The sequence below is a fragment of the Micromonospora lacuserhaii genome, from assembly GCF_036902735.1.
Lineage (GTDB): Bacteria > Actinomycetota > Actinomycetes > Mycobacteriales > Micromonosporaceae > Micromonospora.
This window is the reverse complement of record NZ_JBAKHO010000013.1, coordinates 1-115,343: the sequence shown is the minus strand read 5'-3', so window position 1 is coordinate 115,343 and position 115,343 is coordinate 1. Positions and strand designations below refer to the sequence as shown.

Annotated in this window: 82 protein-coding genes and 1 pseudogene (1 of these 83 running past the window's edge); 47 read left to right on the top strand and 36 right to left on the bottom strand. The window is 69.8% G+C overall.

The annotated features are described in order from the left end of the window. Window positions 1-1,770 carry the 3' portion of an MMPL family transporter gene (locus V6U81_RS12140; RefSeq protein ID WP_334488119.1) on the top strand. It extends 384 nt beyond the left edge of the window, so only the last 1,770 of its 2,154 coding nucleotides appear in the window; its start codon lies beyond the left edge, outside the window; the stop codon is at window positions 1,768-1,770. Between the two features lie 61 nt (window positions 1,771-1,831). On the opposite strand, the gene V6U81_RS12135 is transcribed toward V6U81_RS12140, so the two are convergent. From V6U81_RS12135 to V6U81_RS12125, 3 genes are all read right to left on the bottom strand, one after another. Continuing rightward, complete coding sequence (locus tag V6U81_RS12135) at window positions 1,832-3,061, bottom strand: alpha/beta fold hydrolase (protein WP_334488116.1); 1,230 nt, start codon at window positions 3,059-3,061, stop codon at window positions 1,832-1,834. A 155-nt stretch (window positions 3,062-3,216) separates the two neighbouring features. Beyond that, window positions 3,217-4,113 (bottom strand): phosphorothioated DNA-binding restriction endonuclease, encoded by an 897-nt coding sequence (locus V6U81_RS12130; protein WP_334488114.1) that lies wholly within the window; start codon window positions 4,111-4,113, stop codon window positions 3,217-3,219. Then, window positions 4,110-7,184, bottom strand: coding sequence for a DEAD/DEAH box helicase (locus V6U81_RS12125; RefSeq protein WP_334488112.1), 3,075 nt, complete (start codon window positions 7,182-7,184; stop codon window positions 4,110-4,112). The genes V6U81_RS12130 and V6U81_RS12125 overlap by 4 nt, the downstream gene beginning before the upstream one ends. 348 nt (window positions 7,185-7,532) lie before the next feature. Here V6U81_RS12125 and V6U81_RS12120 point away from each other — a divergent pair. The 8 genes and pseudogenes from V6U81_RS12120 to V6U81_RS12085 all read left to right on the top strand — a co-directional run. Then, a pseudogene (locus tag V6U81_RS12120) lies at window positions 7,533-7,775 on the top strand (helicase); the annotation flags it as partial. Between the two features lie 38 nt (window positions 7,776-7,813). Then, entirely contained in the window at window positions 7,814-10,678 is a 2,865-nt protein-coding gene (locus tag V6U81_RS12115) for a hypothetical protein (RefSeq protein WP_334488109.1), read from the top strand. Between the two features lie 221 nt (window positions 10,679-10,899). Next, a complete protein-coding gene (locus tag V6U81_RS12110) occupies window positions 10,900-11,757 on the top strand; it encodes a hypothetical protein (RefSeq protein ID WP_334488106.1) in 858 nt (285 codons plus the stop codon). Continuing rightward, a complete protein-coding gene (locus V6U81_RS12105) occupies window positions 11,754-17,324 on the top strand; it encodes a DEAD/DEAH box helicase (RefSeq protein WP_334488103.1) in 5,571 nt (1,856 codons plus the stop codon). The genes V6U81_RS12110 and V6U81_RS12105 overlap by 4 nt, the downstream gene beginning before the upstream one ends. Further along, the gene (locus V6U81_RS12100) at window positions 17,321-18,568 is read left to right on the top strand and encodes a PD-(D/E)XK nuclease family protein (RefSeq protein ID WP_334488101.1); all 1,248 of its coding nucleotides are present in this window, start codon (window positions 17,321-17,323) and stop codon (window positions 18,566-18,568) included. Before V6U81_RS12105 ends, V6U81_RS12100 begins: the two co-directional genes overlap by 4 nt. Before the next feature lie 310 nt (window positions 18,569-18,878). Then, window positions 18,879-20,549, top strand: coding sequence for a hypothetical protein (locus tag V6U81_RS12095; protein ID WP_334488098.1), 1,671 nt, complete (start codon window positions 18,879-18,881; stop codon window positions 20,547-20,549). Next, complete coding sequence (locus tag V6U81_RS12090; RefSeq protein WP_334488096.1) at window positions 20,546-22,048, top strand: hypothetical protein; 1,503 nt, start codon at window positions 20,546-20,548, stop codon at window positions 22,046-22,048. The genes V6U81_RS12095 and V6U81_RS12090 overlap by 4 nt, the downstream gene beginning before the upstream one ends. Further along, on the top strand, window positions 22,045-26,745 hold the full coding sequence (locus V6U81_RS12085; protein WP_334488093.1) for a helicase HerA domain-containing protein: 4,701 nt from the start codon (window positions 22,045-22,047) through the stop codon (window positions 26,743-26,745). The genes V6U81_RS12090 and V6U81_RS12085 overlap by 4 nt, the downstream gene beginning before the upstream one ends. A gap of 4 nt (window positions 26,746-26,749) precedes the next feature. On the opposite strand, the gene V6U81_RS12080 is transcribed toward V6U81_RS12085, so the two are convergent. Further along, on the bottom strand, window positions 26,750-28,399 hold the full coding sequence (locus V6U81_RS12080) for a Druantia anti-phage system protein DruA (protein WP_334488090.1): 1,650 nt from the start codon (window positions 28,397-28,399) through the stop codon (window positions 26,750-26,752). A 15-nt stretch (window positions 28,400-28,414) separates the two neighbouring features. Between V6U81_RS12080 and V6U81_RS12075 the strand changes: the two genes are divergently transcribed. After that, the gene (locus V6U81_RS12075) at window positions 28,415-28,645 is read left to right on the top strand and encodes a hypothetical protein (protein WP_334488089.1); all 231 of its coding nucleotides are present in this window, start codon (window positions 28,415-28,417) and stop codon (window positions 28,643-28,645) included. A gap of 85 nt (window positions 28,646-28,730) precedes the next feature. Here the strand turns inward: V6U81_RS12075 and V6U81_RS12070 are convergent, their stop codons facing one another. Then, complete coding sequence (locus V6U81_RS12070) at window positions 28,731-30,251, bottom strand: ATP-binding protein (protein WP_334488088.1); 1,521 nt, start codon at window positions 30,249-30,251, stop codon at window positions 28,731-28,733. A gap of 173 nt (window positions 30,252-30,424) precedes the next feature. Between V6U81_RS12070 and V6U81_RS12065 the strand changes: the two genes are divergently transcribed. After that, window positions 30,425-30,574 (top strand): hypothetical protein, encoded by a 150-nt coding sequence (locus V6U81_RS12065; RefSeq protein WP_334488086.1) that lies wholly within the window; start codon window positions 30,425-30,427, stop codon window positions 30,572-30,574. Between the two features lie 10 nt (window positions 30,575-30,584). On the opposite strand, the gene V6U81_RS12060 is transcribed toward V6U81_RS12065, so the two are convergent. After that, on the bottom strand, window positions 30,585-31,085 hold the full coding sequence (locus tag V6U81_RS12060; RefSeq protein WP_334488084.1) for a flavoprotein: 501 nt from the start codon (window positions 31,083-31,085) through the stop codon (window positions 30,585-30,587). Then, a complete protein-coding gene (locus tag V6U81_RS12055) occupies window positions 31,082-32,332 on the bottom strand; it encodes a helix-turn-helix transcriptional regulator (RefSeq protein WP_334488081.1) in 1,251 nt (416 codons plus the stop codon). Before V6U81_RS12055 ends, V6U81_RS12060 begins: the two co-directional genes overlap by 4 nt. A gap of 239 nt (window positions 32,333-32,571) precedes the next feature. On the opposite strand from V6U81_RS12055, the gene V6U81_RS12050 reads away from it, so the two are divergent. The 7 genes from V6U81_RS12050 to V6U81_RS12020 all read left to right on the top strand — a co-directional run bounded on the left by V6U81_RS12050 (window position 32,572) and on the right by V6U81_RS12020 (window position 36,740). Beyond that, window positions 32,572-32,826, top strand: coding sequence for a hypothetical protein (locus V6U81_RS12050; RefSeq protein WP_334488078.1), 255 nt, complete (start codon window positions 32,572-32,574; stop codon window positions 32,824-32,826). Beyond that, window positions 32,823-33,086, top strand: a complete 264-nt coding sequence (locus V6U81_RS12045; protein ID WP_334488076.1) for a DivIVA domain-containing protein — start codon at window positions 32,823-32,825, stop codon at window positions 33,084-33,086. The genes V6U81_RS12050 and V6U81_RS12045 overlap by 4 nt, the downstream gene beginning before the upstream one ends. After that, window positions 33,083-33,346 carry a hypothetical protein gene (locus V6U81_RS12040; RefSeq protein WP_334488073.1) on the top strand — a complete coding sequence of 88 codons (264 nt, stop codon included), beginning with the start codon at window positions 33,083-33,085 and terminating at the stop codon, window positions 33,344-33,346. The genes V6U81_RS12045 and V6U81_RS12040 overlap by 4 nt, the downstream gene beginning before the upstream one ends. Before the next feature lie 9 nt (window positions 33,347-33,355). Beyond that, window positions 33,356-33,748, top strand: coding sequence for a GIY-YIG nuclease family protein (locus tag V6U81_RS12035; RefSeq protein WP_334488071.1), 393 nt, complete (start codon window positions 33,356-33,358; stop codon window positions 33,746-33,748). Window positions 33,749-33,892: 144 nt separating this feature from the next. Then, window positions 33,893-35,248 (top strand): hypothetical protein, encoded by a 1,356-nt coding sequence (locus V6U81_RS12030; protein ID WP_334488068.1) that lies wholly within the window; start codon window positions 33,893-33,895, stop codon window positions 35,246-35,248. Next, complete coding sequence (locus V6U81_RS12025) at window positions 35,245-36,060, top strand: hypothetical protein (RefSeq protein WP_334488066.1); 816 nt, start codon at window positions 35,245-35,247, stop codon at window positions 36,058-36,060. Before V6U81_RS12030 ends, V6U81_RS12025 begins: the two co-directional genes overlap by 4 nt. 176 nt (window positions 36,061-36,236) lie before the next feature. After that, entirely contained in the window at window positions 36,237-36,740 is a 504-nt protein-coding gene (locus tag V6U81_RS12020; RefSeq protein WP_334488064.1) for a TFIIB-type zinc ribbon-containing protein, read from the top strand. Window positions 36,741-36,759: 19 nt separating this feature from the next. On the opposite strand, the gene V6U81_RS12015 is transcribed toward V6U81_RS12020, so the two are convergent. Next, window positions 36,760-39,906, bottom strand: a complete 3,147-nt coding sequence (locus V6U81_RS12015; RefSeq protein WP_334488062.1) for an NACHT domain-containing protein — start codon at window positions 39,904-39,906, stop codon at window positions 36,760-36,762. 458 nt (window positions 39,907-40,364) lie between these two features. Between V6U81_RS12015 and V6U81_RS12010 the strand changes: the two genes are divergently transcribed. The 3 genes from V6U81_RS12010 (at window position 40,365) to V6U81_RS12000 (ending at window position 42,896) form a co-directional block, all read left to right on the top strand. After that, on the top strand, window positions 40,365-41,069 hold the full coding sequence (locus V6U81_RS12010) for a VanZ family protein (RefSeq protein WP_334488060.1): 705 nt from the start codon (window positions 40,365-40,367) through the stop codon (window positions 41,067-41,069). A gap of 5 nt (window positions 41,070-41,074) precedes the next feature. Then, entirely contained in the window at window positions 41,075-41,791 is a 717-nt protein-coding gene (locus tag V6U81_RS12005) for a response regulator transcription factor (RefSeq protein WP_334488058.1), read from the top strand. An 82-nt stretch (window positions 41,792-41,873) separates the two neighbouring features. Beyond that, on the top strand, window positions 41,874-42,896 hold the full coding sequence (locus V6U81_RS12000) for a sensor histidine kinase (protein ID WP_334488056.1): 1,023 nt from the start codon (window positions 41,874-41,876) through the stop codon (window positions 42,894-42,896). A 268-nt stretch (window positions 42,897-43,164) separates the two neighbouring features. Here the strand turns inward: V6U81_RS12000 and ygiD are convergent, their stop codons facing one another. The 4 genes from ygiD to V6U81_RS11980 form a co-directional block, all read right to left on the bottom strand. Next, a complete protein-coding gene (gene ygiD / locus V6U81_RS11995) occupies window positions 43,165-44,046 on the bottom strand; it encodes a 4,5-DOPA-extradiol-dioxygenase (protein ID WP_334488054.1) in 882 nt (293 codons plus the stop codon). Between the two features lie 121 nt (window positions 44,047-44,167). Continuing rightward, window positions 44,168-45,304, bottom strand: coding sequence for a C40 family peptidase (locus tag V6U81_RS11990; RefSeq protein ID WP_334488051.1), 1,137 nt, complete (start codon window positions 45,302-45,304; stop codon window positions 44,168-44,170). Window positions 45,305-45,672: 368 nt separating this feature from the next. Beyond that, entirely contained in the window at window positions 45,673-46,437 is a 765-nt protein-coding gene (locus tag V6U81_RS11985) for an SDR family oxidoreductase (RefSeq protein WP_334488049.1), read from the bottom strand. 103 nt (window positions 46,438-46,540) lie between these two features. Further along, entirely contained in the window at window positions 46,541-46,861 is a 321-nt protein-coding gene (locus V6U81_RS11980) for a GYD domain-containing protein (protein ID WP_334488047.1), read from the bottom strand. A 208-nt stretch (window positions 46,862-47,069) separates the two neighbouring features. Here V6U81_RS11980 and V6U81_RS11975 point away from each other — a divergent pair, with 208 nt between their 5' ends. After that, complete coding sequence (locus V6U81_RS11975) at window positions 47,070-48,380, top strand: AAA domain-containing protein (protein ID WP_334488044.1); 1,311 nt, start codon at window positions 47,070-47,072, stop codon at window positions 48,378-48,380. A 64-nt stretch (window positions 48,381-48,444) separates the two neighbouring features. Then, window positions 48,445-48,834 carry a GIY-YIG nuclease family protein gene (locus V6U81_RS11970; protein ID WP_334488042.1) on the top strand — a complete coding sequence of 130 codons (390 nt, stop codon included), beginning with the start codon at window positions 48,445-48,447 and terminating at the stop codon, window positions 48,832-48,834. Between the two features lie 75 nt (window positions 48,835-48,909). On the opposite strand, the gene V6U81_RS11965 is transcribed toward V6U81_RS11970, so the two are convergent. Beyond that, a complete protein-coding gene (locus tag V6U81_RS11965; protein WP_334488038.1) occupies window positions 48,910-49,941 on the bottom strand; it encodes a DUF6461 domain-containing protein in 1,032 nt (343 codons plus the stop codon). A 93-nt stretch (window positions 49,942-50,034) separates the two neighbouring features. Between V6U81_RS11965 and V6U81_RS11960 the strand changes: the two genes are divergently transcribed. Next, window positions 50,035-50,535 carry a GNAT family N-acetyltransferase gene (locus V6U81_RS11960; RefSeq protein ID WP_334488035.1) on the top strand — a complete coding sequence of 167 codons (501 nt, stop codon included), beginning with the start codon at window positions 50,035-50,037 and terminating at the stop codon, window positions 50,533-50,535. Here V6U81_RS11960 and V6U81_RS11955 read toward each other — a convergent pair. Further along, a complete protein-coding gene (locus V6U81_RS11955; RefSeq protein ID WP_334488033.1) occupies window positions 50,450-52,048 on the bottom strand; it encodes an NAD(P)/FAD-dependent oxidoreductase in 1,599 nt (532 codons plus the stop codon). The genes V6U81_RS11960 and V6U81_RS11955 overlap by 86 nt on opposite strands. 209 nt (window positions 52,049-52,257) lie before the next feature. Here V6U81_RS11955 and V6U81_RS11950 point away from each other — a divergent pair, with 209 nt between their 5' ends. Continuing rightward, a complete protein-coding gene (locus tag V6U81_RS11950; protein WP_334488030.1) occupies window positions 52,258-53,520 on the top strand; it encodes a hypothetical protein in 1,263 nt (420 codons plus the stop codon). A 60-nt stretch (window positions 53,521-53,580) separates the two neighbouring features. Here V6U81_RS11950 and V6U81_RS11945 read toward each other — a convergent pair whose 3' ends face one another. The 3 genes from V6U81_RS11945 to V6U81_RS11935 all read right to left on the bottom strand — a co-directional run bounded on the left by V6U81_RS11945 (window position 53,581) and on the right by V6U81_RS11935 (window position 56,825). Next, a complete protein-coding gene (locus V6U81_RS11945) occupies window positions 53,581-54,432 on the bottom strand; it encodes an aldo/keto reductase (protein WP_334488028.1) in 852 nt (283 codons plus the stop codon). A 184-nt stretch (window positions 54,433-54,616) separates the two neighbouring features. Continuing rightward, a complete protein-coding gene (locus V6U81_RS11940; protein ID WP_334488025.1) occupies window positions 54,617-55,798 on the bottom strand; it encodes an endonuclease in 1,182 nt (393 codons plus the stop codon). 40 nt (window positions 55,799-55,838) lie between these two features. Next, a complete protein-coding gene (locus V6U81_RS11935) occupies window positions 55,839-56,825 on the bottom strand; it encodes a LysR family transcriptional regulator (protein ID WP_334488021.1) in 987 nt (328 codons plus the stop codon). A 38-nt stretch (window positions 56,826-56,863) separates the two neighbouring features. On the opposite strand from V6U81_RS11935, the gene V6U81_RS11930 reads away from it, so the two are divergent. Both V6U81_RS11930 and V6U81_RS11925 read left to right on the top strand, forming a co-directional pair. Further along, complete coding sequence (locus V6U81_RS11930) at window positions 56,864-57,751, top strand: serine hydrolase (RefSeq protein ID WP_334488018.1); 888 nt, start codon at window positions 56,864-56,866, stop codon at window positions 57,749-57,751. A gap of 155 nt (window positions 57,752-57,906) precedes the next feature. Next, complete coding sequence (locus V6U81_RS11925; protein ID WP_334488015.1) at window positions 57,907-58,881, top strand: MBL fold metallo-hydrolase; 975 nt, start codon at window positions 57,907-57,909, stop codon at window positions 58,879-58,881. A 55-nt stretch (window positions 58,882-58,936) separates the two neighbouring features. Here V6U81_RS11925 and V6U81_RS11920 read toward each other — a convergent pair whose 3' ends face one another. The 5 genes from V6U81_RS11920 to V6U81_RS11900 all read right to left on the bottom strand — a co-directional run bounded on the left by V6U81_RS11920 (window position 58,937) and on the right by V6U81_RS11900 (window position 61,947). Beyond that, window positions 58,937-59,158 (bottom strand): TM2 domain-containing protein, encoded by a 222-nt coding sequence (locus tag V6U81_RS11920; RefSeq protein ID WP_334488012.1) that lies wholly within the window; start codon window positions 59,156-59,158, stop codon window positions 58,937-58,939. Between the two features lie 79 nt (window positions 59,159-59,237). Beyond that, the gene (locus tag V6U81_RS11915; protein WP_334488009.1) at window positions 59,238-59,777 is read right to left on the bottom strand and encodes a DUF1697 domain-containing protein; all 540 of its coding nucleotides are present in this window, start codon (window positions 59,775-59,777) and stop codon (window positions 59,238-59,240) included. After that, a complete protein-coding gene (locus V6U81_RS11910) occupies window positions 59,774-60,496 on the bottom strand; it encodes a dienelactone hydrolase family protein (RefSeq protein WP_334488006.1) in 723 nt (240 codons plus the stop codon). Before V6U81_RS11910 ends, V6U81_RS11915 begins: the two co-directional genes overlap by 4 nt. A gap of 99 nt (window positions 60,497-60,595) precedes the next feature. Next, a complete protein-coding gene (locus V6U81_RS11905; RefSeq protein WP_334488004.1) occupies window positions 60,596-61,018 on the bottom strand; it encodes a hypothetical protein in 423 nt (140 codons plus the stop codon). Then, window positions 61,015-61,947 (bottom strand): ParA family protein, encoded by a 933-nt coding sequence (locus V6U81_RS11900; RefSeq protein WP_334488002.1) that lies wholly within the window; start codon window positions 61,945-61,947, stop codon window positions 61,015-61,017. Before V6U81_RS11900 ends, V6U81_RS11905 begins: the two co-directional genes overlap by 4 nt. 109 nt (window positions 61,948-62,056) lie before the next feature. On the opposite strand from V6U81_RS11900, the gene V6U81_RS11895 reads away from it, so the two are divergent. After that, a complete protein-coding gene (locus tag V6U81_RS11895; protein ID WP_334488000.1) occupies window positions 62,057-65,491 on the top strand; it encodes a helicase-related protein in 3,435 nt (1,144 codons plus the stop codon). Between the two features lie 209 nt (window positions 65,492-65,700). Further along, a complete protein-coding gene (locus V6U81_RS11890; RefSeq protein ID WP_334487998.1) occupies window positions 65,701-67,824 on the top strand; it encodes a hypothetical protein in 2,124 nt (707 codons plus the stop codon). Between the two features lie 61 nt (window positions 67,825-67,885). Here the strand turns inward: V6U81_RS11890 and V6U81_RS11885 are convergent, their stop codons facing one another. Both V6U81_RS11885 and V6U81_RS11880 read right to left on the bottom strand, forming a co-directional pair. Continuing rightward, the gene (locus V6U81_RS11885; RefSeq protein ID WP_334487996.1) at window positions 67,886-69,286 is read right to left on the bottom strand and encodes an amino acid permease; all 1,401 of its coding nucleotides are present in this window, start codon (window positions 69,284-69,286) and stop codon (window positions 67,886-67,888) included. A gap of 25 nt (window positions 69,287-69,311) precedes the next feature. Next, complete coding sequence (locus V6U81_RS11880) at window positions 69,312-69,875, bottom strand: SOUL family heme-binding protein (RefSeq protein ID WP_334487994.1); 564 nt, start codon at window positions 69,873-69,875, stop codon at window positions 69,312-69,314. 277 nt (window positions 69,876-70,152) lie between these two features. Here V6U81_RS11880 and V6U81_RS11875 point away from each other — a divergent pair, with 277 nt between their 5' ends. Continuing rightward, window positions 70,153-70,557: a hypothetical protein gene (locus tag V6U81_RS11875; RefSeq protein WP_334487992.1), complete on the top strand. Its 405-nt coding sequence runs from the start codon at window positions 70,153-70,155 to the stop codon at window positions 70,555-70,557. Window positions 70,558-70,710: 153 nt separating this feature from the next. Here the strand turns inward: V6U81_RS11875 and V6U81_RS11870 are convergent, their stop codons facing one another. After that, complete coding sequence (locus V6U81_RS11870; RefSeq protein ID WP_334487990.1) at window positions 70,711-71,481, bottom strand: D-Ala-D-Ala carboxypeptidase family metallohydrolase; 771 nt, start codon at window positions 71,479-71,481, stop codon at window positions 70,711-70,713. Between the two features lie 314 nt (window positions 71,482-71,795). Here V6U81_RS11870 and V6U81_RS11865 point away from each other — a divergent pair, with 314 nt between their 5' ends. After that, window positions 71,796-72,440 (top strand): DUF6642 family protein, encoded by a 645-nt coding sequence (locus V6U81_RS11865; protein WP_334487988.1) that lies wholly within the window; start codon window positions 71,796-71,798, stop codon window positions 72,438-72,440. 55 nt (window positions 72,441-72,495) lie between these two features. Continuing rightward, a complete protein-coding gene (locus V6U81_RS11860; protein ID WP_334487986.1) occupies window positions 72,496-72,960 on the top strand; it encodes a PPOX class F420-dependent oxidoreductase in 465 nt (154 codons plus the stop codon). Window positions 72,961-72,963: 3 nt separating this feature from the next. Here the strand turns inward: V6U81_RS11860 and V6U81_RS11855 are convergent, their stop codons facing one another. Together V6U81_RS11855 and V6U81_RS11850 are read right to left on the bottom strand one after the other, a co-directional pair. Then, the gene (locus V6U81_RS11855; RefSeq protein WP_334487982.1) at window positions 72,964-73,605 is read right to left on the bottom strand and encodes an NAD(P)-dependent oxidoreductase; all 642 of its coding nucleotides are present in this window, start codon (window positions 73,603-73,605) and stop codon (window positions 72,964-72,966) included. A gap of 126 nt (window positions 73,606-73,731) precedes the next feature. Beyond that, on the bottom strand, window positions 73,732-74,964 hold the full coding sequence (locus V6U81_RS11850; protein WP_334487980.1) for a serine hydrolase domain-containing protein: 1,233 nt from the start codon (window positions 74,962-74,964) through the stop codon (window positions 73,732-73,734). Window positions 74,965-75,042: 78 nt separating this feature from the next. Between V6U81_RS11850 and V6U81_RS11845 the strand changes: the two genes are divergently transcribed. The 4 genes from V6U81_RS11845 (at window position 75,043) to V6U81_RS11830 (ending at window position 77,644) form a co-directional block, all read left to right on the top strand. Beyond that, complete coding sequence (locus tag V6U81_RS11845) at window positions 75,043-75,636, top strand: pentapeptide repeat-containing protein (protein ID WP_334487978.1); 594 nt, start codon at window positions 75,043-75,045, stop codon at window positions 75,634-75,636. Between the two features lie 163 nt (window positions 75,637-75,799). Further along, window positions 75,800-76,690 carry a hypothetical protein gene (locus tag V6U81_RS11840; RefSeq protein WP_334487975.1) on the top strand — a complete coding sequence of 297 codons (891 nt, stop codon included), beginning with the start codon at window positions 75,800-75,802 and terminating at the stop codon, window positions 76,688-76,690. A gap of 76 nt (window positions 76,691-76,766) precedes the next feature. Further along, window positions 76,767-77,204, top strand: a complete 438-nt coding sequence (locus tag V6U81_RS11835; protein WP_334487973.1) for a nitroreductase family deazaflavin-dependent oxidoreductase — start codon at window positions 76,767-76,769, stop codon at window positions 77,202-77,204. A 98-nt stretch (window positions 77,205-77,302) separates the two neighbouring features. Further along, entirely contained in the window at window positions 77,303-77,644 is a 342-nt protein-coding gene (locus V6U81_RS11830) for a DUF1330 domain-containing protein (protein WP_334487971.1), read from the top strand. Window positions 77,645-77,697: 53 nt separating this feature from the next. On the opposite strand, the gene dacB is transcribed toward V6U81_RS11830, so the two are convergent. Beyond that, the gene (dacB, locus tag V6U81_RS11825) at window positions 77,698-79,281 is read right to left on the bottom strand and encodes a D-alanyl-D-alanine carboxypeptidase/D-alanyl-D-alanine endopeptidase (RefSeq protein WP_334487969.1); all 1,584 of its coding nucleotides are present in this window, start codon (window positions 79,279-79,281) and stop codon (window positions 77,698-77,700) included. Window positions 79,282-79,667: 386 nt separating this feature from the next. Between dacB and V6U81_RS11820 the strand changes: the two genes are divergently transcribed. After that, window positions 79,668-79,949: a HesB/IscA family protein gene (locus V6U81_RS11820; protein ID WP_334487967.1), complete on the top strand. Its 282-nt coding sequence runs from the start codon at window positions 79,668-79,670 to the stop codon at window positions 79,947-79,949. Between the two features lies 1 nt (window position 79,950). Here V6U81_RS11820 and V6U81_RS11815 read toward each other — a convergent pair whose 3' ends face one another. Continuing rightward, window positions 79,951-81,021 carry a beta family protein gene (locus V6U81_RS11815; protein WP_334487964.1) on the bottom strand — a complete coding sequence of 357 codons (1,071 nt, stop codon included), beginning with the start codon at window positions 81,019-81,021 and terminating at the stop codon, window positions 79,951-79,953. A 515-nt stretch (window positions 81,022-81,536) separates the two neighbouring features. Here V6U81_RS11815 and V6U81_RS11810 point away from each other — a divergent pair. Together V6U81_RS11810 and V6U81_RS11805 are read left to right on the top strand one after the other, a co-directional pair. Then, window positions 81,537-81,929 carry a cupin domain-containing protein gene (locus V6U81_RS11810; RefSeq protein ID WP_334487962.1) on the top strand — a complete coding sequence of 131 codons (393 nt, stop codon included), beginning with the start codon at window positions 81,537-81,539 and terminating at the stop codon, window positions 81,927-81,929. Window positions 81,930-81,978: 49 nt separating this feature from the next. After that, window positions 81,979-83,763 carry a glycoside hydrolase family 15 protein gene (locus tag V6U81_RS11805; protein ID WP_334487960.1) on the top strand — a complete coding sequence of 595 codons (1,785 nt, stop codon included), beginning with the start codon at window positions 81,979-81,981 and terminating at the stop codon, window positions 83,761-83,763. Window positions 83,764-83,823: 60 nt separating this feature from the next. Here V6U81_RS11805 and V6U81_RS11800 read toward each other — a convergent pair whose 3' ends face one another. Beyond that, window positions 83,824-85,011: a threonine synthase gene (locus tag V6U81_RS11800; RefSeq protein ID WP_334487958.1), complete on the bottom strand. Its 1,188-nt coding sequence runs from the start codon at window positions 85,009-85,011 to the stop codon at window positions 83,824-83,826. A gap of 14 nt (window positions 85,012-85,025) precedes the next feature. Then, complete coding sequence (locus tag V6U81_RS11795; protein ID WP_334487956.1) at window positions 85,026-86,072, bottom strand: DNA polymerase ligase N-terminal domain-containing protein; 1,047 nt, start codon at window positions 86,070-86,072, stop codon at window positions 85,026-85,028. Between the two features lie 86 nt (window positions 86,073-86,158). Here V6U81_RS11795 and V6U81_RS11790 point away from each other — a divergent pair, with 86 nt between their 5' ends. From V6U81_RS11790 to V6U81_RS11775, 4 genes are all read left to right on the top strand, one after another. Further along, complete coding sequence (locus V6U81_RS11790) at window positions 86,159-86,941, top strand: aldo/keto reductase (protein WP_334487954.1); 783 nt, start codon at window positions 86,159-86,161, stop codon at window positions 86,939-86,941. A 658-nt stretch (window positions 86,942-87,599) separates the two neighbouring features. After that, complete coding sequence (locus tag V6U81_RS11785) at window positions 87,600-90,734, top strand: hypothetical protein (protein WP_334487951.1); 3,135 nt, start codon at window positions 87,600-87,602, stop codon at window positions 90,732-90,734. Window positions 90,735-90,826: 92 nt separating this feature from the next. Continuing rightward, window positions 90,827-94,381, top strand: coding sequence for a LamG-like jellyroll fold domain-containing protein (locus tag V6U81_RS11780; RefSeq protein WP_334488142.1), 3,555 nt, complete (start codon window positions 90,827-90,829; stop codon window positions 94,379-94,381). Window positions 94,382-94,459: 78 nt separating this feature from the next. Continuing rightward, window positions 94,460-101,317: an RHS repeat-associated core domain-containing protein gene (locus V6U81_RS11775; protein WP_334487948.1), complete on the top strand. Its 6,858-nt coding sequence runs from the start codon at window positions 94,460-94,462 to the stop codon at window positions 101,315-101,317. Between the two features lie 691 nt (window positions 101,318-102,008). Here the strand turns inward: V6U81_RS11775 and V6U81_RS11770 are convergent. Further along, window positions 102,009-103,175 carry a glycoside hydrolase family 12 protein gene (locus V6U81_RS11770; RefSeq protein ID WP_334487945.1) on the bottom strand — a complete coding sequence of 389 codons (1,167 nt, stop codon included), beginning with the start codon at window positions 103,173-103,175 and terminating at the stop codon, window positions 102,009-102,011. Between the two features lie 405 nt (window positions 103,176-103,580). Between V6U81_RS11770 and V6U81_RS11765 the strand changes: the two genes are divergently transcribed. Both V6U81_RS11765 and ctaD read left to right on the top strand, forming a co-directional pair. After that, window positions 103,581-104,687, top strand: coding sequence for an FAD-dependent monooxygenase (locus tag V6U81_RS11765; RefSeq protein ID WP_334487943.1), 1,107 nt, complete (start codon window positions 103,581-103,583; stop codon window positions 104,685-104,687). Between the two features lie 129 nt (window positions 104,688-104,816). Next, the gene (gene ctaD / locus V6U81_RS11760; protein ID WP_334487940.1) at window positions 104,817-106,577 is read left to right on the top strand and encodes an aa3-type cytochrome oxidase subunit I; all 1,761 of its coding nucleotides are present in this window, start codon (window positions 104,817-104,819) and stop codon (window positions 106,575-106,577) included. 654 nt (window positions 106,578-107,231) lie between these two features. Here ctaD and V6U81_RS11755 read toward each other — a convergent pair. The 4 genes from V6U81_RS11755 to V6U81_RS11740 all read right to left on the bottom strand — a co-directional run bounded on the left by V6U81_RS11755 (window position 107,232) and on the right by V6U81_RS11740 (window position 113,118). Continuing rightward, complete coding sequence (locus V6U81_RS11755; RefSeq protein WP_334487937.1) at window positions 107,232-108,476, bottom strand: MFS transporter; 1,245 nt, start codon at window positions 108,474-108,476, stop codon at window positions 107,232-107,234. Between the two features lie 64 nt (window positions 108,477-108,540). Next, complete coding sequence (locus V6U81_RS11750; protein WP_334487934.1) at window positions 108,541-109,122, bottom strand: isochorismatase family protein; 582 nt, start codon at window positions 109,120-109,122, stop codon at window positions 108,541-108,543. Window positions 109,123-109,136: 14 nt separating this feature from the next. Beyond that, on the bottom strand, window positions 109,137-110,423 hold the full coding sequence (locus V6U81_RS11745) for a nicotinate phosphoribosyltransferase (protein WP_334487931.1): 1,287 nt from the start codon (window positions 110,421-110,423) through the stop codon (window positions 109,137-109,139). A gap of 16 nt (window positions 110,424-110,439) precedes the next feature. Continuing rightward, window positions 110,440-113,118 (bottom strand): LuxR C-terminal-related transcriptional regulator, encoded by a 2,679-nt coding sequence (locus V6U81_RS11740; protein WP_334487930.1) that lies wholly within the window; start codon window positions 113,116-113,118, stop codon window positions 110,440-110,442. A gap of 198 nt (window positions 113,119-113,316) precedes the next feature. On the opposite strand from V6U81_RS11740, the gene V6U81_RS11735 reads away from it, so the two are divergent. Together V6U81_RS11735 and clpS are read left to right on the top strand one after the other, a co-directional pair. Next, the gene (locus V6U81_RS11735) at window positions 113,317-114,879 is read left to right on the top strand and encodes a P-loop NTPase family protein (protein ID WP_334487928.1); all 1,563 of its coding nucleotides are present in this window, start codon (window positions 113,317-113,319) and stop codon (window positions 114,877-114,879) included. 115 nt (window positions 114,880-114,994) lie between these two features. Beyond that, on the top strand, window positions 114,995-115,285 hold the full coding sequence (gene clpS, locus V6U81_RS11730) for an ATP-dependent Clp protease adapter ClpS (protein WP_334487925.1): 291 nt from the start codon (window positions 114,995-114,997) through the stop codon (window positions 115,283-115,285). Window positions 115,286-115,343: the final 58 nt, after the last annotated feature.

Below are 115,343 nucleotides of genomic sequence, written 5' to 3'. Positions count from 1 at the left end.
CTCGATGCGGTCACCCCGGACGACCCGGCGCTGCTCGACGCCGTACGCGATCTGCGCGCGGCCATCGGACCGGAGCTGGCGGGCAGTGGGCTGAGCGCGGGCGTGGCCGGTGACGTGGCGAGCTTCGTCGACAACGAGGACACCTTCAACAAGGCCTTTGCCGTGGTCGGCGTCGCGACGATCATCCTGATCATCGGACTGATCCTGATCATCTTCCGCAGCCCCATCGCCGCGCTGCTGCCCGTGCCGGTGATCGGCGTCGTCATGTGGGTCACGAGCGGGCTCGTCGCCGCGGCGGGCAAGGCGTTCGACCTCAACGTGAGCCAGGACCTGCAGACGGTGCTGCTGATCGTGCTGTTCGGCATCGGCACCGACTACATCCTGTTCCTGCTCTTCCGCTACCGCGAGCGGCTGCGTGCCGGGGACGACAAGCGCACCGCGATGATGGTCTCCGTCGAGCGGGTCGGCGAGGTCATCACGTCGGCCGCCGGAGCCGTCATCGTCGCGTTCCTCGTGCTGCTCCTCGCTTCCCTGGGCTTCTTCGGCTCCCTCGGCCCGGCGCTCGCGATCGCCGTCGGCGTCATGCTGGTCACTTCGCTCACGCTCATCCCGGCGGTCGTCTCGTTGCTCGGCCGGTACGTCTTCTGGCCGTCCAAGGCGTGGCAGCGTGCCCCCAAGGCCACCATGGCGCGTCGCCTCGGGACCGTCATCGGTCGCCGGCCGGCGCTCGTCGCGGCGGCATCCGGCGCCCTGCTGGTCGCACTCGCCGCGGGTGTGTTGAGCTACAAGGCCGACTACGACTTCAGCGCCGGCTTCCCCCAGGACACCGAGTCGGCGAAGGCCGCCGCGGACCTGCAGCGCGGGTTCGCCGCCGGTGCGCTCGCCCCGACCGAGGTCTACCTGACCACCGGCAACGGGTCGCCGCTGACCGAGCAACAGGTCAGCACCTTCGCGGCGGCCGCGGCGGGCGCCCCGGGAGTGGGCCGGGCCCAGCCCCCGGAGCGCAGCAGCGACCCGAGCGTGGCCCGGGTCAACCTGTTGCTCGACAAGAACCCGGTCTCCAACGAGGCGATCACGCTCGTCCGCGAGGACCTGCGCGACGCCCTGCACGCGGCGGCCCCGCCCGGCACCCGGGCGGTGGTCGGGGGACCTACCGCGATCTTCGCGGACATCAACGCGGCGAACAACCGCGACCTGTCGGTGATCCTGCCGGTGGCGGCCGGCCTGATCGCGCTCATCCTCGCGCTGCTGCTACGCAGCCTGGTCGCGCCGATCTACCTCGTGATAGCGGTGCTGCTCAACTTCGCCGCCACGCTGGGCGCCACGGTCTATCTCTTCCAAGGGCTGCAGGACAAGCCGGGGATCACGTTCCAGTTGCCGATCATCCTCTACCTCTTCGTGGTGGCGATCGGGACCGACTACAACATCCTGATGATCGCCCGACTGCGTGAGGAGGCGCGGGAGGGCAACGAGCCGCACGAGGCCGCCGCTATCGGGGTGGAGCACGCGGGGCCGACGGTCGCGGCGGCGGGCCTGATCCTTGCCGGGACGTTCGGGGTGCTGATGCTCGCGCCGATCTCGTTCCTGCAGCAGATGGGCTTCGCGGTGGCGATCGGCATCGTGCTGTCGGCGTTCGTCATGTCGATGTTCTTCGTTCCGGCGCTGACCGCGCTGATCGGGCATCGGGCGTGGTGGCCGGGGCATGGGGACGAGCGGCCGGCCAGCGGGCGGCACGTCCCGCCGGAGCCGGCGAGCGTGGCGAGGGTGTAGGGGACGGCGCGGCCACCACCATATTTCGCTATGGCCGCCGCGCCGACATATGTCGTTCCTGCTACACGAGCGACATTGCGAGCAACCGTTCATCTTGGGTCTGAATTATTGTGCTGCTGGGCAGGTCATAACGATCGCCGTCCCAGTCCAGCCCATAGCTTCCGTTGCTCTTGCTGTCGATGCTGTACGGCATTCCGGTGTTCGCGCTCTTGAGCCACTTCTTGGACAGCTTGTGTACGTGCTTGCGCTGGCGCTCCCAGACGATGTGGTGCCCGGTCGCATCCACGCGGAACATCAGCTTGTGCTGGCCGTTTATGTGGTCGTAGAGCTTGGGAACACAGAAGTTCTGCACCGGGTTGTCTCCCGCGATCTTGTCCTTTTCCCCGTACACGATGAGCATGGGCACCTCATCGCCGAGGATCTGGTCGCTCCCGACAGTCTCCGGGTTCCAGCCCCACCAGTAGGGATTCCGGAACCGCAACACACCGGGTCCCCATGAGCGGCCCACGTCGTCGTTGTTCATGACCGCCTGCCATACCACGTCGACTATGTGGTGTGCGTCGTCCCGCTGTTCCGGGCACCGGGGTTCTACGAAGACCTCGTTGTTCCACCCGGTTTCGAAGGCTGGCTTGTCTTGGATCAACATCGGGAACCCCCAGAAGCCGGGTGGGGGGTTGCTGCTGCCGAGTGGGAGGCTTGCCACCGGGCTCGACGGGCCCTTCATCGCAAAGGCCGGTGCGAGCAGGAGAAGACTGGACACCCTGTCCGAGTGCGCCATCGCGTACGGCCCAACCGCGAAGGCGCCCGCTGAGTAACCGACGAGATCGACCTTGCTCGTGCCCGTTTGTCCCATCGCCCAGTTGACGACCTTGTCAAGTTCGTCCCAGTCGCTCTGCGAGTTGCTCAACTGGTACGCATACGTCGGCGGGCACGTCTGCGGGAGCACGATTAGCTGCTGAGCCGGGTTGATGTTGCACTTGTCATTCATCACTGACGGGCGAGTCGAACGGCCTATACCCTGCAGGTCCATGACGAACACGTCGTAGCCATCTTTCGCCAGCTCCCTCGACCAGCTGTAGTCCTCGTAGTAGCCGGGCTGGCCTTCACCTAGGTCGAACGCCACGAGCCCCGGAATGCTCCTGCCATGCACCATGACGACCGGCCTACGTCTCTCGCCATGCGGGTGTTCGGGCTTGTGCCACCGGACGAAGAGCTTGACTGGCTGGTCCGTGTTCGCCGGGATGGTCGAACGATGGTCAATCCAGTAGTCCTGGGTCGTGAACCTGGGCATGGGTGGTTGCACTCCGATCAATTGGCTCCAGCCGAGACGGACGTCCCGGCCAGGCCAGGATCACCCGGAGGTCCCCAACGCACGTCCTGACCAGGACAGAGTCACCCAACCGAGCCGCTGGGTGCTCGCGGTGCCGGTACTTGAACGGCTGAGACTCATGCGGCCAGCGGAGCGCCTTTGAACACCTCGCGTTGGTGCCAGGTGACATGGGCGACGGCGGGAACCGGTGCCCCCGGCCGCGGTCGCAGCGGCCGACCGTGCAGGTCATACACCATGCGGCCGGTGGCGGTGCGGGCGGTGAAGGCCGTCGAGACGGTGACGAGTAGGTCGTCGTCGAGCCCCAGCGCGCCGCGGTCGAAGAGCTTGTGGTGCAGTACGCAGAGCGCGAGTCCGTTGTCGGGGCTGTCCGGGCCCTCGAAGGTCCACCAGCGCACGTGCGCCGCCTCCACGCCGACGGTGGCGTGGCCGAGCTGACCGTCGAACCCGCAGAAAGCGCACTGCCGGTCCCATGCCAGCAGCACGGCAGCCCGCCAGGCGGCATCCCGGCGCCGAGCGGGGATCGCTGTGACGCCGGACGCCTGGAGGACGTTGTCTGGGTCCAGGCCCGCTGCGGTCAGGACGTCGGGTGCGATGGTGGGCGGGAAATGTTGTTCCACCAAGGCGCGGGCGACCCGCCGCACCAGCTCGGGGTCCCGGCATAGGGCTGATTCGGTGGCGGTGTCGAGGCGGCCCACGACGTTGTGGGTTGCCAACGGCCCCACCAGATCCATTGGTACGTCCCGGTTCAACGTCCACACGCCGTCGCTGCGGAGCCGGGTGAACGGGTATGCCGCACTCTGCGCCCGTCCGGTCTTGGACGCTGGGCCGAACTCGACGATCAGTTCGCTCAGCCGCTCCTGTGCCTGTGACCACGGCAGCTCACTGGACCCACCTCGGCCGAGCTGTCCGAGCGCCAGCAGCACCAGCAGCGGCTTGTGCGGTGCGCGGCGGCCGTTTTGCTGGTGCAGCCGCAACGAGGTCAGGCGCTCCAGCACCTCCTGCCCGGCGCTCATGCGGCGATGGCCCGGGCGGCGGCATACATGTCGGCGGGGAGCGGGTGCTGCAGCCGCCAGAGGATCCGCATCGGCCGGTCGCCGCTGTGCTCCTGGTACGTCATCGGCCCCGCGTACAGGTACGGCGGCGCACCGAGGTCGCGGTCGGGGACCTTGGTCTCCCGGACGAACAGGTGCACCGTCGATCCCACCTTTTCGTGGTTGATGTAGCGCTGCCCGGTCGCCGAGACCGACGAGGTCGTGCTCTGCGACTCCCATTGGAAGAGGCTGTCGTTGATGGCCCGGTCGGCGTACATCGTGGTGGGGGAGTAGTGCTCCTCGGACTTGACCAGAGTGACGAAGAAGAGGTCGGCCTGCTCGTCCGGCAGCCACTTCACGCCTTCGCGCAGGGATCCCGGGTTCGCCATCCCGAAGGCCGCGCACGCCTCGTTGCGGCTGTAGCGCGCGTGCACCCGCAGCGGCACCCGCGCCGACTCCGGCTCCACCGTGACCCGGTGGATGCGGTCTCGCAGCACCTCGGCGACCTGGCGCAGCTCCGTGCACCGCGCTGGCTCCGCCCAGAGCCGCTTCAGCCGGGCGTCGCGCTCGGTCAGCGACACCGACGGCCCCCAGAGGCTGAAGTGCAGCATGTCCAGCAGCCGGCCGCCGCCGGGGTGTTCGCCGCCTGCGACCCGGGCCAGCAGGTCCAGCCGGTCGACGTCGTCGATGTGCAGCATCCGCCCGATGGCCCGGCCGATCTCGCGGTCGTCCGGCCCGGCGGTCGAGGTCTCGATGCCGGCGAGACGCCGCAGCCCGGCCCACCCGCCGATGCTCGCCGACCGGTAGACGTCCTCGATCTCCAGGCCGGTCTCCCGCAGGAACTTGGCCAGGGTCACGTCACCGAGCTGCCGCAGCTCCGCCACCAGGCCGTTCTTCGAGGTTGGCAGCGCCGACTTCAGGTTGGCGAGCACGACCTCCTTCGCCACCCGGTCCAGCTCGATGTGGCAGCCACTCGGCAGCGAAGGGAAGTCGTCTCGCACGGCCGCCTCGACGGCCCGCCGGCTGACCCCGGTCAGCGCCCGCCACCGCAGGTCGAACCGGAAGTTGGCGTGCTGCCCGCCGATGAAGTCGAGCACGGTCAGGCAGGGCTTGTCGTCGTCCAGGCGCAGGCCGCGGCCGAGCTGCTGCAGGAAGATCGTGGCGCTCTCGGTCGGCCGGAGCATGAGGATCGTGTCGACCATCGGCAGGTCGACGCCCTCGTTGAACAGGTCGACGGTGAAGAGCACCCGCAGCTCACGGTTGCGGAACGCGGTCAGCAGCGCCTGCCGCCGGGCGGCGTCGACCCGCGAGGTCACCGCCGCCGACGGTACGTCGTGCTTGATGAACCAGTCCGCCATGAACTCGGCGTGCCCGATGCTCACGCAGAACCCGAGCGCCCGCATCCGCCCGACGTCGGCGGTGTCGCGTACCGCCCGCAGGATCATCCGGGCCCGGGCGTGGTTGCCGGTGTAGACGCCGTCCAGCTCGGCCGGGTCGTACCCCTGCCCGCGCTTCCAGCGCAGCTGCGACAGGTCGACGTCGTCGTGCAGGCCGAAGTACTGGAACGGTGCCAGTAGTTGCCGTTCGAGGGCCTCCCACAGGTGCAGCTCCACGGCGGCGTGGCCGTCGAACCAGCGGCGCACGTCGCCGCCGTCCGTCCGGTCGGGGGTCGCGGTCAGCCCCAGCAGTACGCGCGGCCGCAGCCGCTCCAGCAGTCGGGCGTACGTCGGCGCTTCGGCGTGGTGGAACTCGTCGATGATCACCATGTCGTACGCCTCGGGGTCGATCTCCTGCCGGTGCAGCGACTGGATCGAGGCGAAGACGTACTTCCAGTCCTTCGGCTTGTCGCCGCCGAAGAGGGTCTCGCCGAAGCTGCCGTCCCCCATCACCTGCCGGAACACCGACCGGCTCTGGCGCAGGATCTGCTCCTGGTGGGCGACGAAGAGCAGCGAGTCGACGTGGCCGGCCTTGCGGAGCCGGCGGTAGTCCAGCGCGGCCACGACGGTCTTGCCGGTGCCGGTCGCCATCACCACCAGGTTCCGCCAGCGCCCGTGCACCAGCCGCTCCGCGTCCAGGTCGTCGAGGATCTCCTGCTGGTAGGGGAACGGGCGGACGTCCAGGTTCGCGATCTCGGTTGGTGCCTCGTCAGGGCGCTCGCCGCGCAGCGCGATGCGCAGCCGGTCGGCGTCCTTCGCCGGGTCGTATGCCTCGAAGGCCGAGTCGTTCCAGTAGTCGGTGAACGTCGCCTCGAAGGTGTCGATGACGTGCGGCTGCTCCAGGTTGGAGACGCGGACGTTCCACTCCACGCCGTCGACCAGCGCAGCCTTCGACAGGTTCGACGACCCGACGTACGCGGTGGTGGTGCCGTTGTTGCGGCGGAACAGCCACGCCTTGGCGTGCAGCCGGGTGGTCCTGGTTTCGTACGAGACCTTGATGTCGGCGCCCAGCTCGGCGAGCCGATCCAGGGCCCGCTGATCGGTCGCCCCCATGTACGTCGTGGTGATGACCCGCAGCCGACCGCCGCGGGCGATCAGCTCGCGGATGGCCGGCTCGACGATGCGCAGACCGTGCCACTTGATGAACGCACAGAGCAGGTCGACCTCGTCGGCGGAGGCCATCTCGTGGGTGACCTCGTGGCCGATGCGCGGCTGGTGGCGACCGTTGACCAGCAGCGCGCCGGTGGAGAGCAGGGTGGCGGGGCGCACCGGAAAGGTGGGCGCGGCGGGCGGCGCCGGTGGGGCGGCGATGGCGTGTAGCAGGCGCTGGGCATCGGCGACCTGGTCGTCGGCGTCGACGGCACGCGGCTGGGCCTGGGCGATGCTCTCGGCGATGCGGTTGGCCAGCTCGACCTGGCGGGCGAGTTTGTCGTCGCCAGCGCCGACGGCGAGCAGGGCGCGGCGGGCGAGGGTCGCGAGGTGCCGAGCGAGTACGTCGTGAGCGTCGCCCGAGTCGAGCTTGTCGTGCTGAACCAGGGCGGGGTCAACGTGCTGGAGCCGCTCGGCGAGCTGTTGCGTGATCAGGTGCTCGTAGATGCCCCAGTCAAGATCCGTCACCAAGGCAAGGTAGCCGGCCAAGGGGCCGAGGCGCTGTCCCGCGGAGCCCAATAGTCCTGCTGTCGGGTCCACGACAGATGTCCTCTACATGGGTGCAGTGGTTGCCGAGTCCGTCATTCGCTGCCGGCGAGTACGGGTGGGGCTCGGTTTCTCCATGACCTACGCCCTGACCTGGGGAAAGTCGCAGCGTTGGCAAGTGGTTGCCGTCGTGCAATATCAACTCCGTAGGTTATTGACAGCGCAAAGAGGCCATGTGGAGCCGGCTGAACGGGTGAACACTCGGGGGTCCCGCTGGTAGGAGCCCTGCCGGTAATGTCCCCGGCACACCTTGTGGGGAGGTGAGGGGCGATGCTTGCTGGGCTGGAGGTACCGCCCGCGGTCGAAGCGGAACGGGTGACCACCGCCGTGCTGGCCGACCTGCGCTCCGGCCACTACCGAGGCGTCGTCGTCGACTCGCCGCCCGGAGCCGGCAAGTCAACCCTGGCGGTGCGCACTGCCATCGAGCTGGCTACCGCCGGCGAGCCGCTGATCATCATGGCGCAGGCCAATGAGCAGGTCGACGACCTCATTGATCGCCTGGCGCAGAAGGCAGCGCATCGGCCGGCTCTGTGGGGGAGGTGGCAGCGAGCGTGGAGGAAGTCAGGCAGGGCGGGACTGTAGATATTCTGGAATATCTGCATAGGAGGCTGGACGACCACTTCCGCCACCTACACGAGACTCGTCAGCAGTTGGACCCCGTGACGCCGGTCTTCGTACTAGAGCACGACCTAGGCGAGACGGAGCTAGACCTGCTGAAGACGACCGTGCGTACGGCGGTCGCGCAGGGATTCGGTGCCCGCGTCCGTCAGTGGTGGCTGCCGTTCGTTGTCTATGCGGCGGAGTCGGGCTACGACTACGTCGGGGATGAATATTGGCTCAGCTTTGAGACCTCGACGCCATCGTGGCGCACGCATGGCGACCGACAGCGCATCAAGACGTGGTTCATGAGGTTCGCTGACGAATACGGCGGAGCGGTGCCGACTGGCGCGTTTGCGCAGAACTTCACCATCATCGCCTGGCCAATCACGCACGCCGTACTGCCTACCTACTTGCAGCGGCAGCTAGCTCACCTCCTCTATGAGTTCAGGACGGGGTTGACGACGCGTCTGCTGGGAAGTCCGGATGCCCTCGGCGCCATTCTTGCGTCTCGGACGGGTGGGTATACCGAACGCTTTCGAATCTTTTGCGAGAACGCGACACTTCTTGGTCAGGTCGCCGCGGCCCTGTTGTCTGGTGACGACGAAGAGTCGCCGTACCTCGTGCGCTCGACGCTACATCGCCTCGTCGAAGGCCTGTCTCGCGAACGCCAGTCTCGACTCTGGCTCACGCAGGCAAAGCAGTCCGCCAGCCGTGTGCGCGCAAGCGGCTTCCGCTCGCACAGCACGGGGACCGCATCACTCCAGCGAAAGGAGCGTCTTCCTGCCGCCACCGATCCGAAGCTGCTCCTCCGGTATCAGGAGGGCGGATGGCGGGCCTATGCCCAACTTCCGGATCTTACCTTGCTTCACGGTCGACTGCCGCACGTCTACGACGAACTCAGAAGGTCGCGAGCCCGCATTGCCGGCGTTGATGGCAAGATGCTCGCGACTGGGCGCCTCGTCTACCCCGGTCAGGAAGTGCGACTTACCTCCTGGCCTCGGCGGGAGACGCCGTTCATTCAGCTTGAGCGTGGGTCTGCGCCGGTGAACGGGCTCATCGCTGATCAATGCATGATGAGTGCCGGTCCGTGGTGGCTGTTCCGGCAACGCGACGCTGGTCCTGCCATGGAGGTCAAAGGCAAGTTTGCCCGGCCCGGGCGTTCGTACGTGCTGGTCGGCGACGGCGTGATAGAGCCGCCGGACGTTCCATGGCTCACGGAAACGACCATCCACGTCGATGGAGTGCGAGCGTTTGACTTGTCCGTTCCCCGGGCCATTGGCGAGGCTGACGCTGCCGCACTGGTCGCGACGGGCATCTCGGTCCTGGCGGATGTTGCGGTGCGACCAATCGGCATGGTGGCGAGCGCCTGGGACGGTGAAGGCTCAGTTGAATGGCTCGCCGGAGAACACGCCATGATCGGGCTCCGCGCCGAGCGGGCACCGGAGAAGTGTGTCCTGGCAGTCGACGGTGATCTATATAGCCTAGCGTGGCCAGCTCAGCAGCCCGACCTGTTCGTCTCGCTCGACGGGCTCACAGTCGGTACGCACCAGGTCACCGCTACGCTGCTGGCCACTGGCGACCAGCCGCTCGCTGAGGGCTCGCTGCTTGTCACGATCCGCGACCCACAGGTTCGGCCAGAGGGTGCGACGTCAGGTGAGGGCATCCGACTGCTAGCGTCGCCAGCACGGCCAAGCCTGACCGAGTTGTGGGCGCAAAGTGCGTCCCTGTTCATCGCTGGCCCGCGGAATGCAACTGCTGAGCTCTCGGTGACGCTCCGTGGTGCCGACGGTGAACCGGTGGCGAAGATCCACCGTCGCATCGACCTCCCGATGAATTCTGCCGCTTGGAGCAAGTTCGCACAGCGTGAGTTCAGCAGCGCAGACCTGCAGGGCAGTTACGACGAAGCGGAGTCCTGCGAAATTGCTGTATCCAAGGCAGGGATCGGCTTCGCCTCCCTCGTCTGTGATCGAGGATTCCGGGCACTCCGCTGGGTCCTCGTGAAGCGCCACCGCAGACGTAGTGCGCGGCTTGTCGATCGGACCGATGGCGACGACACACGTATCGAGTTTTTTCCGGTGGAGTCGCCGCTCGTCGGAGTCTCCTACGAGCCGGGTGCAGAGATCCAAGCACCACCGCGGGGTGGCTTGCTTCGGGCAACCGCGGGAAACGTTGAGGCGTCCGTCATCCTTCCTCCCGATCCCAACGAGCTTCGGGCGATGGGGAGCGCTCGCTCGTCCGTTGAGGCCGCCGTATCCAGGACTCGACACGAACTCATGCGCCTGGTCCAAGGTCACCACAACTGGTTGCGTGCCGACCTGCCCGGCGACCCGTTCGCGCGGTACCAGCAGCGCAATGTTCTAAATGCAATTGCTCGCACTCTTGTCTCGGTGATCGCTGGAAATCATTGGGCGCGGCTGGAGCGCAAGCTCGAGCTCGGGGATGTCTTGGATCACCTGGACGAGATGCGGGCGATGGTCGGTGATTCCTTCAGTCAGAAGGCGCTTGCCAAGGACGTCGCCCATCACCTTTGGCGGTGGTCGGGCTCGAGGACCTCCCTACTTTCGGGTTTCGCAGGTGCGATCGCCTCTACGGCTGCGAGCAGTGGCATTGACGATCCGCATCTGGCCGCGAGGTTTCTCCTCTGCTTGGCGAGCAGCCCTGGACGCCTCGCGGAATGGAATCCAACGGAGCGAGACCAACTTCTCGACCGCGTCGTCAACTCGCCTGTCCTGTTGCGGGCGGCTCGCTTCGTTGTCTTGGGCACCGATGCATATCGAGAGGGCACGATCAAATCTTCGACGGGAGGCGTCGCATGAAGGTTTCCCGATTGTCCGCTGAGGATGCTGCCCAACTCACTGTAAAGACCCTCGGCCTCGACGAGGAAGTAGTTGACCTCCTGTCACCGGAGGGACTTTGTGCCTCCTTGCGGAGAGCAGCATCGTTCCTGTGCCCCGCTACACCGCGCCAGATCGTTGATGCTGTGCTCGAAGCAGTTGGTCCCGTTGCTCCGAGTGACACGTTGTCTCGTGATGACCTGATGGAGGAACTCGACCTTCTGATCTCGGCCGGTGATCTGCTCGAACTGCGTCAGCAAACCACGTACGTGACCAGGCTGCTCTTCCTTGGTCCGCCGTCCTATGTCGTCAAGGAGCCTGGCCGGTACCTGCTGCTCGGGGTTCGTCCGTTCGGCGCGGCGCTGGTCGGCGAGATGCTTGCGAGCGACGTGCTGTACGAGGGTCACACTCGCACCATCGAGTTGGACCCGGACACTGCCGGGGTGCGGCTCGCAGCTCTCGGACTGCACGAGATCAAACGCGAACAGTGGGCGATGCATCCGGTCGCCGTTTCGGCTGCGGCGTTTCTTGACGAGTACCGCCAGCGGCTAGACATCGCAGGTCCGTCTGGCCAGGTCGAAGGGCTGACCCTGATAGATCCGAGTAGTACGGTGCGGTATTACCGCGGTCGGTGGCGGTCGCCGAGACCGAGCGACACCGGCGATTTCGTCGCCCGGCGCCCACAGGCCTACGGAGCGGACCTCTGGTGCTTTGTGAGAGTCGCTGAGGGACTCCCACAGCGGCTAGTCGACCTTCCAGTGGGCGACGCGACGACACCGGGACGGGACGAAGCCTGGCGTCTGCAGGCCGCACTCGATGCCCAGCGTGGCGAGCCTCAGGTCTTTCGTACCCGGACGGCGGCTGGAGGGAGCGCGGGCAACATTGTGGACCTCTTCTCACCGGTGCCGAACTGGGCAGAGCGTTACCTGGAATTGGTCGGGCTATCGGTGCCGCGCTCGAGGGGCTCGCTGTTCTCGTATCGAGTGCCGACCGCGGCGATGCCTGACCTCACGGCTTTTCTTGCCGACATGCTGTGGATGCACGGGGGAGGAACAGAGTGACGGCGGAAGTGCCCACCATCGCCGAGACGATCATCAAGATCCAGGAGGCGCTGCGCGACTATATCGAGGCCACATACCACGTCGGACACCCGACTCTGATCGACCAACGCCGGGCGCTGCTCGAACAGGAAGGGGTGCTCTTTCGGGCGCCATTCATCGAGAGCACGCCGCGCTACAAGACGGACCGACGGTTCATCGACCTCGACCTCGATCCGGAGGTGCAGACGCTCTTCGCCAGCCTGACCTCCCGGCATGGCGACACATCTCCGCTGCTCTACGACCCGCCGTACACCCACCAAGCGCAGGCGCTTGAGTGGACGGCGCGGGACGGTCGAAGCCTCGCGGTGACCACTGGTACTGGCTCCGGCAAGACGGAGTCCTTCCTGCTCCCGATGCTTGCCAAGCTCGCGGCCGAGGCAGCTCACCGACCTGACTCATTCGAAGCGCCAGCCGTTCGCGCTCTCGTTTTGTATCCGATGAACGCGCTGGTAAACGATCAACTCGGTCGTCTGCGCCTGCTGCTCGGTGACCCACGAGTGGCTACTCAGTTCACCGCCTGGGCCGGCCGCCCTGCCCGATTCGCGCGGTACACCAGCCGGACGCTTTACCCCGGCGTTCGGAAGGTCGAGAAGGACCAGGAACGACTCCGCGCGATTGAGAAGTTCTACATTCTCCTCCTCGACCAGGCGGCCGATCCCACATCCCCATCGCACGCCGATGCGGTCGCCCTGATCGACATGCTGCAGACACGTGGCAAGTGGCCCGCCAAGCCCGACCTGAAGGCCTGGTATGGCGCGAGCGGAACCCGTTGGAAGGACAAGAAAGGCGAATTCGTTCGTGCTGTCATGCGACCCGAGGATCCGGAACTCCTCACGCGGCATGAGGTCCTGAGCGCTCCGCCAGATGTCCTGATCACGAACTATTCGATGCTGGAGTACATGCTGATGCGGCCGCTTGAGCGGCCGGTCTTCGATGCCACGCGCGCCTGGCTGGCGAACAACCCCATCGAGAAGTTCTTGCTCATCATCGACGAGGCGCACTTGTATCGGGGAGCAGCAGGCGCGGAGGTTGCGCTGCTGCTGCGGCGGCTGCGTGCCCGACTCGGTATCTCCGCTGACCGCCTGCAAGTGATCTGCACCAGCGCGAGCTTCGCAAGCCCTGAGTATGCCCGGGAGTTCGCGGCACAGCTGACCGGCAAGTCTGAGAACGACTTCAGGACCGTCGCCGGTCAGTTGGCGCTACGGGACCAGGCTGCCACCGGCACTGCAGAGGACGCGGCAATCTTGGCTGCTGTCCCGATGGCCGATTACTACAAGGCGTCGAGCGACGAGGCTAGGACGGAGGCAGTGCGTGACCTGCTCGACCACCGCGGCGTGACAGCCGAGGAAGGCGCCGCCGTGGGATCCGTGCTCCATGACGCCCTCAGCACCTGGGAGCCGATGAGTCTGCTCGTCAACGAGACGATGCAACAGGCGCAGCCAGTCGACGAGCTGGGCTCAATAATCTTCCCGTCAGTCGACAAGGAACTGGCGGATCGTGCGGTCTCGGCGTTGGTCGCCCTCGGCAGTGCAGCTCGGCGCTCAGCGAATGATGCTGGCCTCTTGCCGTGCCGGGTTCACGCGTTCTTCCGCGGGCTGCCCGGGCTGTGGGCATGCATCGATCCCGACTGCAGTGAGGTCGACCGCAAGGCGCATCCCGTTAGTGGGCCGGTGGGCGCGCTCTACGCCCAGCCGCAGGCGACCTGTGGTTGTGGAGCCCGGGTCTTTGAGCTGTACACCTGCAGGCACTGTGGCTCCGCCTACGCCCGCACTTACACCGATGACCTAATCGAGCCCAGCTTCCTCTGGCATGAACAGGGTGGCCAGTTCCAAGCCGCCTCTGGAGCCATCTCCGAGTTGCAGCCGCTTGACCTGCTCCTCGAAGCCCCAGTCGAGCACAACGTTGAGCCTGCGGATATCGACCTCGTTACCGGGCGGCTTAACCCGGACGAGTTGGGGGAGCGGAACCGAGCGGTCTTCCTGCCGACGCCACGAGCGGGCGAGGCAATCATCGGTGATGAAGACGAGGACGAAGATGAGGCGGGGGCCAGCGGGCAGTTCACGCCGTGCGGCGTGTGCGGCCAGCGGGCCGGGTTCGGTCGCTCGTCCGTGCAGGACCACCAGACCAAGGGCGACCAGCCGTTCCAAGCACTGGTAACCCGTCAACTCGAAGTCCAGCCCGCCGGCGCTCAGGAATATTCGGACTTCGCGCCCCTTCGCGGCCGGAAAGTCCTCGCGTTCTCGGACTCACGTCAGGTCGCGGCGCGCCTTGCGCCGAACCTGCAGACCTACTCCATGCGCGACGCGATCCGACCCCTGGTGCTCCGGGGATGGCAGGAACTGTCCACGCAACCGATGCTCGCCTCGGTCCTCAGCCTTGAACAGATGTACCTTGCCGCCATGGTCGGTGCCCGGCTGCTTTCGGTGCGGCTGCGTCCCGAACTACGGCCTGCCGAGTCGCTCGAACCTCTCAAGGAGGTCGCGAAGTCGCTGGAGAACGGTGCGCTTGAAGGCAACCTAGCGGAACTGATGCAACTCTCCATGACTACCTATGTGCCCCCGCAAGCATTGCTCCGTGCCATGTACGCCACGCTGACCGATCGATACTACGGATTCTCGTCGCTCGGTCTGGCCTCAATTCGGGAGCGAGCCAGTCTTGGGAAGACCCTACTCGCCAAGCTCCCGGACATCGGAGGCGTGGCCACAACGGAGGAAACGAAGCAGGCGGTAGTTCGGCTGTGGCTTGCTCAGTGGATGACCAGCACTCGTGGTGTGTGGTTCCCGAGTATGACCGACGGCGAGTGGTGGAAGACCAAGGGCGGAGTGAAGCCACACGGCGGTAAGTTCAAGCAGATCCAGTCGTGGTTGGGTACGGCTCCGGCTCGCAAGCAGTTCGTCGAGAACTGGCTGCCGACGCTGGTGGAGACCTTCTGCGAAGGGGTCGGGGGCAACTTCAAGCTGTTGGCCTCGCGGGTCGCGCTCGAGTTGGGTGGTCTGTGGGGCTACTGCGAGCGGTGCCGGTTCACGCAGCGACCGTTCCCGGGAACGACGCGCTGCATTAGTTGCGGGCACGACCGTGTACGCACATTGGATCCTGACGAGGACCCTGTGTTCCAGGCGCGCAAGGGGTACTACCGCGCAAGCGCTGCCCGGGCATTGGCTGATCCGCCCGTGTCACCAATGAGCATCATCGCAGCGGAGCATACGGCGCAGCTGAACGCAGCCCAGTCGGACGAGGTGTTCTCCAAGGCCGAGGAACATGAATTGCTCTTCCAAGACGTCAACCTGGCCCTGCCGCGTCCTGGTGAACAGCAGCGCGCCGCTATCGACGTTTTGTCATGCACGACGACGATGGAAGTTGGTATCGATATCGGCAGCCTGTCCGGCGTCGCGCTCCGCAACATGCCGCCTTCGCGTGCCAATTACCAGCAGCGAGCGGGTCGTGCCGGCCGCCGGGGCAACGCCGTGGCGACCGTGCTCGCCTTCGGAAGCGCCGACACCCACGACGATCACTACTTCCGCCAGCCGGAACTGATGATCCGAGGCAAAGTCGACGATCCAATCCTTACGATGGATAACGACGAGATCGCGCGACGTCACGTCACCGCCTACCTATTGCAGCGCTACCACCAGGACCGGCTGCCGAAGATCGAACCCGACATGCAGCCGCAACTGTTCGAGGTGCTAGGCACGGTCGGGGGGTTCGTGGGAACGACATCCCCGCTGAATCGGACTGATCTTGCGGATTGGCTGAAGGTCAACGAGAGCGTCCTTCGTGGCGAGATCGCCTCGTGGCTCCCGACCGAACTCAGCGCCAGCGATCGGGGCACCCTGCTCGATGGCATCGTCACAAGGACGCTTGGCGACATCGATAGGGCGCTCGATCTCGACCTCGATGGCAGTCTCCCGGAGCCCTCGGAAGGTGACTCCGAACCCGAGGCCGACGAGGTTGAAGCCGAGGGACCAGCCGAGGACGGTGCGGAGGCGCCGAGTGCGCGGCGGAGCCAGACCAACCTCCTGGATCGTCTGCTCTACAAAGGTGTGCTGCCGCGCTATGCCTTTCCCACAGATGTGGTCGGGTTCCACGTCTTTGACATCGATCGGTCGACACCATATCGGGCCAAGTTCCTGTACGAGCCGAGTCAGGGCCTGCCGGTGGCACTCAGCCAGTATGCGCCCGGCAAGGTGGTGTGGATCGATAATAAGGAGTGGACGTCGGGAGCGCTCTACGCGCCCGTAAGGAAGGAGCTCTCCAAGGCCTGGGAGGACAAGCTTCTCTACTTCGAGTGCGAGGTGTGCCACTACGCCAAGCACTTCTCGCCCAAGGAAGCGGAACGCGGCGAGAAGCGTGACTGCCCGGCCTGTGGCGCCGCGGACAAGTTCGGAGCGGCTAAGAACTGGATCCGCCCGCCGGGCTTTGCTCACCGCGCCAAGGAGGCTCCTGGCACCAGCCCCGATGATGCACCCGCGCGGAGCTACGCCACGAGGGCGAAACTCGTGGCGCCCGGCCCGACAGAGGAGTCCGCCTGGCAGCACGTCACCGATCGGCTCGAACAGACGTACCGACGCGAGACCCTGCTCGTGACCAATACCGGTCCGCGCACCGAGGGCTACACCTACTGCACGCTTTGCGGATTGATCGAGCCAACAGCGACGCCCTCAACCGTTGTTGTTGGCCCGCATCCGAAGCCGTATCCCGATGAGAAGGAACCTTCATGTCCGGGTTCGAGGTCCACCCGAGGCCTGGTACTTGGCACCGACTTCATCTCGGACGTCTTGCTAGTGCGCCTAAAGGTGGCGGCGCCAATCACGTTGCGCCCAGCGTTCCTCTCGACTCACGTGGCGCTTCGCACGATCGCGGAGGGCCTGACAATTGCGGCGACCAGGAAACTCGACATTGAGGCGAACGAACTCCAGGCGGAATATCGACCGGCGCTCACGCCGCTCGGCGGCGAGGGCCTTGAATCCGAGATCTACCTTTATGACACGCTAGCCGGTGGTGCTGGCTTCACCCGTCGTGTAAACGACTACGGGATGGAGATCTTCGAGCAGACGCTGAAACTTCTGGAGGAGTGCCCCGCTGGCTGTGACGAGTCCTGCTACCGCTGCCTTCGGAGCTTCCGCAACCGCTTTGAGCACGGTCTGCTGGACCGGCATGTCGGCGCCAGCCTGCTTCGCTACCTGATCAACGGCACTCCGCCGCAGCTTGATCCTGCTCGTCTCAACCAATCGGCTGACAAGCTGTTTGAGGATTTGACGAGCCATGGGATCAACGGCGTGACCTTTGAGCGAAAGGCAGAGGTCGAGATCGAAGGGATCGGGCCGGTCACTGCACCGATCCTAGCCACCAAGGGCGAACAGCAATGGATCTTCGGTGTGCACGGGCCGCTCACGCCCGACGTCGCGCCGACCGACGACCTACGGGACGCCAAGGAGTTCGGCGCCGTGCCGGTTCGCCTGGTCGATGACATCGTGATCGCGCGCAACCTGCCGTTCGCCAGCCACAGTGTCCGGGATTCGCTGACGTGACAGGAAGTGGGGCTGACTTCGACCCCGGCATCGAGGCCTCCGCAGGTGTCTGGCCGCAGCGTCCGGATCTTTGGAGTTACTCTTCGCTCAAGGAGGTCGAGGCTTGCCCGCGGCGTTGGATGCTGACCCGGGCGCAGTACCCCGACCTTTGGTCACGCTCGGGCTATCCGATGATGCCCGTGATCGCTGCAGTCTTCGGCGACGTCGTGCACAGCTCGCTGGAGGCGATCCTGAAGGCGCTCGTTGCTGCGGGGTGCGAATCGACACGCGTTGCGGGGGCCGCCCATGTCCTTCGTGAACTCGGCGGGATCACGGCGGTGGTCGAACATGCCCTGAAGGACCGATTGGCTCGGCTGGTTGGCAATCCGCGTTTGAACCGCGATCGCGGACGTCGTGTCGGCCGCGAGCTCAGTGACCGCGTGCCCGAAGCGCGTGCTCAGGTCCAGGCATACCTGAGTCGAATTGTCCTGCCAGCGGGCAGCCAACCCAAGCGCGCTGCCAATCCGGATGGTGGAAACACCTGTTCGAGGTCATGTCCGCAGCGCCGACCAGTCGGAACCGGCTCACATCCGGAGATCACGCTGACAGCCGATGAGGTGCGGTTAACCGGTCGCGTCGATCTGCTCACCGTCGCTGACGATGTCGTGCGGATTACGGACTACAAGACGGGGGTGGAGGATCCGGGCCACCTCGATCAGCTGCACACCTATGCCTTGCTGTGGGACTTGGACCGAGCGGTGAACCCGAGCGGACGGAAGGTCACCGACCTCATGGCCGCGTATCCGAGCCGCGAGGTGTCGATCCCGGGGCCGGGGGAGGAGGAGCTTCGGGTGCTCCAGCAGTCATTCGAGACGCGTATCGCAGCCGCCGATGCCGAGGTTGCGGCACCGATGCCGGCGGCGGTCACGCGCGAAGACACCTGTGGCTTCTGCCAGGTCCGCCAGCTTTGTGCGGAGTACTGGGAACAGATCGTCCCGGGGCCCGACAGTGTGCCCCCCGGCGACTGGTTCGACTACCAGGGCATCGTTGGCCAGCGGAATGGTGTCCGCAGCTGGTGGATGATGAGTAGCCGGACGGGTGGGCGCGAACTCCTGTTACGGACACCGTTACCAGCGACTGAGCTCACCTCTGGTAGCCAGATACGAGTGCTCGGCATCCGGTTGGACGACGATCCCGAGGTCGAGGCTCTCGTCGGTGCGATGTCGGCTTCCTCGGAGGTGTTCGTCTTGAACGATCGGCGGTGACACCCGCCACGTAGATGTCGCGACAGATGCAGGACAGGCCAACAGGTGCCTGGCCCCGCCCAAGATCCTCATCTCTCGAGGGCGGGCACAACGAATGTCGGAGGTGGGGGATGGCTTGTAGAGCAGTACGCTGTCGGCAATGGACTGATCGCCCTGGCAGGCGGGAGGATCTCCAGTTCGTCAGCCGTCCCGCTGCCGCAGCGAGAGAGCCATTGGTGGTGACCGCAATGAACGGTTCCTATATCCCGCCAGAGCCTCGTAGGGAGATGGGTAACGTGCGCGTGGCTCCATGGGAATGGGCGGTTGTTGCGTGACTGCGGGGGAAGCGGGGCCCGACGCCTCCTCCATGTTCGGTGTCGGGGTCGACGACAGGCGCCAGGGAGATGAGGCGGTAGCAGCCTCCGCCAGTCAGTTCGTTGAGCGGCTGTACCGCAGCAGCAACAGCTATGCGGACCGGCTGACCTCGGAAGAGCTCGAGTGGGTTGATGTCGACCTCGGTCTCAACGATAGAATGCTGGGCTTGGCCCAAGCCGGGCACCAGATCATTGTCACGGGCAACCCGGGCGACGGAAAGACGCACCTCATCGAGCGCCTCCGTCCCGCACTGGAGAAGGCAGGCGCTCTCGTCCTGACCGACGCCAACGAACTATCTGATGACGAGATCTTGAGTCGGTGGCGTGATTGCGACGGTGGCGGCCGGGCGATGGTCTTGGCGATCAATGAGTGGCCTCTCTTCGTGTTGCGCCGTCACCCTCTCGCGGCCGAATTTAAGCCACTGCGGGAGGCTCTTCGTCAGGTCCAGCAGGCGATCTCGTACGGCCACGAGCCGGTGCGAGAACCCGTGGAACCGGTCCGGGTCATCGACTTGGGCCTGCGAAACGTGCTCGCCCAGACAATTGTGTTCAAGGTCCTCGACCGGCTGACCGATGACCGCTTTTACGCTGGCCTGTCACCGACCGATCCAGCCGTCACAAACCGCGAGGCGATGCGTCATCCGCAGGTCAGGGAGCGGATCGCCCTACTCCTGCAAGAAGTCGCCCGACGAGGACATCACGCAACCATGCGGCAGCTTGTGGGCTTCGTCGCCTTTTTGATCACGGGCGGCGCCACGGCCGCAGTGCGGCTGGCATCGCCGAGCTCAAGCCGGTACCACTATGCGCAACTCGCCTTCGAAGGTGGTGTCGGTCCGCTGTTCGATGCCGTCAGGGCTTCCTTCGATCCGGCGACAGTGACGCATCCTCGCAGGGACATGGATCTCTGGCTGGGGACGACAGTCCCCAAGGAATGGGTCGATGGTGGCTGCCCGGCAGCCATACAGCCTCTGCCATCTGGGGATCGGATCGACGAGTATCGTGCACTCAAGCGGCGGTTTTTTTTCGAGCATCGGGACGGCCGTTCCTTGATCGGGCTTCTGCCGAGCGATGAGCGTAGCTTCGACAAGCTGGTGACCGATGGACGTGCGGGAAGCGCCACAGTGGTTCGAGATTTGCTGCTCGCGATCAATCGCTTCTACGAGCCGGACTGCCCAGACACGGACCGAGAACGTCTGGTGCTGTGGCAGAGCCACCGGTTCGACGTCAAGGCACCCAACACGTTCTTGATGCTGCACGAGGTCCGCCATGGCCGGTTCCGAATCAGGGCACCTCAGCTGGCGCCATGGGTTAGCGCGTGGCTTCCCCAAGAGCAGCGGCTCGTCCGGATGTTCGCCCTAATCGCCACGAACGAGCACGACGCCGCGATCGCCAGCCTCCTCGTCGACCGCGCCCTGTACCTCACCTTGGCTGAAGCGCGCTGGGGTCTCGGCCGTACGAGTTGGTCGCGTAGCGCTACCCGGCGGGTCACACGCTTCGTCGACAAGGTGCACAGCAGCGTGAGCGTTAGCGGGAACGACGTGGTAGACGTCCGTATCCGCAACGTTGAGAAGGACATTGAAGCCAAAATTGAGATCCAGCGGTATCCGGTGGCGAGGTACATACTGTGATCAGCGACCTGAAGGCCTTCCTCAACCAAATCTACGATGACGAGTTCGGCCTCCTGCCTACCAACACGTCCATTAAACCCGTGCATGTGGCGAATGGGCTCGGGCGGGCACTCGTCGGACGCGTTTACGACTCTGACGCGCTCGCTCAGTTTTTGCGTCGATCGATCCTAAACCAGACGAAACGTGTTCAGGAGGAGCGCAACCCCAACACTATGATCCTCGAAACCTACGGGGACGCCTTCATGGGCCGCGAGAGCCAGATCGTTGACCGGAACGCGCTTAGCACGTTACGGAGCCTCGCGGAAGGCGTTCTCGCTACGGACAAGGCTGTGTTCGGAGAAGCTGCGCGGTCGTCGTACACACTCTCCACAGAGACTCTCCTGACGCCTGACCTGTCGGACCAGCATTGCGGCACCTTCCTTGCCGGTTTGCTGACCGCGGGACGATCGGGAGACGCTGCTGCACATATCCGAGCATTGTTGTCGACCAGCGACGATCCGTGGTCGACGCTGGCGATGCCGATGATGCAGTTCGCCCAACCGCGGACGGTTGGACCAGCAGTCACCTTCGGCGGTGCGCGACCCTACGCGGCCCTTGCTGTCGATGGTGGCGGCGACATTGTTTCACCCACCCTGGCAAGGCTCCGAGTGTCCTTCGACCGGCTTGCGCGCTTCGAACAGAGTGGCGGGTCAAAGCTGAGTTCGCTTCGGCGGATGGTGATGTTCGCCTGCTTCGCTATCCACGTGCACCTTACCGCGCGGTTCTCCGAAGCGTTCGACGGCGCCCCGCGCCCACCGATTCTGATCGACATGTTCGACGGGTCTCGCGCGTCTTTGCGCAACGCCTCGCGCGCATCGCTCCGGGCTGCGGGTGACGTACTGGAAGCGCTCGTCTCACGTCGAATTCGAGAGCGAATTTCCGGGCAGGCCGATGAGATCGGCGTCGGGCAGATGATTCTGAATCTACCCGAAAGGGTTCAGGTCCGGGTCCGTCAGGGGTTTGAGGCCTACCGCGATGACGATCAAGTCTCGGACCTGGAAGCGCTCAGCGAGGCGCTCTGGCAGGTCGCCACGGAAGAAAGGAGCCACCCGGTTGGGTTCCTCACTGAACTAGGCCGTCGTGCTGGATATCTCACTCCTTGGGCGGCTACCGGGCGCGGCGGCAGACTACAGAAGAGATATGGCATCACCACGGAGTTTTTGGAGACTCTCGTTGCCGCTACGGTGGAGCCCGGCCAACCCCTTGATTTTCCGGAATTCCTTGACGAGTTGCGCATAAACTACGGAATTGTCGCCGGGCAGCGCTCCGATGACCAGATCGTGCGGCGCAACAACCTGGCTGCGATGCCCTTCGGGACTCCGACGTCGGTGACCGAGGAAGATCTGCGGCTCAATGTGGAAGCTTTGCGGAGGGCGATCCTCGAAGCCGGGTACGCCAAGGCGTACGCCGACGGCCAGACCGTAATCACCACCGACCCGGAAAGCCTGGCAGTTCTATGACGACATCCGGACTCCGCGAGAATTTGGTCAGCGAGCTTCTGTGCGAGCAGGTCATACAGCTGTCTGGCGCTCTGGGGATCCTCGTTCAGGACGTACCCCATCTGGACCCAAGCGGAGTGCTGGCGGGGCTGGCGAAGGCTCTCGAGGTCGCCGACCTACGCATCGCCCTTCTGGCAACTGGCGGCGATGCGCTCGCCACCGCCTCCGGCATACCCGCCGATAAGGTCACCGGCAGCGTTCAGCAAGCCGAACAGTGGCGCAACGATCGAGACCTAAAGGCGACCATCGTCGTCATTGCCACCGGCGACCAGGCTCGGCTGTCGTCGCTGCAGGACTTCGTGGCAGTCGGGCCGGCGCAGCTCAAGCGCCTGCTAGTCCGGCGGGCGCAAGAGGGTCCGGCCGCCACCAATGAGGTACTTACCAGTTGGTGGAAGAAGCTCGGTGCTGACGGCAACATCTCGTTCGGGCAGCTCGTCGATTACTACACTTCGTTGCCAAGCGGTCCTGATCAGGAAGTTGAATTCAAGACCCAGTCAAGTCGCGAGCTTCCCCGATTGGGTTTACTGGCCGATCCAAGGTTGTTCGACGACGCGCGGGACCGCGCGGTGCGTGATCGCATTCGGCGAAATCGCGATCTAGTCGGTCGACTGCAAGCGCTGAATGAGAAGGATCGTAGGGCGATTGCGGAGAACATCGCCAAGGAGAGCGATCCAGTCCGGCGGGCTGCCCTACGGCGCAGCCTTCGGCTCCTGCGCCAGCTTCGTCGGGGAGAACCGGCTGGCCAGCTCACTGTCGCGGATGCCGAAGACCTTTTCTCAGTACGGCAGAGGCAGCCGGCGCCGTTGGCACGCACTGACAACGTCCCGGAAGCGTCTGGCGTTCCAAGTTCGCCAAGCATCGGGGCCCCCCTGGCCCCAATGCCAATGCCACCCGATGACGGCAACGCTGGCGATGACATGGCCGACAGGGCGCCAAACACGCCCACCCCGGCCTCGACCGTGGCTGCCCAGGCGTTGTTGTCCGACGACGAGTCCCGCCAGGACGACCTCGATGTTGCGGTGGACACTGTGGCGGAGGTGGGTGAGGTCGACGGAGGCGGATCCTCCGTTGGTACCGAGCGCTGGGAGACAGATCTTCCCTCCGGCGTCATCGTTCAGGGACAGGCGTCTCGAGAGGTCATGGACATCGTGACCCGGCTGGTTGGCGAAGGTCGTTACGGTGGCTGGATCACCTGCAATGAAGGCGACATCTGGGAAAGGATCCGGGGCTATCGTGGCGAGGAGGATCTCCGGGCCGAGTGGACCAGCGAGCAGATCCTGGAGTTTCTTGGCAGCCTCGACGACGACGGTGGACGGGAGCTTAGGGCAAGGTTCACCGACTTCGACCAGGCTCGCAACCAGATAGTTGAGTACACCAGCTCATTGGCCGCGGAGCCACTTCTCGTCGCCGCAGCTCGCGCGTCGCAGGACCTCGTGAGGTCGTACGTCGGGCGCTATAGCGACCTGCTTAGCTGCATCAGCCGCACCTACCCCGACATGTTCGCTGAGTACACCCAGGACGCCAACCAGGTTGTGTCGCAGATCTTGATGCTGGACACGATCACGTTCGGCTCCGGCATGACAACGACCGCAATGCTCACTCCGCTGCACCCGTTGTACCTTTGGAGATACTCGGAGTTTGCTCGCGTCGTCGCGGCACAGCGCCACCGGCTCGGTCCCCGCGACGTGAGACTCGTGATCGCCTCCGCCCAAGATCTGCCAAACTTCCTCACAAGCCTGTGCCTGCCCGAGTTGACGCACGACACGCCGCAGGTCCTCCCCCAGGTGAGCGCAGTTGATAACCTCCCTTACTTTGCCGTCCGGCAGGAGCGCAGCGTCGGACACGACGGCTTCACCGCAGTCGCCCGGATCGTGGAGTCGTTCCTCGATGCGCACCCTGCCGCCCGACCTGGACTCCGTCTTGCGTTGCTGGATCCGCCCGGTCCCGGCCCCTATCTGAGGCTGCTAGCGGACTTGGCAGACGACGACAAGATCCAGGGCGCCCACCTCGCCGTCCTCTACCGGGGCCGCGGCGCCGGCATCCAGTCGCTCGGGCTGGACGACGACGACGAGGCACGTGTAGCGCAGCTGTTTCGAGCGACCGCAGACGATCGCCGCTTTAGCTTCGAGGTACGGTCCCTGCCCGCCGACACCGCTAAGCTCCCAGATGACGTCCTCGCCCACGTCACTGTCGCGTTCGACCAGTCCGGCGGCAAGCAGGATGCACTCAGCGTTTTCGAGCAACCGATCCAGCCCTTGGCGATGCCGCAGCGACTCAAGTACCGAGTCTTCACCAAGACTGTCGATCTCGAGCCTGCCCCGGGCGGCCCCTTCGCCGCATACTTCAACGTCGCGCAGTTGGTCGCCAAGCAGGCTCCGGCGTCTCGACTCGCCGTGCGACAAGATGAAGACGTCCGAGAGCGACTCAAAGCTGCGGCGGCAACGGCACCCTGGTTCGTCCTCGCCGACCGGCACATCGACCGGGACCTGAGACTCGGTAGCCTTCAAATCTTCACCGGCCGCGACGGCGCCCGCGAGGTGGTCGCGTTCGCTGACGCCACCGACCCCTTCCGGCGCGCCCTTCGCGACGTCGTCCGTCAGTACAACACCGCCGTCAGCGATGGCGATCTGGACGGCCTTCTGCGAGAGCTGACGGACCTGCTTGACGTGGGGGCGCTCACCCTTACTGCGGACCTGGAGCACGAGGTTGACCAAAACAGAACGAAGGGCCTACTCGGGACCCTGATCGCCTCGCGTTGGTATAAGACGGGCTGCCCCGATAACCGCAAGCGCTTGCTGGTCAGCCTCGACGATGAGATGGCTCGCCGCTGGCTGCACCTGCGCGAGGACGCCCGGCGTGCAGATTTACTCGGCATCGAATATGGCGAGGACGCATGTGTCATCACCGTCTTCGAGGTCAAGACCATGCAGGACACATCAGCGGAGTACCGCATCGACGGCGGCGTGGCATCGGGACCGGCCGTTAACCAGTTGCTGTCCACAGGAACGCTGCTTCGCGACGTGTTCAACCCTGACCGGACGGATGAACTCATCACCACGCCGGCGCGGCGCGAAGTGCTGCGAGCGCACGTTTACCGGGAACTCGGCAAACACGGCCACGACGCCGACGACCGCAAGACGTGGGCCACCGCCGCCCAGCGACTCTTCGAAGGCAAGCTTTCCTTCATCATCGAACTCCACCTGGCTGAGGTGTCGATCGGCGTGGACTCTGAGTCGCTGAGGCCGGCCAGGCGGGTGAGTGCCCGGGCTGACGACAACCAGGTCTTCCCTCTTACGGTGACGCAGCTGGATGAATCAGGCGTCGATGCGCTCCAGCAGCCCACCCCGGTGGTCGAGGAGCCAGTGCCAAGCCCTCCAACAGAGGAAAGTGATGCAGTAGCGCCCGAACCGGACGGGCCTTCCCTCCCACCTGCCGAGTCAAGCGGGCCCGGCCCGCATCGCCCGCCCGCCGTCAGGACGGCCGCGACGACGGCTGCTGCCAGCGACACATCACCAGCACTGGCCAACCGGCCGACCGCTTACCTGGGCGAGGCGCTGGGACAATACGGCAGACCTGTCGAGGTCTGGTATGACCCCCAGCGCCCGGATCGTCCCTTGGCCAACGGCCATATTGCGATCACCGGTGAAACGGGCAGTGGGAAGACGCAGGCAACCAAGGCGATCCTGCACGACCTGATGGCACCGTCGACCGGTCTGCCGGCGCTGATCCTGGACTTCAAGGACGACTACGCCGGAGCCGAGTACACCCGCACAGAGCAGTTGTCCATGTTCGATGCGAGCATCGGCGGTCTGCCCTTCAACCCGCTGGTGCCACCAACTGATCCGACATCTGGCCGGGCGAACCCTATGTCCCACGTCCACCAACTCGTCGGCATCTTCAAGCGCATCTACCGTCTCGGCGACCAGCAGGCCTACACCCTACGCGAGGCGATGAAGGAGACGTACGCAATCGCGGGCATCGATGGTAAGCCGTTCATCCCAGAGCCGCAGCAGACCTACCTGCCCTTCGACGCAGTCCGTGACGTGCTGGAACGCGACGGCCATGGTCCATTGATCGGCCGGCTGTCGCCGATCTTCGACCTCGGCCTGTTCGCCGGGGACAGCGGCAACTCAACCCTCGAGAGCTTGCTCGACGGACGGTCAGTTGTCCGCCTCAGCCAGTTGCCTGGCGAGGAGGTCAAAAACGCCGTGGCTGAGTTCCTGCTGATGGCGCTCTACAACCACCTCATCCGGCGCCCGCAGCCGCGGATGCTGAGGCGGCTCGTCGTGCTCGACGAGGCGTGGCGTCTCGTCCAGTCACCCTTCCTCGAACCCCTCATGCGAGAGGGCCGAGCGTTCGGCGCTGGTGTCGTCATCGCCACCCAGTATCCGAAGGACCTGCCCGATGCGGTGTCCGGCGCCACGGCGACGAGGTTGTACTTCAGCCAGACGCAGGTCGACCAGATCCGCACGGTCCAGAAGGCGCTGATCGGCAAGACGAGCGGGTCCGACGCCGAGCAACTCGTGGCCTTGGTGCGGTCAATGCCTCCGCTTACGTGTCTGGTGCAAAACGCGCACCAGACGCCGCACGTACGCACCGCCATCCGGCCCTACTACGAGCGGGTCGCCGATGCCGACACACCTGACCGGCTGTTCTAGACCGTCAGTACAACTCCAGCTGCTCATGCTCATTCGGTGCGAGTGGTTGGGCGGGTAGTGTCACCCGCGCACCGTGGCTGACTGGCCTCGTCAGCCGGTTGCGGCTGACCGCCTCCAGCACCTCCAAGGACTTGCTGCGCGGGTGCAGCCAGCGGCGCATCCACCACTCCGAGATGGCGTCCACGTCCCCTCCGCCTCGGCGGCGACGGAACGTGTAATCAGGCTCCGCATCGGACCCGAGTAGGTACGGCAGGAGGTTGTCGACCAGGCTGATGCCGTAAATGATGCGTTGACGCCCGTGTTGCAGAAGAGTGTCCGACGGCCACCCCAACAGATCGAAGCCGTGGCGCACCTTCCGGAACTTCGGGTTCACCCCCTCGCCGAAGATGCTGTTGACCCGAGCACCGCCGGCCGTCTGCTCGGCAAGGCGTACCAGCGCGCGCACCGATTCGGCGGAGAAATGTGAGGTGCCGAAAGATTTCGATCGCCCCAGCTGCCGGAATTGGATGGGTCTGGACCCGCCGAGGACTTCAGGCGGGATCCGGATCCGGTTGTACTGGCTGGCGCCAGAGCCATAAAGAGAGGTCGTACCGACGAAGACGAGATTGGATCGGCGGCGGATTGGCCGGCCGGCCATCGATGAGGCGATCTCACTGGCGTACGTTGAGTAGCGCTGTCGGTACGCCTTCACCACTGACGGGCTGACGGCCAGCATGCTGACGAGCTTGCCTCCCAGCAGGGAGTTATAGGGAGCGACCGCTCCGCAGACCGTGAGATCGGCGATCTCGGTGCCCACCGCGTCGGCTTTGGCCCGTCTGAGGAGCGACATGATTGCCCGACGCGCCGTAGTGTCGTCAAGCGCCCGGGACAGTCCTGCTCGCGTCGCCTTCGGATACAAATATGGCGAAAGGGCCTGCCGAGCGTTGAGCAGGTCGGCCAGCGCCAGGCATCGCTTGCTGCGAAAGAGGTCGGACTCCGCGCGCCGGCGCCACCCGGCAACGTCGTCGGCATCGTGAAGCTTCTTGAAGTCCGTCGCCTTGACGAACCGATGATGGTCTCTTCGGCGGGTGTCGGCTTCCTTCAACAGACGCTCGATCGCCTCAGTGGTCGGGCCGTCCCATAGCGAGGGCCAATACAGTCCGTCCTTGATAAGGTCCTCGACGTAGAGTTCGTCCAGCCCAGTCTTCAAGCGGCTCGTGATCCATCGAGCCATCCGCAGCGTTGGGGCGGCACGCAGGCCATCGAGGAACACCGCTGGCTGCCAACCGATCCAGTCATCTCGTTCGGCCAACTGCACGACGGCGCTACCCAGCGCGGCGATCCCGATGACTGGGTGGAACGGAGCCGCACGATCCCGTACCAAGATCATTAAGGTTCGGCCTGGCGTGCTGGTGTACTGGTTTGACCAGGTGTGACGGAAGTACCGCCAAATATCCATCAATCTAAAACCGGTGTACTCACAGCGCTCACCTGAGACGACCTGCACGTACGGGTCGATCACCTCGCGCAGGCGTGACGGGTCGGCCGCGGTTACATCGCCGACGGTTCGAAGCGCATCAGCGAGTTCCTTGCCGTCACGCATGAGGCTAAAGATCGATACAAACCTCCCGTCGAGTTCCCGAGGTTTTTCCATGGTTGTGATGAAGCGACGCACCGACGGGATGGCAAGTTGCTCGTCTCGCTTGATGAGTTCCTGCCGCCTGATTCGGTGCTTCTCTTGGACGGGATCAGCCACGCCCAGTGGAGGGGCTACGGCCACCTGGTCGCCGTCGACTCGTACGTTCCAGCCTTGACCGACAAGGTCGAGCAGTACGTGCGTGGCGGCTGTGAGTGGTGCGTTCTCGCGGGCAAGACAACGGTCGCGGGCCGCCTCGCGTGCCCCACCATCGGCGTCCGTTAGCGCACGACCGAGCGTTGCGAAGGCGCGTCCTTCCGCGGCTCCACACCCTGGCGGGCACGGCAGCGGATACCACACCGTCTCCATGTCAGGCATTCATGAAGGTGGCGAGTACGTCGGCTGTAACCTGGCGGAGTCGCTGTGCATGTCCGCGCTCGGTGTCCCGTCGCAAGGAAGCCTCGGCGCGAGCAGACGCAAGGATGGTCAGGGCGACCTGCCGCGCGAGGTCATGGTCTCTGCCCGATTCACTCAGCGCTAGCGGACCGTAGAGGTCGCGATACCAGGGATGCTTGGTGTTGAGTAGCAGAATAACCTGTTGATCGCGCGTGACTACTTCATATGCGCCTGTCGTCGGCAACTCCGCGGCCGCGATTTGGTAGGGGGAATCGTGCTGAGCAAGGCTATCCACGACTGATATGAGTTCGTCAGGAATGAGACGTCCCCGCGGCAGTGATGGTAGCGACACGTCCGCGCGTGCGGCCTGCCGTTCGGCGGCGCTTAGCGGCTCGGTGGCCTTGACGAGCAGGAATCGGTTGCGAACCCGGCTGTTCAGTGCGCGGGCGATCGTCTCCAAGTCGGGCGAAACCAGCTCTAGCAGCTCCGGCCGAGGTGAGATGGATTGCTTGGCGTGAGTGATTCCGAACAGTTCGTCAAGAATGGGATCAAACCTTATTTCACATCGCCACCAGTCGTCGTAGTTCTCGCGGCGCTTGCCGCCCATGAAGAACCATCCGCGATCGATCTCGCGCCCTGCACGCACAACGGAGACCGGTGACCCGGCCGTGACCCCCATGGTCCGCTTCTCTTCCGTCGAAAGCGCGTGCCAGCGATCGATGGGTAGCTCGCTGAATGTAATCGAGACGGTTCCTACTGCGGAGCCTGCCGGAATCTCGTAGAGGAGGTCGTCGCCAAACCGCCTAGCACCAGTGATCTTGGATTTGGGTGCGAGGCAGAGGGGATCGTTTGCAACCACGAACTGACCGTTCACCTGCAAGCTAACACCGTTGGTGAGGAAGTGTCGGTAGATGCGCCCTAGATCATCTTTGAGCTTTCGGACGAGCGCTGAGGAGCGCTTGTACTCTATCCTGTCGCAGCGCAGTAGCCGCACGACGGTACCTGAGTCGGTGTGGGGCACAAACCCGGGCCGATCGATGAGCTCAACCGCGGGCAGCAGGGTATCGCCCGCACTGACCAGTTCGTCGATGTCCAGCCTGGACCAAAGGACGCCGGTGTCGTGTCGCCAGGTGTAGACCTCGACGCGGCGGCTGCGGCTGAGCGCTCCGTTCGGCAGCCCCATTCCGTAGCGCCCAAGGGACGACCGGTCGTTGAACCGGCTGGTCCCACCGAAGGTCAGGGCCTGCGCGAGTGATGCAGCGTCCATGCCATCACCGTCATCGACAACCATGATCTCGATCTGCCGATCGGGTCCTCGTGCAGTAGTGACCTCCACATCGACGTGCCGTGCTCCTGCCTGCAGCGAGTTGTCGATGAGCTCCGCGATCGCAAGTCCGGTCGTCTTGTAGCCGGTGTCTCGGGTGGCGAAGAGGAAGTTGGCGGGGTTTACCAAACGAGGCCGAATGGCCGGCCGATTGTCGAACTTTGTCGCCATCAGTTAACGCCACCTCCCGCCGACCGCGTTCGCCGGCCGCGTGATCCTACACATGGAGTCGGTGCACCTTGAGTTGCCGGTCCGGTTTCCCTGACGGTTGGGCCGCTATCCGCACCACGATCACCTAGCTGGGGGACGACGCAGTAGCCTGGCGGCAGCCACAAGTGCGCAGCATGGTGGCTGGCATCCGCAGGGGCCTCAGCGGGCGGATCATGCCCGACGGCTGGCGCGACTGGTCCGCCAAGGTGGGCCGGCACACCGACGCCCGCTTCAACGGCGGCATCGGTTTCCACGAGACCGAGCCGGGTGCCGGCCCTTGGTGAGCCAGGGCCATCAAACACCCCACGCCTCCTCGATGTGGTGCACAACGAATCGCCAGTCCGGGTCGGGGTCCAGGGTAGTAACGACTGCTCCGGCTGCAGCAAGTTGCCGGAGGTTCGCCTGGTAGGCCGGATGGCGGGCAAGTTCTACCTTGACGTTCGGGAACGCGCAAATAGGCAGGCCCGCGCCGAGTGCCTGGTTGAGAATGCCGAGGGCGGCGGTGTCATTGATTCCGATCGCCCACTTGTTGATGAGGTTGAAGGTGGCTGGCGCGACCACCACCACGTCAGCCTCTGGATCGGGCTCCGGTTCACCTGGCAGCCGCCACTCGACCCGGACCGGGTGCCCCGTCTGCTGAGCCAGGGCGTCCCGATCGATCCAGGTTGCGGCCGTCGGTGTAGCGGTCACACAGACAGTCCAACCATTGTCCATCAGCGGTTCGATGAGTTCACCGATCCGCAGCGCCGGTGGAGCCGCGCAGACGACGAGCGCCAGTACCCGCCCCTTGCTCATACCAGCAGTCCCGCCCGCTCGGCCAGCGGCCGAAGCCCTGGCGTCGCCGCCCGCCGCTCCTTCGACAGCAGGTCGAGCAGAAGGGAGCGAGCCTGGATGTTGGTGTGCACAGACTCGGCAGCAACCCGTTCGGCTTCAAGTAGATGCAGCACAGCGGCGGATCTGTCCGCCGAGCCCATCATCGTCGCCGCTGCCAGATCGACATGTACCTGAGCCCGCCGCCCGATGAGCATGGTCGGCAGGCGGGAGGTGTCCAGCCGCGCTCCGACCTCGACGGCTCGGTCCGCGTTACCCGCGCGAACCGCAGCGGACACGGCGTGGATGGCGACGTTCGTAGGACCGAAGCCGGTCCACAGGCGGTTTCGGTCTGACCCGAGCTGCGTTACCAGATCATCCGCCTCGCTCAGATACCAGCCGACTGCCTTCGGATCGCCCCGACCGGCGGCCACGACAGCCGCCAGGAGCAGCAACGCTCCGTGTGCGGAGATCAGATCAGGATCGGCCTTCCCGACGCCCGACATTAGGCCCTCGATGCTGGCCTGCACGACCTGCTCGGCTTCGTCCGTCCGCCCAGGCAGCCGCAGAAGCCCGCACGCAGCCTGGTAGGCGGCGACCGCCGCCAACGGGCGGTCGCCGGCCAGGCCCGCAGCGGTCGATGCCCGGTCGGCCGCCAGGAGAGTCATGTGACCGTCTCCCACTTTCGCGGCCAGCTTCGAGGCCGCGATGTAGGCAGCGGCGAGCAACCGGAACGCAGCTGCCCGGCGGACGTTAGGTGCTGGATTCGCTAATTGGGTGGCCTGACCGAGAACGTCCGGCAGGAGCCGAGCCGCCGAGGTGTAGCTCGCGCGCTGGTAGAGGCTGTGGACCCGGCCCACGCTCCGCCGCACCTCGACGAGGGAACGCACTGGTTCGGTCGGTTGAGCAGGAAGGTAGCTGGTGAGAAACGTGCGCAGGCCGGTGAGGAGTTCCGTGCGGGCCGCTCCGGAGGAGGGAACTTGGCTGTCGTTTCCCATGACCTGCCCTCGACACGCTGCCACCGAGACGTCGACGAGCATCTCGTCGAGCTGTTCGAGCGTAACCCGCAGTGCCGAAGCGATCCGGCTGCGATGCCAGGGCTGGGGATCTGTCTCGGCGCTCTCCCAGCGGACGACGGTCGACCGTTCGACGCCGAGCAGCTCTGCCAGCCGCTCCTGACTGAACCCGAGCGCCTTCCGCCGTTGGCAGAGCCGATGCCGCTTCAGAGCCAAGACAGTTCCCCCTTCGTATGCCGCCACTGTAGTAACCAAGCGTCGATCAAGCGGGTACGCAGACGCCTCATTGATGCGTCACTTCGGCCCCTTGGACGCTGTAGTTCCTGATCAGCCGCGCCCCGAAGCTGAGACGCATGGCCCGGGGTGGGTGCTGGGCTCCGGCCGATACGGACGCGCGGTCGTACCGGCCGCCCCCGCCCGCCTCGGCGCCGCCCCCAACTACCTGAGGAGGTGTCGTGGACTCGATCGACGAGATCCTCGGCGAACTACCCCTACCGCCCTACGTCACCGCCGAAGACATCGGCTTCGCCGTCAGAGCGCTCACCGTGCATGCCGTCGAGCAGTGGCCCGACGGTCCGCGGTGCCGCAACGACCGCGCACCCCACCCCTGCCGGCTGCATCGCTGGGGCCGCCGCGTCCTCGACCAACGCGGCCTCACGGACCGGCAGATCCGCACGCTGATCGCCGAGCAGGAGGCGACGCGGCGATGATCTACGTGACTGGGGGGCGCCTGCACCCGCACCACGCCCGGGTTGCCTCCTTCGACACCCGCTGGCGCGGCCTCGACCCCGCCCAGGTGCACGACTACCTCAACCGCATAGCGGACGAACTCGAACGCCTGCACCACGAGCTGACTACGGCAAACACCGAAGCCGAACGCATCCGCCAGGCGCTGCGGCAGTGGCAGTCCCGGCACACCGGCTGCCGCCACACAGATCAAGGTTCACCAAACAGCCGGTGGCAGCGATGACCTCACCCCGGTGGATCATTCACCTTCCGACGACCCTGACCAGCCTCGACGGGGCCATCGCCCTGGCCGCAGCCCTACGCGACTCGCTCGGTCACGTCACCGCCCTCGACTTCGGTGAGACCACCCTCAGCGAGGAGGATCGTCAGTTCCTGCGTACCCGAATCTGGTGTGACGCCCCGCTCGACGGCGCCGGACGCTGCCGCCGCCGCGACGACCACGACGGCCCGTGCGGGGCCACGGATGAGGGCCCACGCCGGTAGCGTCCGGGGATGCCCGACACCACGCACGAGGACCTGCTGGCCGGCTTCAGCGCTGCTCAGCCGTACACCATGGAGGCCGCCGTCGACGCTCCGCGCTCGCCCGGCGTGCACGTGGTCCTGGACCGCGGCGTGGTCGTCTACGTCGGCCACACCCGAAACCTGCGGGCTCGTCTCCGGCAGCACCTGACCGGCAACCGGGGCTCGTCTGTGCTGCACGAGCAGGTCGGCCAGCTCCTCGACAATCCCGGTCACGAGGCGTCGGCCGAGGACATCGCCGGCTGGCTGGGCCGGCGCGAGGTCCGCTGGCAGGAGACTGACAACCCGGAGGGTACGAAGGAAGCCCTGGTCCTGGCCCTCAAGCCCCACTTCAACCGGCAGGTCCCAAAGCCGCGCCACGGATAGGCCCTCCTTATAAGCCGCTAACTGTCAGATGAAGTCGGCCACGTGTTCCCGTGGCGCTCTGGCCGGGGTCGATCGGGCGGTGAGGTACAGCGCCAGCAGCATGCCCGGTACTAGGATCTCGGCTGGCCGACACGGGGAGGTGTCATGCGGCGTCGTCAATTGCTGGCGTCCGGGATGTTCGCGGCGATCGGGCTCAGTGCCGGGGAGCTACTGAGAGCAGCGCCAGCCGCCGCTGAGACGGCTCTGGTGAAGAGCGTCGGCGTCCAGCTGCCGGTGGACGACCTGCGGGCGATCGAGCTCGACGAGGCGCGCGGCCGCCTCTACGTCGCCCAGGGCGTCGGTGGCGGGCTGCCGCTGGTGGTGACCGACCTCGACGGCCGGCTGCTGAACCGGGTCACGGCCGTCGCCGACATCTCCGACCTCGTCCTCAGCGACGACGGACGCATCCTGTACGCGGCCCAGGGCTTCAACCGGATCATCGCGCTGGATGCCGCCACGCTCACCATCATCGCCAGCTACCCCGCACCCGCCGGCGCCCACTTGTACACCGTCGAACCGACCGGCGAGAAAGTCGTGGGCGGGTTCATCGACGCCGGCATCGGCTCCGGCGGTCTGCTGATCTGGTCCGCGCCCGGCATCCCGCCGGTGGTCTACACCGAGGGCCCCAACTACCACCCGATCATCGACGCCAGCCCCGGCGCGCCCGGCCTCCTCGTCGCCGGCGACACCGGGTATTCGCCCGTCACCACGTACGTCATCGACGTCTCCGGTGACAGCCCGACGATCGTCGCCCGGCGGGACAACACCGGCAGCAACCTGATCGACTACGCCGTGAGCCCGGACGGCACCGAGGTGGTGGAGACGGTCGGCTACCCGTACGAGCACCACTCGTACCGGCTGCCGGATCTCACCGACGCCACCGTCTACCCCAGCGGGGTCTATCCGCAGGACGCCGCCTGGTCCGGGGACGGCTCCACCGTCGCCATCGGCCGCGCCTCGACCGCCTCCGGTGACGCCGATGTCTACCTCTATGCCAAGGGCAGCACGGTCCCGACGTACGCCGTCGACTTCCGCAGCGGCGACAGCATCTGGGAGGGCACGCTGCTGGTCAACCGGGACGGCACCCGGGCCTGGGCGGTCAGCTCGACCGACCCCTACCAGGAAACGCAGCTGCTGCACTCCTTCGGGCCGGCGCACCCGCCGGCGCCGCCGATCACCGACCTTGCCGTCACCGCCCAGGTGGGGACCGGCAAGGAGAAGGGCATCGCGCAGCTCACCGTGACCTGGAGCTCGCCGATCGGCGACGACAACTACTGGTGGATCACCGCGTCGACCAACGGCGGGGCCGAGCGGGAGTTCTGGCGCGGCAAGCTGGACGCCAGCGGCAGGTACACCCTCACCTACTCGCTGCCTCGCGGCACCACCACCTTCACGGTCCGGTACCGCGACTACTACCAGTTCTACCCGGACGGCTACGCAACCGCGGTGCTGCAGCGGTGAGCGCACCGATCCGGCGCCGCTCTCCGCTCGTCCGCCGCGGCGCACTGACGCTGCTGCTGCTCGCCACCGGCCTTGCGGGCTGCGCCCGACCCGGTGCCGCCGGAGCCGGTGCCGCCTGGGCCACCCCGGTGCCTACCGCCGCAGCGACGGCGAGTGCCGCTGCGGCGACGACGAGTGCGGCGGTGACACCAACGCCGACGAACCTGTCCGCGAGAGCCTCCCCCACGCCGAAACCGCGCCCACCGGCGGCAGCGCAGGGCGGTTCGGCCGCCGCCCCGCCGCCGGCGCCCGCCGCCAGGGCCACTCCGGCCCCGGAATTCCCCCGCGGCTACACCCTGCTGTCGCAGACCTGCACCCTCCAGGCCGGCCAGCAGGTGTACGTCTCGCGCAGCGGCAAAACGAAGGGAAATTTCCGCTTCTGCACCCAACGGCTGCGCAAGAACGACACGGGCAGCTACTACCTCAACCCGTACGTCTTCGTCGAGCCGTTCTTCCTCGACGGCGGCCGATGGCTCCCGGACTCGCGTGAGCCGCTGAGTCTGACCATCACCTGCCGGGTCATCCACGCCGGCGAACAGGACTACTCCCTCACCGCCACCTCACCGAGCGGGAACGGGCCCGGGCACACCGCGTCCTGCGGCCGGCAGGTGCCGCACGCGGTCACCCCGACGACGGGCAGCGACGCCTACCTGATCCGCTTCACCGGATACACCTCGGGCGGACACTACGGCGTGCTCGCCTTCGACACCGAGGTGCACTTTCCGGGCGCCGGCAAGCCGACCCCGGAGCAGCAGGTGACCGTACCCCGCTGAGCGGAAGTACCGTTCCGTGTCTCGGTGTCGACCGCCCACCGGCTGCTCGCGATGCTGGGATCACCAGGTCTGGGTTGCCAGACCGGTGCGGTTGTGCACGGTAGCGGCCGTGCGGGCGTAGGGTCGGTGCCGTGATACGGGCGGGGCGTCGATACCGGTACGTCGGCCCGGCGGACGTGCGGGCGTCGGTCGCCGACTCTCCCGAGGGCTGGCCCGTCCGATCATCGGTCGATCTCGAGACCTACCTGGCGGCCGCGGATCCGCGCGACCGTGACGAGCCGTTCACCTACGTCATCGACCCTGGCGGCACGTTGCGGCTCGCGCCGAGACGCAGCGAGCATGTCGCCTGCGCCGGCGGTGGGGAGGTCCTCGGCGCGGGGGAGATCGCCTTCGCCGGCGAGCGGGGCGGCTGGATCGTGACCGAGGTGAGCAACCAGTCCACCGGCTACTGCCCCGATCCCACCTCATGGATGGCGGTGGCGGGCGCGCTCGGCCGGGCGGGTATTGACCGCCCGGAAGGCTTCACCGCAGCCGTCGTCTTTCGGCGCTGCCCTGACTGCGGCGAGCGCAACGTGGTCCGCGACGACGACTACATCTGCGCGCTCTGCGGCGCTGAGCTGCCGGAGGATGTGGAACCTCGGCTGACGGCCCAGCCGTCGACCGACCAGCGCTCGCGCTGACGACCGAGCCGGCTGATCTTCACTTCCGCCAGGCGGGGGCCATCCGCTCGGACATCTCCCGCCAGAACGTCCGCAGATCCTCCCGGTGGACCGCCTGCCAGTCCGCCCGCCCAGCCGACCGGAACCACCGCCCGACAAGGTCGATCTGGTGGGCGCAGAACACCTCGTCCATCTGGTACGGCAACTCGTCCCCCTTCGGCGGCAGCGGGCACAGCCGGAACGGGCAGTCGTCGATGCAGGTGGAGCCGGGTTGGACGTCGTGGGCCTGGCGGCGGCTGAGGGTGACCCGCATGGCGCTGCGGTCGATGGTGAGGCATGGGGGCAGTTCGGCCCGGCTGGCCCGGCTGAGTCGACGCGCCCGCTCGGAGTTGTCCTGTCCGCGGTCGGCGAGGTTGAGCAGCAGCATCACGTCGGCCAGCAGTCGTTGGGCCCGTGGTTGCAGCACACCCCAGCCGTGCGACGGCGGCAGCCAGGAGTTCTGCAGCCGGCGGACGGCGGGCTGCGGGCTGACCGCCCCCACCCGCCCGACGATCTCCCGCTCGTCCGTCCAGCAGTGCCGTTCCGGATGGCGGTCGATGAGCGCCTCGACGCACAGGTCCGCGACCTCGAGGACGAGCGGGTGGGCCGTACCGCTGCCGGGCTGCGGGGCGCGGTGCCCGCCTCCGGCGATCGAGGTCCAGAAGGTGACCAGCCCGCGCGGGTCCGAACCGTGACCCCGCTCGCGCAACGTCTCACCGGGATCCCGGGGCAGGGCCAGCAGGGTGAGCGCCTGGATGAGCACCAGGTGCGAGTACCAGAAGCGGGAGTGCCGCAGCGCCTTCTCGGCTTCCTCGATCAGGATGCTGCGGTGCGTCGGGTACTTGCGGCAGTTGGCCGCCAGCCGGAAGCCCTGCGCGAGCGTGAGTTCGTAGACGCGGGCTCCGTCGGAGGCGTCCGTGGCCAGGCGGTGCACCCAGCGCCGCATGCTGTCCCGGGCCACGCCGAGCCAGTCCGGTTCGTCGGGGGCGTGCTCGCCCTCGGCGAAGAGGAACAGCGACGGCGCGATCCAGGTCCGGAGCTCCTCCAGGCGCTCCCGGCCGGTGGTGTCGGCCGCCTGGGGCGGCTCGTCGAGCAGGTCGCGCAGCGCGCGGACGGCGGCGTTGCCGCCGCTGGCGATCTCGCGGGCCGCGCTCAGCCGGGGCAGGTACGAGGTCTCGTCGGCCATCATCTGGAACAGCTGCCGGTACTGCGGCTCGGGCTGCTGTTTCCGGGGCCCGGGGGCCTCCGGGGGCCGGTCCCTGAGCTGCCGGGCGGCGTCGCCGTACCGGTGCACGAGGGCGATCTTGGCGTCTTCGAGGGGGCGGTCGGTGACCGAGCCGTCCCCCTGGTAGTTGGGCCAGGCCTCCCGGATCGCGTCGGCCAGTTGCCGGTGGGCCGTGTGCCCGGTGGCGGCGTCGATTTCCAGCGCTTTCGCGAACATCTCCAGCGCCCGGGTGCGGTTCCGCGTTTCGGTTGCCGCCTCATACAGCCGCCGTACCAGGGTGATCGACCGGTTCCGGGTGACCTCCGCGTCCTGGACGTCGTCCGGGCGGAGCCCCGCGGTCTGCCGGACGGCGTCACCGAGGCGGTGCAGCCTTCCTTTCGGGGAGGGAGGCTTGCGCCGCCCGTCCAGCCGTTCGAACACCCCGCCGCTGCGGCTGTAGAGGGTGAGGGCCGAGAGCATCTCCCGTCCGGGCCCGTGGTTGCGGGTGAAGGCCCGCTCGAGGAAAGCGTCGTCGCGCAGGGCGGCGGTGAGGAACCGTGAACCGAGGTACGCCTGGATCACCCCGTTCTGGAAGCGCACCCCGTCCTGCCGCTTCACCACGATGTTCAGCGCGTCCCCGGTCGTCTCGGCCAGCCCGATGTCCTGCGGGTTGTCGGCGCTGAGCTTGTGCAGCCGGGCCCGGAGCTCGGCCAGGATCCACTGGCGGCCGGCGTCGTCGGTGCCGTCGGCGCCGGTGAGTTGGGTGGTGCGCACCGACGGCTGGTTGTCGCGCAACCCGATGCAGGCGAGCGCGGAGAGCACCTCGATCGCGTCGGCTCGTTCGGTCTGCGGCATGCCGTAGTCCTCGTACAGGTCCCCGGCGACGGTGGCGTCGTACCACTCCTCCAGCAGGCTCCAGCGCAGTGCGGATCTGCCCTTGGCCGCCGGCTCGACGCGGTCGAGGCGGTCGACCTCGTGGAGCTGGCCGATGACCCGCAGGTAGAACGGTGACTCGGCTACGTCGGCGTCCTTGACCAGCCCGACAATGCGGTCCGACCGCTGTCCCGCGTCCGAGCGGCGGCTGCGGCTCTGCACGTACTCCAGCGCGGCGCCCTGGGCGAGCGGCTCCAGTTGCATCAGCAGCGCGTCCAGCCCGCGCAGCGGATCGGCGGGGCGCGAGGCGACCACCAGGGGGAGACGCTCGCGGACCGCACCCCGGACGGCCTCCCTCAGCAGGCTGTCCCGGTCGGCGGGCTGGGCGGTCTCGGCGAGCACCTCCTCCAGGCCGTCGGCGAGCACCACGATCCGGTTCTCCAGCCAGAGCCGCCGCCACATCTTGTCGGCCTCGCCCGCGGCATGCAGCTGGGTGTCGATGGTGCGCTCGAACTGTGCCTGGGCGAGCTGGTGGAAGTTCAGCTTCTCCGGATCGGTGACGGTGCGCAGGTCGATGCCGATCGGTACCACGTTGGTGGCCATCAGCATCTCCGCGAGGCGGACCAGCGTCGTCGTCTTGCCGGTGCCGATGCCGCCCACCAGCAGCACCGGACGGCGGCTGCCCTCGTCACGGAGCCGCTGGATGATCAGTTCGCACAGTTCGTCCCGACCGACGACGTCGATCCGGCTGATGTCACGTTCGGCGGTGGGTATCACCATCCGGCGATTGCGCAGCGCATTCCGGTCGTACCACCGGCGGACCCGGAGATATCGCCAGAAGAGGAAGACCGCGAGGCCCAGCGCCAGGACCAGCGGGCCCTTGACGAAGCCCTCCACCTGCCCGCAGTAGTACGACCTTGGCGGCTGTCCCGCGCACCACTGCGACATGCGCAGGAAGTGAGGCTCGGTGTTGAGGACCGTCAGGAACAGCGAGTAGACGGTCCACGCCACGAGGATCGAGGCGGTGACGATGATCCCCCATCGCAGCCCGCGGTGGTGCCGCCAGTCCATCCGGTGGTCGGGTCGCTGGTCCGTCCGTCGGCGGCGGTTCCGCTCAACCTGGCGTTCCCGACGGGTACGCCACCGGCGCCGGCGCTGACGGAGCCACAGCCCGGCCGCCCAGACCGGACCACGTCTCGGCCCGCCCATGGACACCCCCATGATCGGCACGGTCGGCCACCGCCCGGAGGCGCCGTACCTCCTCGCCTACGCCCACGCTAGTTCCGCTCCCGCAGGTCAGCGCCCGCTTCCGGCATTCTCGCGGCGCGGCGGCGGGCGGGACCGGCTGCCGGTGTCGTGGCGGCTGCCCGCCTCGGCGGCGCCGTTCTACCCGTTCACCGGGTTCCGCGCCGGTTGCGGGCTCTGGTCCTGGCAGAGGTGCCGAGCGACGACGCCGGGGATTCCGTGTATCGCGGGCGTATCGAAAATCGCATACGCCACCGCTACGGCCCTCCGTTTCTAATGGGGGCGTGAACCACAGCGCATCCCTGTCAGCACCGCCTCGCCGCACGCGCAGGACCGTGCTTGTCAGCCTGGCGATCCTGGGCGTGGCCAGCGTCGCGTTCGTCGTGCGGCGGCCGCTCATGATGTCCGCTCCGAGGTGCATGGCCGGGCGGTGGCACGGCTGCCTCGATACGTTCAACGGGGTGCTGCTCATGACGCTGGTTGCGCTGCCGTTGGCCGCGCTGGTGGTGTGGGCTCTGGCGCGCCGTCGGCGCGCCGCCGGCGTCACATCGGCGTGGCGGATGTCGCTGGCCGAGGCGGGCATGGTCCACGGGACGGTGCCGTTCGTATGGATGACCATGATGCCGGGCCCTGGGGCCGGCATTGTCCCCGGTCGGGTGAGTTTGGTCCCGCTGCGGGACCTGGTCACGATGGGGCCGGTCGGGATCGTCGGCAACCTGCTGGTCTTCGCGGCGCTGGGGTTCTTCGCTCCGATGCGGTTCGCGGCGCTGGCGTCCGTGCCGCGGATCCTGGCGCTCGGGGCAGGCTGCTCGGTCCTGGTCGAAACCGCACAGTACGTCCTGCGGCTGGACCGGGTGTCCTCCGTGGATGACGTACTGGTCAACGCCGCCGGTGCCGTGCTGGCCGCGCTGGCGTCGCGCCACTGGTGGCGCGCGACGGCGGAGGTACCGTCGGACCAGCCGCGCCCCGCGCTGCCACTGGCAGACTGAGTTGCGTGCGCGTACTGATCGTGGAGGACGAGCCCTACCTGGCCGAAGCCGTCCGTGACGGTCTGCGGCTGGAGGCGATTGCCGCCGACATCGCCGGCGACGGCGACTCCGCCTTGGAACTGCTCAGCGTCAACTCCTACGACCTCGCGGTCCTCGACCGCGACATTCCCGGCCCCTCCGGCGACGAGGTCGCCCGGCGCATCGTCGCCTCCGGCAGCGGCATCCCGATCCTCTTGCTCACCGCTGCCGACCGGATCGACGACAAGGCTTCCGGGTTCGAGCTGGGCGCCGACGACTACCTCACCAAACCGTTCGAGCTGCGGGAGCTCGTCCTGCGGCTGAGGGCGCTCGATCGCAGACGCGCGTACGCCCGGCCCCCGGTCAGCGAGATCGCGGGCCTGCGGCTCGACCCCTTCCGTCGGGAGGTCTTCCGCGACGAACGCTACGTCGCACTCACCCGCAAACAGTTCGCCGTGCTGGAAGTCCTCGTCGCCGCCGAGGGCGGGGTCGTCAGCGCCGAGGAGCTGCTGGAACGGGCCTGGGACGAGAACGCCAACCCCCTCACCAACGCCGTGCGCATCACCGTCTCCGCACTGCGCAAACGGCTCGGCGAACCAGGGATCATCGCCACCGTGCCCGGCGTCGGCTACCGGATCGACACGGGTATGAACACCATCGCCCCTGGCAGGGACACCACCGCCCCCGGCAGTACGCATGCCTAGACGCCCAGGGCTCAGCGCCCGACTGAAACTCGCCCTCAGCTACGCCGGGTTCCTCGCCGTCGCCGGCGCTCTCCTGCTGGCCGTGGTGTGGGTGTTCCTGCTGCGCTACGTACCCGACACCTCCCAGGGCCTTCTCGGGATCTCGCCCAACCGCTACCTCCTCATACACACCTTCGCCCCCGCCGCGGCCGTGGCGATGCTCTTTCTTCTCGTGTTCGGGCTCGTCGGGGGATGGATCCTCGCCGGCCGGATGCTCGCACCACTCACACAGATCACGGATGCGGCACGGATGGCCGCGAGGGGGTCGCTGTTCCACCGGATTCGCATGAAGGGCCGCCAGGACGAGTTCCGCGAACTGTCCGACGCGTTCGACTCGATGCTCGAACAACTCGAGTCCCACGTCGCCGAGCAGCAGAGGTTCGCCGCGAACGCCTCTCATGAACTGCGCACCCCGCTGGCGATCTCGCGGACACTCCTCGACGTCGCCCGCCAGGACCCCACGCGGGCCCGGGGCGAACTCATCGAACGCCTGCACACCGTCAACAAGCGGGCGATCGACCTCACCGAGGCCCTCCTGCTGCTCAGCCGCGGCGACCGCGGAAACTTCACCCGCGAGAGCGTCGACCTCTCCCTCATCGCCGAAGAAGCCGCCGAAACGCTGCTTCCCCTCGCCGAACAGCGCCGGATCACGCTGGACGTCACCGGCGGGGCGGCCCGGACCAGCGGCTCCGCCGAACTCCTGTCGCGGATGGTGACGAACCTCGTGCAGAACGCCATCGTCCACAACCTCCCCGCTGGCGGCACCGTGACGGTCCGCACCGAGGCGCACGGCGACACGAGCGTGCTGCGGGTCGAGAACACGGGTCGTCGGCTCCCACCGGAACTGGTACCGACCCTCACCGAACCCTTCCAGCGCGGAACGGAACGCGTACGCACCGACGAACACGCGGGCGTCGGCCTCGGCCTGGCCATCGTGCACAGCATCGTCCGCGCCCACGGCGGGACCCTCGACCTCGTCCCCAGCCCCGTCGGCGGTCTCCTCGTCACGGTCCGGCTTCCCGGCACCGGCGCGGTGGTCTGGCCGACGGCCAGGCTGGTCGGCTGACTCGTGGCTGCGCGGGCACTCAGCGCGGGGGGTGCGAGATCCGGCGCAGGTGCCGATGCCGGGAACGTCGTCGGACGGGTATGCACGCACGTCGAGGCCATGTCCCTCGGCGTGCGCTTGCAAGGGAGGTGATGCGGCCGGCCGGGTGTCCGAGCCGTGCGGACCCGAGCGGTGAGTTCCCGCTCGTCGAATCGCGGGGCGGTGATGACGGTCGACGCGAGTGGCCCACCGGGATCCGCAGGGCCGCTCCCCGCTGTCGCCGCCTGGCCTAGATGTTGGAGCCGTCGGGCGGGACCTCGGCGGGCGGTCGCGGCGAGCCACCCTCCCCGGTGGCGTTCGGGCAGGACAGACCGTGGGTGTAGGCCGTCATCGACAGTGATCCGTAGGCGTAGCCGTCCACGAGGACCTCGGTCTCGGAGGCGTCGTTGACTGCGGCGAGGCCAGCGAGGTACAGCGCGGGGATGAAATGGTCAGGTGTCGGCACCGCGTGCCGGAAGTCGCGGTGGCCGACGAGCGTCGCGAACTCGGTGGGGTTGGTCAGCATCAGGGTCTTGGCGTCCTCGTCGAAGCGCTGGGCCCAGTCGTAGCCGTCGTCGGTCAGCTTCCAGTCCATCCCCTGGAGGTTGTGGACGACGTTGCCGCTGGCCACGATGAGCACCCCGCTCCGACGCAGTGGCGCGAGTCTGGCGCCGAGATCCACGTGGTAGTCCAGAGGCTTATCCGCGTTGATACTGAGCTGCACCACGGGAATCGATGCGTCGGGGAAGGCGTGCGTCAGGACCGACCAGGTGCCGTGGTCGATTCCCCAGCTGTCCACGTCGGCACCGACCCAGGTCGGGTGGACAGCGTCGCTGACCTCCGCGGCCAACTCGGGCAGTCCGGGGGCAGGGTACTGCATCTCGAACAGCGCCGGCGGAAAGCCATAGAAGTCGTGGATGGTGCGCGGCCGCGGCATGGCCGTGACGGCAGTGGCATTGATGTACCAGTGTGCACTGATGACCAGGATCGCGCGGGGACGAGGCACCGCGGCGCCGAAGGCCTTCCACGCGGTGGTGTAGCGGTTGACCTCAAGGGCGTTCATGGGATTGCCGTGACCGATGAAGGCGGCGGGCATGAGCGTGTCCCGGCCTTGGAGGTCGTCTGTGTACACGTCGCGCCTCTCCAGAATCGCCGTGCCGGAGGGGCGCGGCGTGACTTGCTCCCCAGGCCGAAGACTACCCAGGACGCCTGGATGGTGGCGTTGGATCGGTCACTCGGGCGGATCGGACGGGTCAGCCCGGGCGGCGAGCACCGCTGTACGGCATATATGACATCTGGGCCATGCGGACCACGTCCCCGGTGTGCGGCGCGTGGACGATCAGCCCGTTGCCGACATAGATGCCCACGTGATGGTGATCGGCGTAGAAGAAGACGAGGTCACCCGTGCGAAGGTTTGCTCTGCTCACCGCCACACCGGCGGTCCATTGAGAACCTGTGTAATGGTCCAGCTGCACCCCCGCGGAAGCCCACGCGTACTGGGTCAGGCCGGAGCAGTCGAACGAGTCGGGGCCGTCGGCCGCCCACACGTACGGCTCGCCGATCTGATTGCACGCGGTTTTCGCCGCGACGCCGCCGCTGCCCGTGCTGGGGACGGCGGGACACTTCCCACCGATGAACAGCGAACTGGTCGACGTGATGGGTGAGGGGCTGCTCGCGGTAGTGGTTGTCTGCGCGGCGGCTGCGGCTCTGGCCGCTGCGGCGTCCGCGGCCGCCTTGGCCGCTGCCGCCGTCTCCGTGGCGGCGATCTGTCTGTGTAGCGCATCCAGCCGCTTGATCTCGGCGTCGATGGCCTTCTTGCGGGCCGCCAACTGGGCCTGCTGGCGTTTTTGTATCGCGATCAGCGCGTCGACCTTCTCCTTGTCGGCGTTGTAGGTCGCCTGCTGGGCCGACAGCCGGGTGACCTGTCGCTGCTCCGAATCTGCCACCTGATTCACGAGCGCGAGCTGATCCCCCAACGCTGTCGGCGAGGAGCCGCGGGACAGCAGGGCGTTGAATGTGGAAAGCGACCTTTCCTGCTTGTAGTACCCCGCCACAATTTCCTGGACCTGGGTCCTGCTGACCTCCACCGACTTGGCGAGCGGCTCGATCCTCCGGCTCAGTTCGGCCGATCTCCGCTGGTTCGCGGCCAGTTCCGTCCGGACCTTGTTGTACTGCTCGATGACGGGTTCGAGCTTTTCCCACGCCGCTTCGATCTGCTGCTGTACATCGGCGGCCGACGGTGCGGCGTGTGCGTGGGCCGCTGGCCCGACGGCCACCATGGCCGCCGCCGCGACGGCGAGGATTCTGGTGAACAGACGCGATCCGGCGGGCCGGGTGCGCACGGGTGGCAACGGGTTCGGCTCCTTCCACTCGAGGCCGACGCACGTCACGGTGCACCGACCTCGACCGCCTGCCGGATTAGCTGACGTCCAGCGACTCGGCGGTGGCCGTCCCGGGGTACTCAGGTAAAGACCGACATCCGGAACGGACGCTGACCAACCCTAGTGAGGACGGCCCAAAGAAATCAACGAGCCGGCGACGCCAATTCACTGCGCTGTCAGGCGGGCACATTGGGTGCCGGAAATTATGCGTACGTAAGGCTCCGCTAATCGAATTCTTAATCTTCCCTAATCTTGACCCTCAACCCGCGCGCTGTTTTCCTGCAGTAACCCTCAGGTGACGCTTAACCGTTTTCCCGCCGTCGTGGCGGCTCCATCGTCCCGTGAGTGAGACACCCGCCGCCCGGGGCTGGCCGAAACTACTTCCCGTGGGGGTCGGACGCGTTGAGCATCGCGACGACCTGGTCGTAGTTGCCGCGCGCTTCGCCGTAGCGGAGGAACTTCACGCGCTCGACCTGGATCTCCTTCGCGTCGGGCTGCGACTCGAGCAGCGCGACGACCTCCGCCACGAACTCGTCCAGCGGCATCCCGTACTCGCTCGTCTCCTGCCCGGGCAGCAGCGCGGTGCGGACCGCCGGCGGTTCGAGCTCCACGATCTTCACGGTCGTGTCCGCGAGCTGCAGCCGGATCGACTCGCTGAGCATGTGGATCGCGGCCTTCGACGCGTTGTAGCTCGGGGTGATCTTGAGCGGCGCGAACGCGAGGCCCGAGGAGACGGTGATGATGGTGGCGTCCGGCTGCGCCTGCAGGTGCTCGATGAACGCGGCGATGAGGCGGATCGGGCCGAGCACGTTGGTCGTCAGCACCGCCTCGGCCGAGGCGAGGAACGATTCCGGCTTGTGCCAGTCCTCGACGCGCATGATGCCGGCCATCGTGACCAGGACATTGAGGTCCGGGTGCTTCGCCAGCACCTCCGTCGCGGCGACGTCGATGCTCGCGGCGCTCGTCGTGTCGATCGCCACGGTGTCGATGTCGGGGTGCTCCGCGGCGATCTGCTCGAGCAGGTCGGTGCGCCGGCCGCCGACGATGACCGTGTTGCCCTTGGCCCGCAGCTCGAGCGCGAGGGCGAGCCCGATCCCGCTCGTGGAGCCGGGGATGAAGATGGTGTTTCCGGAAATGTTCATGCACCGAGCTTCGCCGGTCGTCCGGCCTCGCGGGCAGAGACTGGTTATCGGGGGATCCGCAATCCCTGGTTCGGGACCGCGCGCTCCGACCACCGCCAGCGGATCACCGGCCGGGAGGCTCGTACCCGACCTTGATCCGGGTCGCCTCGTCGACCTCCTCCGCGGTCAGCAGGGGAGTGATCCGCGTCTCCAGACCGCCCGTCGCCCGGATGGCGATCGCCATGCCGGCCGCCGTCTGGTGGTCCGGCAGCTCGCACACCACGTAGGTGTCGTACTCGTCGAAGCCGAAGTAAAACGACTCCATCCGGCCGCCGAGGTTCTCGATCATCGCCCGGACGATCTCGGCGCGCTTCGTCCCGCCGTCCTTGCTCAGTCCCCTGAGCCCCTCGACGGTGTAGGACGACTTGAGCAGGAATCTGGCCACGTGGGGATCACCTCTCCGATGTCCGGCACCCGCCGCCGCGCCGGTTCCCGACCGCCCCGCAAAGCACGAGCGCGCTCGGACCAGCCGGCTGTCGGCCGCGGGTACCCGTTGCCGCGCCGGCTAATCATCGGCGGCGCCACGATCGGATGAAGCTCAGGTGGGCGGAACAGTTGCCGGTAGTGTGCGGGGCGCCTGGGAGGAGGGGCCGATGCTGGGGCTGGAGGTGCCACCCGCCGTCGAAGCGGAGCGCGTCATCACCGCCGTACTCGCCGACCTGCGCTCCGGCGCCCACCGGGGCGTGGTGGTCGACTCCCCACCCGGCGCCGGCAAGTCCACCCTCGTCGTGCGCGCCGCCGTCGAGCTGGCCGCCGCCGGCGAGCCGCTGATCATCATCGCGCAGACCAACGAACAGGTCGACGACCTCATCGACCGGCTCGCCCGCAAGGCCCCCGAGCTGCGCATCGGCCGGCTCTCCGCTGCCGACTACCGGCCGTCGGACCGGGTGAAGGGCCACGAGACGGTCCGGGTCGCCGCGAAGGTCGCCGACCTCGGTGGTCCGGCCGTCGTCATCGGTACGGCCGCGAAGTGGGCCACCGTCACCGAGGGCTCCTGGCCGTGGGCGATCGTCGACGAGGCGTACCAGATGCGCTCGGACGCCCTGCTGCGCGTGGCCGGCAGGTTCGAACGGGCGCTGTTCGTGGGTGATCCCGGGCAGCTCGACCCGTTCTCCACCGTCGAGACCGTGCGCTGGACGGGCCTGACCTGGGATCCGATGCAGTCGGCGGTGGCGGTGCTGCTGCGGCACAACCCCGACCTGCCGGTGCACCGGCTGCCCGTGTCGTGGCGGCTGCCCGCCTCGGCGGCGCCGGTGGTCGCGGCGGCGTTCTACCCCTTCACCGGCTTCCGGGCCGGCACCGGCCCCGGCGAGCGGGCGCTCGCGTTCACCGGGCCCGGCCCGGGTGACGCCGTGGACGCGGCGGTGGACTTGGCCGCCACCGCCGGCTGGGCGCTCTACGAACTGCCGGCCCGGCACACCCTGCGTACCGACGCCGAAGCCGCCGCCGCCTGCGCGGCGCTCGCCCTACGGGTGCTGCACCGGGGCGCGGTCGCCATCTCCGAGCACGCGCCGGCCGGCGCGCCGGTCACCGCCGACCGGATCGCCGTCGGGGCCGCCCACCGCGACCAGGTCGCGGCCATCCGCGCCCACCTAGGCGAGGCCGGCGCGGCCATCACCGTGGACACCGCCAACCGGCTCCAGGGCCGCGAGTACGACGTGACGATCGTGCTGCACCCGCTCTCCGGCCGACGCGACGCCACCGCGTTCCACCTGGAGTCGGGGCGGCTCTGCGTGCTGGCGTCCCGGCACCGGCACGCCTGCGTGGTGGTGGCCCGGGCGGGGATCGGCGAACTGCTGGACGCCCACCCGTCGACCGAGACGGTGCACCTCGACGTGCCGGTGAAGTTCCCGGACGGCTGGAGCGCCCATCAGGCGGTGCTCGCGCACCTCGGTGGCACCTGACCGTTGAGAACGCGGGACCCGTCAGGGGCTGCCGGACAGGGCCGGTGCTCGGTAGCGTCCGGGGATGACCGAGATCACACACCAGGATCTGCTGGCGGGCTTCACCGTCTCCCGCCCGTACACGATGGATGTCGTCGCGGACGCGCCCCGCGCGGCCGGCGTGCACGTGGTGGTCGCCGGCGACACGGTCATCTACGTGGGGCAGACCCCGAACCTCAAGGACCGGCTGCGCCAGCACCTGACCGGCAGCCGCGCCTCCTCCGTGCTGCACGACCAGGTCGGTCAGCTGCTCGACCGGTCCGGCCCGGTCGCCTCGGCCGCCGACATCGCCAGTTGGCTCGGCCGGTGCATCGTCCGCTGGCGGGAGAGCGACAACCCGGAGGCGGACGAGGATGAGCTGGTCAAGGCGTTGAAGCCGCGCTTCAACCCGCAGGTCCCCAAGCCCCGCAACTGACCGGGACCCCCCGGCCGGCGTGATTCGTTCGCGTCATCAAGTTTGTAGCGAGCGCAACAGGCCCCCGCCCCCTGGTCAGGCCGGGGCGCGGAGCGCGCGGGCGCGGCACCGGTCCAAGACCAGGCGCACCACCCCCGCGTCCCCGCTCAGGATGTAGCCCCCGGAGGAGATGAGTTCCCGGGAGGCCCGCGCGGGGTCGTCGTTCAGCGCGTTCCGTACGCCCTGGATGGCGTGCAGCCGCATGAGGTCCTGCGCGTTCCGCGGCCGCTCCCTCCCCGCCGCCTCGACCAGGGCGTCCATCCGACGCCGCACCTCGGTGGCGTCGGCCCGGCCACCGTCCGCGCGCTCGGCCAGCAGCGCCAGCGCGTCCCGGACCGCCGGCTCGCCCCCGATCCCGCCGTGCTCGGCGAGCAGCCCGGCGAGCAGGGCGGTGACACCGGGCAGCTTGTCCCGCGTCGGTTCGGCGACCACCGCCCGCACGAACGGGTCGTCGAGCGCCGGATGGCCCATCATGTTCTCGGGGACCAGGTCCTCCGGGACCTGGGTCAGCAACGCCCGGCGGAACACCCGGCCGAGGATCTCCTCGTCCAGCCGGATGCCGGTGAACCGTTCGGCGAGCGCCAGCCCCGCCCAGCCCCCCTGGCCGAACTCGAAGGGCAGGCCGGACATCAGGTCGCCCAGCGCCTCCGGCTCCGGCCCCCACCGCCGCTCGGCGTCCCACAGGTCGAAGCTCACCACCGGTCGGCCCCGCTCCCGGTAGGTGAACTGGGCGGCAGCGTGCACGCACCAGTAGACGCTGACCGCCGGGCCGCCCGCCGAGGCGGCGCGCATCACCTCCGGGCGGCTGCCCTGGAAGCCGTTCTCCTCGATCCCGACCAGCCAGTCACCGACCCGGGTGACCAGCAGGATCATCGGCAGGCCGCCGGGCCGCTCCGGGTCGGGGTCACGGCTTCGTAGCGACACCGTGCGGGCCGGGTCCCCGCCGAACGCGCGGATGAACGCGTCCTCGTCGACACCCCGGGCGTACGTCACGCACATCGCGTCCTGGAGGCCGCCCGCGTAGGGGGCCAGCAGGCGTCGGTAGTGGCTGCTCTCCTCGTGGCTCACCAGAGGGATTCTGGTCGGAAGTGGACCGGCGCGTGACCCCGCACCGTCGATGCCGGTTGCTTCAGTGGGCGACCACGACGGGACGGGGGAACGATGACCGAGGTGCGCCTCGCGCGGTGGGACGACGAGGACCTGGAGCTGCTGTGCCGGCTCAACGCGCCGGAGATCCGGCACCACACCGGCGGTTCGGAGACCGACGGGCAGGTGCTCGTCCGGCACGAACGCTACCTGCGCGGCCCCGGCCCGGGCAGTGGCCACATGTTCGCCGTCGTACTGCCCGACGGGGCGAAGGTCGGCAGCATCGGCTACTGGGAACGGGTCTGGCGCGACGAGCCGGTCTACGAGATGGGCTGGGCCATCCTCCCCGAGCACCAGGGGCGGGGCCTGGCCACCGCGGCCGTGCGGGCGGTGGTGGCCGAGGCCCGCGCGGAGCGCCGGCGCCGGTGGGCGCACGCGTACCCGTCGGTGGACAACCCCGCATCCAACGCGGTCTGCCGCAAGGCCGGCTTCACCCTGCTCGGCCCGACCGACTTCGAGTACCCGCCGGGCCGGCTGATGCGCTCCAACGACTGGCGGATCGCCCTGACCGACTGACCGCGGGGTCAGCGGGCCCGGTCCCGGCGGCGGCTGTCACGGTGCGGGCCGGCACGATCGGCGCGTCGCGGCCGGTGCCTCGCCGGCCGTCCCGGTCGCCGGTCTCCTCGTGGTAGTCCTGTTCGACGTTGACCGCCCAGACGTCGTGGCCCGCGCTGTGGACGATGTTCTCGGCGGTGAGCATGGCCGTCATCATCGAGTGGTCCTGGTTGTTGTAGCGGTGCATCCCGTTGCGCCCGACGGGGTGCACGTTGGGCAGCTCCCGCGCCAGCCAGGCCCGGATCGTGTCGACGTTGTGCTGGTACCGGTCGTCGTAGACCGGGTAGGCCTTCGGCATCCGCACCACGTACCCGCTCTGCACGGCGCCCGGCCGGATCAGGCCGAGCTGTTGCAGCTCGGCGGTCGCCAGGGCCACCAGCTGCTCGTCCGGGGTCCGCCACGTCTCGTCGTCTTCGAAGACGAAGTACTCCAGGCCGAGGCAGGTCCGGCCGTCCTTCACCAGGTACGGCGACCAGGAGCCGAAGTTCTGGATCCGGCCGACCCGCACGGCCGGGTCGTGCACGTAGATCCAGTTGTCCGGGAACGAGAACTCCTCCGGCACCACCAGCGCCACGGTGAGGAAGTCGCGGTACCGCAGGTCGGCGGCGCAGGCCAGCACCTCGGGCGGCGCCGCCGGCCGGATCGCGGCCACCAGCTCGGAGATCGGCATCGAGGAGATGACGTGGTCGGCGGGGAGCCGGCGCTCGCCGCCCGCCCCGTCGACGCTGACCGCCACGGCCCGCCCGTCCTCCCGGTGTACCGAGGTCACCCAGGTGCCGGTGGTGACCTCGCCGCCGCGTCGGCGGATCTCCTCGGTGCAGCGCTCCCACATCATGCCCGGACCCAACCGGGGGTACTGGAACTCCTCGATGAGGCTGGTGACGTCCTTGCGGTTGCGCTTCGGCAGCAGGGCGTTGAGCACCGCCTTCGACAGGGACAGGTTCTTGATCCGTTGGGCGGCCCAGTCGGCCTGCAACTGGTCGGCCGGCATTCCCCAGACCTTCTCCGTGTAGGTCTTGAAGAAGATCGAGTACAGCCGCCAGCCGAAGCGCGCCGACACCCAGCCCTCGAAGTGGGACTGGTCGCGGGGCGGGCGCAGCCGGGCCCGCGCGTACGAGCCCATGCACCGGGTCGCCTCCCGCAGCCCCAGGTTGCGCAGCGCGTTGCCGGCGTTGAGCGGGTAGTCGTAGAGCGCCCCCCGGTAGTAGATCCGGCTCATCCGGGGACGCAGCAGGAACTCCTCGTCGGGCAGCACCTCGTGCCAGAACTCCTCGACCCGGGGCACCTTGGTGAAGAACCGGTGCCCGCCGATGTCGAACCGCCAGCCGTCCCGCTCGACGGTGCGGCTGATGCCCCCCACCACGTCGTCGGCTTCGAGGACCCGCACGCTCGCGCCGTGCCGCAGCAGCTCGTACGCGGCGGTCAGCCCCGCCGGGCCGGCGCCGATGACCACCGTGCCGTGACGCTCGTCCATGCGTGTGCCGCCCCCTGCCCTCGGGTCCCCTCCGGAGAGGCGCGGTTACCCCTTCTCCGCGCCGTCTCACGTCCGGTGTCCGGGAATTTGCCGTACCGGAGGTCCGTCCGCGCGGCGAGGTGTCATCCGGCGCAGGCGGGGGATGCCGGGCGCCAGGCTCGCGGCCCGCCCGGGCGGCCACGGGTCCGGACCCGAACCGAGGAAGCTTCATGAGCAACAGGCCGCGGGATCCCGCGTCCGAGCCGCAGGCGCCCGCCCCCGAACCGGCGGCCGTCCCGGACCGCGCGCCGACGCCGTGGCAGCGGGCCCGGATGTTGCTCGACCGGGTGCCCGACCGCTGGCGGTACGCGCTCGCGCTGTTCGCCGGCGCGAAGATCGTCCTCACCGTCGTCGGCCTGATCGCCCTCACCGCCTGGGACGGGGTGCCGGGCGCGCCGCCCGCCGACGAGGCGGGCATGCGCGCCGACCAGCAGGCGATCTCGTCGCACCGCTGGCTCTCGCTCTGGTTCGTCTGGGACGGCCTGCTCTACGACCACCTGGCCCGGCTGCCGCTGCACGGTCCGTGGAACGACTTCGGCTTCCCCCTGCTGTATCCGTTCCTCGCCCGGCCGGTGGCGGTCCTGCTCGGCGGCGACACCGCCATGGCGCTGCTGCTGATCAGCAACGTCGCGTTCCTGCTGACGCTCTACTACGCGCTGGCGCTGGGCGGGACGCTGCTCGGCGACGACGCCGCGGCGCGCCGGTTCACCCGCTACCTGGTCCTGCTGCCGACGGCGTTCCTGTTCCAGGCGGCGCTGACCGAGTCGCTGTTCCTCTGCCTGACGCTGGCCTGTTTCCACTACGCCGAGCAGCGGCGCTGGCTGCTCGTCGGGGTGCTGGGCTACTTCCTCGGGCTCAGCCGCTCGGTGGGGTTCCTCGTCGCCGTACCGCTCGCCCTGGTCCTGCTCCGCCAGCACCGCTACCGGCTCGACCCGCGCAGTCTCGTGAGCTACCTCCGGGCGGGCTGGCCGTTGGCGCTGATCCCGGCCGGCTGGCTCACCTTCATGGCGTTCTGCCGGTGGAAGGGTGGGGACTGGTTCGCCTACAAGCACGTCCAGGAGAAGAACTGGGGCATCGGCGTCCAGAACCCGTTCTGGGTGGTCTGGCACGGCCTCGCCGGCGGCGACGGCCGGGACGCCGTACGGGTGTGGTTCGCCGTCGTCGTGCTGGCGATCGTGGTCGCCGGCTACCGGTGGATCGGGCTGCCCTACGTCGTCTACGGCGTGCTGCTGGTGCTGGCGCCGCTGTCGATGGGGCCGCCGGTGTACAAGAGCCTGCTGCGCTACCTGCTGGCGGCCTTCCCGGTCTGCCTGGTCCTGGCCCGCTGGGCGAGGAACGCCGGTACGGACGCCTGGCTGAGCGCCGGTCTGGGCCTGGTGCAGGGCGCGATGTTCGTGATCTGGCTGGCGTACTGGACGCATTTCATCATCTGACCGGCCGGGGCACGCGGCGAGGGGCCCGCCGTCGGGCGGGCCCCATCGTCGCGGTTCGGGTCAGCTCGGGACGTAGTCGAAGGTGTCGGGGTTCGGGCCCTGCCGCCCGGCCTCGCCCTTGTTCAGCCCGTTGATCCGGTCCATCGTCGCGTCGTCCAGCTCGAAGTCGAAGATGTGGAGGTTCTCCTCGATCCGCTTCGGGGTGGTCGACTTCGGGAAGACGATGTCGCCGCGCTGCACGTGCCAGCGCAGCACCACCTGAGCGGGGGTGCGGCCTACCTGGTCGGCGATGTCGACCAGCGTCGGCTCGTCGAGCACCTTGCCCTGCGCGATCGGCGACCACGCCTCGGTCGGGATGTTGTGCGCCCTGCCGTACGCGCGCACCTCCTCGTTGCCGAAGTACGGGTGCACCTCGATCTGGTTCACCGCAGGCACCACGTCCGCCTCGGCGGCCAGCCGCTCGAGGTGCGCGACCTGGAAGTTCGACACCCCGATCGACTTCGCCCGCCCGTCGCGCTGGAACTCCTCCAGCGCCTTCCAGGTGGAGACGAAGTCGCCGTCGTAGAGGGTCGGCAGCGGCCAGTGGATCAGGAACAGGTCGATGTAGTCGAACTTCAGCGCGGCCAGCGTCGAGTCGAACGCCTTGCGGGCGTCCTCCGGCCGGTGGAAGCCGTTGTTCAGCTTGCTGGTCACGAAGACCTGGTCGCGGTCGATGCCGGAGGTGCGGATCGCCTCGCCGACCTCGGCCTCGTTGCCGTACATCTCGGCGGTGTCGATGTGCCGGTAGCCGATCTCCAGCGCGGTGCGGACCGCCTCGACGGTGTCCTTCGGCTCGATCTGGAACACCCCGAAGCCGAGCTGGGGGATGGTGTTGCCGTCGTTGAGGCTGATGTCGGGAATCGTGTTCGCCATATTGGCTGTCTCTCCCATCGTCAGGGGCGCCCGGTCCACCGCCGGAAGCGTTCCCACGGCCCGTGCCGGGCGCCTGTCACCCTCCTGTCCTACCCGCTCGGGTGCCACCGTCACGGCACGACGGGGTGATATGGGACAACCGCGGGTCGCTGGCGCGGGCGGCCCGCGCCGGCGACCCGGGTCGTCAGCCCCAGATGGCGGTGGCCCACTCCGGGTGGTCGACGAACGGGTTGCGGTTGCCCTGCCAGCGCTCGTAGATGCGCTGGTTGCGGCGCTGCTCGAAGGCGTCCGGCGGGTCCAGCTTGTTCCAGGACAGCAGCACCGACTGGCGGCCCAGGTAGGGCGCGGTGCCGTTGCTGACGGAGTTGTTCATCTCCAGGTCGGGCCAGCCGTCGTCGCCCTCGTACCGGACCGCCATGTACATGATCATGCGGGCCACGTCGCCCTTGACCGCGTTGCGCGGCTCGAACGAGTCGGCGTCGGTGTAGCAGCCGGGCGCCTCGGTGACCGCGCTGCCACCGGCGTCGAAGTCCTTGTTGCCGCGCAGCGAGTTGACCGAGACGTCCTCCGGGCGCAGGTGGTGCACGTCGGTGCCCGGGCCGGTGGTGGTGCCGAAGTCGCCGTGCGACTTGGCCCAGACGTGCTCCCGGTTCCAGTCGTCCACGCCCCCGCCGTTGCTGGTCTTGCTCTGCGAGCGCCCGGTGTAGAGCAGGATGACGTTGTTGGCGTTGGCCGGGTCCTGGTCGGTGTCCTTGAGCGCCTCCCAGACCTGGTCGTAGGAGAGCTTCGTCTGGCTCCGGATGATCGTGTGCAGTGAGCCGCGCAGCGCGGTGCCGGTCCTGCCGACCGCGGAGGCGTAGTACGTCGAGTCGTACGGGCCGGTGGTCGCGGTGGCGGTCGGGCTCGGCGAGGGCGACGGGGACGTGCCGCCGAGGCTCATCGCGGTGGGGTCCTTCAGGCCGCCGTGGCTGAAGTACGCGGTCAGTGTCCCGGTCGCGGTGACCTGCCTGCCGCGCAGCGAGGGGTTGGTGAGCAGCCCGAAGCTGCTCCGGTAGGCAGTGGTGACCTGGACGTAGAGCATCCGAGCGGTGCCGGTCTCGGCCGCGCTGTCGGCGATGGCGATCGCGGTGTCGGCGGTGAAGTTGCTGGTGATCACGGTGGTCGACGCGGTCGGCTGGCCGATGACGTAGCCGGTGACGGTGGCCGTCCGGCCGTCCTGGGCGGCGAGGGCCTGCGCCACGGTCAGCGTGGTCGCCGCCGACGCGGAGGTCGCGGCGATCGCCACCGAGGCCATCAGCGTGACGGCGACCGCGAACGCCGCGCTCAGCCGGCCGGGTCGCGGACGGCGGATGCTCTGTTGATTCATGGTCGCCGATGTTAACGGGGCGATGGTGGCCAGCGGGAGATCACGAGCGTAAATTTCCGGGGTCCGACGACGTGGCACCGGCCTCGAACAGCACCGGCCACGGCCGGGCCGCCGGCAGGACCGCCGCCGGGGGAGCCGGCTCGTCGGTGGCCAGCACCTCCGCCGCGAGCTGTGCGAACATCGGCGCGGCCGGATGCGGCGAGCGGTCCGGCCAGGCCGCCGCGGTCCGCCGTAGCAGGGGCTGCCCGGCGATCGGTCGCCAGCCGATCCGGGGTTCCCGTCGGGCCAGCGCCGCCGGCTCCAAGGCCACCGCGCCGCCGGCGAGCAGCAGACCGAAGATGAACTCCGGATTACGGGCGGGTCGGACCCGACCGGGGGTGAACCCGTACCGGCCGCAGGTCCTGAGGACATGGTCGTACCAGCCCGGGGCGGTGGAGCGGGGCGCGGCCACCAGGTCCAGCCCGGACAGGTCGGCCAGCGCCACCTCGCGCGGCCGGGCCAGCGGCGACGCGCGCGGCAGCAGCACCCCCACGGGTACGGCCACCGGCGGCCCGAACCGCAGCCCGGACTCCGGCGCCGGATGGTGCAGCAGCCCCACGTCGAGCCGCCCCTCGGCGAGCATCCGCACCTGCTCGGCGCTGGTCAGCTCGTGCAGGTCCACATCCAGGCCGGGCGCGGTGGCGGCGAGCCGGTCCAGCAGGGCGCGCAGGATCACCGCCGGGGTCTCCGGCGGCACCCCGGCCCGGAACACCCCCAGCGCCCCCTCGCGGGCCTGGCGCATCAGATGCCGCGCCCGCCGCTCGGCGGCGAGCAGCTCGTCGGCCGCGCCGAGCAGCAGCTGACCGGCGGTGGTCAGCCGGACCTGGCGGCGCGAGCGGTCGAACAGCTCCACGGCCAGCTCCCGCTCCAGTCGCCGGATCGACTGGCTCAGCGGCGGCTGTGCCATGCCCAGCGCCTCGGCCGCCCGGCCGAAGTGCAGCTCGCGGGCGACCACCACGAAGTGCCGCAGGTGGCGGAGCAGGTCCACGCCCGGACCCTACGGCAGCCGCCGGTTACCGTGCCGGGGTGGCAGCACAGGAGCGGATCGCGGAGATCTTCCAACGGGCCGGCGTCACCGGGAGCCTGCACGTCGTACCCGTGGACGGTGGCGACGGCCGGGAAGTCGCGGTCACGGCCGACCGCCAGACGGTGATCGCGTCGGTGTTCAAGATCTTCCTGGTGTTGGAGTTCGCCCGGCAGGTCGCAGACGGCCAGCTCGACCCGGCCGAGCGGGTCCTGGTGACCGCAGGCGACCGGCTCGGTGGCTGGGGGGTGGCCGGCTGCGCCGACGACGTGGAGATCTCCCTGCGTGACCTGGCCTACCTCAGCATGTCGGTGAGCGACAACACCGCGGCCGACGTGCTGCTGCGCCGGGTGGGCGCGGACGTGCTGCCGATGCTCGCCGCCGAGCTGGAACTACCGCGCACCCGGATCGTGGGCGGACCTCGGCAGCTGGTCGAGACGATGCTCGCCGACGCGGGCGCCCCCACCGAGGCCGAGTTCGCGCGGATCTTCCCCACCCTGTCCGACGAGCGGGTCCGGGCCATGCGGGTGCTCGACCCGGGGGCGACCACCTCCAGCACCGCCCGGGAGATCACCCGACTGCTCGGGTTGATCTGGCGGGACGAGGCCGGCCCGGCCACCGCCTGCGCCACCGTCCGGGAGCTGATGTCCCGGCAGCTCTCCTGGACCCGGCTGGCCTCCGGCTTCCCGCCGGGCGTGCGGGTGGCCGCGAAGAGCGGCACGCTGCCCGGGCTGCACCTGGAGGCCGGGGTGGCCGAGTACCCCGACGGCGGGCGGTACGCGATGGCGGTCTTCGCGCGCTCCCGGCGGCTCTCCACCCGGCGCATCGACGTCGACCTGGCCATGGGTGAGGCCGCCCGGACCGCGGTGGAGGCCCTGCGGGCCCGGTGAATTTCTGCCCGTCCCGCCCGCCGGACGGCGCCGTTGAGCTGGCCTGATATCCGGACCGATATCGCCCGTCGACCCGTCTGATCTTGGACGCCCGGCGGTGCGCGGTGGTGGGCTGGGGGCCGTTCAGGTACCACCCATGACGGGGAGGATCCACCATGTCCGCACCTCAGCTCGATCGCCGCCGCTTCCTGCGGGACACGGCCGCCGCCACCGCCGCGGTGACCGCCGGCGGACTCGTCGCCGCCGCCCCGGCGCAGGCCGCGCCGGTGTGCGCCGCCGCGCCCGCCGCCCGCCGGCCGGGCGTGGCCAGCTTCCGGTGGTGGGGCACCTCCGGCTGGCGGATCGACATCGGCGGGCGGACCGTGCTGGTCGATCCGTACCTCAGCCGCTTCGACACCGGGCTGTTCCGGGGGGCGTTCGACCCGGCCACCCCGTTGACCGTGGACACCGCCGTGGTCGACCGGTACGCCGACCGGGCCGCCACCGTCCTGGTCACCCACACCCACTGGGACCACTTCGCCGACGTGTCGCACATCGCCGCGCGGACCGGCGCGCGGGTCTTCGGCACGCTCACCGCGTACCACCTGGGCCTCGCGTACGGGGTCCCGGCGGGCCAGCTCAGCCCGGTCAGGGGCGGCGAGGTGCTGGAGTTCGGCGACCACACCATCGAGGTGGTGGCGGCCCTGCACAGCCGCAACGCGTCGTACTCGGTCGCCTTCCCCGGGGTGCGGGTCAGCCCGCCGGAGCGGCCGGCCACCATCGCCGACCTGCCGGAGGGGGACACCCTGGCCTACCAGGTCCGGGTGGACGGCGGACCGTCGGTGTTCCTCATGGGGGCCAGCGACTTCGCCGAGCGCAACCTGACCGGCCTGGCGCCGGACGTGGCGATGGTGGCGCTGCCGGCGACCGGCTCCACCGCCGACTACGTGCCCCGGCTGATGGCGGCGCTGGACCACCCGAGGGTCGTGGTGCCGGTGCACTGGGACAACTTCGAGACGCCGCTGGTCAACCCGCCGACCGTCGCGCCCGCCGACCGTGAGCGGCTGGACAACCTGGTGGCCGCCGTACGCCGGGTGTCCCCGCGCAGCCGGGTGCTGGTGCCCGAGTACGGCACGGCGTACCACTTCTGACGCCACGACGGCGGGGCCGGGGTCGTCCGACCCCGGCCCCGCCCGTGACGTCGCCTTACTTGGCGAGCGGCTGGCCCTGCTTGTCCTTGAAGGAGCCGACCAGGATCAGGATGAAGTCGATCAGCGTCCAGATGCCGAGCCCGCCCAGGGTGATCAGCTGGAGAATGCCGGTGCCGACCTTCCCGGTGTAGAACCGGTGCACGCCGAGCGTGCCGAGGAAGATGCAGAGCACCAGGGTGACGACCCAGGACTTCTGGGTGGTGACGGGAGCAGTCACGACGGTCCTTTCGCAGTGGAGACAGCCGCGGGAGCGTATCGGCGGCCACCCACCGGAGGCAAGATCGCCCGGGAGCCGGTCAGCCCGCGGCCAGGTCCCGCAACGCGCACACCGACTTCCAGTTCCGCGTCGTGGCCACCACGCCCAGTTGCTTCTCCAGGTAGGCGTTGGTGAACTTCGAGCGGCCGTACCCGCCGTCGGGGAAGTGCAGGTGGACCTCCCGACCGGCCACGGTGAACTCCACGTTCTCCCCACCCGGCACGGTCAGCGCGGTCACCTTCGACTTCGCCGGCCGCTCCGCCAGGAACGCGACCAGCAGCCGCGTCGGGTCGTCCTGCCGCCCGGCGTACGGGCTGGCGTCGATCACCGCGGTCAGCTCGTCGGCCGTACGCACCAGCACCGGCACGGTCAGCCCCAGCTCGTCGGCGATCGCCCGCTCGATCCCCTTCGCCAGCGCGCCCGCGTCGGCCGAGGTGCTGCCGAAGACCACATTGCCGGACTGGAGGTAGGTGCGTACGTCGTCGTGGCCCAGATCGGCGACCAGGCGGCGCAGGTCGGCCATGGCGATCCGGGTGGTGCCGACGTTGACCCCGCGCAGCAGCCCCACGTATCGGTTCACGCCGCCTCCCCAATCAGGTACCGGTCGAAGAAGGTGACGATCCGCCGCCGGGCGTCCGTCGCGGACGGCTCGTGCGGCCCGCCGGTCACCCGCACCAGCGCGTGCCCCAGCCGGGTCAGCTCGCCCGGCCGGTGGTCGTTGAGGAACCCGTGCGCCGCCTCCGGATAGACGGTGACCTCGTGCGGGACGTCGTTGGCGGTCAGCGCCGCCGCCAGCACCGTCGGCGCCGTGCGCAGGCTGCGGTCGCGGGCGCCGAAGCTGCCCACCACCGGGCACGCCCCGGCCAGTAGCCGCTCGGCGTCGCGCGGCAGCCGGCCGTAGTTGACGCTCGACGCGGCGTACCCGCCGGTGGGCGCGAGCTGGAGCGCGAAGCTGCCGCCCATGCAGAACCCGATCACGCCGATCCGGCCGGTGCAGTCGGGTCGCCCGGCGAGCCAGGCCCGGGTCGCGTGCAGCTCGTCGAAGGCCGGGCCGTGCCCCTTCATCAGCGTCCGCAGGGTCGCCGGCACGCACCGGGCCAGACCGCCCCGGGAGTACAGGTCCGGCGCCACCGCCAGGTAACCCTCGGCCGCCAGCCAGTCGGCCTGCCGGCGGATGTCCGGCGTCAACCCGAACACGTCCTGCACGACGACCACGCCGGGCCGTGGCCGGTCACCGTCCGGTTCGCTCAGGTACGCGGGCAGCGTCCCCCGAGCCGTCGGGATCTGCACGTCGGGCACGGGGGCCTCCTCGCCGGTCGACGTCAGTCCCGTCAGCCTAGGTACCCGGGGCCGCACTCGGAAGCGCCGGGCAGTACCGGCCGCCGTGGTGGATGCCGGTCAGAGGCGGCGGATCGCGGTGGAGTTGAGCCGGAAGCCGATGGTCCGGTCGACGATCCGGTCCACCAGCTCGGCCTTGCGCAGACTCGTCACACCGCGCATCTCCAGGGCCGCCGCGAGGGCCTTCAGGTCCTTGGCGGCCCACGGCGACAGGTACGCCGTACCCTCGTCGCGGTTGTCCATGGTGGCCAGGGCCGCGCGGGCGGCGTCCAGGTCGATCGCCGGCGCGGCGGCCCGGCGGGCGGTCGCGGCCCGCGCCGGGACCGGTCGGGCCGCGGGGACCCGGGGCGTGTCCGCGCCGAAGGGGACCACCGCCAGTCGGGCGCGGCCCTCGGCGAGGTCGGTGACGTCGGCCTCCGGCAGCTCCTGGAGGAACTCGGCGACCCGGGCCAGTACGGCGAGGGTGAGCTTCGCGTCGGTCATGCCGCCGCCCTTTCCGGCTGGAGGAGGTCGAGGAACTCGGTGGTGAGCTGGCGCAGCTCGTCGCGGACCACGGGCACGGTGACCCGGTCGCGCAGCACCACCGGCACCCCGCGCGGGGTGTTGCTGGCGTAGAGGCTGACGTTCTCCCGCAGCGCGGTGGGGAAGACCGGCAGGCCGAGCCCGCGGACGTTGTCCATGTAGCCCTGGTGGGCGCTGATCGGCCGCTGCGACATCAGCTGGATCATGGTGAACACCACCCCGGCGATGTCCGGGGCGACCTTGTGGTGCCGGCGGCTGGTGGCGAACCGCCGGGCGTCGGCGTTGTACTGCTCGACCAGCTCCTGGACGTTGCCGTAGAGGTAGTCGATGCCCAGGGTGGACAGGTAGTCGGCCTTCGCGGGGATGACCAGGTGGTCGCTGGCGATGATCGCCGACTGGGTGACCACGTTGAAGTTGGGCGGGCAGTCGATCAGCACCAGGTCGTAGCTGTCCAACGCGTCGTCGTGCAGCCCCTCGGCCAGCGAGCCGCGGACCCGGAACAGCTCCGCGTCGTACTCGTCGCCGTTGGCCACGCCGCGGGCCAGTGCCAGGTCGATGTCGATCAGTTGCAGGTGGGAGGCGATCAGGTCGAGCCGGCCCGGGCCGCTCAGGTGCGCGTTGACCGGGCCGGGGGAGACCACCAGCTCGCCGAGGCGCACCGCCGGGGCGTCCCCGCGCAGGCCGTCGTACCAGCGCTTCACGGTCCGGTCGTCGCGCAGCCGCTCGCGCCAGTCGTCCGGGTCGTAGAAGCTGAACGTCAGGCTGGTCTGCGGATCGAGGTCGATCAGCAGCACCTTCATCCCCCGGTTCGCCAGCTCGGCGCCGAGGTTGGCGGTCACGGTGGTCTTGCCCACCCCGCCCTTGTAGTTGATCACCGACACGACGTACACCGACGGCACCTCCCCAGACCGGGAACGGTAGCGGTCGCCGCCCCCGCGCGACAGCCCGGCCGGCGGCGCCGGGACGGCCGGATCCCGGCCGGCGTGATAGCAAGTCCGGATGCTGCCGCTCGAAGAACTCGCCGCCGGCGCCGCCGTGACGGGCATCGTCCCCGATGGACCGGCCGAGCTGATCGCGGTCACCGCGATCGGCGCGGACACCGTCCGGGTGGTCTACCGCACCGCCGGTGGGCAGCTCGGCGAGCAGATCCTGATGCGCGGCAACGAGCCGGCCCTCGACCTGGTGGCCGCCGAGCGGACCCCGTTCGACGCCGACGCCGAGGAGTTCAAGCTGGCCGCCGAGGCGCTGCGGCTGCGCGCCGCCGCGCACATCGACCCGATGCTCGCCGTCACCAGCAGCGATCTGGAGCCGCTGCCGCACCAGATCGAGGCGGTCTACGGCCACCTGCTGGACCGGGTGCCGCTGCGTTTCCTGCTCGCCGACGACCCGGGCGCCGGCAAGACCGTGATGGCCGGCCTCTACGCCAAGGAGCTGATGCTCCGCGGCGACCTGTCCCGCTGCCTGATCGTGGCCCCCGGCGGCCTGGTGGAGCAGTGGCAGGACGAGCTGTACGACAAGTTCGCCCTGCGCTTCCAGCTCCTCACCACCGAGCTGGCCCAGGCGGTGCCGCGCGGCGAGAACCTCTTCGCCGGCCACCCGCTGCTGATCGCCCGGATGGACCAGCTCGCCCGCAGCGAGCGCTGGCTGGCCGCCCTCGCCGAGAGCCGCTGGGACCTGGTGGTGGTCGACGAGGCGCACCGGATGTCCGCGCACTACTACGGCCGGGAGGTCTCCGCGACCCGCCGCTACCAGCTCGGCGAGCGGCTCGGCGAGGTCGCCGACAACCTGCTGCTGATGACCGCCACCCCGCACGCCGGCAAGGAACGCGACTTCCAGCTCTTCCTCAACCTGCTCGACGCGGACCGGTTCGAGGGGCGCTACCGGGAGGGCGAGCACGACACCGGCGCCGACGGGCTGATGCTGCGCCGGGTCAAGGAGGAGCTGCTCACCCTCTCCGGCACGCCGCTCTTCCCGCCCCGGCGGGCGTACACCGTGCCGTACCAGCTCTCCGCCGCCGAGGCGGAACTGTACGAGGCGGTCACCGCGTACGTGCGGCAGGAGTTCAACCGGGCCGACACGCTCAGCGGGGCGCGGGGCAACACCGTCGGCTTCGCGCTGACCGTGCTGCAACGCCGGCTCGCGTCCAGCCCCGAGGCGATCCTGCGCTCGCTGCGCCGCCGGGCCGCCCGGCTGGCCGAGCGGCTGCGCGAGGCCGAGACCCGGCCGGCCGCGCTGGGCGGCGCCGCCGGCGGCCCGGTCGACCTCGACGAGGCGTACGACGACTTCCCGAGCGCCGAGCGCGAGCAGCGGGAGGAGGAGGTGGTCGACGCCGCCACCGCCGCCCGCTCCGCCGAGGAGCTGCGGCACGAGATCGGGGTGCTGCATCAGCTGGTGGCGCTCGCCGAGCGGGTCCGGCAGTCGGGCACCGATCGGAAGTGGACCGAGCTGGCCGGGCTGCTGCGCGGGGCCCCGGAGATCGCCACCCCCGAGGGGCCGCGCAAGCTCATCGTCTTCACCGAGCACCGGGACACCCTGGGCTACCTCTGCGACCGCATCGGCGAGCTGCTGGGCCGCCCCGATGCGGTGGTGGCCATCCACGGCGGGATGGGCCGGGACGCCCGGCGGGCCGTCCGGGCCCGGTTCGCCGGCGAGCCGGACTGCCTGGTGCTGGTCGCCACCGACGCGGCGGGGGAGGGGCTCAACCTCCAGCAGGCCCATCTGATGGTCAACTACGACCTGCCGTGGAACCCGAACCGGCTGGAGCAGCGCTTCGGCCGGATCCACCGCATCGGCCAGCGGGAGATGTGCCACCTGTGGAATCTGGTCGCCGCGAACACCCGGGAGGGCGAGGTGTTCCAGCGGCTGCTGGCGAAGCTGGAGGAGCAGCACGCCGCCCTGCGCGGGAAGGTCTTCGACGTGCTCGGCGAGGCGTTCGAGGGCGAGCCGCTGCACCGGCTGCTGCTCGACGCGGTCCGGCACGGCGATCGGCCCGAGATTCGTGACCACCTGCGCCAGGTGATCGACGCGCGGGTCGGTGAGGCGGCTGCGCGGCTGCTCGACGAGCGGGCCCTGCACACCGACCTGCGGGGCGGCGCCGACGCCCGGCGTACCCGGGTGGACCTGGAGGAGGCGCGGGCCCGCCGGTTGCAGCCGTACTACGTGGAGGGCTTCTTCCGGGACGCGTTCGCCCGGGCCGGCGGGCGGCTGACGAGCCGGGAGGCCGGCCGGTACGCCGTCCCCGACGTGCCCCGGGCCGTCCGCGAGCGGCGCACCCGGACCGCGCCGATCCCGCTGCGCTACGAGCGGGTCTGCTTCGACCGGGCGGCCACCCGGCTCGACGGCAGGCCGACCGCCGAGCTGCTCGCCCCCGGCCACCCGCTGCTCGACGCGGTGGTCGCCCACACCCTCGACCGGTACGCCCCGGCGCTGGAGCGCGGCGCGGTGCTGATCGACCGGCTCGACCGGGGCGAGGAGCACCGGCTGCTGGTCGCGGTGGGTGAGGAGGTGGTGGACAGCCGCGACCGGGTGGTGGCCCGGCGGTTCGGTTTCCTGGAGCTCTGGCCCGACGGCCGGTCCCGGGACGGCGCGGCGCCCTTCCTCGACTACGCCGCCCCGGAGGCCGCCGAGCAGGGCGTGGTGGCGCACGTGTGCGGCGACGGCTGGCCGGCCGACGCCCGCGAGGTGGCCGAACGCTGGGCCACCGGCCAGCACCTGCCCGACTGGTACGCCTCGGTCAGCGCCCGCCGCCGGGAGCTGGTCGAGCGGACCCGGGGGCAGGTGCGCGACCGGCTCGACCGGGAGATCGCCCACTGGCGCGCCGAGGCCGACCGGCTCGCCGGGCAGCTCGTCCCGGACGCCAGCGTCCGGGAGAAGCGCCGGCACGCCGAGCAGCGGGTCGGCGAGCTGACCGGCCGCCGGGAGCGGCGGCTGGCCGAGCTGACCGCCGAGGCGCACACCCAGACCCGGCCGCCGTCGGTGGCGGCGCTGGCGCTGGTGCTGCCGCAGGGGCTGGTCGACCGCCTCCTCGGCCGGACGGTGACCGTCCCGGACACCACCGAGGCGGAGCGCCGGGCGGTCGAGGCGGTGCTGCGGGCGGAGCGCGCGCTGGGCCGGGAGCCGGAGCTGATGGCCCACCACAATCCGGGCTACGACATCCGCTCCACCGGCCCGGACGGGCACCTGGTGCACATCGAGGTGAAGGGGCGGGAGCCGGGCGCGGCGGACTTCTTCGTCACCAACCGGGAGATCCGGGTCGGCCAGAACGCCGGCGACTACCGGCTGGCCCTGGTCGAGGTGGACCCGGAGCGGTCGCCCGGGGCGGAGGAGCTGCGCTACCTGCGCCGGCCCTTCGCCGACGAGAAAGTTTCCGCGCTGGTGAGCCGGGTGCAGTTCAAGTGGGCCGACATGTGGCAGCGCGGCGGTGTGCCGTCCTGATCCCCGTCCGGGACGGACTGTGTCTCGCGTTCGTGACAAAGCTGTGACCCGGCAGGGGGTTCGCATCCACCGTCGCAAGTGGTTGCCTGAAGGCAACATTCCCCTGATCAGCGGTTTTATGGCCGCAGTGTCCAGGGCGCGAGAGTGTTACACCGACGGCGGTGGCCGGAGCTGATCACCGCCCTCCTTCAGGAGGCATCCGCGTGCGAATGAGACGACCGAGTCGGATCGCGGCCATGGTGGCGAGCGTGACCGCGCTCGCCTTCACGGCCTCGGCCCCGGCGAGCGCCAACGACCACGAGAACCTTCCCGGCGAACCGACCATCACGCTGCCGATCAACGACAGCGCAGCCGGCGGCACCTACCAGCAGGACTTCACCCGGGTGTACGCCAACACCACCCCCGACGGCACCCCGGTCTACATCTACGTCCCGGTCGGCACCCCGCTCAACGGCACCGCGCCGGCCGGCGTGGCCAGCCTCGACCCGCAGTTCGACCACAACCCGGCCGACGAGTTCACCCCGTGCGCCACCGCCACGGCGGCGCAGTTCACGCTCACCCAGGCGCAGATCAACTACGTCGGCGACAAGCTGGCGAGCCAGATCGTCGCGGTGGACGAGGAACACTTCGGCCCGATGGAAGCCGCCGACCCGGACGAGCCGGCCAGCGACTCGCTGGTGATGCTGCTCTACAACATCCAGGACGACGCGTACTACGACTGCGCGGTCAACTCGTACACCGCCGGGTACTTCGCGCCGGACTTCATCGAGACCAACGGCATGAACGTGATCGTGGTCGACGCCCTCGACTGGGCCAACCGGGTCGGCCCGAACACGTCGCCGTGGCGCGACGCCAACCCGGCCAACGACCGCCCCGAGCTGTACGAGGGCACGGTCGCCCACGAGCTGGAGCACCTGCTGCACAACTACAGCGACCCCGGCGAGCTCTCCTGGGTCGACGAGGGGCTGGCCGACTTTGCCATCTTCCTCAACGGCCTGGACGCCGGCGGCTCCCACCTCAGCAATCACCAGGTCTTCTACGAGGAGACGTCGCTGACCCGCTGGGGCGGCAGCCTGGCCAACTACGGCGCCGCGTTCACCTACTTCCAGTACCTCTGGGAGCAGGCCGGCGGCAACGGCGACGGCACCTACACGCCGGACAAGCAGTACGACGGCAAGGCCGGTGACCTGCTGATCAAGATGATCTTCGAGGAGCAGGCCGACGGCATGACCGGCGTGCAGAACGCCATCGACGACTTCAACGCGCTGCCCGGCCCGGACCTGCGCAGCGCGGCGGACCTGTTCCGCGACTGGTCGGTGGCGGTCTACCTGGACGACGAGGACTCGCCGATCTACGACATCAAGGCCTTCGACTTCGGCAACCCGGCCGACACGTCGTGGACCATCGACATCGCCGACGACGTCTTCTGGGGCGGCCGGGGCAGCTACAACGGCGCCACCCCGGACGCCAAGTGGGCCCGGCTGAAGAACCGGCCGGACACCACCGCCGTGCCGTTCGGCATGTCGGTCGAGCGGTTCCGCAACCCCGGCCCGACCGTCGCGCTGACCTTCGCCGGCGACGCGCAGACCGTCATCGCCCCGCACAGCGCCCCCGACCACTGGTACGCCGGCTACGAGAGCCAGTCCGACAACATCCTCAACGTCGACACCGCCGGCCCGGTCACCTCGCTGGACTTCTGGAGCTGGAACTTCATCGAGGAGGGCTGGGACTACGGCTTCGTCGAGGCCCAGGTCGGCGGCAACTGGGTCACCGTGCCGCTGCGCAACGACGCCGGACAGGTCGTCACGACCAACGAGGACCCGCACGGCAACAACACCGAGGGCAACGGCCTGACCGGCACCTCTGGCGGCGAGTACTTCGTGGACGACCCGGAGTACGTGCACCTCACCGCGGTCCTGCCGGCCAACACGACGGACGTGCGGTTCCGGTACTCCACCGACGCCGCGTACCTGGACACCGGCTGGTTCGTGGACGACGTCCGGGTCAACGGCGCCGCCGCGACGCTCTCCTCCCCGGCCGGGGACTGGTTCCTCACCGACGGGGTGCAGGACAACAACTGGACCGTGCAGATCGTGGCCCACTGCGACCTGACGCCGGGCACCACCTCGGCGGGGGAGACCACCGACGGTGCGGGCAACTGGGTCTACCGGTTCACCGGGGACCAGTTCACCCGCAGCGGCTTCAACACGAAGTGTGCCAACGGCAACCAGAACGACTTCGCCGTCCTGATCTCCAACCTGCCGACCGGTGACCTCACCTACCTGGACGCGGACTACACGTTCCGGGTGACGAACACCGGCAACAAGAAGTAGGTCGTACCACCACCGGGTGGGCCCGCGCCGCACGTCGGCGCGGGCCCACCGCCCGTACGCCTCAGGGCCGGCGCCCGCCGCGGTCGGCCAGCGCCGAGCGCCGGTAGCCGTAGAGCGCGTAGATCGCCGCGCCGATCACGAACCAGACCGCGAACCGCAGCCAGGTCACCCGGTCGAGGTAGGTGATCAGCCAGACCGAGAAGACCGCGCCCAGCGCCGGCACCACCGGCATGCCGGGCAGCCGGAACGTGCGGGGTGTCTCGGGGTGGCGGTAGCGCAGCACGATCACCGCGATGCAGACCACCACGAAGGCCAACAGGATGCCGATGTTGGTCAGCTCCGCCGCCTGCCGGATCGGCAGGAAGCCGGCGATCAGCGCCGAGCCCACCCCGACGATCCAGGTGACCCGGGTCGGCACCCGCCGCACCGGGTGGACCTTGGCGAACCAGGCCGGCAGCAGCCCGTCCCGGCTCATCGAGAACCAGACCCGGGTCACCCCGAGCATGAAGGTGAACATCACCGTCAGGATCCCGATGATCGCGCCGACCGCGATCACGCTGGCCAGCCCGGAAAGCCCCACCGAGGCGAACGCGGAGGAGAAGCCGCTCTCCGGGTCGATCTCCCGGTAGTTCTGCATGCCGGTGAGGACCAGGGTGGCCAGCACGTACAGCACCATCGAGATGACCAGCGACCAGATGATCGCCTTGGGCATGTGCCGGCGGGCGTCCTTCGACTCCTCGGCGGCGGTGCTCATCGCGTCGTACCCGAAGACGGCGAAGAAGACGGTGGCCGCGCCGGTGAACGCACCGCTGATGCCGAAGGGGAAGAACGGCGAGTAGTTCGCGGTCTTCACGTGGAAGAAGCCGACCACGATGACCAGCAGCACCACGGCCACCTTCAGCCCGACCACGAACGTCTCGAACCGGGCCGCGGTCCTGATGCCCAGCGTCAGCAGGAACGCGATGAGCAGGCAGAGCAGCACGGCGAAGAGGTCGACCACGTGCCCGTCGCCGGTGCTGGGGGCGCCGAGCATCCAGGCCGGCAGCTCCGCGCCGAGCTCGCCGACGAGGAAGCCGAAGTAGCCTGAGATACCGATCGCCACCACCGCGACGATCGCGGTGTACTCCAGCAGCAGGTCCCAGCCGATGAACCAGCCCACCGCCTCGCCGAGCACCGCGTAGCCGTAGGTGTAGGCCGAGCCGGCCTTCGGGATCATGCCGGCGAACTCGGCGTACGACAGTGCGGCGGCCGCGCTGGCCAGGCCGGCGATGAGGAACGACACCAGTACGGCCGGCCCGGCCGTCTCGTTGGCCACCGCCCCGGCCAGGGCGAAGATGCCGGCGCCGATGATGCCGCCTACGCCGATCGCGGTGAGCTGCCACAGCCCCAGCGAGCGGGACAGCCCCTCCTCGGTCTCGTCGTCGATGGCCTCGACAGGTTTCCGGCGGAACATTCCGCTCATCGAGGAACCCCTTCTCCTCGGCCGGTCACTCGACGACCGGGAGCACGACCTCGTTGTGGCGCAGGAACCAGGGCTTCCACGGTGGGTCGAAGCGGGCGTAGCGGATCGCGCCGGTCGGTTGCAGGCCGACGGCGGTGACCGCCCGGCCCAGCGCGGTGGCCCGCTCGCCGAACGACCTCTCGGTCCACCGGCCGGAGAAGCGCATCGCCGCGGCGAGCTGATCGGGGATCTCCCGAACGGTGATCCGTGGGTCCTCCGGCTCGGGCGCGGTGGCCGCGGTGAGCTCCGCGGGCAGCACGAAGCGGACCAGCCAGCTGTCGATCTGATCGGCCTCCTCCTGCACGACCGGCGCGGTCATCGCGATCTTCTCCGGCCGGGCCGGTTCCTGGACCACTGGCGCGGTCATGTTCACCCGACGCCGGGACCGGTTGGCGCCGGAGATGTACGCGGCCAGCGGCCGGAACGCCGCGTTGCCCGCCCCGACCAGGTCCCCGGCGACCCGCAGCTCGGCGACCAGGTGGGCCGGATACCGGCGCAGCTCGAAACCGGGGTGCCGGTCCACCACCCGGTACGGCTGCTGCTCGGTCATCGGCACGCTCCCCGGGCGAGTGGACTCTTCTCTTCACGCTACCGTCCGGCACCGGTTTCCTCCCGGCGAAGCGGGCGGGAGGAGAGCGGCGCCGGTGGCGGCCCCGGCCCGTACACCGCCTGGCGGGATTGAACTTCTGCCGGTCACGGTCCGTACCAATGCTTGAGGATGCGCTGCGGCGATTCCGCCGCTGACGCTGCCGAGCTGCGGGAGGCCTACCGTGCGAGTTGGTGAGCAGTCGACGGATCCCATCGATCAGATTCTTGGCGAGGTGCCGGTGCCGGCGCCATTGACGCCCGAGGACGTCCGGCTCGCGGTCCGGGCGGTGGTGGTGCACGCAGCCGAGGAGTGGCCCAACGGGCCGCTGTGCCGCAACGACGGCGCGACGTACCCGTGCCGGCTGCACCGCTGGGGCCGGCGGGTGCTCGAGACGCATGGGCTCAACGAGCGCCAGATCGACGCGCTGGTCCGGCACGGCAACCCGTTCGTGCACGTGCCGTTCCCCTTCACGTACACCAGCGCCGCGGCCCCGGCGCGGACCGACCGGCCCACCGTCTATCCGACCCGCGGCCAGACCGGCCGGGTCGCCGCACCGGGGATCCGGCCCGCCATCCGGCCCGGCGGTCCCGGACGGCCGGTGGCGCCCCCCGCCACCGCGCCGCGCTGGCCCCGGGCGAGCTGAGCGGAGGTACGACCGCCGGCGTCGCCCGGGTGCCGTCGACCCGGCCGGCGTCGACGCGGCGGTTGCCCGGGGCGGCGCGACGCCGGCCCGGCCCCGGGATTCCCCTCCCCGGGCCGGGCCGGCGCCGACGCGCCCCGGTTCACCCGCCGGAGGTCACCAGCAGTCCGGGGCGGACCAGCTGGTCCGGTTCGCAATGCCGTCGTAGTTGTTCTCCCGCCGGGAGTCCACGTGCACGTGGGTGTCGTGGCCGGGGTAGCCCGGGCCGTAGATGCCGCTGAACCCGTGGCTGCGCGCGCTGCTGGCGATCTGGCACAGCGACCGCGACCGGGAGGTCACGTCGGCGGCGGTGCCGTAGAGGTGCTGGCTGTTCGACGCGCCGCCGACCTGCCGGTTGCAGGCCGAGCTGCGGAAGCCGCTGTTGACGTAGAGCGGCCGGTCGCCCAGCCCGCGCCGGAGCGCCTCCAGCTTCCACATCGTGCGTACCGCGTTGGCCTTCGTCTGGCTCGCCGTGAGCGGGCCCCCGCTCCACCCGCCCTGGCCGCAGCCGCCGTCCAGCTCGCCGTAGCTGAAGTGCGCCGGCGTGCAGTCGTTGTCCTGGAGCTGGTAGAGCTTGTTGAAGGTCTGCGGCCCGGCGACGCCGTCGCCGCTGAGCCCGTACGCGGCCTGGAACCGGCGTACGGCGGCGGCGGTCTCCGGTCCGTAGACCCCGTCGATCCGGACGATCCCGCCGGAGCCGGCCCAGCCGGCGACCCGGATCTGCAACTGGCGGACGTCCGCCCCGGAGCGCCCCTGGTAGAGGTTGCGCTGCCAGGTGTAGCAGCCGTCGGCGTGGGCCGCTGGTGCGGCGACCACCGTGGCGATCGCGGCCCCGGGCAGTGCCAGGGCGAACGCGACGAGTGCCCGTTTCAGGGTGTGTACGCGCACAGAAGTCCTCCCGATAGGAGAGCGATTGGGGTGGAGACCGGGACATCGACCGGGACGTCCCGCGGTTTCCACCCTGACACTTTCGGGACGGGTTGGTGACGATAAAAGAGAATTGTCCTCGCGATCGGCGGTAGCTGGGCATCGGCTGTGAATTGGGGCGAATTGCGAAACGCCCATCCGTGACGGGAAGAACGTCGCCGCGCAGCCGGGCACCAAATTCGTGAAATGGCGACAAAGGGCAGGCCAGGGTCCCGGGGTGTGTCGCTCGGCCGTCCCGTACCGGTAACGTCGGCGCGGGTACGGGGGAGGTGGACGTGGCGCGTGGTGGCGTCTTCTGCGTCGAGGGGCAGTGGCACCGGGATCTCAACGAGCGCGGCTCGGTGCTGCCCACGCTGGAACTCCTCGAACGGCTCGGTCGGATCCGGTTCATCCACAAGGACGCCGCGACCCGTGACGAGCTCTTCTACTTCCTCGACCGCTGGCTGCTCAAGCAGTACGCCGACTACCGCGTCGGGTTCTTCGCCATGCACGGCGAACCGAGCCGGCTCTGCCTCACCGACTGGGATTCGGTGGAACTCGCCGACGTGGCCGAACGGATGGCCGGCCGCTGTGAGGGCCGCCGGCTCTATTTCGGCAGCTGCTCGGTGCTGCGCGCCCCGGACGCCGCGCTGCGCCACTTCCTCGACGTGACCGGAGCGGCCCTGATCTGCGGTTTCACCCGCGAAGTCGACTGGGTGGAATCGGCCGCCTTCGAAACCGTGCTGCTCGACGTGCTCGCCAACGGCCAGCGGCACAACGCCGCCGAGCTGCGGATGGGCTCGGCGCACTGGGCGCCGCTGGCGGCGTACCTCGGCTTCCGGGTGATCTACGCCAACGGCCGCGCCTGGCGGCCGACCGCCCGGCCCCGGGTCCCCGCCCAGACCGACGCCGGCCGGGTCGCGGGCCGGTCGGCCCGGTGAGCGCCGACGCCGCCCGCCGTCCGGCGGCGGCCCGACGGCCTGGTAGAACCGTGGCATGGCACGCAGCATCGCGAGCAACACCCGGGTCGACCGGGACGCCCTGATCGACTTCATCCGGCCCCGGCACAAGGTCCTGCTCATCACCACCCGGGCCGACGGTCGCCCGCAGACCTCACCGGTCTCCTGCGGCGTCGACGCGGCGGGCCGGCTGGTGATCTCCACCTACCCGGAGCGGGCCAAGGTGACCAACATCCGGCGCGATCCGCGGGTCTCCGCCTGCGTGCTCTCCGACGACTGGAACGGTCCCTGGGTGCAGGTCGACGGCACCGCCGAGGTGCTCGACCTGCCGGCGGCGTTGGAGCCGCTGGTGGAGTATTTCCGCAGCATCTCCGGCGAGCACCCCGACTGGGACGAGTACCGAAAAGCGATGACCCGGCAGGGCAAGTCGCTGATCCGGGTCACCGTCGAGCGCTGGGGCCCGATCGCCACCGGCGGCTTCCCGGCCCGGCTGGCGGACTGACCCTCAGTACGCCGCGGTGAAGCGCATGTTCTCGAACCGCGGGTCCTCGATCTCGTCCACGATCGCCACGGCCAGGTCCTCGTAGGTCAGCACCGAGCGCCCCTGGTCGTCGGCGACCGGGTGCTCGGTGCCCGTGCGGTAGCTGCCCGTGCGCTCGCCCGGGTGGAACTCCACCGGCGGCGGCGAGAGGTACGTCCAGGTCACCCCGTCGGCCGAGGAGCGGTAGAGGGCCAGCGCGTCGGCCTGGCCCAGCGCCGAGTCCCGGTACTCGTCGGGGAACTCCGGCTCGTCCAGGAACCGGGTGTTCTTCGCCGTCAGCAGGGTGGCGCCGCCGCCCACGTGGATGATCCGGGGTGGGTTCGGCAGGTCCCGCAGCACCGTCACCAGGTTCTCCGCCGCGTTCCGCCAGAGCGCCCGGTCGCCGCCGCCGATCGCCACCACGATCACGTCGGCGTCCGAGGCCAGCTCCCGTACGCTCCGCGCCGACGTCGCGTCCCCGGTCACCACCTTCACCCCGGTGGGCAGCCAGGTGACCGACTCCGGGCGGCGGACCGCCGCGGTGACCCGGTGCCCCCGACCGGCCGCCTCGGCGACGATCCGCGCGCCCGCGGTGCCGCCGGCGCCGTACACCACCACGTTGCTCATGCCGGCACTCCGCCGCGCTCCGTGCCGCCAGCAGGCACCACCGCGCTGAGCCTGACGATTCGCTCGCTGCCCTCGCTCATGCCGTCCAGGCTATGGACCGGCCGCGCCGCCCGTCGCCGGAACGGCTCAGTCGATCAGGGCCGAGTAGACCAGCTGCCGCAGCTGGGTGCGGAGCGGGTAGGTGCTCGACGGCATGAGCTGGGTGAACAGCAGCGCGGTGACCTCCTCCACCGGGTCCACCCAGAAGGCGGTGGAAGCCAGGCCGCCCCAGTAGAACTCGCCGACGCTGCTCGGCACCCGGGCCGGCACCGGGTCCTGCACGACGGCGAAGCCCAGGCCGAAGCCGATGCCGTCGAGCACGGTCTCGGCGAACCCCTCCGGGTGGAACGAGGCCAGGTCGCCGCCGCCGGGCAGGTGGTTGCGGGTCATGAAGCGCACCGTGCGGGGGGAGAGCAGGCGGACGCCGCCCAGCTCGCCGCCGCGCAGCAGCAGCTGGGTGAACAGGTGGTAGTCGGCCGCCGTGGAGACCAGCCCACCCCCGCCGGAGAACCAGCCCGGTCGGGCCAGCGCGGCGGCCCCGATCCGGTCGGCGCGAACCGCCTGGCCGGTGGCCGGGTGCGGGGTGTAGAGGGCGGCCAGCCGCTTGGCGTCCGGCTCGTCGACCCACCAGCGGGTGTCGATCATCCCCAGCGGGGTGAAAATCCGCTCGGTGAAGAACTCGTCGAGGCTCTGCCCGGAGACCACCTCGACCAGCCGGCCCAGCACGTCGGTGGAGACGCCGTAGCTCCAGCCGGTGCCGGGCTGGAACAGCAGCGGCAGCTTCGCCAGCCCGGCGGAGGCGCCCGCCAGGTCCAACCCCGGGGGTACGCCGAGGTCGTAGCCGGCGGCCCGGTAGAGCGCGTCGACCACCGAGGTCTGCGCGAAGCCGTACGTCAGGCCGGAGGTGTGGGTGAGCAGGTGCCAGACCCGGATCGGCTCGACCGCCGGCACCGTGTACGGCTTGAGGGCCGAGCCTTTGTCGAAGACCCGCACGTCGGCGTACTCCGGCAGCCAGCGGCTGATCGGGTCGGTCAGCTCGAACCGGCCCTCCTCCCAGAGCATCATCGCCGCGACGGTGGTGATCGGCTTGGTCATCGAGTAGATGCGCCAGAGCGTGTCCTGTTCCACCGGCGCGCCGGCCTCGACGTCGCGCAGCCCGTACGTCGAGGAGTGCGCGATCTCGCCGCGCCGGGTGACCACCACCTGCCAGCCGGCCAGCCGTCCGTCGTCGACGTAACGGCCGAAGTGTGCGTCGATCCGCGCCAGTCGGGCGGGGTCGAAGCCGATCAGGTCCGGGTCGGTGCTGCGTGCCACGCTCACGCCGCCGAACCTACTAGCCGGTATGCCAGGGCGGAAGGGTGGTCGGCCACCGTCGGTGGAGGCACATAGTGTGGGCCGATGCCGGAGACCATCGAGGATGTCACGTTCCGCCACGACGACTGGTACGCGGAGGAGCTGGTCGACCGGCACTTCGTGAACTGCGTCTTCCACGACGTGGACCTCACCGAGGCGACCAGCCGGGGCGCCTCCTTCACCGGGTGCACCTTCGGCACGGTGCGGTTCAACGCGTCCCGGCACGTCGACTCGGCCTTCACCCGCTGCGTGTTCAAGCGGTGCAACTTCTTCGAGGCCGAGTTCACCGGCTGCAAGCTGGTCGGCAGCACCTTCGCCCAGTGCGAGTTGCGACCCCTGCGGGTCGAGGGCGGCGACTGGTCCTTCGTCGCGCTGCCCGGCGCCGACCTGCGTCGAGTGAGCTTCACCGATGTGCGGATGCGCGAGACGGACCTGACCGGCGCGAACCTGACCGGCGCGACGGTGACCCGGGTCGACCTCTCCGGGGCCCAGCTGCACGCGGTCCGGCTGACCCGGGCCGACCTGCGGGGCAGCGACCTGACCGCGCTGGACCCGACGACGGTGGAGCGGGCCGGCGCGCGGATCGACGCCGAGCAGGCCGTCGTGCTGGCCCAGGCGCTCGGCTTCGAGCTCGGCTGACCTAACTGAACGGAAACCTTCCATCACTACCGCTTGGTAACGAACTGGAAACGCCCACCCGCTCGCATATGGCGCATCCCGCCGCACGATGGAAACGTGAAACCGCTCACGCCCGCGACCCCGACTCCCCCGCGGTCCCGGCGTAGAGCGGGGGAGTGACATCGTGACGGACGACGGGATCGTGCGGATCGGGCCGGGTCCGAGCCGCAGGGCGGCGCGCCGGGTGGCCCGCTCGCGGCAGCGGCGGCGCTGGGCCCTGGGCGGGGCCGCCGCCCTGGGCTGCCTGGTCGGGCTGGCGGCGTACGTCGGGTCCGGCCCGCAGGCCCCGCCGCCCGACGCGGACGTGCTGCCGGCCGGCCTGCCCACGCCGGTGTCGACACCGACCGCGGTGGGCCAGCCGACCGAGGCGGGTTTCGCCTCGCCGGGGCTGCGGCCCCGGGAGCGCACACCCTCGCCCACCGCCACCCCGTCGCCCGTCTCGCCGTCGGCTACCCCCAGCCCCACGCCTGCCACTGCGACCCTCGAGGTCGGCGTCGCCGACGTGCCGGCGGTGGTCGACCTGACCGGGCTCGGCGGCCGGGACTGGGTGCACTGGGGACTGCGCGGCACCGACCAGGTGGTCCGCAAGCGGGGCGGCACCGGTGAGATCCGGGACGAGGGCGGCCGGGGCGAGCGCGGCAGCTACGACACCAACCCCGAGTTCTTCCGCTGGCACGACGGCACCCCGGACGAGACGGTCGAGGGGACGGCCACCGGCGTGCACGTCTGCGGCGTGGGCAACGGCTTCGCCCTCTCGGTCGCCGGCAGCGGGCAGGACCGGACGGTCGACCTCTTCACCGGGGTCTGGATGGCCCGCGGCCGGCTGGACGTCCGGCTCTCCACCGGCGGGCCGACCCGCAGCCTGCGACTGGAGGACCCGCACACCACCCACACCGCCCGGTTCGTCATCCGGTTCCGCGCCCAGCCGGGGGCGAAGCTGCTGGTCAACTGGACGGTCGAGGAGATCTTCGGCGGCTGCGGCAACGTCGACCTCTCCGCGGCCGCGCTGCGCTGACAGTTCGCCCGGTCGCCGACACCCCGCCGGAGTAGCGTGGGCGCGACGGTGCCCCACGATCGCGGGAGGTAGGCGGATGTCGACGAGCGAGCAGGTGCTGGACAGCCCCGAGGGTTGGGTGGCCGACCACATCCGCCGGTACGTCGAGACCGACGGCGCCGAGGGGCACGAGTGGCGTCCCGGCGTCTTCACGCTGCTGCTCACCACCCGGGGCCGCAAGAGCGGCAAGCTGCGCCGGACCGCGCTGATCTACGGCCGGGACGGCGACGACTACCTGGTGGTCGCCTCGCAGGGCGGCGCGCCGCAGCACCCCGCCTGGTATCTCAACCTGCTCGCCCACCCCGAGGTCGAGGTGCAGGTGGGCGCGGAGAGGTTCACCGCCCGCGCCCGTACCGCCGGGCCGGAGGAGAAGCCCCGGATGTGGCAGACGATGATCGCCGCCTGGCCGGCGTACGACGAGTACCAGACCAAGACCGACCGGGAGATCCCGGTGGTGGTGCTGGAACGGGGCTGACCCCTACCCGGCAGGTAATCGACGCGCGTCGGCGGTCGGCGCAGACTCTTCCCCAGCGGCCCGCACGCGACGGGCCGGCCGACCACAGGGGAGGACCCGTGCCCGCCTTCGCGCTCGCCCACCTGCGTACCCCGCAGATCAATGAGGACGTGCTGGAGTACATCGAGCGGATCCAGTCCACGTTGGACCCGTACCAGGGACGGTTCCGGGTGCACGGGGCCGAGGTCGAGGTCATCGAGGGGGAGTGGCCCGGCACCGTGGTGATCGTCGAGTTCCCCGACGTGGAGAGCGCCCGCGCCTGGTACGCCTCCCCGGCGTACCAGGAGATCCTGCCCCTGCGCACCCGGCACATCGAGGGTTCGACGCTGATCGTCCAGGGGGTCGGGCCGGACTACGACGCCGGCCGCACCGCCGCCCGGCTGCGCGAGGCCATCGGCTGACCGGACGCGCCGGCCCCCGCGTCCCCCCGTGGGACGCGGGGGCCGGCGCGGTCTCAGCAGACGATCGGCTTCACCCAGGAGCACTCGACGCCCTCCGGGACGCGCGGCGTCTCCGGCGCGGCCGGCGGCGCCAGCCGCGCGGTGGTCACGCTCTTCTCGGTGTACGAGGCCAACGCGATCGCGATCTGGTCCTCCAGCCCCTTCACCGAGGAGGCCAGGTAGTTGTTCAGCACGATGGAGAAGGCGAGCACCCGGCCGTCGGCGTCGGTGACGTAGCCGGAGAGCCCGGACACCCCGGTCAGGCTGCCGGTCTTGGCGTGCACGTTGTTCGCCGCCGGGGTGCCGCGCATCCGGCTGCGCAGCGTCCCGCCGACGAAGCGCTCGGCGTTGCCGGCGATGGGCAGGGCCGCGTACCAGGTGTCGAACCAGGGTTCCTGGCGGACCGCGGCGAGCAGGGCGGTGAACTCGCCCGGCGGGATCAGGTTGCGCCGGGACAGCCCGGAGCCGTCGCGCTGGCGCAGCCGGCCGGTGTCCATCCCGGCGTTCGCGACGTACTGGCTGATCGCGGTGAGCCCGGCCGTCCAGGTGCCGGAGCCGGAGATGACCCGGCCGATCTCCTTGGTCAGCACCTCGGCGTGGCCGTTGTTGGAGAGCTTGAGGAACGGCACCATCAGCTCGGCGAGGGTCATCGAGTCGTGCCGGGCCACCGTGGCGGCGCCCTCCGGGGTGGCCTCGCCGAGCACCGTACGGCCCAGCACCCGGACCCCGTGCCGGCGCAGCGCGGCACGGAAGATGTCGGCGGCGTACCCGGCCGGCTCCCAGACGGTCATCCAGTCGCTGGACGGCTCGTCGCCCAGCGCGATCTGCCCGGTGACCACGACGGTGTTGCCGCCGTGCTGCCGTTCGAAGGAGATGGTGGTTCTGCCCTCGGCGACCGTCTCGGCCCGGTTGTCGATCCGGACGTAGCCGTTGGGCGGGGTCATGGTGACCACCGGCGGCGCGCCCGCGGTGCTGGCCGGGGCGGCGTGCACGATCACGTTGCCGGCGTCGTAGTCGGTGTCCGGCGCCACGGTCAGCGCGGAGACCTGTGCGGCGTAGTAGTACGACTCGTCGTCCCAGGTCCAGTCCGGACCGAGCCGGGTGCGGTCGTACCGGGTGTCGTCGGCGACCAGGTTGCCGGTCACCACCCGTACGCCGTCCGCGGCGACCTGGGCGGCGAGCGTGTCGTAGTCGGCGGCGAGCATCGTCGGGTCACCGCCACCACGCAGGTAGAGGTCACCGGAGACCAGGCCGGCCCGGCGGGTGCCGCCGGTGTGCACGTCGGTGGTGAACCGGTGGCCCGGGCCGAGCAGTTCCAGCGCAGCGGTCGAGGTGAGCAGCTTGGTGTTGGAGGCGGGCACCAGGCGGCGGTCGCCGTTGCGGTCGTAGAGGGTCTCACCGGTGGCGGTGTCCATGACGACCACGCCGGCCTGCGCCCCGTCGAGCCGGGCGTCGGCGAGGATCGCGTCGATGGTGGCGTGCAGCCGGGTCGCGGCCGGGGTCGGCGACTCGGCGGTGGCGGGGAGCGCGCCGGCGGCGGCCGCGGTGGCGACCATCGTGACCAGCGCGACCGTCCGGGAAAAGAGACGACGATGCATGCGTCGACGCTGTCACGGAGATTTCCGCCAGACAAGACTCTGGAGCGAAGGTTTTTTCCGCGAGCCGTGGTCTGGCCAGGATCGACGACCACAGCGGAGCCCGTCGGCACCAGCGGCACCACGGGCCACCCGGGGTGCCGAGCGGCATCGTCCACGCCTCCAGCGTATGGACGATCACGACGCTGAGAAGCGGAAATGGCGAAGGCGGCCGCCGGTGTCGACCGATCCCGCTCTATTTGACGGACGCCTCCACAGGGGGCACCGTGGGTGATGAGGGCGGTACCAGGCGCCCGGATTCGCCCGGCGATGACCGATTCGCCGTCAGGCGCGCGCCGTCGACATGAGCGCGACGTCCCGATCCCGAGAAATCCACGAGGAGTTCCGCCATGCTCACCATGACCGACAACGCCGTGCTCGTGATCCGCGACCTCGCCGTCCAGCAGGACGTCGCCGAGGACGGCGGGCTGCGCATCGCGGCCGACACCGACGCCGGTTCGCTCACCATCGAACTGGTGCCCGAGCCGACGCAGGGCGACCAGGTGGTCGACGCCCAGGGCGCGCGCATCTTCCTCGACCCCGACGCGGCGGAGCTGCTCAACGACACCTCCGTCGACGCGGTCGTCGACGACGAGGGCGTGGTGCAGTTCGGCTTCACCGAGAAGGAGTGACTCAGCCGGCCCGCCGGGTCTCCCCGCCCCGGTGCGGCCGCGCGGGTCGCCCGCGCTCGGGGCCCTCCGGCCACGACCCGCGCCCCGGGTCGTGCGCCGTACGCCTCAGCGTTCCCAGCACGTACGCCAGGTGGTGGGAGGTGCTCCACGCCGTCCAGTTCGTCGGGGAGCCGACGCCGGCCGCCCGTCGGGCCCGGCGCAGCAGCTCGTGGTCGCCCCAGGAGAAGCCCGCCCCGTCCGACGGCCAGTACGGCGCGGCGACCAGCGTGCGGCACAGGTCGGCGAAGCGCTCGTCGCCCCGGCCGCCCCGACGCGACCAGCGATAGACCCACCAGGCGCCGTCGGCCGTGTACCGCACGGTGGGCAGCCGGTCGCCCGGCGGATCACCGCCGGGCACGGCCGGGGCGACGCCGTAGTCGCCGTACCCGACGCCCAGCTCCGCCAGGCGTCGCCAGAGCAGCCAGTCCCAGCGGTCCAGGCGTACCGGCTCGTCGGTGGGGAGCCGGGACACCGCCGGTGGCATCCCACCGGCCGCCACGGTGACCGTGCGCCAGCTGTGCCGGCGCGCCCAGTCCACCAGCCGCCGCAGCCGGGGCTCGGCGACCCGCAGGTCCGCCGGGCAGCACACGTCCGCGGCGTCGACGATCAGGTCGCACTGCTCCGGCACCAGCCGGGCGTACCGCCAGATCCGCTCCACCGCCGTGGTGGTCGCGTGCGGACCCGCCCGGTCCTGGCCGGCCCGCAGCCGGACCACCGCCCGCCCGGCGTACGCCCGCGCCGCCGTCCCGTGCGCCGCCAGCCGCTCGTCGCTGTCGGCCAGCCCGATCACCGGCACCACCGGTACGCCCCACCGGGCCAGCTCCGTCTCGGCCGCGTCGGGCAGGGCGGAAACGTCCACAGCCGGCAGCAGCCCGGCCGGTAGCCGGCCCAGTAGGTCGACCATGCCGGCGTCGACGACTGCGACGTCGAGCACCGGAGCGAGCAACGGGGCCGTGGCACTGTCGAGGTGACCCAGCGCCTCCAGCTCGCCCCGACGGCAGGCGAGGATGGGGCGGTAGACCGGTCCCGCCACCCGACCCCCGTGGGTGGGCGCCATACTTCAATCTAGCCAGACATTCGTCACCGTCACAGGGTCGAACGGCCCCCACGGCCCGCGAACGGTGCTGGGGAGCCGATTCGCCCGCTTTCACCCGTCTGTCGGGGCCTGGGCGGCATTGACAGGGGTCGACGGCGGTGGTGTCGGCCGCCGGGTACGTCGGCACCATCGGGTTGGCCGGCAGCGCCGGCGGCAGCGCCGCGGACCGACCGTTCCACCTGGCGGTGCTGGCCTGAGGGGCCCGACCGTACCCGGACACGAGCGCACGGCGCCGCTCGACCATGGGTCGTCACGTCGCCGCGCTCCGGCCGTCTCCCACCACCGCAGCCATACCGGCGGTACGCCAGCGGGGACCTGGCTCAACCGGCGTTGTGGTGCCGGTTGGAGTACTCGATCCCCGTTCCCACCGGGGCCAAACCTCCACCCGGTGGGGAATTCCACCATCTGCCAGTCCCGGCGTGATCCGGGCCCACGACGGGTATGAGCGCGCCATGGAGCATTTCACGATCGCGACCGTGGCCCAGAAGAGTCCGGACTTCCGCCGGGTGCTCTGGACCGGCGAGAAGACCCAACTGGTGATCATGACCATTCCGCCGGGCGGCGAGATCGGTGAGGAGGTCCACGAGGGCATCGACCAGATCCTGACCTTCGTGAGCGGCACCGGTGAGGCGCGGGTGGCCGGCGAGAAGAAGGAGGTCGCCCAGGGCGACCTGGTGGTCGTGCCCGCGGGGACGAAGCACAACTTCGTCAACACCGGGCCGAACCCGCTGGTGCTCTACACCGTCTACGGGCCGCCGGAGCACGCCGACCAGGTGGTGCACCGCACCAAGGAGGAAGCCGACGCGGCGGAGGCGGCCGGCGAGGACGAGCCCCCGACGTCCTGACCCGGGAGCGGCCCGGTCTGATCCGGGCCGCGCCGGGTACCCGGAGCCGGTGGACCAGCCGGCGATCTCCGACTACGCGTTCCTCTCCGACAGCCGCTCCGGCGCGCTGGTCGGGCGGGACGGCGGGATCGACTGGTGGTGCCCGGACCGCTTCGACGCGCCGTCGGTCTTCGGCCGGCTGCTCGACCCGGACGCCGGCCAGTGGCGGCTCGCCCCGCTGGGCCCGGCCCGGGTCGAGCGGTCGTACCTGCCGGACACGCTGGTGCTGCGCACCGTCCACCACACTCCCGAGGGGAGCGTCGCGGTCACCGACGCGCTCGCCGCCGAACTGGGCGCCCGGGGGCACGAGTTGGGCATGAACTCGCCGGCGGTGCTGCTGCGGCTGGTGGAAGGGCTGAGCGGGCGGGTCCGGGTCGGTCTGGACTTCGCGCCCCGCCCCGAGTACGGCCTGCTCACGCCGTACCTGCACGAGCAGCCGGAGGGGGCGGTGCTGGCGGCGGCCGGCCCGGTCACGCTGACCCTGCGCAGCACCGGGCTGACCCTGCGGGCCGGGCGTGACCGGGTCCGGCACGAGTTCGAGGTGGAGGCCGGGGAGCGGGTCGGCTTCGACCTGGCGTACGCGCCCGCCTACGGCGCCCCGCCGGTCCGGATGGACCCGTTCGTCGCCGTCGCCGAAACCGTTCAGGCGTGGGAGGCGTACCGGGAGGCCCACCGGTACGACGGCGAGTTCGCCGCCGAGGTCCGGCACAGCGCGACCGTCCTCACCGGCCTGACGTACGCGCGCAGCGGCGCGGTCGCCGCGGCGCTGACCACCTCGCTGCCGGAGCGGATGGGCGGAGACCGGAACTACGACTACCGCTACTCCTGGCTGCGCGACTTCTCGATGACCATGCGCGCGCTCTGGGTGGCGGCCTGCCCCGACGAGGCCGACCGGCTCTTCGCCTGGGCGGCCCGGTCGATCGGGCGGATCGGCGACCAGCCGGTGCCGGTGCTGTTCGGGCTGGAGGGGGAGCGCGACCTCTCCGAGCACGAGTGCGTCCACCTGCGCGGGTACGCCGGCAGCCGGCCGGTGCGGATCGGCAACGACGCCTGGCGGCAGCGGCAGCTCGACGTGCCCGGCGAGGTGATCTCGGCGGTCTGGCGGCTGCACGACTACCTGGGCGACACCTTCGCCGAGGAGCTCCGGGAGATGGTGGTCGGGCTGGCCGAGCAGGTGGCCACGACGTGGCGGCTACCGGACCGGGGGATGTGGGAGACCCGGGACACCGAGCGGCACTACCTGTCGTCCAAGGTGCTCTGCTGGGTGGCGCTGAACCGGGCGGTGCAGCTGGCGCCCCGGCTCGGGGAGCACGCCGACGTGCCGCGCTGGGCGGCGATCCGGGACGAGATCCGCGAGACCGTGCTGCGGGAGGGCTGGAACGAGCGGATCGGCGCGTTCACCGGGGCCTTCGGGTCGGCGGAGTTGGACGCCTCGGCGCTGTTCCTGCCGGTGGTGCACTTCCTGCCGGCGACCGATCCCCGGATGCGGTCGACCATCGAGGTGGTGGAGCGGGAGCTGGGTACCGACGAGGGCCTGGTGCGCCGCTGGAACACCGACCCGGCCGGCTTCGTGCTCTGCTCGTTCTGGCTGGTGGAGTGTCTGGTGCTGGCCGGGGAGCGGGAGCGCGCCCGGCGGCTGTTCGAGAAGGTGCTCGGGTACGCCAACGACGTGGGGCTCTTCGCCGAGCAGATCGACCTGGCCACCGGCGTCCAGTTGGGCAACACCCCGCAGGCGCTGTCCCACATCGGATTGATCAACGCGGCCTGGCGGTTGACCGATCCCACCACCGACTGAGCGGCCGGCGGGACCCGGCGACACCACCACCGGCGCCCGGCGGACCGCCCGCGCCGGCCGTCAGATCACCGGTACGCCGGAGACGTCCACCGTCTCCGGGTACTTCAGCCCCGACCCGGTGTTCAGCACGACCACCCGCTCGCCGGCCCGGATCCACCCGCCGGCCCGCAGGTGCCGGGCGGCGGTCAGGCAGGCCGCCCCCTCCGGGCAGAGCAGCAGCCCCTCCCGGGCGGCGAAGTCCCGCAGGTCGGTCAGGATCTCCTCGTCGTCGACCGCGAGCGCCGTCCCACTGCTCTCCCGCAGCGCGTCCAGGATCAGCTCGTCGCCGAGCGGGGACGGCACGGTGATCCCGAAGGCCACGGTGTGGGCGCCCGGCCACGGGGTCGCCCGCGGCTCGCCGGCGGCGAACGCCTGGACGATCGGGGCGCAGCCGGTGGACTGCACCGCCACCAGCCGGGGCAGCTTGTCCTCGATCCAGCCCAGCTCGCGCAGCTCGTGCATGGCCTTGTGGATGCCGATCAGTCCGACCCCGCCGCCGGTGGGATAGATGATCACGTCGGGGACCTGCCAGCCGAGCTGCTCGACGATCTCGTACCCCATGGTCTTCTTGCCCTCGAGCCGGTACGGCTCGCGCAGCGTGCCGGCGTCGAAGACCGCGCCGTCCGAGCCGGCGACCAGCTCCGCCACCCACTTCCCGGCGTCGCTGATCAGCCCGTCCACCAGCCGCAGGTCCGCCCCGGCGGCCAGGCACTCGCGGCGGCAGATGGTCGGCGCGTCCAGCGGCATGGCGATGGTGGCGCCCATCCCGGCCCGGGCCGCGTACGTCGCCCAGGCCGCCCCCGCGTTGCCGTTGGTGGGCATGGCGATCCGCTGCACGCCCAGCTCGCGGGCCCGGCTCACGCCCACCGCCGCGCCGCGCGCCTTGAACGAGCCGGTCGGCATCAGCCCCTCGTCCTTGACGATCAGGTCAGGGATGCCGATCTCCTGCCCGTACGCCGGGGCGCGCAGCAGCGGCGTCCAGCCCTCGCCCAGCGTGGTGACGTGCCGCTCGTCGGCCACCGGCAGCAGCTCGCGGTAGCGCCACAGGTCGGCCGGGCGCAGCCCGAACTGCTCCGGGGTGACCGTGGCGGCCACCGCGGCGAGGTCGTAGCGGGCCAGCAGCGGCGAGCCGCACCCACAGAGGTTGGTCAGCCGGCCGGCGTCGTGCTTGCGGCCGCAGCGCGGACATTCCAGGTGGGTCAGGTTCACGTCGCTCCTCGCCGTCAGCTCACGTCGATGGTCAGCCACCGCCGGCTGGCCCGGCCCGGCTCGTAGACCGAGTCCAACCGCTTGGCGATCACCCCGGGCAGGCCCTGCTGCCGGGCGGTCTCCAGCGCCTCGGCGCCGGTACCGGGAAACCACGGCGGAGTCTGCCAGTGCGGTCCGGCGGGCGCCAGACCGTCGAGCAGCTCACGGCGCTGTGCGTACGGCACGTCGACGCTGGTCACGCCCTCCAGCCAGAGCAGGTCGACGATCAGGAACTGGGCGTCCGGCGCGGCCTTCCCGGCGCGCGCCGGGCGGACCCGGCCGGCGCCGTCGAACCGCACCAGCACGCCGTCCAGCACGGCCTCCGTCGGCGCCAGCGCCTCGGCCAGCTCCCGCAGCCACGGGTACGCCCCGGTCACGTCGGCGTCCTCCGCGTCGCGCAGCCGAAGCCGGCCGCCGGAGACGTACGCCATCGCGCGGACGCCGTCCCAGCGCAGCTCGTACCCCCAGTTGGCCTGGTCCCGGGGGAGCCGGGCGGCCGGGGTGGGGCGCATCGGGCGGACCAGCTCCGGCATGCTCGTCCAGCCGGGCGGGGGTGGGTCGGCGCGCCGGACCATCCAGTCCCGGCCGTCCTTGCCGCCGGTGGCGAAGAGGATGTACCGGCCGCTGGTCCGCTCCCCGTCGAGCACCACGACCACCTCGTCGTCCTGCCACTTCTCGCAGCGGTAGGTGCCCCGGTCGTGGATCGTCATCCGGCCGCCGCCGTACTCGCCGGCCGGGATCTCGCCGTGGAAGTCGAGGTACTGCATCGGGTGGTCCTCGGTGTGCACGGCGAGGTGGTTGCGGCCGGTGTCCCGGGGCAGCCCGCGCGGCACCGCCCAGGAGGCGAGCACCCCCTCGTGCTCCAGCCGCAGGTCCCAGTGCAGCGAGCGGGCGTGGTGCTGCTGGATCACGAACCGCGCCTCGCCGGCCCGGCGGCGCCCGCGCGGCGGCTTCCGCGGTACGGGCTCCGGGGTGCGGGCCGCGTCCCGCTTGCGCCGGTACTCCTCCAGCCGGTCAGCCACACCGGCATTCTCCGGCAATCCGCCCGCCTCCGCCGGTTGCCCGGTTCCGGGGCATGTCGTGGGCGATCACGGGTAGAACGGTCGGTATGGACCACGACCAGCCCACCGTCACGCTCCCCGGCGACGTGCGGATGCCCCTGCTCGGCTTCGGCACCTGGCAGGCCACCGGCCAGGCCGGGCACGACGCCGTGCTGGCCGCCCTGGACGCCGGCTACCGCCACCTCGACACCGCCACGATGTACGGCAACGAGAAGGAGGTGGGCCGGGCGGTCCAGGAGAGCGGGCTGCGCCGGGAGGACGTCTTCGTCACCACCAAGCTGCCCCCGGACCGGGTGGGCCGGGAACGGGAGACGATCGAGGCGAGCCTGCGCAACCTCGACATGGAGTACGTCGACCTGTGGCTGATCCACTGGCCGCCGTCGTCACCGGCGGACAGCATCCCGATGTGGCGGGAGCTGCTCGCCGCCCGGGACGAGAACCTGGTCCGTGCGGTCGGGGTGAGCAACTACAGCACCTCCGAGATCGACGAGCTGATCCAGGCGACCGAGGAGAACCCGGCGGTGAACCAGATCCGCTGGAGCCCGTCGCTCTACGACCGGCAGCGGCACGTCGAGCACCGCGACCGGGGCGTGGTGCTGGAGGGTTACAGCCCGTTCAAGACCAGCGACCTCGCCGACCCGGTGCTGACCCGGATCGCGGCGGCGCACGACGTCTCGCCGGCCCAGGTGGTGCTGCGCTGGCACATCGACCACGAGATCGTCGTCATCCCCAAGTCGGTGACCCCGGAGCGGATTCGCGCCAACTTCGACATCTGGCGCTTTTCGCTGACCGCGGAGGAGATGCGCGACATCGACGCCCTCGGCGGCTGAGTCGCTTATCCACTACCACTGTGGCGTCGCCCCCGCCAAGGTGCCGAAGAGGGGAATGGACTGCGACTGGCGGGGTGCGGTCGAATCCGTTCGGCTGAACCGCAAGACGCCTCGTTGGAACATATGTACTAGCCACGAAGTGAAGGGCGGCACCTGCGTCGATGGCTCTCGGGGCGGCGGGCGGGGCGCCGGTGCCGAATGTGGCGATCCGCGCTGCCGTCGCCCCCCGGCCGCGCCCTGTCCCACCTTCCCCGAGGTGACGTGAGCTGCGGTTCTTTCGAGTGGCTCGCGCTTTCGCGGCCAGTGCCGCGACCGACTGCCGATGCCCTCGTTTCCCGTGGAACCGACCGGCCATTTTTCCGGCTTCGGGCCTGCGCTCATTGCATTGACCCTTATAAATGCGTGCCTGTTCTTGCAGGTCAACCGGCATGTCCCGGCCCAGCCGCTCCGAACTGGGAAGACTCCACAGCGTCACAACGATCGGCGAAAAGTCCGATTCGCGCTGTACGTCCTCACAGTTCGTGACTGCGCTTGTGCGGTGAGCACGGACCTCCCTACAGTCCCGGTGCACCTATAACTGGAGACTCACGGGGGAGGATTCGTGGCAGGTCGTAAGACTGCCACCGTCCGTTCATGTCTTGCGGCAGGCGTTGCCGTAATGACGGCGGTTGCACTGTTCGGCATATCGGGCGAGCCCGCGACGTTCCTGGCCGCAGGCCCGGACGGCGTCGCGGGGGGCGTCGAGAACAACTCCGACGAGGCGGTGTCCCTGCGCAAGGCGCGGGAGACCGGCAAGCCGGTCCAGGTCAAGAGCCTCACCTCGGAGACCACCGAGATCTTCGCGCTGCCCGACGGGCAGTTCCGGGCGGAGCTGTCGCTCGGGGCGAGCCGGGTCCGTCGCGGCGACGACTGGATCCCGGTCGATCTGACCCTGCACCGCGACGGCGAGGGCGCGGTCCGGCCAGCGGCACACCCGTTCGACCTGTCGATCTCCGGCCCGCAGCCGGCCGGCACGCACGAACTGGCGGCCGTCGGCAAGGGCGACGACCGGGTCGCGGTCAACTGGTCCGGCGCGCTGCCGGAGCCGCAGCTGCGCGAGGACCGGGCCACCTACGTCGACGCCCTGCCCGGCGTCGACCTCGTCGTCCGGGCCACCCGGGCCGGCATGGAGACCCTCTTCGTGGTCAAGAGCCGCGACGCCGTGAGCCGGGTGGCGAAGCTGGCCCTGCCGGTGACCGGCCGCAACGTCGCGGACACCCACCGGGGCGTCGGCGGCGACACCGCCATCAAGGACGCCGCCGGCCGCACCATCGCCACGACCCCGGCCCTGCAGATGTGGGACGCCAAGGTCGACGCCCTGGGTCAGCCCGCCAACCGGGTGTCCGTCGCCTCGACCGTCGCCAAGGCCGCCGGAGCGCTTGCCGGCAACGGCTTCGCGCTGACGCTGACGCCGGACGCCAAGTGGCTGAACGACCCGAAGCGGCAGTACCCGATCACCATCGACCCCCAGATCAACCCGCTCTCCACCACCTTCGACACCTACGTGCAGGCCAACGAGAGCGTCGACCGCGGTGGTGAGGGCGACCTCCGCCTCGGCAAGCTCGGTCCCACCGGGCCGATCACCCGGTCCTTCGCCCGCTGGGACACCACCGCCCTGGCCGGCAAGCAGATCAACTCGGCCACCATCTCCCTCTGGAACTGGTGGTCGGTGCAGTGCTCTGCCCGGTCCTGGGAGCTCTGGAGCACCAGCGCCATCTCCGACGGCATCGTGTGGAGCACCCAGCCCGCCTGGAACTACAAGGAGAGCACGAGCACGGCGACCGCCGGCTACGACTCGACCTGCAACGACAACTGGACCGGCATCACCGCCACCACCTTCTTCCAGCGCGCGGCCAACGCCAGCGACATCCGGGCCGACATGGGCATCCGGGCCACCGACGAGACCGACTCGACGGCGTTCAAGCAGTACCGGTCCCGCAACTACTCCGTCACCACGGAGCTGCCGAAGGCCAGCGTCACCTACAACTCGTACCCGGCGGTGACCGCCCGCTCGACGGTGCCGGCCACCAGCTGCGTGACCGGGTCGAGCCGGCCCACCGTCAACACGCTCACCCCGCAGCTCAAGGCCACCGTCTCCGACGCGGACGGGACCGCGTCGACCGTCACCTTCGAGTGGTGGGCGATGAACGCGGAGACCCCGATCGGCTCGGCCGCCTACACCGGCGTCGCCAACGGCGCCACCGCCGCGACCACGGTGCCGGCCGGCGCCTTCGTCGACGGCGGCATCTACCGCTGGCGGGTCAAGACCTCCGACGGGGTCGCCCCCGATTCCTGGTCCTCGTACTGCGAGATGCAGGTCTACACCACCGTCGCGCCGTTGACCGGCTGCGTCGGCGGCGAGACCGACTTCAACGGTGACGGTGTCGAGGACGTCGCCATCGCCGACCCCGAGGCGACCGTCGGCGGCGCGAGCCTGGCCGGTCAGATCCACGTGGCCTACGGCGGCGGCACCACGGTGCACACCCTCCAGGAGGGTGCGGCCAAGGTCCCCGGCGCGCCCGAGGCCAGCGACCGCTTCGGCTCGTCGATCTCGGCGTACGACGCGAACAACGACGGCTGCACCGACCTCGCGGTCGGCGTTCCCTACCAGGACATCACCGGTCAGAGCGACGCCGGGGCGGTCTACGTCCTGCTCGGTTCGCCGGCGGGTCTCGCCCAGGGACCGGCCTCGCTGGTCTACCACCAGGACGCCACCAACGTTCCGGACACGGCGGAGGCCGGCGACTGGTTCGGCTACGCGGTGGCCGGCAGCCGGACCGCCAGCGGCGAGCCGTACCTGGTGATCGGCGCACCCGGGGAGAGCATCTCCACCGGCACGAACACCGGCATCGTCCACTACCTCCGCGGCAACCTGAACCTCGTGCTCAGCCAGGGCAGCGGCATTCCCGGTTCGCCGGAGATCGACGACCGCACCGGCTTCTCGGTGGCGGCCTCCAAGTACCACTGGGCGGTCGGCTCGCCGGGTGAGGCGATCGGCACCGAGATCTTCGCCGGGGCGGTGAACGTCTTCAGCCACAAGCTGACCAACGGGCTGCCCACCCTCTCGGCCGGGCTGACCCAGGACTCGCCCAACGTCTCCAACGTCTCCGAGGCCAACGACACCTTCGGCAAGTCGATCGCGATCGCCCCGTACCGGCCGAACGGCTCGGCCGTGGGCACCCAGGACTCGCTGGTGGTCGTCGGCGTGCCGGGTGAGGACATCACGGTCGCGGCGACGAACACCCTGGAGACGGACGCCGGCCAGGTGCACCGCTTCCACGTCACCGCCACCAACACCTACACCGAACTCGCGGCGATGACCTACGCCTCCGAGGACGGCGACTACTTCGGCGAGAAGGTCGCCGTGGTGAACACCGACCCGGAGAGCGTGGGCACCGACATGTCGATGTTCATCGCGATCGGCGTCCCCGGCGAGGACGCGGGGTCGTCGACCGTCGACTCCGGCCGGGTGCGGGTCTTCCGCGCGCTGACCGACCCGATCGGCACGCCGGTGACGATCGAACGCAACGGCACCAGCCTGCCGGGCAGCTTCCGGAACCAGGAGCTCGTCGGCACCTCGTTCACGGCCACGGGCGAACAGCTCCTGGTCGGTACGCCGTACGGCGACGACGCCGTATACGGCTTCGGCTGGTACAGCCTGGCGGGCGGGTCGGCGACGCCCACGAAGACCTGGCAGCCCGGGCAGAACGGTCTCCCCGCCAGCACGAGCCTGTTCGGGGCGGCGATCAGCTGATGAAAAGCATTGATTCGCGCAATTCAACGGGGGAGGACCTGAGGGTGGCCCGCAGTACGAGAAAGCGGGGCCGGCTCTTCACGCTCGGCCTCATGGTCGGCCTCGCCGGCCTGCTGTCCAGCACGGCGTACGTCGACAGCCGTGAGGCGGCGCCGGCGACCGCGCCGGTCGCCGCGGTCGAGGAGAACCCGGTCCGCGACACCGAGGCCGAGGCCGTGCTCGCGGCCGAGTCCCTCAACCAGCCGGTCGAGGTGCTCGCCTTCCGTACGGAGTACCGCGACGTGTTCGCGCAGCCGGACGGCTCACTGATCGCCAACGAGCACAACCAGCCGGTGCGGGTCGTCCAGGGTGACGCCTGGGTGCCCACCGACGCCACGCTGGTGCAGAACGCCGACGGGACCATCACCCCGAGGGCGGCGCTCATCGACATGCGGATCTCCGTCGGTGGGACCGATCCGCTGCTGGTGGTCCGCAAGGACGAGCAGGTGATGACCCTCACCTGGCCGTACACGCTGCCGGCCCCGGTGCTCAACGGTGACCAGGGTGTCTACCCGAATGTCTTCCCGGACGTCGACCTGGTGGTCAACATGACGGTCGAGGGCTTCTCGCACGTCATCGTCCTGAAGACGCCCGAGGCGGCGAACACTCCCGAGCTGCAGGGCCTGAAGCTCGGCGTCACCGGTGAGAACCTCACCATCCAGGAGACGCCGGAGGGCGGCGTCGTCGCTCTCGACCCCGCGACCGGCAATCCGGTCCTGGAGGCCGACGCGCCGACCATGTGGGACAACGGCACGCCGACCGGCGACGGCGACCCCACCGCTGTGGCCCCCTCCTCGGCGAAGACGGCCTCGGGATCCCTGGCCGCCGAGTCGACGTTCGACGCCACTGCCAGCGCTGAGACCGACCTGGAGACGGCCCGCGGCCCGGAGGACAGCTCGAACGTCGCGCCGATGGGCCTCGACTACTCCAACGGCTCGCTGACCCTCACCCCGGACGCCGCGATGCTGGCCGACCCGAACACCAACTACCCGGTCTACCTGGACCCGGTGTGGCAGGCGACCACGAACAGCTCCTGGGCGATGGTCGACAGCGGCTACCCCAACGAGGAGTACTGGAAGTTCGACGGCAAGCGGCACGAGCGGATCGGCCTCTGCCCGGAGTACTGCAACAGCTCCAGGGTGAAGCGGGTGATCTACACGCTGGCCACGCCGTACGCGGGCAAGACGATCCTCAGCGCCGAGTTTCGGGTGACCATGCAGCACGCCTGGAATTCGACGGCCCGGAACGCCCAGCTCTACCTGCTGCCGAAGACGATCAGCTCCTCGACCAACTGGAGCAACCAGCCGGGTGGATCGAGCTGGAGCAGTGGCGCCAACTGGTTGGACACGAAGGCCCCGACCAGCACCCAATCGACGTGCACCTCGACCAACCAGAACGCCAGCTGGAACGCGAAGGAGGCGGTGCAGATCGCCGCCACCAGTGGCTGGAGCAACGTCACCCTCGGGCTCAAGGCCGAGGACGAGGGCAACTACCAGCACAGCAAGCGCTTCTGCGACAACGCGGTGCTCTCGGTGCGGTACAACCGGGCGCCGCTGATCGCCAACCAGTCGGAGCTCACCTCCGACCCGGGCGGCGCCTGCGTCTACGGCTCCACCGCCCCGTACGTGTGGAAGATCCCGAAGCTCTCCGCGGTGCTCCGGGACCCCGACCACTCGTCGGCCCACACCGAGCAGATCAAGGCCCAGTTCCGGGTCACCTGGCGCCCGGCGGGCAGCACCACCGACACGGTCCGGACCTGGGACAGCCTGCTCAAGGCCAGCGGATCGATCTTCACCTACACGGCACCCTCGGACCTCCCGCAGAACACGGTCATCTCCTGGGACGTCCGGGCGTCCGACAACACCAGCTGGGGTCCGTGGAGCTCGGACGGCACCCGGAACCCCTGTCAGTTCATCTATGACGCGTCGGTCCCGGCTCCGCCGGACGTCGACTCGCCGGACTTCCTGCCGCTGGACGCCACCGACGGTGGGTCGCCCGACTGCCTGACCGATGCGGAGTGGCACGAGAAGCTCGGCATCCAAACCAGCTTCACCTTCGACTCCGCGGCCACCGACGTGGTCGAGTACCGCTGGGGTTTCAACACCAACCCGTCCACCACCAACAGCTCGAGGCCGGCCACCGCCGGCGGGGCGGTGACCATTCAGTGGACGCCGACCAAGGAAGGGCCCTGGACGCTCAACGTCCTGGCGGTCGACAAGGCCGGTCTGGGCAGCTCCATCGCCTCGTGCACGTTCCGGGTCGGTAAGCGGCCACCGGTGGCCCAGTGGTCCTTCTCCGAGGTCGCCGGGTCGAAGTTCGCCGAGGATTCGCTCGGCGGGCACAAGGCGACGCCCGGGGGCGGTGTGACCTTCGGGGTCGCCGGTCCGGGTGGGCAGTTCGACACCGGGGTGTCGCTCGACGGCACGAGCAACGGCTACCTCGCGACCACGGACACGGCTGTCCTCGACACCTCCCGCAGCTTCACCGTGAGCGCGTGGGTACGGACGTCGGATCCCAGTCGTCGTCAGGTCGCCGTGAGCCAGGACGGCACCGGCGAGCCCGGGTTCAGCCTGGGCGCGGAGGGCGGTTCCTGGGTCTTCAAGATCCCCGTCCACGACGTGATCTCGCTCAGTGAGTGGAGGGTCTACTCGACCGGTGCGACGCCCGCCCCGGTGACCACCGCGTGGACCCACCTGACCGCGTCCTACGACGACGCCACCAAGAAGATGTCCCTCCTGGTGAACGGGACCAACCTGTACACCGCTGACCGGCGGTCGCAGACGAAGTCCCGGGGCGCGGTGCAGCTGGGCCGACGCATGGTCAAGGGCGGTTACACCGACAGCTGGGCCGGTGACCTGGCCGACGTCGCCCTGTTCGACCGGCCGATCCTCTCCTCGGAGGCCGTCGGGCTCAAGCAGACCGCGCTGGACCGCGCGGCGTACTGGCAGCTCAACGCCGTCTCGGGCACGGACAGCCCGGAGTACGGCAACAAGGCGGCGATGACCCTCGGGTCGGGAGCGTCGATCTACAAGAGCACCTTCCCGCCCACGGCGCCGATGCTCGGCACCGGTCACCTGAAGCTCTCCGGTCAGACGACCAGCTACGCCAGCACGACGACCAACGCCGACATGGCGGGGAGCTTCACCATCACCGCCCGCGCCAAGCTGACCAGCAGCTGCCAGGGCACTGCGATGACCCTCTTCTCCCAGAAGGGCGCCCACAACAGCTCGGTCATCGTCCGATGCAACAGGGACGGTCTGTGGGAACTCGCGGTGCCGGGCACCGATGTGGTGGGTGCTGTCGTCGGGGAGTACCCGACGGAGCTGGCACCGAAGACCATCACCAAGGGTGACCTCGTCGCCCTGGTCTACAACGGCTACACGCACGAGTTCCTGCTCTACGTGAACGCCACGGTGGTCGGCTCCGCGCAGCTCACCACGCCGTTCAACGCGACCGGCGGGCTGCAGCTCGGCCGGGCCTTCATCGACGACCAGTACCGGGAGCACCTCTCCGGGGCGATCGACGATGTCCGCGTCTACAACGGCGTGGCCGACAAGAACCTGCTCCAGCGGCTCAACCTCACCGTCAAGGAACAGCCGAACCTCTGATCGCACCGGCCGTCGGGCCGCCCGTAGCGGGCGGCCCGATGGCCCCTGCCGATTTCCCCGACCACCCGTGGAGGGTTGATGTTCTCCCGCCAATTGGTCGCGTCCGGCGTGCTGCAACGCCGCGTCAAGCGACCGGTCTCCTGGGCGATGGCCAGCGTGATGAGCCTGAGTTTCATCCAGGTCGCCACCGCCCCCGCCGCTGCCGCCGAGGGGCGCGCCCGCCCGAAGGCCGCCGATTCCGGCAAGGTCCTGCCCAAGCGGGACCCGCTGCCGGCCAAGTCGAAGAAGCCCGACGCCGCCGAGGCGGCGGCCACCACCAAACCGGCCAAGGTCACCTGGCCGGCGGCGGGCGCCACCGAGATCACCGTGGCGCCGCTGCCGTCGGCCGCACCCTCCGTCGCCGGTCGGTCGGCCGCGCCCGCCGCGGGTCCGGCGACCACCGCGAAGGCCGGTGGTCTCACCGTCTCGGTCTCCGCGCCGGCCGCTCCGGCGGCCACCGGCGCCAAGGCCGTGGCACCAGGCGCGCCGGCCGCCCGGACCGCCCCGCCGCCGGCACCCGGCAAGGTGCGGGTCGAGGTCCTCGACCGGAAGGCCGCCGAGAAGGCGAAGGTGGAGGGGCCCGTCGTCCGGGTGGCCCGCACCGATGGCGAGCTGACCGCCGGTGACGTCCAGCTCGCCGTCGGGTACGAGGGGCTGGCGGGCGCCTTCGGCGGTGACTTCGGCAGCCGACTGCGACTGTCCCGGCTCCCCGAGTGCGCCCTCAGCACCCCGGAGCGCAAGGACTGCGCCGCCCAGCCGCTGCCGACCGTCAACAACGGCGAGGCGCGCACCGTCTCGGCGAAGGTGACCGCGACCGCGAGCTCCGGCACCCTCCTCGCGCTGACCGCCGGGGACTCCTCCTCGCAGGGTGACTACTCCGCGAGCAAGCTGTCCCCGTCGTCCAAGTGGTCGGTCGCCCCGGCCACCGGCGGTTTCTCCTGGTCGTACCCGCTGCAGACGCCGCCGGTCCCCGGCGGCGGAGGGCCGGGGATCACCCTCGGCTACTCCTCGCAGTCGGTCGACGGCCGCACCTCGACCACCAACAACCAGGGCTCCTGGATCGGTGAGGGCTTCAGCTACGAGCCGGGCCACATCGAGCGCCGCTACAAGGCGTGCGCCGACGACGGCCACAACGAGGTCGCCGACCAGTGCTGGGCGTACGAGAACGCCACCATCCTGCTCAACGGCAAGTCGACCGAGCTGATCAAGACCGCCAGCGGCTGGAAGTTCAGCTCGGACGACGGTTCCAAGGTCGAGAAGCTGTCGGGCGCCAGCAACGACGACAACGACGGCGAGTACTGGCGGGTCACCACCACCGGCGGCACCGAGTACTACTTCGGCCTGAACCACCTGCCGGGTTGGACCACCGGCAAGGAGGAGACCGGGTCGACCTGGACCGTTCCGGTCTTCGGCGACGACGTCAACGAGCCGTGCAACAAGACGGCCTTCGCCGACTCGTACTGCAACCAGGCGTGGCGGTGGAGCCTCGACTACGTCAAGGACCGCTACGGCAACGTCTCGTCCTACTACTACGGTCGCGAGAGCAACTGGTACGCCCGCGGCAACCGCACCGACCTCAACGGGGTCGAGTACCACCGTGCCGGCTGGCTGAAGCGGATCGACTACGGCCAGAAGGACGGCCAGGTCTACAGCACCAACGCGCCGGCGCGGGTGCGCTTCGACACCGCCGAGCGCTGCCTGCCGAGCGGCACCATCGACTGTGACCCGCAGGACCTGAACACCACGACCGCGCCGTACTGGCCGGACGTTCCGTGGGACCGCAACTGCGCCAAGGACACCAAGTGCAAGACCGACCAGATCACCCCGACCTTCTGGACGCGTAAGCGCCTGGTCGGCATCACCACGGAGATCCGGGGCGCCAGCGGCTGGACCGGAGTCGACAACTGGAAGCTTGACCACCTGCTCACCGACAACGGTGACGGCAGCCGCACCCTCTGGCTCAACAAGATCACCCACACCGGTCTGGTGAACGGCACCGCCGCCATGCCGTCGGTGGAGCTCGCCGGCCTCCAGCTGCCCAACCGGATCGACAGGACGGGCGACTTCATCGCGCCGCTGATCCGGTTCCGGCTGGCCACGGTCTACACCGACACCGGCGCGCAGATCGACGTCAACTACGCGACGCCGGACTGCGCCGAGGGCAACCTGCCGACCGAGGGCAAGAGCACCCGCCGCTGCTACCCGGTCAAGTGGAACCCCCTCGGTAGCGGCGACCCGATCACCGACTGGTTCCACAAGTACGTGGTCAGCGCGGTCATCGAGACCGACCGGACCGCCCGCTCCCCGGACTCGGTCACCAAGTACGACTACCTCGACGGGGCCGCCTGGCGGCACGCCGCCGAGGACGGCATCAGCGACCCGAAGGATCTGACCTGGAGCGACTGGCGCGGCTACGGCCGGGTCCAGGTGACCCAGGGCGACGGTCAGACGCAGACCACCAAGGCGGAGTACCGCTACCTGCGCGGCATGCACGGGGACGACGATCCGGACAGCACCAACCCGCGGTCGGTCACCATCACCGACTCCACGGGCGGCACCTACACCGACTACGACGAGCTCTCCGGCTTCGAGTACGAGAGCAAGACGTTCGACGGCGCCACCGAGATCAGCAAGACGATCAAGGCGCCGTGGCGGTACAACACCGGCAGCGAGTCCCACACCTGGGGCAACAGCGGGTCGTACTTCGTCAACACCGCCTCCACCCGGGACTACACCGCGCTGGCGGCCGGCGGATGGCGGCAGACGAAGACCACGACCAGCTACGACACCACCTACGGTCGGGCGTACCAGACCGAGAACGAGGGCGACGTCGCCGTCACCGGTGACGAGGCGTGCAGCCGCACCAGCTACGTCACCGACGCCACCACCTACGGCACCAACCTGCAGGTCTACCTGAAGGACCTGGTCTCCCGGGTCGAGTCGGTCTCGGTCAAGTGCGCGACCACCCCGAACCGGGCCACCCAGGTCATCACGGACGACCGCACGTACTACGACGGGCAGGCCCTCGGTAAGTCGAAGAGCTCCGGCAACCCGACGCGGACCGAACGGCTGGCCAAGCACGACGGCACCACCGCCACCTACGCCCGGGTGGCCGAGGGCACCTTCGACGGCTACGGCCGGCCGCGGACCGCGACCGACGCGGTCGGTGCGGTCACCACGACCAGCTACATCGAGACCAACGGCCTGACGACCCAGGTCACGGAGACCAGCCCGCTTCAGCACCAGACGGTCACCGACTACGCCCCGGCCTGGGGCAGCCCGACCCAGCAGGTCGACCCCAACGGGATGAAGAGCGTCCTGGAGTACGACCCGCTGGGCCGCCTGTCCAAGGTCTGGATGCCGGACAGCACCGGTGTCAGCGGCCTGCCGCCGAGCACCAAGTACACCTATCTGATCCGCACCGACAAGCCGGCGGCGGTCAAGACGGAGAAGCGGCAGAACGACGGCACCTACAGCGTCGAGTACCAGCTCTACGACAGCCTGCTGCGCCCCCGGCAGATCCAGACCGAGGGCCCGGACGGCACCCGCATGGTCGCGGACACCTTCTACACCCCGACCGGCAAACTGGACCGGACGTACGCCACCTACCAGGTGGCGGGTGGGCCCACCGACGCGATCTATCCCGCCGTTCCCGCCGACACCAACGCCCAGACGGCCTACGTCTACGACGGTGCCGACCGGGTGACCGCCCAGATCCTCCTGGACGGCATCACCGAGAAGTGGCGGACCACCACCACCTACGGCGGTGACCGGGTGTCGGTCGACCCGCCGCAGGGCGAGACGCCGCGCACCACGATCAGCAACGCGCTGGGACAGACCACCCAGCTGCTCCAGTACAAGGGGACCGGCCCCACCGGCACGTACGACAAGACCGAGTACACCTACACCTCGTCCGGGCAGCTGGCGACGGTGAAGGACCCGCTGGGCAACCTGTGGGAGAACAAGTACGACCAGCGGGGTCGTAAGACCGAGTCGATCGACCCGGACGCCGGTCACTCGTACCTCAAGTACGACGACCTTGACCGGCTGACCGCCGTCACCAACGGCGTCGGCGCCTCGGTCAGCTACCGGTACGACGCGATCGGCCGGAAGACCGCGGCGTACAAGGGCGTGGACCCGAACACCGGGCAGTTGCTCAGTGAGTGGAGCTACGACCTGGAGATGTTGGGCCAGCTCTCCTCCACCACCCGGTACGCCGCCGACGGCGGCCAGTACGTCACCTACTACGGCGCCTACGACGAGTTCTACCGCCCGCACGAGACCTACTACCAGGTGCCGGAGGAGGCGGGCACCGAGCTCGCCGGCCTCTACAGCTTCGGCACGGAGTACAACTTCGACGGCACCGTGCAGTCGGTCGGCATGTCGGACGGTGGCGGGCTTCCGTTCGAGTCGATCGCCTACACCTATGACGGCTTGGAGCGGCTGAAGGCCGCCACGGGCGACGCAGCCTACGTCACCGACGTCGCGTACGCGGCGACCGGTGAGGTGCTCCAGTCCGAGGTGCAGCTCGGCACGAAGAAGGCCTGGTCCACGTACGAGTACGAGCGGGCCTCCAAGCGGCTGAGCCACGTCCGGCTCGACCGCGCCGGCGCTCCGGTCATCGACATCGACGCCCGGTACAGCTACGACGACGCCGGCAACGTCACCCGCATCGAGGACACCCCGACCGGGACCCGCGACGTGCAGTGCTTCACCTACGACTACCTGCGCCGGATGGATCGGGCCTGGACATCGTCGAGCACCGCCACCGACCCGTGCACCGGCGGTCCGAGCGTCACCGGAGTGGGCGGCATCGCCCCCTACCACCACGCCTACAGCTACGACGAGGTCGGCAACCGCAAGACGGAGGCCCAGTACACGACGGACGGCACCTCGCTGCTCGAGCGGAGCTTCGAGTACCCGCTCCCGGGGCAGGCCAAGCCGCACACCGTGAGCAAGATGACGGAGAAGACCCCGACCGGGGACCGTCTCTACACCTACGACTACGACGACGCGGGCAACACCACGAAGCGCACCAAGGTGGGCGAGGACCAGACCCTCACGTGGGACGCCGAGGGCAACCTCGAGTCGGTCGTGGCCAACAGCAAGACGACGACCTTCGAGTACGACGTCGACGGCTCCCGGATGCTCCGCAAGGAGCCCGGCACGACGACGCTCTACCTGCCGGGCATGGAGATCCGGCTCAACACCACCACCCATGTCACGGACGGCACCCGTTACTACTCCGTGCCGGGCGGCGGAACGATCGTTCGCAAGCTGGACGGGGTGCACTACGTCGCGCCGGACCACCACGGCACCGGCCAGGCCGTCGTCGACGAGTTGGGCGGCATCGTCCACCGCCGGAGCACTCCGTTCGGCGAGTCCCGAGGAACCCCGCCTTCGCCGGGCCAGTGGCCCACGGAGAAGGGCTTCGTCAACGGCAACCAGGACAGCAGCACCGGCCTGGTGAACATCGGTGCCCGTGAGTACGATCCGATCATCGGGCGGTTCATCTCGATCGACCCGATCATCGACGTCAACGACCCGCAGCAGATGCACGGGTACGCGTACGCCAACAACAACCCGATCTCGTTCTCGGACCCGGACGGCCTGAAGGCCTGCTCGGATGACGCGTGCGGCCCGGGTGCCGACTACGAGGACCTCCAGGGCAACTACCACGACGTTCCGGGTCACAACGACGGTTGCCACGGCTGCTCGGGTGCGTACGACCCGCACGCCCCGCAGGAGAACCACCCGCGCGTCAAGAACAACGGTGGTGGCGGCGACGGCGGAGCGGCTGCCGCGGCGGAGCGCGCCCGTCAGGAGCGCATCGCCAAGGCCAAGGCGATCCTCCTGGAGGCCGGCAAGGCCCTTGCCAAGATCGCCATGGACGAGCTGGGCATCACCGACGCGCTCGACTGCTTCATGAAGGGCGACATCGGCGGCTGCGTCAACACGGCGATTACCATCGCCAGCTCCTTCGTCGGCGGCATGCTCGGCAAGCTCGCCGTGAAGTACGGCAGCCCGTGGAAGTGGAAGAAGGGCTACGAACTCGGCGTCCGCGTCAAGGACCTGCTCGGCAAGCTCGTCACCGGCGTCAAGGACTTTATCAAGGCGGGGAAGAAGGCCTGCAACAGCTTCCTCCCCGGGACTCTTGTACTTATGGCCGACGGTTCCAAGAAGGCCATCGAAGACGTGCAAGCCGGAGACGTCGTCGTCGCCACCGTCCCTGAGACTGGGGAGAAGGCAAAAAAGACTGTCGTTGCTACCATTATTCGGCAAGGTCAGAAAGACCTCGTCAAGTTGCTGATCGACGCCGACGGTACTCGCGGAAACCAAACCGGCGAGATTGTTGCGACGTCCAATCATGCCTTCTGGCTGCCGGAGGCCAAGGCGTGGGCCAAGGCAGAGCAGTTGCGGCCGGGGTATCAGCTGCAGGCAGCGGACGGCAGCTTGGTTCGGATTATCGCGTCGACACGCTGGACTCAGCAGACTGAGGTGCGCAACCTTACGGTGGATGACGTCCACACCTATTACGTCTACGCGGGAAGCGTGCCCGTCCTCGTTCACAACGACCGAATGCGTTACCCCGACGGTACGACTTTCGAAATCCCCACCGGCGCGCAGGGTCCCACTCCCGTTAAATCCGGTAAGGGAATTCAGTACACCGGCGGCAAGGGAGGGCCAGGACTCTCTGATAAGGTGTCCTCGGTGCGGTTCATGGATCCCGTCACGGGTAAGCCGAATCCGGCGCACAACTACCCGAATGGATACGCATCCTATTCGAATGCGGCCGGCCAGGCGGTCGATCCGGCGACGGGCAAGACCGTCGGCAAGGCCGATCCTAGCTGGCACATCAAGCTTCCTGGCGGTCCGGGTGTTTACGAGGCTTGTTAGGAGTCTGTGTTGAAGATTTCGGAGTTGATTGCTCCAATTTCTTTCGGGCTGACCCAGCGTGGCACGATGGATCTCAGGAACGAGGCGGAGCTAGCCGAATGTCAGATCGTGGCGGTCGAATTTAGCGCCATGGAATCTACTTTGGCCGTCATCATCGACACTCGGTTCGCCCTTGGAGTCCCTGAAGGGAACGGCTGTCTGCTGGTTGCGCGAGGGGTTCGTAATTTTGGGTGGGGCCAAGATGCTCGCCCATTCCGGCTGCAGGCGTGGAACATTATTTCCTGTAGGTTGGCTGACGCTGGTACCCACTTTTGCCTGAGTGTCCAAATCTGGCCCGACGCCGAGTTCCGGTTAGAGGCAGAGAGGTTGGAGGGTTATGTTCTGCAGGTCGAGGGGTTGGCGGAGACGCAACCGGACCTAACTGAGGTGTCTGCAGTGGAGGCGAGGGAAGGGTTCCCGGGTACTGGATCGAGTGCCAAGGTCCTGGACTTTGTCCAATACGAGACTTCCTCGGATTCAGGCCCATGATCTGGGATCCCTGCGAATGGGTCTGATGCGCTGGCCAATGCAAGGTCTTCTGCTGGCGCGAGAGATCGGGCCGAGCGGACGTCAATGGATGAGGCGCATGTGAAACGGAACCGGGGGGCGTGGCCTACCGGCCACGCCCCCCGGTTCCGTCAGTCGAGGTGCATCAAATCCGTGTGCAGGTGACCCCGTTGAGCGAGAAGCTGGTGGGCGACGTGTACGCCCCGCTCAGCGTCGCCTGGTACCCGAAGCTCGTCGACGCCCCCGGCGACAACGTCCCGTTGAAGCTGACGTTCTTCGCGCTGATCGCGGACCCGCTCTGCGTCACGGTCGCGTTCCACGCGTTGGTGACCTGCTGCCCCGACGGCAGGTTGTAGGTCAGGTTCCAGCCGTTGATCGTCCCGGAACCCTTGTTGGTGATCACCACGTCAGCGGTGAAGCCGTTGTTCCACACGCTGGTCGGGGTGTACTTCACCGTGCAGGCCGTGCCCGACGGGGGCGGGGTGGTGGTGGGCGGCGGGGACGACGGCGGGGTGCTGGTCGGCGGCGTTGTGGTCGGCGGGGTGGTGGAGCCGCCGGTGTTGACGCTCTGCGAGAAGGAGTTCACCGCCAGGCCGGTGCCGCCCTGCCAGGGCTCGAAGCCGGCCTGGATGCTGGTCAGGTACCAGTCGTTGGTGATCGCACCCCGGTTGCGGGTGTCGTTGATGAACTCCATGACGTCGAAGCTCATGCTCTGGATCGGCGACGGCGCCAGGTAGGAGATGACGTTGTTCTGGCCGTTGCTGCCGCGCCAGACCTCCCAGCTGCGGCCGGCGAGGGTGGTGTTGCCCACCGGCGAGCCGATCGGCTGGATGGAACCCTGCCGGTTGAACCAGATCATGATCTCCATCTGGTTCACCCCGTCCTTCTTCGGCGTCGGGTCGAGCCAGATGTCGTACGCGGCGTCGTAGATGGCGCCGCTGACGTAGTCGTAGGAGATGCTGCTCGGCGCGCTGCTGATCGACTTCACCTGGATGGGCATGTTCGTGCCGGGGGAGCAGTTGGTGTAGTGGCAGCCGGCGAAGATCGACGGGTACGACACCGGCGCGCCGTTGGTCGGCGACGAGCCGTCCTGGCGGGTGATGCTGAAGCCGGTGCTGGTGACGTTGATGCACTGCTGGGCGGTGGTACCCCAGCGGTTGTTCTGCACCACGTACCTGTTGCCGATGACCGTCGAGCCGAACTGCTCGCAGATCTGGGTGTCGGCGGAGGCGTTGCCGCCGAGCGCGACGGCGACCAGGGATCCGGCGGCCAGCAGGCCGGCCGCCGCGATGGCCCGGAGTGAACGTTTCATGATGCTCCTTGGACTTCGGCGCGGGGGCGCCGGCGTGACGGGGGATACGGTCGGGAGCGCTCCCAAGTTCAGTCGATACATTTACATGTCTGCAACACGGATGCAATCGAACCGGTTCAGCAAAATCGCGGCGACGAGCCAGCGCTCAGCCGTGTGGAAGTTTCACGAAAGCCGAACAGCCGCCGCATGGGCCGGGCGAAGCCGCAGCTCAACCGGGGGTTCAGAGGGAATGGGCGGCATGGACGAGGGCTGGTCGTCCGCGCGGGATGGGAATCCCGTACGTGAATAACCACGACGATCCGAGGATCGTGCGTACAGGGCCGATAGGGCCTTCCGGGCGTCGATCGCGGGGAGTAGTGTCTTGCCTCCAACGCGTGCCGAACCCCTCCGGAGGCGTACACCACCATGGGTGGCTCCCCCCTGCGCATCCTCGTCGTCGGCGCGGGCATCGCCGGCCTGGCCGTGGCCCGGGCGCTGCGGATGGCAGGCTTCCGGCCGGACGTCACCGAGAAGCTCCCGACGAACGAACTCGTCGACACCGGTCTCTACCTGCCCGGCAACGCCGACCGCGCGCTGCGCCGGCTCGACCTGGACGGCCCGGTCCACCGGCTCGGGCAGGTGATCCACCGCCAGCGCTTCCTGGACGCCGCGGGCGACCCGCTCTGTGAGGTGGATCTCGACGCTCTCTGGGACGGCGTCGGCGAGTGCCGGGCGCTGCCCCGCCGGGACCTGTACCAGGTGCTGCTCAGCGGCGCGGGCGGCGCGGTCCGGCACGGCGCGGAGGTCAGCACGGTGGAGTTGCTGCCTGCCGGGGTAGCGGTCACCTTCACCGACGGCACCGGCGGCGAGTACGACCTGGTCATCGGCGCCGACGGCCCGCGCTCGGCGGTCCGCGCCCTGGCCGCGCTCGGCGGCCCGCCCCGCCCGGCCGGCCAGGTCGTCTACCGCGGCGTCGTCCGCGACGGTCCCGACGTCACCGACTGGACGGCGCTGCTCGGGCAGCGCGCCGGCTTCCTGGTCGTACCGCTCGGCGCCGGGCGGCTGTACTGCTACGCCGACGAGGCGGGCACGGTCGCCCCGGCCGACCCGGTGGCCCGGCTCGGCGAACTCTTCGGCGACTACGGGGGCCCGGTGCCGGCGGTGTTGGAGTCATTGCGCGACGTGCAGGTCGGCGTCACCGACGAGGTCGAGCTGGGCCGCTGGTACCGGGGTCGGGTGCTGCTGGTCGGCGACGCCGCCCACGCCACCGCGCCGACCCTGAGCCAGGGCGCGGCGATGGCCCTGGAGGACGCCGTGGTGCTCGCCGAGTCGCTCCGGGCGGCCGGCAGCGTCGAGGCCGCGCTGGTGGCGTACGAGAGTCGCCGTCGCCCGCGTACCCGATGGGTGCGGGACCGGACCCGGGACCGCAACCGCACCCGCGACGTGCCGCCGGCGCTGCGCGACCCGCTGCTGCGCGGACGCGGCGGACGGATATTCCGGGAGCACTACCGGCTACTCGTCGACCCGCTGTAGAACGGCCGTCCATCCTGCCCCACCACCCCGATCGGCGGTGCCACCTTCCGGGGACTATCCTCCTTGCGGATGACGGCTCGCAGATAACCAGCGGTGCCGAGCGGGACAACCGAGAACCGGAGGCCATTCGTGACCACCGTCGCACCCAAGCCGGTCGTGACCCGGCCATGGCCGGTCCGAGAGCCGGTCAAGGGGTCGGCCATCGCGCGGCTGCTGCGCACCACGGACGCGAAGCAGATCGGGATCATGTACATGGTCACCGCGTTCGTGTTCTTCATGATCGGTGGCCTGATGGCCCTGATCATGCGTGCCGAGCTCGCGCGGCCCGGGCTGCAGTTCCTGTCGCCCGAGCAGTACAACCAGCTCTTCACCATGCACGGCACGATCATGCTGCTGTTCTTCGCGACGCCGATCGTGTTCGCCTTCGGCAACTACGTCGTGCCGCTGCAGATCGGCGCGCCCGACGTCTCGTTCCCCCGGCTGAACGCCTTCGCGTACTGGCTGTACCTCTTCGGCGGGACGATGGCCACCGCGGGCTTCATCGCCCCGGGCGGCGCCGCCGACTTCGGCTGGTTCGCCTACGTGCCGCTGAGCACCGTTGAGCACTCGCCCGGCGTCGGCGCCAACATGTGGATCGTCGGTCTGGCCATCTCCGGTCTGGGTACGATCCTCGGCGCGGTCAACATGATCACTACGATCCTGACCCTCCGCGCGCCCGGCATGACCATGTTCCGGATGCCGATCTTCACGTGGAACCTGCTGGTCACGAGCCTGCTCGCGATCCTGGTCTTCCCGCTGCTCGCCGCGGCCCTCTTCGCGCTCGCCGCGGACCGGCTGATCGGCGCGCACGTGTACGACGCCGCCACCGGCGGCCCGATGCTCTGGCAGCACCTCTTCTGGTTCTTCGGGCACCCCGAGGTGTACATCATCGCGCTGCCGTTCTTCGGCATCATCAGCGAGGTCATCCCGGTCTTCTCCCGGAAGCCGATCTTCGGCTACAAGGGCCTGGTCGCCGCGACCGTCGGCATCGCCGCGCTGTCGATGAGCGTCTGGGCGCACCACATGTTCGCCACCGGCCAGGTGCTGCTGCCGTTCTTCAGCTTCCTCAGCTACCTGATCGCCGTGCCGACCGGTATGAAGTTCTTCAACTGGATCGGCACCATGTGGCGGGGCCAGATCAGCTTCGAGACGCCGATGCTCTTCGCGGTCGGCTTCCTGGTGACGTTCCTCTTCGGTGGTCTCACCGGTGTGCTGCTCGCCAGCCCGCCGCTGGACTTCCACGTCTCCGACTCGTACTTCGTGGTGGCGCACTTCCACTACGTGCTCTTCGGCACCATCGTGTTCGCCGTCTTCTCCGGCATCTACTTCTGGTTCCCGAAGATGTTCGGCCGGATGCTCGACGAGCGGCTCGGCAAGATTCACTTCTGGCTGACCATGATCGGCTTCCACACCACGTTCCTGATCCAGCACTGGCTCGGTAACGAGGGCATGCCCCGTCGGTACGCCGACTACCTGCCCGGTGACGGCTTCACCACGCTGAACACGATCTCCACCATCGGCGCGTTCATCACCGGTATCTCGACCCTGCCGTTCCTCTGGAACTGCTGGAAGTCGTACAAGACCGGCCCGGTGGTCGAGGTCGAGGACCCGTGGGGCCACGGCAACTCGCTCGAGTGGGCGACCAGCTCCCCGCCCCCGCTGCGGAACTTCGACCGGATGCCGCGGATCCGCTCCGAGCGGCCCGCCTTCGACTACAAGTTCCCGGAGCTGGCCGCCGGCGGCCAGAGCCTGGCCGGCCCGCCCGAGGGTGGCGCCAAGCCGCTGACCAGCGAGTCCAACGGTGGCGCCAGCTACCAGGAGGACACCGCCGGCAACCTCGACCAGCGCTGACCCACCGCGACACGTCCGACGGGCGCCGCACCCCACCAGGGGTACGGCGCCCGTCGCCGTTCTGCCGGTCCGCGCCGCCCCGCTGCCGTTCCTCGACGGGCGATCCATTCCCCTGGTCGCCCATCGGCAGGCCTGATCCATAGCTTGAGCCGTCGGCAGGCTTGGGCCGTCGGCAGGCTTGGGCCGTCGGCAGGGCTGAGCAGTCGGGCCGGGCTGAGGCGTCGGCGGTCCCTTGGGCGCGCGCGGGTTCGTGCGTCTTCCACCGCCCCAGCGACGACCGCTGCATCCGGCGGCAGGGTTCGTCCCACCCGCAGGGCGTGGTCACGCGGAGCAACGTCCGACGGAGCGGATCCGCTCATGAGCGGTATGACTCTCCGTCATATTTATGACGGAGAGTCATACCGCTGTTGGCGGATACGTTGCCGGGCGGTCGGGCGAGTACGTCGCGCCCGGCGTCCAGTCGACCCCCATCGATCCCGCTCGGCCCGCTGGCCCGCTCGGCCCGCTGGCCCGCTGGCTCGCAGGCCCGCTGGCCCGCTGGCCCACTGGCGAGCCGGCCCGCTGGCCGGGAGGCCCGCAGGCCCGGAGGCCCGCAGGCCCGCAGGCCCAAGGATCCCGTTGGCTCGTGGGGCCGGCGGGGCCAGCCACTGGGTGTCAGTGGGTGGCGGGGGCCAGGTCGGCGACGGTTGTCTCGACCGGGGTGGCGTGGACAAGGTCGGGCCGGGTGGCGGCCTGCCGACGGTGACGCAGCTCGACAGGCAGCACCACGAGGGCCACCAGCAGCCCGAGTGCGCCGGTCACCGCGAAGCCCCACGGCGGCGCGCTCGCGTCGATCACCGCGCCGGCCAGCGGCGCGCCCAGCGCGATGCCGACCGTCACGGCGGAGCCGTGCAGGCCCATCGCCTCGCCGCGTACCCCGGCGGGGGCAAGCCGGCTGACCGCGTCGGCGGTGGCGGCGAGCGTCGGGGCGCAGAGCGCGCCGGCCGGGAGCAGTGCCAGGCAGAGCAGCCACCAGTGCCCGCCGCCCAGGCCGACCGGGATGGTGCACGCGGCGAGCGCGGCCACCAGTACCAGCGGGGAGAAGGAGCGGTGGACCGCCCCGTACGCGAACCCGCCGACCAGCGACGCGATCGCCCAGGCGGTCAGCACCGCGCCCGTCCAGCCGACCTCGCCGCCGGCCCGCAGCACGGCGACCACGGCGACGTCGGTGCCACCGAGTACCAGGGTCGCGGCGGTGCTCACCGCGAGCACGGCCAGCAGCTGCGGGGTCAGCCACTCCCGCCGGGCGACCCGGGGCCGCGGGCCGGCGGGTTCGGCGGCATCGCGGGTGGGCGGGTTCAGCAGCCAGAACGCGACGCCGGAGGCGACGATGCCGGCGCCGACCAACCAGAGCGTGGTCTGCGCGGAGATGGTGGCGGCCAGGGCCACCGCGACCGCCGGCCCGACCATGAACGACAGCTCCACGGACATCGAGTCCAGCGCGTACGCCGGGCGGCGCTGCTCGGCGGGTACCAGCGCGGCGATCGACTGGCGGACCACCGAGAAGACCGGCAGGGCGAGCAGCCCGGCGAGGAACGCGGCGGGCAGGAGCACCGGGAAGCTCAGCGCCGGGGCGCTGGCCCAGAAGATTGCCTCGGCCACGGTGGTGAGAGCGAGGACCGGGCGTAGGCCGCGCCGGTCGACCAGGCGGCCGAGCAGCGGTGAGCCGACCGCCGCCCCCACGGTCAGCGCGGCGCCGACCAGGCCGGCCGCGCCGTAGCCCCGGCCGAGGTCGAGCACGACGAAGAAGGTGAGCGTCACCCCGGTCGCGGTGAGCGGGATGCGGGCCAGCACCGACACCAGCAGCAGGGGGCGGAGCCCGGGCAGCGCGAGCGCGTGCCGGTAAGGCGTCAGGTTCATGTTGGTCCGTACCTCCGGCGGTCATCCTCGACCGGAGGTACGACATCGGCAAGCGATTACCGGCTCAAGCGGCCCTGATCACAGGCTTCCCGGACATGGTCACCCCGGCCCCGTCCATCGCGCGGAGCGCCACGTCGAGGGTCTGCGCGGCGACGGCGGCGGTCAGGTCGAGCAGCACGGTGGTGGCGAACCCCTCCCGGGCGGCATCCAGCGCGGTGGCCCGTACGCAGTGGTCGGTGGCGATGCCGACCAGGTCGACCCGGTCCACGTCGTGTCGGCGCAGCCAGTCGGCCAGGCATTCGCCGTCGTCGGCGTGCCCCTCGAAGCCGGAGTACGCGGCCGCGTGCTCGCCCTTGTGGAAGATCACCTCGACCCGGTCGGTCTCCAAGTCGGGGTGGAACTCGCTGCCGGCGGTGCCGACCACGCAGTGCCGGGGCCAGGAGTCCACGTAGTCGGGCGGGTTGCCGAAGTGCGCGCCCGGGTCGACGTGGTAGTCCTTCGTAGCGACCACGTGGTCCCAGCGTTCCGGCTCGGCGGCGAGCAGCCGGGAGATGCCGGCCGCGACGCCGGCCCCGCCCGCGACGGCGAGCGAGCCGCCCTCGCAGAAGTCGTTCTGCACGTCCACGATGATCAAGGCGTTGGCCATCGGTCGCTCCTTCGTCAGCTTGCCGGTACCACCGTGACCGGAATGGCCGGGTCACCACCGGAGAGCTTGAGGCCCTCCCACGGGATGGAGATCAGGCACTGCCGCAGGTGTTCGCGGGACTCGTCCAGGGAGGGCAGCTCGACCGGCTCCCCGTCGATCACGAAGGATCGCTGGAGCAGCCGGTCGTTCGGGCGGCGGTCCGGCACCCCCTGCGGCACGATGACCTCCTCGGTGGCGGTGCCGGTGGGCTTGTGCCGGCGTACGGCCACCTTCCGGCCGCCGATGGTGGCCTTGTGCTCGGAGCGCTTGACCACCGGGCGCCCGTCCACCTCGACCAGCTTGTAGACCAGGCCGGCGGTGGGGGCGCCGGAGCCGGTGACCACGGCGGTGCCGGCGCCGTACATGTCGACCGGCTCGGCGGCGAGCGAGGCGATTGCGTACTCGTCGAGGTCACCGGAGACGATGATCTTCGTCTCGGTGGCGCCGAGCGAGTCGAGCAGCTCCCGGGACTGCTGGGCGATCACCGCGAGGTCCCCGGAGTCGATCCGGATGGCCCGCAGCTCCGGCCCGGCCACCTCGATGGCGTTGCGGATGCCCTGGCTGATGTCGTACGTGTCGACGAGCAGCGTGGTGTCCTTGCCCAGCGTGCTGACCTGCGAGGCGAACGCCGCCTTCTCGTCGTCGTGCAGCAGGGTGAAGGCGTGCGCGGCGGTACCGGCGGTCGGGATGCCGTAGCGCTGCCCGGCGGCGAGGTTGGAGGTGAACCGGAATCCGGCCAGGTACGCCGCCCGGGCCGCGGCCACCGCCGCCTCCTCGTGTGCCCGCCGGGAACCCATCTCGATCAGCGCCCGGCCCCGGGCCGCGGTGACCATCCGGGCGGCGGCCGCCGCGACCGCGCTGTCGTGGTTGAGCACCGACAGCACCAGCGTCTCCAGCACCACGCACTCGGCGAAGCCCCCGGAGACGGTGAGGATCGGGGAGCCGGGGAAGAAAAGCTCGCCCTCGGCGTACCCGTCGACGTCGCCGGTGAAGCGGTAGCCCGCCAGCCATTCGGCGGCCCGCTCGTCGACCACGCCGGTACGGCGCAGGAAGTCGACCTCCTCGGCGTCGAACCGGAAGTTGCGGATCATCTCCACCATCCGGCCGGTCCCGGCCACCACGCCGTAGCGGCGCCCGGCCGGCAGCCGCCGGCTGAACACCTCGAAGGTGCAGCGGCGGTCGGCGGTGCCGTCGCGCAGGGCGGCGCTGACCATCGTCAGCTCGTAGTGGTCGGTCAGCAGCGCGGGGCGAAGGGTGCTCACCGCCCCAGCCTAGAGTTCACCCCGGCTGCCCGCCGTTGTGGCCCGGGATCGACCGCAGGGCCGCGCGCAGCTCGGTCCGCCCGGTGATGCCGAGCTTGCTGTAGACCCGCTGGAGGTGGTTCTCCACGGTGCGGGTGGAGAGGAAGAGCTGTTCGGCGATGGCCCGGCTGGTCACTCCGGCCGCGGCCAGGCCGGCGATCTCGAGTTCCCGCTCGGTCAGCGCCGGCCGCAGCGCGTCCAGGGCCGGGGTGCGTACCCCGTCGCAGCTGCCGAGCAGGGCGCCGAGCCGCTGGTGCGCGGCGGCGGCCGGGGCGGACCGCCCCCGGCGCCGGTCGTGCAGGACGGTCGCGGTCGCCTCGGCCGCCCAGACCGTGAGGTCCAGTGCGGCGAGCCCGTCGGCCACGTCGAGCAGGGCCGGGCCGTCGCCGTCCACGGCGGCGCGGGCGTAGCGGGCGAGCAGCGGCGGCAGCACCCCGTCGACCCGTTCGCAGAGTTCACTCAGCCGCTGCGCCACCGTCCGGCGGCTGCCGTCGGTGCAGGTCGGTCCCACCGGCGCGCTGGCCTGCCCGAGCCGGACCAGGTCGTGCAGGACCAGCATCTCGTGCCCGGCGAGCCCGTCGGCGCGCAGCCGGTCGGCCAGCTCGCCGAGGTGCTTGGCGGCCCCGGGCAGGTCCCCGCCGGCCGCCAGCACCGCGCCCCGGGCCTGTTCCAGCCAGGGGTAGAGGACCGCCATGCCGGGGGCGTGGGTCCGGTCGGCCTCGGCCATCGCCTCGGTGGCCTGCCTGGCGTCGCCGCGCAGGGCCGCCGCCTGGGCCCGCTCGGCGTGCGCGAGGCTGGCGTAGACCCGGCTGGTGGCGAGCACCGCGCAGGCGCCGAGGCTGATCGTGAGCGCCTCGCTGCCGCGCCCGCGCAGCCGCGCCGCGTACGCCTGGAGGATCGCCAGGTAGCCGGTGCCCAGCCGGAAGTCGCCGGCGCCGGCGAGGTTCGCGAACTCGTCGGCCACGATCGCGTCGATGCCGGGCAGGTCGCCGGAGAGCGCCAGCCGGGTGCCCCGGGCCAGCTCCATGGCGAGCTGGAGGTAGGGCATGTCGGCGCGCCAGTTCGGTGCCTCCGCCGCCACCCGGTTGATCGCCGTGGCGCTGGACCGGAACCGTCCGCTCGCCGCGTCCAGGTGGGCGATGGTGCAGCGGGCCAGCTCCCGGGCGGCCACCCCGGCCGCCGGGCGGTCCAGCACCGCGCGGCCCAGCCGCAGCGCGGTCTCGGTGTGCAGGCCGTGCAGCCGCATGATCGCCTCGAACGCCCGGACCCGGGCCCGGTCGCCCGGGTCGGCCAGCGCCTCGCCCTGCTCGGAGATCTCCTCCACGGTGGACTGCCGGCTAAGTCCCCAGTAGCTGACCATGCCCCGGGCGGTCAGCCAGCGGCTGCGTCGCCGGTCGTCGTGGACCTCCCCGACGACCGAGTCGAGCACCAGCAGCGCCTCCTCGGGCCGGTCGCCGAACATCAGGATGGTGGCGAGCAGCTCCGCGGCGTCGAAGCCGCCGTCGGCCTCGAGCGCCGCGCGGGCCAGCCGGGTCGCCAGGGGTACGTCGTACCGGGCGAACGCCTGGACGGCCGCGCCGACCAGTTGCCGGGAATCCTGCGCGGTGCCGGAGTCGAGCCGCCACACCGCCACCCGCAGCAGGTCGCCCCGACGTCGGGCGCCCACCTGTTCGAGCAGTTCGGCGAGGCGCGCCTGGAGCCGCCGGGTCCGGGTGACCGGGCAGTGGCGGCGGATCATCTCCCCGTACAGCGGATGGGCCAGTCGGACGTCGAGCCGCCGGTCGTCGCGGACCACCGAGATGAGGCCGCGCTCCTCGGCGGTCTCCACGTCGGACGGCGTTGCGGCCTGGCCGAGCAGGTGCAGGCCGAGGGGTTCGCCGAACGCCACCAGCTCCAGCACCGCCCGGACCCCCGGCTCCAACCGGCCGATCCGGGTGTCGATGAGGTCGGTCAGGCTTGGGGCGAGCTCGAGCCGGCCGGTCCACCGCCAGACGCCGTACCGGCGCTCCAGTTCGCTGCCGCCCGCCGCGGCCAGCACCAGCTCGCGCAGGAGCAGCGGGTTGCCGGCGGAGAGCCGGAACAGCCGGTCGGCGCTGCCGGCGTCGACCGGCCCGTCGAGGATGGCGGCGAGCAGGTCGGTGGTGTCGGTCGGCCCGAGCGGGGCGAGTTCGGCGTGGTCGACCAGGTCGTCGGTCCAGAGGGCCCGGATCGGCAGCGGGATCTGCTCGCCGTTGCGCAGTGTGCCCAGCACGGTGGTGTTCGGCGCCCGGGCGAGCAGGTGGACCAGCGCGGCCGAGGGCGGGTCGAGCAGGTGCGCGTCGTCGATGGCGAGCACGATCGGCCGCCCGGCGGCCTGTTCCTGGAGCACCTCCACCCCCCAGCGCAGCACGCCGGCGGGGGAGAGGCCCTGGGGCTGGGCGGCGGGGAGGACCTGGGCCAGGCCGCCGAAGGGCAGTGCCGCGGTGGCGGTGCTGGCCGCTACGAACCAGATCGCGTAGCGGTCGGCGGGGAGGGCGGCGACCCCCTCGCGCAGCAGCCGGCTCTTGCCGACGCCGGCGCTGCCGCTGAGGATGAGCCCGCGTCCCTCGGGGCCTTCGACCGCCGACAGCAGACGGTGGAGTTCATCCGTACGGCCGACGAAGCTCCACCGAATCATCGACGCAGCATATCGACGGATTTCCGTCCGCAGGGCAGCGTCACGCTGCGAAGTTGAGTAATGTGGTGGTTACTGGTGAGTATCCGAGGTGTGCTGCCGCGGCGGTCACGCCCCGTACTCTTTCCACATCCGGGTGTCACGGCCCGGACAGTTTCTCGCGGGTGCCTCCACCACCCGCCATCACCGGGAGGCCGCAGCATGAAGCCCGGTCCATTCCCCGGGGTCGACGTGCCCGACGGCGCGCCCCAGGGGCCGGTCGGCCCTGTCGATCTGCCCCGCTGCGGGCCGCTGCCGACCCGGCTCGGGGTCACCGAGCCCGCCCCGGACGAGCCGCTGGCCGTGGTGGCCGCCGGCCCGGCCGGCGCCGCCCGGCGGGAGGTGCTCGCCGCCCTGCTGGGCGTCCCGTCCGGCATGCTCGACGTGCCCGCCGGCAGCACCCTGCTGGTCCGGCACGCGCGGGTCGCCACCCGCGCGGCGTACGTGCCGGGCTACCGCCAGCCACACTCCTACGGCGCCGACCAGGCGGCCGCCGGCCCGGCGCTGGCCCGTCCGCCGCGCCGGGTCGAGCTGAGCCTGCCTGAGCCGCTGCTGCGCCACTTCGCGGTGCTGGACACGCCCGACACCGACGGCCTGGGCGTGGCCGGTGGCCGGCTACTCCTCGACGCGGTCGGCCGGGCCGGCGCGCTGCTCTTCGTGATCGGCGCCGACCAGGCCTTCACCGCCGCCGAGCTGGACCTGCTCACCGAGGTGGCCCGCGCCCCGGTGGCGGTCTTCTTCGTGGTCACCCCCGGCGCGGGCGGCTGGACCGCCCCGGACGGCGCGACGACGACGGAGGGCGCGGAGGCCCCGGTGCCGTCGCCCCGGTGCGCGGACCCGGCGGTGGACCCGGCCGCGGTCACCGTCGAGGCGCACCGCGCGGCACTGCTCGCCGCCGTGCCGGCCCTCGCCGAGGCCCGCTGGTACCCGGTGCACCGGGCGGAGCATCCCGGCCTGCGCCGGGCGCTGGTCGGCTGGGCCGCCGACGAGGGATTGCGCCGGGCGAGCCTGCAACCGCCCGTGCCGCCCGGGGCGCACGGCCGGGTGGCCGTCCCGCCCGACCTCGACGGCGTGGACTGGTCGGACCGGCTGGAGCGGCAGGTCCGGTCCTGCGCCCGCAGCATCCGTCAGCATCTCGCCCTGGAACTGGCCAACACCCACCTCCGGGTGGTCCAGGAGATCGTCTTCGGGGTGGGCTGTGCGGGGCTGCCGCAGCTGCTCGACCGGGAGATGGAGGCGTTGTCCGTGCTCGCCACCGCCCAGTGTGACCAGGCCGTCCGGGGCATCCTCGACGATGCCGCCGCGCAGGTCTTCGGCGCGCCGCTGGCCGAGGGCGTCCGGCAGCGGATCGCGGCGGCGGTCCGCTGGGGCCTGGGCGACCATCCGGCGGGTCTGGAACTGGATCGGGTGCTCCTGGTCACCAGCACGGCCGGGGTGGCCGGGCTGGCCGGCGCCGGAGCGATCGACGCGCTGGCCGGGCTTCCGGGCGGGGCGCGCGCCGAGGTGCTGCCGCCGGTCGGCGTCGCGCTCTCCGGCGGGTGCTGGCAGCACTGGCGCAGCCCCGGCAACGACGACCCGAACGGCGCCCGGTCCTGGGCCCAGCGGGCGCTGCGCGAGGTCGAGCTGGAGTTGGCCCGGGAGGTCTCCCGGCGTTTCGAGGTGATCCGTCTCTCGCTCGGCGCGGTGCTCTCCGATGCCCTCGACCACGGCATCCTGCTCGCCTGACCGGGCCGGCGACGCGGTGCCGTCCCGCCCGGTCCGGGCCGCCCACGAGGGTGATCCGGGTCAGCCCGGCGTTCCGGTTCATCGGTTCGCCGGATCCGGTGGCACGATGGGGGGCATGGCGGCTCCGCAGGTAGCACCGGTCGAGACGCCGGACACCGACGAGGTGCCGGTCTCCGACCGGCAATGGGTGACGATCGTCTGGGACGACCCGGTCAACCTCATGACGTACGTGACCTGGGTGTTCCAGAAGCTCTTCGGATACAGCCGGGAGAAGGCCGAGAAGTTGATGCTGGACGTGCACCACAAGGGTCGGGCCGTGGTGTCCAGCGGCGCCCGGGAGCGGATGGAGCACGACGCGTCCCAGCTGCACGCGTACGGGCTGTGGGCGACGGTGGACCGGTCGTGAGCGCGAGGAGTGAGCCGGGGTTGCGAGCCCCGCAGTCGCGAACCGAGGTGGCACCGTG

Excerpts from the sequence above, each read along its gene's own strand:
- V6U81_RS12045 (WP_334488076.1), top strand. The coding sequence starts at position 32,823 with ATGATCTACGTGACTGGGGGGCGCCTGCACCCGCACCACGCCCGGGTT.
- V6U81_RS11955 (WP_334488033.1), bottom strand. The coding sequence starts at position 52,048 with ATGGACGAGCGTCACGGCACGGTGGTCATCGGCGCCGGCCCGGCGGGG.
- V6U81_RS11945 (WP_334488028.1), bottom strand. The coding sequence starts at position 54,432 with ATGGCGAACACGATTCCCGACATCAGCCTCAACGACGGCAACACCATC.
- V6U81_RS11765 (WP_334487943.1), top strand. The coding sequence starts at position 103,581 with ATGGGTGGCTCCCCCCTGCGCATCCTCGTCGTCGGCGCGGGCATCGCC.
- V6U81_RS12035 (WP_334488071.1), top strand. The coding sequence starts at position 33,356 with ATGCCCGACACCACGCACGAGGACCTGCTGGCCGGCTTCAGCGCTGCT.
- V6U81_RS12040 (WP_334488073.1), top strand. The coding sequence starts at position 33,083 with ATGACCTCACCCCGGTGGATCATTCACCTTCCGACGACCCTGACCAGC.
- V6U81_RS12070 (WP_334488088.1), bottom strand. The coding sequence starts at position 30,251 with ATGGCGACAAAGTTCGACAATCGGCCGGCCATTCGGCCTCGTTTGGTA.
- V6U81_RS12030 (WP_334488068.1), top strand. The coding sequence starts at position 33,893 with ATGCGGCGTCGTCAATTGCTGGCGTCCGGGATGTTCGCGGCGATCGGG.
- V6U81_RS11925 (WP_334488015.1), top strand. The coding sequence starts at position 57,907 with ATGTCCGCACCTCAGCTCGATCGCCGCCGCTTCCTGCGGGACACGGCC.
- dacB (WP_334487969.1), bottom strand. The coding sequence starts at position 79,281 with ATGCATCGTCGTCTCTTTTCCCGGACGGTCGCGCTGGTCACGATGGTC.
- V6U81_RS12015 (WP_334488062.1), bottom strand. The coding sequence starts at position 39,906 with ATGGACTGGCGGCACCACCGCGGGCTGCGATGGGGGATCATCGTCACC.
- V6U81_RS11740 (WP_334487930.1), bottom strand. The coding sequence starts at position 113,118 with ATGATTCGGTGGAGCTTCGTCGGCCGTACGGATGAACTCCACCGTCTG.
- V6U81_RS11855 (WP_334487982.1), bottom strand. The coding sequence starts at position 73,605 with ATGAGCAACGTGGTGGTGTACGGCGCCGGCGGCACCGCGGGCGCGCGG.
- V6U81_RS11975 (WP_334488044.1), top strand. The coding sequence starts at position 47,070 with ATGCTGGGGCTGGAGGTGCCACCCGCCGTCGAAGCGGAGCGCGTCATC.
- V6U81_RS11950 (WP_334488030.1), top strand. The coding sequence starts at position 52,258 with ATGAGCAACAGGCCGCGGGATCCCGCGTCCGAGCCGCAGGCGCCCGCC.
- V6U81_RS11835 (WP_334487973.1), top strand. The coding sequence starts at position 76,767 with ATGTCGACGAGCGAGCAGGTGCTGGACAGCCCCGAGGGTTGGGTGGCC.
- V6U81_RS11885 (WP_334487996.1), bottom strand. The coding sequence starts at position 69,286 with ATGAGCGGAATGTTCCGCCGGAAACCTGTCGAGGCCATCGACGACGAG.
- V6U81_RS12130 (WP_334488114.1), bottom strand. The coding sequence starts at position 4,113 with ATGAGCGCCGGGCAGGAGGTGCTGGAGCGCCTGACCTCGTTGCGGCTG.
- V6U81_RS11880 (WP_334487994.1), bottom strand. The coding sequence starts at position 69,875 with ATGACCGAGCAGCAGCCGTACCGGGTGGTGGACCGGCACCCCGGTTTC.
- clpS (WP_334487925.1), top strand. The coding sequence starts at position 114,995 with ATGGCGGCTCCGCAGGTAGCACCGGTCGAGACGCCGGACACCGACGAG.
- V6U81_RS11845 (WP_334487978.1), top strand. The coding sequence starts at position 75,043 with ATGCCGGAGACCATCGAGGATGTCACGTTCCGCCACGACGACTGGTAC.
- V6U81_RS12085 (WP_334488093.1), top strand. The coding sequence starts at position 22,045 with ATGACGACATCCGGACTCCGCGAGAATTTGGTCAGCGAGCTTCTGTGC.
- V6U81_RS12060 (WP_334488084.1), bottom strand. The coding sequence starts at position 31,085 with ATGAGCAAGGGGCGGGTACTGGCGCTCGTCGTCTGCGCGGCTCCACCG.
- V6U81_RS12135 (WP_334488116.1), bottom strand. The coding sequence starts at position 3,061 with ATGCCCAGGTTCACGACCCAGGACTACTGGATTGACCATCGTTCGACC.
- V6U81_RS11755 (WP_334487937.1), bottom strand. The coding sequence starts at position 108,476 with ATGAACCTGACGCCTTACCGGCACGCGCTCGCGCTGCCCGGGCTCCGC.
- V6U81_RS11750 (WP_334487934.1), bottom strand. The coding sequence starts at position 109,122 with ATGGCCAACGCCTTGATCATCGTGGACGTGCAGAACGACTTCTGCGAG.
- V6U81_RS11785 (WP_334487951.1), top strand. The coding sequence starts at position 87,600 with ATGACGGCGGTTGCACTGTTCGGCATATCGGGCGAGCCCGCGACGTTC.
- V6U81_RS11810 (WP_334487962.1), top strand. The coding sequence starts at position 81,537 with ATGGAGCATTTCACGATCGCGACCGTGGCCCAGAAGAGTCCGGACTTC.
- V6U81_RS11770 (WP_334487945.1), bottom strand. The coding sequence starts at position 103,175 with ATGAAACGTTCACTCCGGGCCATCGCGGCGGCCGGCCTGCTGGCCGCC.
- V6U81_RS12065 (WP_334488086.1), top strand. The coding sequence starts at position 30,425 with ATGGTGGCTGGCATCCGCAGGGGCCTCAGCGGGCGGATCATGCCCGAC.
- V6U81_RS11735 (WP_334487928.1), top strand. The coding sequence starts at position 113,317 with ATGAAGCCCGGTCCATTCCCCGGGGTCGACGTGCCCGACGGCGCGCCC.
- V6U81_RS11890 (WP_334487998.1), top strand. The coding sequence starts at position 65,701 with ATGAGACGACCGAGTCGGATCGCGGCCATGGTGGCGAGCGTGACCGCG.
- V6U81_RS11905 (WP_334488004.1), bottom strand. The coding sequence starts at position 61,018 with ATGACCGACGCGAAGCTCACCCTCGCCGTACTGGCCCGGGTCGCCGAG.
- V6U81_RS11775 (WP_334487948.1), top strand. The coding sequence starts at position 94,460 with ATGTTCTCCCGCCAATTGGTCGCGTCCGGCGTGCTGCAACGCCGCGTC.
- V6U81_RS11985 (WP_334488049.1), bottom strand. The coding sequence starts at position 46,437 with ATGAACATTTCCGGAAACACCATCTTCATCCCCGGCTCCACGAGCGGG.
- V6U81_RS11970 (WP_334488042.1), top strand. The coding sequence starts at position 48,445 with ATGACCGAGATCACACACCAGGATCTGCTGGCGGGCTTCACCGTCTCC.
- V6U81_RS11895 (WP_334488000.1), top strand. The coding sequence starts at position 62,057 with ATGCTGCCGCTCGAAGAACTCGCCGCCGGCGCCGCCGTGACGGGCATC.
- V6U81_RS11790 (WP_334487954.1), top strand. The coding sequence starts at position 86,159 with ATGGACCACGACCAGCCCACCGTCACGCTCCCCGGCGACGTGCGGATG.
- V6U81_RS12110 (WP_334488106.1), top strand. The coding sequence starts at position 10,900 with ATGGAGGAACTCGACCTTCTGATCTCGGCCGGTGATCTGCTCGAACTG.
- V6U81_RS11860 (WP_334487986.1), top strand. The coding sequence starts at position 72,496 with ATGGCACGCAGCATCGCGAGCAACACCCGGGTCGACCGGGACGCCCTG.
- V6U81_RS11820 (WP_334487967.1), top strand. The coding sequence starts at position 79,668 with ATGCTCACCATGACCGACAACGCCGTGCTCGTGATCCGCGACCTCGCC.
- V6U81_RS11960 (WP_334488035.1), top strand. The coding sequence starts at position 50,035 with ATGACCGAGGTGCGCCTCGCGCGGTGGGACGACGAGGACCTGGAGCTG.
- V6U81_RS11940 (WP_334488025.1), bottom strand. The coding sequence starts at position 55,798 with ATGAATCAACAGAGCATCCGCCGTCCGCGACCCGGCCGGCTGAGCGCG.
- V6U81_RS11780 (WP_334488142.1), top strand. The coding sequence starts at position 90,827 with ATGGTCGGCCTCGCCGGCCTGCTGTCCAGCACGGCGTACGTCGACAGC.